The 114,871-nt window shown below is 67.7% G+C and carries 96 protein-coding genes and 2 tRNA genes (2 of these 98 only partly in view); 51 read left to right on the forward strand and 47 right to left on the reverse strand.

All coding sequences use genetic code 11. The annotated features are described in order from the left end of the window. The 3 genes from KEG38_RS24625 to KEG38_RS24635 all read left to right on the forward strand — a co-directional run. Window positions 1-2,566, forward strand: the 3' portion of a protein-coding gene (locus tag KEG38_RS24625; RefSeq protein ID WP_272422329.1) for an ATP-binding protein. It extends 449 nt beyond the left edge of the window; 2,566 of the gene's 3,015 nt are visible here — the last part of the coding sequence; the start codon falls outside the window, past its left edge; the stop codon is at window positions 2,564-2,566. 166 nt (window positions 2,567-2,732) lie between these two features. Then, window positions 2,733-3,377 (forward strand): hypothetical protein, encoded by a 645-nt coding sequence (locus KEG38_RS24630; protein ID WP_272422330.1) that lies wholly within the window; start codon window positions 2,733-2,735, stop codon window positions 3,375-3,377. Between the two features lie 55 nt (window positions 3,378-3,432). After that, on the forward strand, window positions 3,433-4,101 hold the full coding sequence (locus KEG38_RS24635; RefSeq protein ID WP_272422331.1) for a TetR/AcrR family transcriptional regulator: 669 nt from the start codon (window positions 3,433-3,435) through the stop codon (window positions 4,099-4,101). On the opposite strand, the gene KEG38_RS24640 is transcribed toward KEG38_RS24635, so the two are convergent. From KEG38_RS24640 to KEG38_RS24660, 5 genes are all read right to left on the reverse strand, one after another. After that, entirely contained in the window at window positions 4,102-5,787 is a 1,686-nt protein-coding gene (locus KEG38_RS24640) for a hypothetical protein (RefSeq protein ID WP_272422332.1), read from the reverse strand. It abuts the gene before it with no gap. Next, entirely contained in the window at window positions 5,787-6,812 is a 1,026-nt protein-coding gene (locus KEG38_RS24645; protein WP_272422333.1) for a peptidase associated/transthyretin-like domain-containing protein, read from the reverse strand. Before KEG38_RS24645 ends, KEG38_RS24640 begins: the two co-directional genes overlap by 1 nt. A 247-nt stretch (window positions 6,813-7,059) precedes the next feature. Next, a complete protein-coding gene (locus KEG38_RS24650; RefSeq protein ID WP_272422334.1) occupies window positions 7,060-9,795 on the reverse strand; it encodes an ATP-binding protein in 2,736 nt (911 codons plus the stop codon). Between the two features lie 136 nt (window positions 9,796-9,931). Then, a complete protein-coding gene (locus KEG38_RS24655) occupies window positions 9,932-10,735 on the reverse strand; it encodes a hypothetical protein (protein WP_272422335.1) in 804 nt (267 codons plus the stop codon). Window positions 10,736-10,866: 131 nt separating this feature from the next. Continuing rightward, window positions 10,867-11,766 (reverse strand): sigma-70 family RNA polymerase sigma factor, encoded by a 900-nt coding sequence (locus KEG38_RS24660; RefSeq protein ID WP_272422336.1) that lies wholly within the window; start codon window positions 11,764-11,766, stop codon window positions 10,867-10,869. Window positions 11,767-11,865: 99 nt separating this feature from the next. Here KEG38_RS24660 and KEG38_RS24665 point away from each other — a divergent pair, with 99 nt between their 5' ends. Then, window positions 11,866-15,009 (forward strand): serine/threonine-protein kinase, encoded by a 3,144-nt coding sequence (locus KEG38_RS24665; protein ID WP_272422337.1) that lies wholly within the window; start codon window positions 11,866-11,868, stop codon window positions 15,007-15,009. Window positions 15,010-15,013: 4 nt separating this feature from the next. Here KEG38_RS24665 and KEG38_RS24670 read toward each other — a convergent pair whose 3' ends face one another. Beyond that, entirely contained in the window at window positions 15,014-15,481 is a 468-nt protein-coding gene (locus KEG38_RS24670; protein WP_272422338.1) for a helix-turn-helix domain-containing protein, read from the reverse strand. On the opposite strand from KEG38_RS24670, the gene KEG38_RS24675 reads away from it, so the two are divergent. Beyond that, on the forward strand, window positions 15,453-16,310 hold the full coding sequence (locus tag KEG38_RS24675; protein ID WP_272422339.1) for a hypothetical protein: 858 nt from the start codon (window positions 15,453-15,455) through the stop codon (window positions 16,308-16,310). The genes KEG38_RS24670 and KEG38_RS24675 overlap by 29 nt on opposite strands. A gap of 128 nt (window positions 16,311-16,438) precedes the next feature. After that, on the forward strand, window positions 16,439-17,380 hold the full coding sequence (locus tag KEG38_RS24680; protein ID WP_272422340.1) for an STAS domain-containing protein: 942 nt from the start codon (window positions 16,439-16,441) through the stop codon (window positions 17,378-17,380). Between the two features lie 29 nt (window positions 17,381-17,409). Here KEG38_RS24680 and KEG38_RS24685 read toward each other — a convergent pair whose 3' ends face one another. Then, a complete protein-coding gene (locus tag KEG38_RS24685) occupies window positions 17,410-20,583 on the reverse strand; it encodes a hybrid sensor histidine kinase/response regulator (protein ID WP_272422341.1) in 3,174 nt (1,057 codons plus the stop codon). Window positions 20,584-20,786: 203 nt separating this feature from the next. On the opposite strand from KEG38_RS24685, the gene KEG38_RS24690 reads away from it, so the two are divergent. Together KEG38_RS24690 and KEG38_RS24695 are read left to right on the forward strand one after the other, a co-directional pair. Then, window positions 20,787-23,222 (forward strand): ATP-binding protein, encoded by a 2,436-nt coding sequence (locus tag KEG38_RS24690; protein ID WP_272422343.1) that lies wholly within the window; start codon window positions 20,787-20,789, stop codon window positions 23,220-23,222. Window positions 23,223-23,383: 161 nt separating this feature from the next. Next, on the forward strand, window positions 23,384-24,322 hold the full coding sequence (locus tag KEG38_RS24695) for a hypothetical protein (protein WP_272422344.1): 939 nt from the start codon (window positions 23,384-23,386) through the stop codon (window positions 24,320-24,322). Window positions 24,323-24,336: 14 nt separating this feature from the next. Here the strand turns inward: KEG38_RS24695 and KEG38_RS24700 are convergent, their stop codons facing one another. Both KEG38_RS24700 and KEG38_RS24705 read right to left on the reverse strand, forming a co-directional pair. Further along, the gene (locus tag KEG38_RS24700) at window positions 24,337-25,398 is read right to left on the reverse strand and encodes a glycoside hydrolase family 5 protein (RefSeq protein WP_272422345.1); all 1,062 of its coding nucleotides are present in this window, start codon (window positions 25,396-25,398) and stop codon (window positions 24,337-24,339) included. Next, window positions 25,395-26,174 (reverse strand): cellulose binding domain-containing protein, encoded by a 780-nt coding sequence (locus tag KEG38_RS24705; protein ID WP_272422346.1) that lies wholly within the window; start codon window positions 26,172-26,174, stop codon window positions 25,395-25,397. Before KEG38_RS24705 ends, KEG38_RS24700 begins: the two co-directional genes overlap by 4 nt. 192 nt (window positions 26,175-26,366) lie before the next feature. Here KEG38_RS24705 and KEG38_RS24710 point away from each other — a divergent pair, with 192 nt between their 5' ends. From KEG38_RS24710 to KEG38_RS24735, 6 genes are read left to right on the forward strand one after another with little or no spacing between them, the layout of a single operon-like run. Further along, entirely contained in the window at window positions 26,367-28,034 is a 1,668-nt protein-coding gene (locus KEG38_RS24710) for an ABC transporter substrate-binding protein (RefSeq protein ID WP_272422347.1), read from the forward strand. A gap of 28 nt (window positions 28,035-28,062) precedes the next feature. Beyond that, window positions 28,063-29,040 (forward strand): ABC transporter permease, encoded by a 978-nt coding sequence (locus KEG38_RS24715; protein WP_272422348.1) that lies wholly within the window; start codon window positions 28,063-28,065, stop codon window positions 29,038-29,040. 19 nt (window positions 29,041-29,059) lie between these two features. Further along, window positions 29,060-29,959 (forward strand): ABC transporter permease, encoded by a 900-nt coding sequence (locus KEG38_RS24720; RefSeq protein WP_272422349.1) that lies wholly within the window; start codon window positions 29,060-29,062, stop codon window positions 29,957-29,959. Next, on the forward strand, window positions 29,952-30,917 hold the full coding sequence (locus KEG38_RS24725) for an ABC transporter ATP-binding protein (protein WP_272422350.1): 966 nt from the start codon (window positions 29,952-29,954) through the stop codon (window positions 30,915-30,917). Before KEG38_RS24720 ends, KEG38_RS24725 begins: the two co-directional genes overlap by 8 nt. Next, window positions 30,914-31,921 carry an ABC transporter ATP-binding protein gene (locus KEG38_RS24730; RefSeq protein ID WP_272422351.1) on the forward strand — a complete coding sequence of 336 codons (1,008 nt, stop codon included), beginning with the start codon at window positions 30,914-30,916 and terminating at the stop codon, window positions 31,919-31,921. The genes KEG38_RS24725 and KEG38_RS24730 overlap by 4 nt, the downstream gene beginning before the upstream one ends. A gap of 15 nt (window positions 31,922-31,936) precedes the next feature. Beyond that, window positions 31,937-33,307, forward strand: a complete 1,371-nt coding sequence (locus KEG38_RS24735; protein WP_272422352.1) for a GH1 family beta-glucosidase — start codon at window positions 31,937-31,939, stop codon at window positions 33,305-33,307. 319 nt (window positions 33,308-33,626) lie between these two features. Here KEG38_RS24735 and KEG38_RS24740 read toward each other — a convergent pair whose 3' ends face one another. From KEG38_RS24740 to KEG38_RS24770, 7 genes are all read right to left on the reverse strand, one after another. Then, on the reverse strand, window positions 33,627-34,817 hold the full coding sequence (locus KEG38_RS24740) for a glycoside hydrolase family 5 protein (protein ID WP_272422353.1): 1,191 nt from the start codon (window positions 34,815-34,817) through the stop codon (window positions 33,627-33,629). A gap of 8 nt (window positions 34,818-34,825) precedes the next feature. Continuing rightward, the gene (locus tag KEG38_RS24745) at window positions 34,826-35,617 is read right to left on the reverse strand and encodes a hypothetical protein (protein WP_272422355.1); all 792 of its coding nucleotides are present in this window, start codon (window positions 35,615-35,617) and stop codon (window positions 34,826-34,828) included. Between the two features lie 132 nt (window positions 35,618-35,749). Next, window positions 35,750-38,110, reverse strand: a complete 2,361-nt coding sequence (locus KEG38_RS24750) for a glycoside hydrolase family 9 protein (RefSeq protein WP_272422356.1) — start codon at window positions 38,108-38,110, stop codon at window positions 35,750-35,752. A 26-nt stretch (window positions 38,111-38,136) separates the two neighbouring features. Further along, the gene (locus KEG38_RS24755) at window positions 38,137-38,898 is read right to left on the reverse strand and encodes a CIA30 family protein (protein ID WP_272422357.1); all 762 of its coding nucleotides are present in this window, start codon (window positions 38,896-38,898) and stop codon (window positions 38,137-38,139) included. 8 nt (window positions 38,899-38,906) lie between these two features. Continuing rightward, window positions 38,907-40,604, reverse strand: coding sequence for a hypothetical protein (locus tag KEG38_RS24760; RefSeq protein WP_272422358.1), 1,698 nt, complete (start codon window positions 40,602-40,604; stop codon window positions 38,907-38,909). 51 nt (window positions 40,605-40,655) lie between these two features. Further along, complete coding sequence (locus KEG38_RS24765) at window positions 40,656-42,245, reverse strand: hypothetical protein (RefSeq protein WP_272422359.1); 1,590 nt, start codon at window positions 42,243-42,245, stop codon at window positions 40,656-40,658. Window positions 42,246-42,422: 177 nt separating this feature from the next. After that, on the reverse strand, window positions 42,423-44,366 hold the full coding sequence (locus KEG38_RS24770; RefSeq protein ID WP_272422360.1) for a hypothetical protein: 1,944 nt from the start codon (window positions 44,364-44,366) through the stop codon (window positions 42,423-42,425). Between the two features lie 312 nt (window positions 44,367-44,678). On the opposite strand from KEG38_RS24770, the gene KEG38_RS24775 reads away from it, so the two are divergent. The 4 genes from KEG38_RS24775 to KEG38_RS24790 all read left to right on the forward strand — a co-directional run bounded on the left by KEG38_RS24775 (window position 44,679) and on the right by KEG38_RS24790 (window position 47,976). Next, window positions 44,679-45,599, forward strand: a complete 921-nt coding sequence (locus KEG38_RS24775) for a glycoside hydrolase family 6 protein (protein WP_272422471.1) — start codon at window positions 44,679-44,681, stop codon at window positions 45,597-45,599. Between the two features lie 50 nt (window positions 45,600-45,649). Next, window positions 45,650-46,996, forward strand: a complete 1,347-nt coding sequence (locus KEG38_RS24780) for an MFS transporter (RefSeq protein ID WP_272422361.1) — start codon at window positions 45,650-45,652, stop codon at window positions 46,994-46,996. Next, entirely contained in the window at window positions 46,997-47,368 is a 372-nt protein-coding gene (locus tag KEG38_RS24785; protein ID WP_272422362.1) for a type II toxin-antitoxin system PemK/MazF family toxin, read from the forward strand. It abuts the gene before it with no gap. A 317-nt stretch (window positions 47,369-47,685) separates the two neighbouring features. Beyond that, window positions 47,686-47,976: a hypothetical protein gene (locus tag KEG38_RS24790; RefSeq protein ID WP_272422363.1), complete on the forward strand. Its 291-nt coding sequence runs from the start codon at window positions 47,686-47,688 to the stop codon at window positions 47,974-47,976. Window positions 47,977-47,985: 9 nt separating this feature from the next. Here the strand turns inward: KEG38_RS24790 and KEG38_RS24795 are convergent, their stop codons facing one another. Next, a complete protein-coding gene (locus tag KEG38_RS24795) occupies window positions 47,986-49,284 on the reverse strand; it encodes a polyhydroxyalkanoate depolymerase (RefSeq protein WP_272422365.1) in 1,299 nt (432 codons plus the stop codon). Window positions 49,285-49,511: 227 nt separating this feature from the next. Here KEG38_RS24795 and KEG38_RS24800 point away from each other — a divergent pair, with 227 nt between their 5' ends. After that, window positions 49,512-50,162: a lectin-like protein gene (locus KEG38_RS24800; RefSeq protein WP_272422366.1), complete on the forward strand. Its 651-nt coding sequence runs from the start codon at window positions 49,512-49,514 to the stop codon at window positions 50,160-50,162. A gap of 19 nt (window positions 50,163-50,181) precedes the next feature. On the opposite strand, the gene KEG38_RS24805 is transcribed toward KEG38_RS24800, so the two are convergent. Next, window positions 50,182-51,114, reverse strand: coding sequence for a LysR family transcriptional regulator (locus KEG38_RS24805; RefSeq protein WP_272422367.1), 933 nt, complete (start codon window positions 51,112-51,114; stop codon window positions 50,182-50,184). 109 nt (window positions 51,115-51,223) lie between these two features. On the opposite strand from KEG38_RS24805, the gene KEG38_RS24810 reads away from it, so the two are divergent. The 8 genes from KEG38_RS24810 to KEG38_RS24845 all read left to right on the forward strand — a co-directional run bounded on the left by KEG38_RS24810 (window position 51,224) and on the right by KEG38_RS24845 (window position 60,122). Further along, window positions 51,224-51,976: a 3-oxoacyl-ACP reductase family protein gene (locus KEG38_RS24810; RefSeq protein ID WP_272422368.1), complete on the forward strand. Its 753-nt coding sequence runs from the start codon at window positions 51,224-51,226 to the stop codon at window positions 51,974-51,976. Between the two features lie 21 nt (window positions 51,977-51,997). After that, complete coding sequence (locus tag KEG38_RS24815) at window positions 51,998-52,618, forward strand: NADPH-dependent F420 reductase (RefSeq protein WP_272422369.1); 621 nt, start codon at window positions 51,998-52,000, stop codon at window positions 52,616-52,618. Between the two features lie 46 nt (window positions 52,619-52,664). Further along, window positions 52,665-53,195 (forward strand): hypothetical protein, encoded by a 531-nt coding sequence (locus KEG38_RS24820; protein ID WP_272422370.1) that lies wholly within the window; start codon window positions 52,665-52,667, stop codon window positions 53,193-53,195. Between the two features lie 98 nt (window positions 53,196-53,293). Beyond that, entirely contained in the window at window positions 53,294-53,677 is a 384-nt protein-coding gene (locus KEG38_RS24825; RefSeq protein ID WP_272422371.1) for a hypothetical protein, read from the forward strand. Between the two features lie 12 nt (window positions 53,678-53,689). Further along, window positions 53,690-54,358 (forward strand): glutathione S-transferase N-terminal domain-containing protein, encoded by a 669-nt coding sequence (locus tag KEG38_RS24830; RefSeq protein WP_272422372.1) that lies wholly within the window; start codon window positions 53,690-53,692, stop codon window positions 54,356-54,358. A 216-nt stretch (window positions 54,359-54,574) separates the two neighbouring features. Beyond that, window positions 54,575-57,391 (forward strand): YncE family protein, encoded by a 2,817-nt coding sequence (locus tag KEG38_RS24835; protein ID WP_272422373.1) that lies wholly within the window; start codon window positions 54,575-54,577, stop codon window positions 57,389-57,391. A gap of 53 nt (window positions 57,392-57,444) precedes the next feature. Next, entirely contained in the window at window positions 57,445-59,121 is a 1,677-nt protein-coding gene (locus KEG38_RS24840; protein WP_272422374.1) for an N-acyl-D-amino-acid deacylase family protein, read from the forward strand. A gap of 623 nt (window positions 59,122-59,744) precedes the next feature. Continuing rightward, the gene (locus KEG38_RS24845) at window positions 59,745-60,122 is read left to right on the forward strand and encodes a hypothetical protein (RefSeq protein ID WP_272422375.1); all 378 of its coding nucleotides are present in this window, start codon (window positions 59,745-59,747) and stop codon (window positions 60,120-60,122) included. A gap of 212 nt (window positions 60,123-60,334) precedes the next feature. Here KEG38_RS24845 and KEG38_RS24850 read toward each other — a convergent pair whose 3' ends face one another. Further along, window positions 60,335-62,374 (reverse strand): RCC1 domain-containing protein, encoded by a 2,040-nt coding sequence (locus tag KEG38_RS24850; RefSeq protein WP_272422376.1) that lies wholly within the window; start codon window positions 62,372-62,374, stop codon window positions 60,335-60,337. Between the two features lie 775 nt (window positions 62,375-63,149). Here KEG38_RS24850 and KEG38_RS24855 point away from each other — a divergent pair. Further along, window positions 63,150-64,409, forward strand: coding sequence for a GAF domain-containing sensor histidine kinase (locus KEG38_RS24855; RefSeq protein WP_272422377.1), 1,260 nt, complete (start codon window positions 63,150-63,152; stop codon window positions 64,407-64,409). A 336-nt stretch (window positions 64,410-64,745) separates the two neighbouring features. Next, the gene (locus tag KEG38_RS55600) at window positions 64,746-66,059 is read left to right on the forward strand and encodes an STAS domain-containing protein (RefSeq protein WP_272422378.1); all 1,314 of its coding nucleotides are present in this window, start codon (window positions 64,746-64,748) and stop codon (window positions 66,057-66,059) included. 16 nt (window positions 66,060-66,075) lie between these two features. Here the strand turns inward: KEG38_RS55600 and KEG38_RS24865 are convergent, their stop codons facing one another. From KEG38_RS24865 to KEG38_RS24880, 4 genes are all read right to left on the reverse strand, one after another. Then, window positions 66,076-66,339: a hypothetical protein gene (locus tag KEG38_RS24865; RefSeq protein WP_272422379.1), complete on the reverse strand. Its 264-nt coding sequence runs from the start codon at window positions 66,337-66,339 to the stop codon at window positions 66,076-66,078. A gap of 648 nt (window positions 66,340-66,987) precedes the next feature. Beyond that, window positions 66,988-67,815 carry an alpha/beta fold hydrolase gene (locus tag KEG38_RS24870; protein ID WP_272422380.1) on the reverse strand — a complete coding sequence of 276 codons (828 nt, stop codon included), beginning with the start codon at window positions 67,813-67,815 and terminating at the stop codon, window positions 66,988-66,990. Between the two features lie 57 nt (window positions 67,816-67,872). After that, on the reverse strand, window positions 67,873-68,598 hold the full coding sequence (locus tag KEG38_RS24875) for a dienelactone hydrolase family protein (protein WP_272422381.1): 726 nt from the start codon (window positions 68,596-68,598) through the stop codon (window positions 67,873-67,875). A gap of 201 nt (window positions 68,599-68,799) precedes the next feature. Then, entirely contained in the window at window positions 68,800-69,618 is an 819-nt protein-coding gene (locus KEG38_RS24880) for an alpha/beta hydrolase (protein WP_272422382.1), read from the reverse strand. A gap of 482 nt (window positions 69,619-70,100) precedes the next feature. Between KEG38_RS24880 and KEG38_RS24885 the strand changes: the two genes are divergently transcribed. Together KEG38_RS24885 and KEG38_RS24890 are read left to right on the forward strand one after the other, a co-directional pair. After that, window positions 70,101-70,430: a four helix bundle protein gene (locus KEG38_RS24885; RefSeq protein WP_272422383.1), complete on the forward strand. Its 330-nt coding sequence runs from the start codon at window positions 70,101-70,103 to the stop codon at window positions 70,428-70,430. A 216-nt stretch (window positions 70,431-70,646) separates the two neighbouring features. Beyond that, window positions 70,647-71,186, forward strand: a complete 540-nt coding sequence (locus KEG38_RS24890) for an RNA polymerase sigma factor (RefSeq protein WP_272422384.1) — start codon at window positions 70,647-70,649, stop codon at window positions 71,184-71,186. A gap of 122 nt (window positions 71,187-71,308) precedes the next feature. Here the strand turns inward: KEG38_RS24890 and KEG38_RS24895 are convergent, their stop codons facing one another. After that, on the reverse strand, window positions 71,309-72,442 hold the full coding sequence (locus KEG38_RS24895) for a hypothetical protein (RefSeq protein WP_272422385.1): 1,134 nt from the start codon (window positions 72,440-72,442) through the stop codon (window positions 71,309-71,311). A 325-nt stretch (window positions 72,443-72,767) separates the two neighbouring features. On the opposite strand from KEG38_RS24895, the gene KEG38_RS24900 reads away from it, so the two are divergent. Continuing rightward, entirely contained in the window at window positions 72,768-73,145 is a 378-nt protein-coding gene (locus KEG38_RS24900; RefSeq protein WP_272422386.1) for a DUF4189 domain-containing protein, read from the forward strand. A gap of 166 nt (window positions 73,146-73,311) precedes the next feature. Here KEG38_RS24900 and KEG38_RS24905 read toward each other — a convergent pair whose 3' ends face one another. Continuing rightward, a complete protein-coding gene (locus KEG38_RS24905; RefSeq protein ID WP_272422387.1) occupies window positions 73,312-73,635 on the reverse strand; it encodes a four helix bundle protein in 324 nt (107 codons plus the stop codon). Between the two features lie 346 nt (window positions 73,636-73,981). Further along, window positions 73,982-74,764 (reverse strand): hypothetical protein, encoded by a 783-nt coding sequence (locus KEG38_RS24910; RefSeq protein WP_272422388.1) that lies wholly within the window; start codon window positions 74,762-74,764, stop codon window positions 73,982-73,984. A gap of 742 nt (window positions 74,765-75,506) precedes the next feature. Here KEG38_RS24910 and KEG38_RS24915 point away from each other — a divergent pair. The 3 genes from KEG38_RS24915 to KEG38_RS24925 are packed head-to-tail and all read left to right on the forward strand — an operon-like array spanning window position 75,507 to window position 79,068. Further along, window positions 75,507-77,177, forward strand: a complete 1,671-nt coding sequence (locus KEG38_RS24915) for a hypothetical protein (protein WP_272422389.1) — start codon at window positions 75,507-75,509, stop codon at window positions 77,175-77,177. A 47-nt stretch (window positions 77,178-77,224) separates the two neighbouring features. Continuing rightward, on the forward strand, window positions 77,225-78,133 hold the full coding sequence (locus KEG38_RS24920; RefSeq protein ID WP_272422390.1) for a formylglycine-generating enzyme family protein: 909 nt from the start codon (window positions 77,225-77,227) through the stop codon (window positions 78,131-78,133). 32 nt (window positions 78,134-78,165) lie between these two features. Next, window positions 78,166-79,068: a metallophosphoesterase family protein gene (locus KEG38_RS24925; RefSeq protein WP_272422391.1), complete on the forward strand. Its 903-nt coding sequence runs from the start codon at window positions 78,166-78,168 to the stop codon at window positions 79,066-79,068. Window positions 79,069-79,150: 82 nt separating this feature from the next. Here the strand turns inward: KEG38_RS24925 and KEG38_RS24930 are convergent, their stop codons facing one another. Then, window positions 79,151-79,369 carry a cold-shock protein gene (locus KEG38_RS24930; protein WP_272422392.1) on the reverse strand — a complete coding sequence of 73 codons (219 nt, stop codon included), beginning with the start codon at window positions 79,367-79,369 and terminating at the stop codon, window positions 79,151-79,153. A 308-nt stretch (window positions 79,370-79,677) separates the two neighbouring features. On the opposite strand from KEG38_RS24930, the gene KEG38_RS24935 reads away from it, so the two are divergent. From KEG38_RS24935 to def, 3 genes are all read left to right on the forward strand, one after another. Further along, window positions 79,678-79,971, forward strand: coding sequence for a hypothetical protein (locus KEG38_RS24935; RefSeq protein WP_272422393.1), 294 nt, complete (start codon window positions 79,678-79,680; stop codon window positions 79,969-79,971). A 123-nt stretch (window positions 79,972-80,094) separates the two neighbouring features. Then, a complete protein-coding gene (locus KEG38_RS24940) occupies window positions 80,095-82,152 on the forward strand; it encodes an ATPase, T2SS/T4P/T4SS family (RefSeq protein WP_272422394.1) in 2,058 nt (685 codons plus the stop codon). 133 nt (window positions 82,153-82,285) lie between these two features. Continuing rightward, window positions 82,286-82,795, forward strand: a complete 510-nt coding sequence (gene def / locus KEG38_RS24945) for a peptide deformylase (protein ID WP_272422395.1) — start codon at window positions 82,286-82,288, stop codon at window positions 82,793-82,795. A 370-nt stretch (window positions 82,796-83,165) separates the two neighbouring features. On the opposite strand, the gene ribD is transcribed toward def, so the two are convergent. The 9 genes from ribD to KEG38_RS24990 all read right to left on the reverse strand — a co-directional run bounded on the left by ribD (window position 83,166) and on the right by KEG38_RS24990 (window position 90,294). After that, window positions 83,166-84,296, reverse strand: coding sequence for a bifunctional diaminohydroxyphosphoribosylaminopyrimidine deaminase/5-amino-6-(5-phosphoribosylamino)uracil reductase RibD (gene ribD / locus KEG38_RS24950; protein WP_272422396.1), 1,131 nt, complete (start codon window positions 84,294-84,296; stop codon window positions 83,166-83,168). A 17-nt stretch (window positions 84,297-84,313) separates the two neighbouring features. Next, window positions 84,314-84,775, reverse strand: a complete 462-nt coding sequence (gene nrdR / locus KEG38_RS24955) for a transcriptional regulator NrdR (RefSeq protein ID WP_136931831.1) — start codon at window positions 84,773-84,775, stop codon at window positions 84,314-84,316. A gap of 3 nt (window positions 84,776-84,778) precedes the next feature. Then, window positions 84,779-86,023 (reverse strand): beta-ketoacyl-ACP synthase II, encoded by a 1,245-nt coding sequence (fabF, locus tag KEG38_RS24960; RefSeq protein ID WP_272422397.1) that lies wholly within the window; start codon window positions 86,021-86,023, stop codon window positions 84,779-84,781. A 55-nt stretch (window positions 86,024-86,078) separates the two neighbouring features. Then, a complete protein-coding gene (acpP, locus tag KEG38_RS24965) occupies window positions 86,079-86,327 on the reverse strand; it encodes an acyl carrier protein (protein ID WP_272422398.1) in 249 nt (82 codons plus the stop codon). A gap of 81 nt (window positions 86,328-86,408) precedes the next feature. Beyond that, a complete protein-coding gene (fabG, locus tag KEG38_RS24970) occupies window positions 86,409-87,155 on the reverse strand; it encodes a 3-oxoacyl-[acyl-carrier-protein] reductase (RefSeq protein ID WP_272422399.1) in 747 nt (248 codons plus the stop codon). A gap of 3 nt (window positions 87,156-87,158) precedes the next feature. Further along, window positions 87,159-88,109 carry an ACP S-malonyltransferase gene (gene fabD / locus KEG38_RS24975; RefSeq protein WP_272422400.1) on the reverse strand — a complete coding sequence of 317 codons (951 nt, stop codon included), beginning with the start codon at window positions 88,107-88,109 and terminating at the stop codon, window positions 87,159-87,161. A gap of 78 nt (window positions 88,110-88,187) precedes the next feature. Next, the gene (locus KEG38_RS24980; RefSeq protein WP_272422401.1) at window positions 88,188-89,186 is read right to left on the reverse strand and encodes a beta-ketoacyl-ACP synthase III; all 999 of its coding nucleotides are present in this window, start codon (window positions 89,184-89,186) and stop codon (window positions 88,188-88,190) included. Between the two features lie 196 nt (window positions 89,187-89,382). Beyond that, window positions 89,383-89,574: a 50S ribosomal protein L32 gene (gene rpmF / locus KEG38_RS24985; protein WP_136931837.1), complete on the reverse strand. Its 192-nt coding sequence runs from the start codon at window positions 89,572-89,574 to the stop codon at window positions 89,383-89,385. A 3-nt stretch (window positions 89,575-89,577) separates the two neighbouring features. Beyond that, window positions 89,578-90,294, reverse strand: coding sequence for a YceD family protein (locus tag KEG38_RS24990; protein ID WP_272422402.1), 717 nt, complete (start codon window positions 90,292-90,294; stop codon window positions 89,578-89,580). A 152-nt stretch (window positions 90,295-90,446) separates the two neighbouring features. Here KEG38_RS24990 and KEG38_RS24995 point away from each other — a divergent pair, with 152 nt between their 5' ends. From KEG38_RS24995 to KEG38_RS25010, 4 genes are all read left to right on the forward strand, one after another. After that, a complete protein-coding gene (locus KEG38_RS24995) occupies window positions 90,447-91,766 on the forward strand; it encodes a hypothetical protein (protein WP_272422403.1) in 1,320 nt (439 codons plus the stop codon). 61 nt (window positions 91,767-91,827) lie between these two features. Further along, a complete protein-coding gene (gene pyrR / locus KEG38_RS25000) occupies window positions 91,828-92,367 on the forward strand; it encodes a bifunctional pyr operon transcriptional regulator/uracil phosphoribosyltransferase PyrR (protein WP_272422404.1) in 540 nt (179 codons plus the stop codon). Next, entirely contained in the window at window positions 92,364-93,326 is a 963-nt protein-coding gene (locus KEG38_RS25005; protein ID WP_272422405.1) for an aspartate carbamoyltransferase catalytic subunit, read from the forward strand. The genes pyrR and KEG38_RS25005 overlap by 4 nt, the downstream gene beginning before the upstream one ends. A 100-nt stretch (window positions 93,327-93,426) precedes the next feature. Next, a complete protein-coding gene (locus tag KEG38_RS25010; RefSeq protein ID WP_272422406.1) occupies window positions 93,427-94,374 on the forward strand; it encodes an RNA polymerase sigma factor in 948 nt (315 codons plus the stop codon). Between the two features lie 39 nt (window positions 94,375-94,413). Here the strand turns inward: KEG38_RS25010 and KEG38_RS55605 are convergent, their stop codons facing one another. The 5 genes from KEG38_RS55605 to KEG38_RS25035 form a co-directional block, all read right to left on the reverse strand. Continuing rightward, on the reverse strand, window positions 94,414-95,694 hold the full coding sequence (locus KEG38_RS55605; RefSeq protein WP_272422407.1) for a M16 family metallopeptidase: 1,281 nt from the start codon (window positions 95,692-95,694) through the stop codon (window positions 94,414-94,416). Continuing rightward, a complete protein-coding gene (locus tag KEG38_RS25020) occupies window positions 95,691-97,136 on the reverse strand; it encodes a M16 family metallopeptidase (protein ID WP_272422408.1) in 1,446 nt (481 codons plus the stop codon). The genes KEG38_RS55605 and KEG38_RS25020 overlap by 4 nt, the downstream gene beginning before the upstream one ends. Before the next feature lie 94 nt (window positions 97,137-97,230). Beyond that, entirely contained in the window at window positions 97,231-97,842 is a 612-nt protein-coding gene (locus tag KEG38_RS25025; RefSeq protein WP_272422409.1) for a hypothetical protein, read from the reverse strand. A gap of 49 nt (window positions 97,843-97,891) precedes the next feature. Continuing rightward, window positions 97,892-99,694, reverse strand: a complete 1,803-nt coding sequence (lepA, locus tag KEG38_RS25030) for a translation elongation factor 4 (protein WP_272422410.1) — start codon at window positions 99,692-99,694, stop codon at window positions 97,892-97,894. A gap of 76 nt (window positions 99,695-99,770) precedes the next feature. Further along, entirely contained in the window at window positions 99,771-99,962 is a 192-nt protein-coding gene (locus tag KEG38_RS25035) for a ribbon-helix-helix domain-containing protein (protein ID WP_136918444.1), read from the reverse strand. 232 nt (window positions 99,963-100,194) lie between these two features. Here KEG38_RS25035 and KEG38_RS25040 point away from each other — a divergent pair, with 232 nt between their 5' ends. Together KEG38_RS25040 and KEG38_RS25045 are read left to right on the forward strand one after the other, a co-directional pair. Beyond that, window positions 100,195-100,983, forward strand: coding sequence for a hypothetical protein (locus KEG38_RS25040; RefSeq protein ID WP_272422411.1), 789 nt, complete (start codon window positions 100,195-100,197; stop codon window positions 100,981-100,983). Further along, window positions 100,980-101,852, forward strand: a complete 873-nt coding sequence (locus tag KEG38_RS25045; RefSeq protein WP_272422412.1) for a hypothetical protein — start codon at window positions 100,980-100,982, stop codon at window positions 101,850-101,852. Before KEG38_RS25040 ends, KEG38_RS25045 begins: the two co-directional genes overlap by 4 nt. A 16-nt stretch (window positions 101,853-101,868) precedes the next feature. On the opposite strand, the gene KEG38_RS25050 is transcribed toward KEG38_RS25045, so the two are convergent. Beyond that, entirely contained in the window at window positions 101,869-102,222 is a 354-nt protein-coding gene (locus KEG38_RS25050; protein WP_272422413.1) for a cupin domain-containing protein, read from the reverse strand. A gap of 216 nt (window positions 102,223-102,438) precedes the next feature. On the opposite strand from KEG38_RS25050, the gene KEG38_RS25055 reads away from it, so the two are divergent. Beyond that, window positions 102,439-103,422 carry a pseudouridine synthase gene (locus KEG38_RS25055; protein ID WP_272422414.1) on the forward strand — a complete coding sequence of 328 codons (984 nt, stop codon included), beginning with the start codon at window positions 102,439-102,441 and terminating at the stop codon, window positions 103,420-103,422. Window positions 103,423-103,431: 9 nt separating this feature from the next. On the opposite strand, the gene KEG38_RS25060 is transcribed toward KEG38_RS25055, so the two are convergent. The 3 genes from KEG38_RS25060 to KEG38_RS25070 all read right to left on the reverse strand — a co-directional run bounded on the left by KEG38_RS25060 (window position 103,432) and on the right by KEG38_RS25070 (window position 104,896). Beyond that, window positions 103,432-104,598, reverse strand: a complete 1,167-nt coding sequence (locus tag KEG38_RS25060; RefSeq protein WP_272422415.1) for an AAA family ATPase — start codon at window positions 104,596-104,598, stop codon at window positions 103,432-103,434. A gap of 123 nt (window positions 104,599-104,721) precedes the next feature. Beyond that, window positions 104,722-104,793, reverse strand: a tRNA-Gly gene (locus KEG38_RS25065). 31 nt (window positions 104,794-104,824) lie between these two features. Beyond that, window positions 104,825-104,896: transfer RNA gene (locus tag KEG38_RS25070), tRNA-Gly, on the reverse strand. Between the two features lie 305 nt (window positions 104,897-105,201). Here KEG38_RS25070 and KEG38_RS25075 point away from each other — a divergent pair. Beyond that, on the forward strand, window positions 105,202-106,467 hold the full coding sequence (locus KEG38_RS25075) for an FHA domain-containing protein (protein WP_272422416.1): 1,266 nt from the start codon (window positions 105,202-105,204) through the stop codon (window positions 106,465-106,467). Window positions 106,468-106,506: 39 nt separating this feature from the next. Here the strand turns inward: KEG38_RS25075 and amrB are convergent, their stop codons facing one another. Continuing rightward, the gene (gene amrB, locus KEG38_RS25080; RefSeq protein ID WP_272422417.1) at window positions 106,507-107,745 is read right to left on the reverse strand and encodes an AmmeMemoRadiSam system protein B; all 1,239 of its coding nucleotides are present in this window, start codon (window positions 107,743-107,745) and stop codon (window positions 106,507-106,509) included. A gap of 94 nt (window positions 107,746-107,839) precedes the next feature. Here amrB and KEG38_RS25085 point away from each other — a divergent pair, with 94 nt between their 5' ends. Beyond that, window positions 107,840-108,436 (forward strand): YkgJ family cysteine cluster protein, encoded by a 597-nt coding sequence (locus tag KEG38_RS25085; protein WP_272422418.1) that lies wholly within the window; start codon window positions 107,840-107,842, stop codon window positions 108,434-108,436. A 60-nt stretch (window positions 108,437-108,496) separates the two neighbouring features. On the opposite strand, the gene KEG38_RS25090 is transcribed toward KEG38_RS25085, so the two are convergent. After that, complete coding sequence (locus KEG38_RS25090) at window positions 108,497-110,659, reverse strand: RelA/SpoT family protein (RefSeq protein ID WP_272422419.1); 2,163 nt, start codon at window positions 110,657-110,659, stop codon at window positions 108,497-108,499. Between the two features lie 339 nt (window positions 110,660-110,998). On the opposite strand from KEG38_RS25090, the gene hemW reads away from it, so the two are divergent. The 4 genes in view from hemW to mvk are tightly spaced (at most 53 nt apart) and all read left to right on the forward strand, a layout consistent with a single transcriptional unit that may run on beyond the window. Continuing rightward, window positions 110,999-112,228 carry a radical SAM family heme chaperone HemW gene (gene hemW / locus KEG38_RS25095; protein WP_272422420.1) on the forward strand — a complete coding sequence of 410 codons (1,230 nt, stop codon included), beginning with the start codon at window positions 110,999-111,001 and terminating at the stop codon, window positions 112,226-112,228. A 5-nt stretch (window positions 112,229-112,233) separates the two neighbouring features. Further along, complete coding sequence (locus tag KEG38_RS25100; protein ID WP_272422421.1) at window positions 112,234-112,920, forward strand: tetratricopeptide repeat protein; 687 nt, start codon at window positions 112,234-112,236, stop codon at window positions 112,918-112,920. Window positions 112,921-112,973: 53 nt separating this feature from the next. Continuing rightward, on the forward strand, window positions 112,974-114,077 hold the full coding sequence (locus KEG38_RS25105) for a polyprenyl synthetase family protein (protein WP_272422422.1): 1,104 nt from the start codon (window positions 112,974-112,976) through the stop codon (window positions 114,075-114,077). Further along, window positions 114,074-114,871, forward strand: partial view of a mevalonate kinase gene (gene mvk / locus KEG38_RS25110; RefSeq protein ID WP_272422423.1) — the 5' portion only. It continues 240 nt past the right edge of the window; the window shows 798 of its 1,038 coding nt (coding positions 1-798); its start codon is at window positions 114,074-114,076; the stop codon falls past the right edge of the window. The genes KEG38_RS25105 and mvk overlap by 4 nt, the downstream gene beginning before the upstream one ends.

The raw sequence follows: 114,871 nt of genomic DNA on the forward strand, positions 1-114,871 counted from the left end.
CGCGGCGGACGGCAAGCAGGCCGTTCGCGCGCCCGGAGAGCCTCTCAGCGTCCGGCACGCGGCACGGTTGAGTCGCATCGAGGACATCATCGACAACGTCGACGGTATCGTGTGGGAGGTCGACGCCGACACGTTCCGCTTCAGCTACGTGAGCGCGCACGCCGAGCAGGTCCTCGGATATCCCGTAGCGCGGTGGATCGAGGAGCCGAGTTTCTGGGTGGACCACATCCACCCGGACGATCGCCACTGGTGCCTGGCTCTCTGCAAGGACGCGACGGCCCGAGGGGAGCCGCATCGATTCGAATACAGGATGATCGCCGCCGATGGCCGGGTGGTGTGGCTGCGGGACTATGTCCGCGTGGTGCTCGAGAATGGCCGTCCTGCCAAGCTGCGCGGGGTGATGGTCGACATCACCGAGGGGAAGCTCGTGCAAGCAGAGCTCGAGAGAACGGTCTCGCTCCTGCGCACGACCCTCGACTCGACCGCGGATGGGATCCTCGTCACCGCGTCCGACGGGTCGGCCATCCACACGTACAACGAGCGGTTCGTGGAGATGTGGCGGCTTCCATTGCATGTCCTCGCGTCGCATAGCGACGAGCAGGCATTGGCCTTCGTCCTCGATCAGATCGCCGATCCGGCCGCGTACCACGCGAAGGTGCGGGGGCTCTACGAGTCCCCCGACGAGGAAAGTTACGATGTCATCGCGTTCAAGGATGGTCGCCTCTTCGAGCGTTATTCGCGCCCGCAGCGGCTCGGCCAGGAGGTCATCGGCAGGGTGTGGAGCTTCCGCGACGTGACGCGGCGCTTTCGCGCCGAGGCGGAGCGTGATCGATTGCTGGTCGAGGAGCGCCGTTTGCGGGCCGAGGCGGAGCGCGCGCACGGTCGCATGGCATTGCTCGCCGAGGCGAGCCGCAAGCTCGCGGCGGCGTCGCTCGACGTCGAGCCGACGCTCGCGGCGGTCGTGGAGCTCGTGGTCCCGGCGCTCGGTCGGTGGTGTGCAATCGTCCTGCCCGAAGGCGCCTTCGCGAACGGCCGACCGACGACGGCGGCGACGCACGATAGCCCGACGATCGCCGAGAGCCTGTGTCCCCTCCTCCGGCATTATCTGCCGGGTTCCGACGATCCGCTCGGCTTTGCCGAGGTCTTGCGCTCGGGCGAGCCCCTCCTCGCGCCCGACGTCCCCGACGAGGCGCTCCGCGCGGCCGCGCGCGACGAGGCGCACCTCGCGCTCCTGCGCGCCCTCGGCGCCACGCCGCGGATGCTCGTACCCTTGAGGGTGAAGGGGCGCGCGCTCGGCGTGCTCGCGATCGGCGCGAAATCGATCGGCGCCCATGTTTCACCGGAGGACCAGGCCCTCGCCGAGGAGCTCGGTCGAAGGTGCGCGACGGCGCTGGAGAACACGCAACTTTATGGCGAAGCGCAGGAAGCCCTGCGCCGCAAGGAAGAGTCGCTGGCGCTGCTCGACACGTTGTTCACGACCGCCCCCGTGGGGCTCGCGTTCCTCGACAAGGAAATGCGATACGTGCGCAGCAACCGGGCCCTCGCGGTGGCCATCCATGGGCGTTCGCCGGAGGACGATGTCGGACAGACGCCCCGCCAAGCGATCCCGGAGCTCGCCCCGCGAGTCGAGCGTTACATTCGTAATGTCCTCGACACGGGAGAGCCGCTGGTCGGTGTGGAGATATCGGCCCGGGTCCCGGCGACGCCCGATCACGAACGGCACTGGCTCGCGAGTTATTATCCTGTCAGGACCGCGCGCGGAGATCTCCTCGGCGTGGGCGTCGTCGTCGTCGATCTGACCGAGCAGAAACGCGCCGAGGAGGTGCGTGCGAAGCTCTATCAGGAGGCGCAGGAGGCGATCCGCGTGCGGGACGATTTCCTTTCCATTGCCTCCCACGAGCTCAAGACGCCGCTCGCCACGCTGACATTACGCCTCGAGCAGATAGCGCGCCGCCTCCGCGACGGGCTGCCCGTGGACAAGGAGCCGATTGTCCGGGCGCTCGCCCAGGTCGGCCGGCTGACGGCGCTGACGAATGATCTGCTCGACGTCTCGCGTATCGCGGAGGGGCGGCTCACGATCCGGGCCGAGCAAGTCTCGCTCGCCGACCTCGCGCGCGAGGCGGTGGCGAATGCGGCCATGGGCTTGCAGAAGCACGCGATCGTGATGGTCGAGCCCTTCGACGACCTGGTCGTGATCGGGGATCGAAGCCGTCTCGCGCAGGTGATCGCCAATCTTCTCGACAACGCGGTCAAATATTCGCCTTCCGGCGGGACGATTCGTGTCGCATTGGCGAAGCGCGACAGCCAGGCCCTCTTGTCCGTCACCGATCCCGGCATCGGGATTCCGAAAGAGCAACAAGGGATGCTCTTCGAGCGTTACTTCCGCGCCCGGAACGCGCCCATCACGGCGTATGGCGGGCTCGGGCTCGGCCTCTACATCAGCCGCGACATCGTCGAGCGGCACGGCGGACGAATCTGGATGGAGAGCGACATCGGCCAGGGTTCTACGTTCACGGTAGCGCTCCCGCTCGAAGGCCCGCAGGAAGAGCAGGCGCGTCCAGGTTGAGGAGGCAAAAGACGGCTCATGCTGGCACACTCTCGGCGCCGTTTGACCTGGCAGTCAGCGTCGATGCGTCGAGATCCTCGAGGTTTTCGTGATCGGCGCTGATATTGCCATGCAAGCGACCCGAGAGGTCGAGCCCATGCCCGTCCTCGGTCCAAGGAGGCGCAACATGATTTCGTGGTGGATGCGTGGTGCAATGGCGCTCGGGCTCGTGCTTTCGGCGGCGTGCGGCAGCACGGTGAACCAGGACGGGTCCGGCGGCGGCGGCGGCGGGACGGGGGGCAGCGGCGGCGGGACGGGGGGCAGCGGCGGCGAGGGAGGCGTGATCCCGCCGGAGTGCGCGGTCGAGACCCCGGCGTCGGATCCCGGGCCGTACGAGGTGACGTTCCAGTTCGAGAACAACGGGGCATTCCCGGCCTTCCTGCGGGAGGATTGTTTCCTCCAGTATACGATTGAATCGTGCGAGTACGGCTATGCAGCGGTGTCCACCCACGCAATGTGCACCCAGCCGTGCAGCAGCACCGACGGTTGCCTCACCTGCGGAGCATGTCTGATGGCCAGCGTACCCGTCGATGTCGGCGCGCAATCCACGGATACCTGGTCCGGGACGCGATATACGTTTGGAACGAGCGCCGAGGGGTGCTCCTGCCACGAACCCCACGTGGCTCGGGCGGGTCGATATCGAATCCGGGTGCCGGTGTATGCCTCCGACATGGACGCGCAGGCGGGAACCCCCGCATACGAGGTGACGATGAATTTCGAGCTGCCGGCGCCAAACGGCGTGGTCGTGGTGCCGATCGGACAATCGCCCTGAGAACGTCCCTACAACTTGACGCACCGCACCGTGCGCGATAGCGTTTCGAGGCCAGATGCCGGACCGATCTGCCGTCTCACCTAGAAAGGTACCGCAACAGCGCCGCTCGCAGGCGCTCGTCAGCGCGGTGATCGAGGCTGCGGTCCGCATCTTGAAGCACGGTCGCGAAGAGGCATTGACGACCCGTCGCGTCGCCGAGATCGCAGGGGCGAGCGTCGGTTCGCTCTACCAGTACTTTCCCAATCGAGACGCCATCGTTCGAGCGCTGATCGACTCCCACGTGCGGGAGATGCTCGCGCGCCTCGACGAAAAAATGCGTGACGCACTCTGTGCCACGTGTCCCGAAGAAATGGTGCGTCGCTTCGCGATGGGCCTCGTCGCCGCGCACACCGTCGATCTCGATCGATGGCAGGTGATCGCCTTGCAGGTGCTGCGCTTCGGTGATCTCGATGCGAACGACGAGGCGTGGCAAATGTTCAACGAGCGCGCCCAGGAGCTCGTCCAACGCGTCGCGCCTGAGCTTCCCGCGGAGGAAGCCTCCCGGGCTGCCGCGCGCCTCGTCCTCCTCGTCCGCACCCTGCTCATGGACGCCCTGACCCAGCGGCCGGACGAGCTGCGAGACCTCCGGCTCACCGCGGACATCACCGACCTCATCCTGGGCTATATCGGGCGCCTGCGCGAGCGGCACGCCAAAGAGCACGCCGCGCCCGAGACGCCCGGCTGATCAGGGCTTGGGAAACCGGGCGACGAAGATGTCGAGCGCGCCGCCAGGAGCGAGGACGACATTGGGCTGGAGATCGAGCGGATGGATCCAGCCGCCTGCCAGGATCATCCCGGAAGGCCCGGCCGACACGCGAACCGAACGGGGCATGGCGGGTTCGCCTGCGCCGCCGAATTGATAGGCCAAGGAGGGCGAACCATTTGCGGAGAGCTTCAACAAGAAAACGTTGTTGTCACGGCTCGTGAGCTCGACGTCGGCCGAGACATCCAAGGTCCCGAAGAAATGGCCCGCAACGAGGGCGCCGCCGTCCGCCGTCAGCGCGATGCTGGTTCCGTGCTGCTCCTGGGCCCCCGTGAGATAGGTGCTCCACGTCGTGTTCCCGCTCGTCTTGTCGAGCGTGAGAACGAAGGCGTCCTTGCCATTCGTGGGGAAGGGCTGATTGCCGAAGTCGACCGTGCCGTTCATCGTGCCGGTCACGAACACCTTGCTGGAGATGCCGGAGGGCTCCACGGCCACCGCGGCGCCCTCCGCGTCGGCAAACGTGCGCGCCCATTGTGCTTTCGCCATGCCGTCGAGCTTCAGGACGAACGCACGGACCGTCGCGCCGGCGTCGTCGACCGGCACCCCGGGGACGGCCATCGTGCCGGTGTAGCTGCCTGTCACGAAGATGTCCCCACCGGCGTCGACGGCCATGGCGCGAGGCTTGTGGGTTCCACCCGGAAAAACCCGGGCCCACCTGCACTGGCTGAAGGCCACATCGTAGCTCATGACGAAGAGGTCTTCGTCGGCGGCGTCGTAGTCGGCCGCCATCCCGCCAATGCAGGGCAAACTCCCGGTCCCTCGGACCGTGCCGGTCAGGTAGGCGTATCCTTGTTTGTCGACGGCCACCGCCACGGGCTCCTCGTTCCCCGCACCGTCGAGCCGCACGAGGTTCGTCGTCGACCCGGTCCCCCAGGCCAAAAACCCGTCCCTGTCGTCCGGCGACTGCGCGCGGGTGTAATACCCAACGGTGATGGCCTGTCCTTTCGGCGCTCCCCACACCGCGCCGACCGCCCGCCGGGGCTGCTTTCCAATCGAGCCGAATCCCTGAATCCAGGCAGGAGTCCCGGTCGAAGACAACATGGCCACGAAGGCGTCGTCCGTCGTAACCTCGTTCGTCGGACCGAGCGTGAGCCCGGCGGACGCAGCCAGCGCGAGGACGCCTTGATATCGCCCGGCCAGGAGGACGTTCCCGTCCCCGTCGACGGCGGCCGCGAGCACCTCCTGCTCCTTGTCGTCCCCATACCGCCGGTTCCAGTCGGCCTCCGGACACGTGACGGCATTGCAGCTCTCGCTGCCATCCCTGCGGCAAAGCTCGACGCCGGGCAGGATTTCTCCCTCGCAAGTTCCCCAGGTGCCATTGGCGAGGCACGTTCGGGTTCCCGGTTGGCAGGGCTTCACATACTGCGCGCTCGGAGGCCCCGTGAAACAGCTCTCCGTCACATTTGGCTCGCACGGGCCGGAGCCCGCAGAGCCCCCAGAACCGCCGGCGCCCCCGGTGCCACCAGCTCCCCCGGTGCCACCGTTGCCCCCAGCTCCCCCTTCCCCGGGCGTGTCCTCCTCGCGGAAATCACTGTAATCGTACATCAGCGCGCAGCCGCCGAGCGCGACGAGGCTCGCGGCCACCGCGAACGCCGAGATGAACCGCATCAGAACCTCCCCGAAATGCACAAACCTCCGCCCCCCTGCACGGCGAGCGGCGCGATCGCAGCCTCCCGCCCCCGTGCTTCGCCTGCCTTTCCCGACGGCGCCGTGAGCACGAGCGCGAGCCCCGCTCCGATTCCCGCAATCCCCACCCCCCACGCCACGGCGTTCCCCACGAGGAGCGGTCCGCTCGTCTGCGACAGCTCGTAGCCCGTGCTCCCCTTCTTGCAGACACCATTCTCGTCGCAATCGTTCCTGATCTGCGCGTCACGCGCGACGAGCATGCCCCCGGTGATCCCCGCCGCCACGATTCCCGCGAGGCCGACCCCGCCCACGACAAACCCCGCCGTCCTGCGTCCGCTCGCCGGAGGCGGCAAAGGCGGCGGTGGGACCTCGGCGCTGCTGCTCGTCAATGGCGAGGATTTGGGCACGTCGATGGGGGCCACCTCCGGCCCCAGCTCGACGACCACCTCCGTCCGCTCCTTCTCGGCGAGATCGACCTCGTAGCGCCGGTCCTCCCGTCCCGGCGCGCGCACCACGATCACGTGCTTGCCGGGCTCCACGCGCAAGGGTGCCTCCAGCTTGCTCGGCCCGAGCTCCTTGCCGTCGAGCGAAATGGCGCTCATGGCCTGCCCCTCCGGCGATATCACCCGTAGCCGCGGGACCCGCGCGTCGAGCGCATCGATTCGCCCCTTCGCGACCTTCGCCCGCGGATCCTTGGCGTCGATCAGCGAAAGCCCCCGCTGCCAGTATTCCAATGCCGACGCGATTTGCCCTTCGTCCTCGTCGCAGCGCGCCACATTGAACAGCGTGTTGGGCGTCGCGAACAAGGAGAGGCTCTCGCGGAGCTTGGTACACCCCGCCTGCTTCTTACCCGCCTGGAGGTCCGTGAGCCCCTCGAAAAACAGCTTTTGGGCCCGCGTCTTCGGGTCCTCGTCGGCTGCCACGGGGGAAGATGCGAGCGCAGAGAGCAGGAGCGTTGCGGTGACGCCCCCGAAAAACCCGCGCCGCAAGACCTTTGATGTGTACATGCGCCGTCGGAGCGTAGCGCTCGGCTCCGCCGTCTCGCGCGGACCGAGGCAAATGCGAACATCGACGCCACACATGCCGCCGGTGCGCGACGTTCCGACCGGACGTTCGGGCCCAAATCTCGCTGGATGGCGCTGCTCGCGCCTCTCCTACGGAATGCGAATCGCGCGCGAGCGCCTCGCCGCGCCGCGGCATGGCAAGCTTCGCTGCGCGAGGAGGGTGCCGCCCGCGCAACCGTGGCGCCGTCCGTCAAAGGCCCTGCGATGGGATGTAGACGGCCGTCGCGGGGTCGAGGAGGTATCCGCCCTGCCCCGTCATCAGGACCTCGCGGAGCCCGAGCTTGCGCAGCGTCGCGAGCGCCACGCGCACGCGGTTCGCCGCAGCGTCCGCGCCGATCCGTTCGCCGGGCCAGCCGGCGCGGATGATCTCGTCGAGAGGCAACGTCTGACCCGGCGCGGAGGCCCGTAACTTCGCGAGAGCGAGCAGGATGCGGCGCAGCGGCGCACGACGCGACAGATCCACGGACGCGCGGGCCCCCGGAAGCCGGAACCGCGCCCCGCCGTCGGAAATGACCAGCGCCTCCGCGGGCGCCGCGAGCCCATGCCGGCCCGCCGCGAGGAGGATCCGCAACGCGAAACGCACATCGTCGTTCGAGCGCCCGCGCGCGAGCGCCCGCGCGTTCTCGAGGAGCCGCGACCGCTCGGGCTCGCTCGCGTTTGCCAGCGCGACATGGGCTTCGTGGATCGCGAGCGTCGCCTGCAGCGCCGGCTCGCTCTCGCACGCGGCGGCCGCGCGGAGAGCCTTCGCGAGCCACTGCGCGGAGGCCTCGGGATCCCCTTCGTCGGACCACACCGACGCGAGGCACCCAGCGATCAGCGCCTCGTACCGCTGGAAACCGGCCGCGCCCATCAGCTCGAACGAGCGCCCGAGGAGCTTCGTCGCTTCGCCCGGCGAGCCTCGCTCGAGGAACGCCCCGCCGAGATAGTAGAGCGCGCTGCCCTCGCGATGACGACTGCCGATCTCGTGGAACAACCGCACCGCACGCGCGTGGCAAGCAAGCGCCTCGTCGAGCTTCCCCCGTTCCTGAAAGAGGATGCCCTGCGCGCTCAGGACCGCGCCCTCTGCGTGCTTGTCGCCGATGCGCCGCACGATCACGAGCGCCTCGTCGAAACACGCGCTCGCCTCGGCGTAACTCTCCCGAAAGAGGGCGATGACCCCCGTCTCGTAAAGCACCCTCGGCAGCCGATCCTCGCCGTCGGCTTCGCGGTATAGCGCGAGCGCGCGCTTCGCCTCGCGTTCGGCCGCCGCGAGCTCGCCCTCGCGGCGGTGCGCATGCCCGAGGCACGCCCGGATCTCGGCCTCACGCACGCGTCGAGATCGGCCGGCAGCCGCGCCCCCGAGGCACGCGAGCCCTCGCGCGAAGTGCGCTCGCGCCTCGACCGTGCGGCCGAGTGTCTCGACGATCTCCCCGAGGTGCATACACGCGAGCGCCTCGAGCGCCGCATCGCCGCGGGCGCGCGCGAGCGCGAGGCCGGCTTCCAGATCAGAGGCCGCGGCCTTCGGGTCGCCGAGCTCGCGCCGCGCGACGCCTCGCGCGACGAGGGCGGCCGCGAAATCCGGGAGGCTCGTCCCGGACACCGTCGCCTGCGCAGCCGTGATCGCTCGATCGAGCAGCACGAGCCGGAGCTCGAACAGACCTCGCGGCACGACGACCGGTTCGAGCGCGAGCGCGAGCCCGAGCGCGAGCTCGGCGCCGTCCCCATCGGGCGCACGCTCGGCATCGACGAGCGCACGCGCGTGCGCCGCCACCATGTTGTCCATCTCGTGGCCGAGCCTCTCCCGCGCGGCGCCGCCGAAGGCCGCTTCCTCGGCGAGCGCGCGACCGAACCGCGCGAACCAGCGCGTGTGCCGGCTCGCCGCGTGATCGAGCTCTTCCGGCCGTTTCTGGAGCTCCTCCGCGGCGAGCTCGCGGATCGCTTCGAAGAGCGAGAAGCGCGTCTCGTCGCCCTCCGCGCGCATCCGCACGAGCGAGCGCGCGACGAGCCCTTCCAGCACGGTGAGGACGTCCGCGCCCGGCCGTTCGAGCACGCTCTCCGCCGCCTCCAATGTAAATCCCCCGCGAAACACCGACGATGCCGCGAAGCACGCGCGCTCGGTCTCCTCGAGCTGCACGAGCGAGTCCAGGATCGCGCGCCGCATGGACGAGTGCCGCCCACGATCCTCACGCCGGACCAGGAAATCCAGCGGCTCGGCGAGACGGCTCCGTATCTGTGCGAGCCCGAGGAGCCTCACGCGTGCCGCGCAAAGCTCGATCGCGAGCGGGATCCCGTCCGTCGCGCGCACGACGTCCCCGAGCGCCGCGAGTTCGCCCGGCCCAACCTCGAAATCGGGCCGCATTTCCCGCGCGCGGCTCAGGAACAGCGCCACGCCTTCCGTCGCGAAGAGCTCCTCGCGGCTCGCGCCGGACTGCGGGACTCGGAGCGGCTCCAGCGGCACGAGGTGCTCGCCCGCAATGCCGAGCACGGCGCGCGACGTCACCAGGATGCGCGCGTGCGGCGCGACCTTCATCCACGCGGCCACCACCCCGGCGGCCGCGGTCGCGATGTGCTCCACGTTGTCGAGGACCAGAAGCACGCGGTTCTTCCGCGCGATCGCCTGCCCCAGCGCCGCCACCACGGCACTCTCCTCCGTCGTCCGTTCGAGCGCCACGCTGAGGACCGATGCCACGGCGCGGCACATCGCCAAAACGTCGCCGGCGTCCGTCAGGTCGCAAAACCAGACGCCGCCTCCGTGCGCCGCGTAGGCCGCGCCGTGAAGCGTCGCGAATCGCGTCGCCACGCGCGTCTTGCCCATGCCCCCGGGCGCGACGATCGTCACGAGCCGCGCGCCCTCGTCGAACCGGGCGAGGATCGTCGCGAGGTCCAAGGCGCGGCCCACGAACGAGGACGGGCTCTCGTACACGTTCGTGGGCGCCTTTGATTTCATGGCATCCGACATCGTGAACCGCGCCTCGGCCGCCATGTTCGCAAAGCCCGCTCGGGGACGCGAGCGGGTGGACGGCGCGTGGCTCGTGGTCACGGCGAGACATCGGAGACGCGGACAGGAACGACCCGGGGCGGATTCACCTGCACTGACCGTCTTTGTCCGACTGCCGCTGGCAATCGGAGGGATCCGGCGGGTGCTCCTTCATGCAGCGCTCGCCGCAGCCCATGTCGCTGCTCGACATGCAGCGCGAGAGGCACGCGGCGGACTCGCCGGCGCATTTGTTCACGGCTGCCGCCGAGGGGCACTGGTAATAGGAGCCGTTCACGCAGCAATGCGCCGAGGCATTGCCCCCACTGGACCCCGACCCCGCGCCATTGCCCTGCCCGGGCCCCGTGTTGACCTGGATGCCTCCGAGGACGTCGGCGGCCGCGCCGAGAAATCTGCCGAGCCCGCCGCCGCTCGAGCCCCCGTTTCCTCCGGCCTTGGCCTCGGCGGCCTTGCGCTCCTCTTCCTTCCGCTCCGCCTCCGCGCGCGCCGCGGCCTCGGCCTTCGCCTTTTCGGCTGCGACCTTTTCGCGTTCGATCGCCTCCGCGCTCGCCTCGCGCCAGATCGCCTCCCCGACGGCCGTCGCCTCGTCCGTCAGCGCCTTTCGCTTGTCCGCGGGCATTTTCTTCCCATCGACCACATCGACGGCCATCACGACCTTGTCGGATCCCGTCTTGAAATGGACCCAGACCTCCTGGCCGTACTGGAACTTGCAGAACTCCCGCTCTTTGCAGACGGGGCGATAGCCTCGCTTTTGAATGGCGGCCTCGAGGGACGCCACCGTGGATCGCCCGTCGTCGCCCGCGTAGGCGAGGGGCGTCGTTTGTCGCACATTGCTGCACGCAGCCAGCGAGAGAGACAAAGCGAGCAGAAGGGAGAAGGCTTTCGTGTTCATTTTCACAACTCCGGACGTCAGCATGCCACCTGACGGCGCGCCATCAGGCGCAGGCCCTGCATCCGGGGGATGCTCGTCGCGGCCCGGGGTCGCATTTTTTTTTGAAAATGTCGACGTCGGTTCCTCGCCGCCTAGCCCTGCGACCGCAGGGTGATCTCGAGCCGGCTCTGGATGAGGCGGAGAATGTTGTCCAACTCGCCGCGTTCGACCTGCAGGCGTTCGCGCATGCGCTGCCGCGTGCCGGAGGCGAGGCGCTCGCGGGCACGGGCGAGCCAGCGGGCCGCCGTCGCGCGGTGGATGTCGTAAAGCACACCGAGCTCGTCGATGCCGAGGCCCTGCTGGTAGTGCTGGCGGAGGAGGTTGCGCTCGCGCGGCGACAGCGAGGCCAGCGCTTCCCGGAACGCGCTCTGGAACTCCTCGTGGTAAAGCCGCTCGATCCGGGCGAGCTCGGGATCACCCGACGCGGGGTCGATCTGGGCGAGCTCGAGGTGGGCGCGCTCTTCACGCTTCTGTTTGCGCAAAAGGCCGAGCGCCTCGCGGACGGCGACGACACGGACCCACCCGCGCAGATCCCCCCGGCCCGCGTATTCGGCGATTCGCGGAAGCACGCCACCCTCGCCGACGAGGATACGATGCCGGATACGGTCCCTGAGGTCCTCCAGCGTGGTGCTCCCGAGGTCGATACGGGAGAGCGCAGCCGTGACGTCACGCAGCAAGGTCCTGTCGAACGTCGCGATGGCCGTCGCGTCGCCGCGGGCGCAAGCGCAGGCGAGGTACAGGTCCGCGCACGCGCGGTGCGACAGCGCGCGAATCAATGGGACATCCGTGTCAATCCTCGCGGCAAGGTAGGGAATGAATACATCGGGCTCGATTCTGACGTCGGTCCATGTCGCGCGCGCCGCGGCGAGAAGGGAGGCGAGCGCCGCCTCGAGCGAGGTCTCGTCGAGATCGAGCCAATCCGCGGGAGCGTCCGGCCGCGCGGCTCTCCACGCAGTCGAGAAGCAGCGAGCCAGAGCCGGTCCGTCTCCCATGTGCACGCATGGTAGCATCACGGGAGCGGATCCTGCCAAGAGGGCCCGGTCGCGCTCTTGCCCGCAGAAGACGCGCACGATAACGTGCCCTGTCTTCGCATGGATTGCCCGGGTGAGAACACGCTGAACGCGCTCCTCGGCGGCCACCTCGCCCCCGAGACGGCCGCGCGGACCGAGCACCACGTGGACGAATGCCCCGCGTGCCAGGAGCTGCTCGCCGTGGTGGGACAGCCCCTCCACACGTCACGGGAGACCAGCGCGACGCCGGAGCTCGCCGGCCGTCCCAAAGACCTTGCCACGACGGCCAAGGACACGCGCCCGCCCGGCGCCGAGGCCCCGCTTCAGCCTGGAAGCGCCGTCAGCCGGTACGTCGTGCTCTCCCGTGTGGGCGCCGGCGGTATGGGCGTGGTGTATGCCGCCTACGATCCGGAGCTGAACCGGCGGGTGGCATTGAAGGTGCTCCGCGCCGAGGACCGAGGGGAAGGGAGCGAGCCGGCCCGAGCGCGCCTGCTCTCCGAAGCGCAGACGCTGGCCCGCCTCGCCCATCCGAACGTGGTCTCGATCCACGACGTGGGGGTGACCGACGGAAACGTCTTCATCGTGATGGAGTTCGTCGAGGGGCCGACGCTCGCCGCGTGGCTCGCGGAGCGCCGTCGCCCCTTGCCCGAGATCCTACCGGTGTTTCTCCAAGCGGGCCGGGGGCTCGCCGCCGCGCACGCGATGGGGATCGTGCACCGGGACTTCAAGCCCGCGAACGTGGTGGTCGGGCGTGATGGCAGGGTTCGGGTGCTCGATTTTGGCCTCGCGCGGGACGGGCATCCCCGGGACACGAAAGCTTCGAGCTCGGGCGCGGAGACGGAGGCGGTGCAGACCGTCGTCGCCGGCACGCCCGCCTACATGGCGCCCGAACAACATCAGGGCCGGCGCGCCGACGCGCGCGCGGACCAATTCAGCTTTTGCGTCGCCCTCCACGAGGCTCTCCACGGCGTACGCCCCTTCCGCGGCGATACACAGGCCGAGATCCTCGATTCCATTCAGCGCGGAGACATCCACGCCCCGCGCGCGGCCGATATCCCTGCCTGGCTGAACGAGGCCCTCCGGCGTGGTTTGTCCGCGAAACCCGAAGCCCGGCACCCCTCGCTCGTGGATCTGCTCGCCATCCTCGAACGGGATCGGCGCGCGCTCCGCCGACGGATTGCGATGTGGGTCGTCCCGCTGCTCGCGGCCGTCGTCGCGGGCGGGGTCGTCCGGGCGTCGATGGGGCCTTCGGCGGAGCCGCCTTGTCGCGGGGCGTCGAGGAGGCTCGAGGGCGTGTGGGACGCGTCCGGGCGTGCCGCCGTCCGTGAGGCGTTTGTCGCGACCGGGCTGCCTTATGCGGCGGGGGCTTTTGATCAGGTCGCGGCGCATCTCGACCGGCGCGCGACGGAATGGGCGGACGCGCATACACAGGCCTGCGAGGCGACCCGGGTGCGCGGCGAGCAGACGGAAGAGCAGCTCGGCCGGCGCATGGTGTGCCTCGAGCGGCGGCTCGCCGACCTCGGCGCGCTCACCCAGGCGCTCGCGCAGGCCGACGTCGCCGTGGTCGACCAAAGCGCGCATGCGGTCTCCGAGCTCGCGCCCGTCAGCGATTGCGCCAATCTGGAGTCGCTCTCCTCGATGGATCCGCGTCCGGAGGGCACGGCGGCGCAGGAGGCAATCACCCGGGTCACGGGGGATCTCTCCCGTGCGCGCGCGGAGCTCGCCGTAGGGCGTTACGAGAACGGGCTCTCGCGGGTCGATCCTTTGGTCGCGCGCGCCGCCGAAACACGTTATGGTCCGCTGGAAGCAGAGGCGCTTTACTTGCGCGCGCGCTTTCGCGACCTCCTCGGTAAGGATCGCGAAGCCGAGGGGGATTATCACGCGGCGGCCCACGCGGCGATTTCGAGTCACCACGACGAGATCGTGGCGAGCGCCTGGGTCGATCTGTTCGGCATGCTGGCCTTCGACGTGCGCCGGGTCGACGAGGCTGCACGCGCCCTGGAGTATGCGCGGGCGGCGCTTCGCAGGCGCGGGGCCAATCCGGAGCTCCTCGCGCGGCTGTCGGTGCGGATCTGCACGCGAGGCAATGCGCTCGCCGATGCGCCGCAGATCGAGGCGGATTGTCGGCACGCCATCGAGCAGGTCGAGCGCTTCGCGCCCCACGACCCCGAGCTCCTCGCGGCCTCGCTGCAAGGGCTCGGGAGCGCAGAGCGCTCTCAGGGCAAGCTCGCCGAGGCCCGAGCGTCCGTCGATCGAGCGATCGCCACCCTGTCGAATACACTCGGCAAAGACCATCCGTCGGCGCTGCACGCGCGCCGAGCGCTCGTCCTCGTCCACAAGGAGAGCGGTGCGATGGCCGAGGCCGAGGCCGAGAGCCGATCCATCGTCGAGAGCAGCGAGCGAAGTTTGCCGCCCGAGCACCCGGTGCGATTGGTGGCGCTCTTCGATCTGGCCCGGATCCTCACGGTCCGGGGCAACCACGCCGCGGCGCTACCTCTCTTCCAGCAAGCCTACGAGGGGGAGCGCCACAAGCGCGGCGAGGACTCCGAGCAAGCGGCAAGTTGCCTCGAAGCCATGGGGCGTGCCCTGCACATGCTGGGGCGCAAACAGGAGGCGCTCGACCATTACCGCCGCTCGCTCGCGATACGTGAAAAAATCCTCGGCGCGGATCACGCCGTCGTCGCCAGCACGCTGGTCTTCATTGCCATCGTGCGTCACGACGAAGGGGCCCACGAGGAGGCGCTCTCGCTCCTGCGTCGCGCGCTCGAGATTCGTGAGAAGGCGCTCGGGCCGGAGCATCCGCTCGTCGCGAGCACGCTCGACATGCTGGGCAGGATCTATGGCGCGGTCGGCCGCCTGGATGCAGCCGAGCCGCTCGTCGAGCGCTCCCTCGCCATCAACGAGGCGCGGCTCGGGAAGGATCACCCTTCGCTCGCGGACGCGCTCGTCCCGCTCGCGGACATCCATATCGAGCGTCACGCACCCAAACGAGCCATTCCGCTGCTCGAGCGCGCGATCGCTTTGCTCCTGCGTCATCCGGGCGACCCGACCAGGCTGGCGGACGCACGGTATTCCCTCGCGCATGCGCTCGTGGCGGCCGGGGAGGACCGGCGGCGCGCGGTCGTGCTCGCGGACGAGGCACGGGCGGGATATCTCGCGTCCGGACCGAGGGCAGTGGCCGCCGCCGCGGACGTCGAGGCCTGGGTGGCTCGCATTCGGCGGTGATCGATCAGCCATTGTCGCCGAAGGCGCGGCGCACGGTGCTCGGCGGGGGCAGGCCGGCCTCGCGAAAGGCCCGGCCAAGCGCCACACTGCTGCCGTAGCCGGCGCTGCGGGCGACGTCGGCGACACGCAGCCCAGGCGAGGAGAGGAGCAGCACCGCCCAGCGCAGGCGAATGTCGCCCGTGAGCTCGCGAAAGCCGTCGGCACCGAGCGGAAACGTGGCCCCGAGCTCGTCGATGTCGCGCGCGAGCTGGCGCAACGAAACGCCGGCGTGATCGGCGAGCTCCTGGAGCGACGGCGCGGTCGCGAGGCGCATGTACATCCCGCGCACGGCTGCCCACGTCCTCGCGAGACGCGGCGACTCCTCGGCGACGATGTCCTCGCGCGCCCGTGGATCGAGGATCTCCGCGGCGGCCAGGGCCGCGAGCGCGCGATCGACGGCGGCGATGGGCTCACGCTCGGAGCCGATCGTCACGCAGCTCCGTGCCGGCGCGCTTGTGGGGCACGACGAGACGCTCGTCCGGTTCCCGGCGGCGAAGCTCGGCGCCTGGATCGAGGCCCTCCGCGACCACCCCGATCCCGCGGTGCGCGCCCGCGGCGAGGAGCTTCATGCGAGGATGACCACGGGGGCCACGCCGCCGATCGTGGAGTGGCCCAGGCCCGCGGAGATCGAAGCCATCCGCGCGCGTGCCGAGGCCTTGGGGCTCCCGCTTGATGCGGCAATCTACGCGCTCGTGCCGCGCCGCGTGCTCGATCCCGCGTCGACGCTGCGTACGGCGTCGTCGCCGAAGGGCATCACGAAGAAAGCGTGGCCGAAGTGCAAGAGCGAGCCGATGGAGCACGTGATCACCCTCGACTATGCGGCGATGCCCGAGCTGCGCGAGCGGACGGGCCATGGCGAGGACGTCCGCGCGCTCGCGGTCTTCGTGTCGAAGCGCGAGGAAAACTGCGCCTGGGAGCGCGACAGCGGCGAGACCGCGGTCGTGCTGCTCTCCGAAGCGGCGCTCGCGAAGGGCCACGGCGACGACGGCGGATGCTACGAGGCCGTGCGCATTGCGATCCCCTCGGTGGTACTCGATCCCTACGCCGACGACGAAGACGGCCGCATCGAAGCGATCCGCGACCTCATCCGCGATCTCCGCGCACGCGCGCTCGGTCGCCCCGGCTGGCTCCAGACGCACGACGAGGACGACGGCGCCGCCGACTTCCTGGCGCAGTTCGACGAAGATCTCGTCGAGGACCTCAACTGCGGTGGCGATGGTCGGTTCTACGTCTTCGCGAAGGACGCCTTCTGGGAGTGCTGAGTCGGGCAAATGCCACGGCCTTTTTCCGCTTGCACTGTACCCGTTGGTGCACGTAAAACCCGCCCGGCGCTCGCATCGAATTCCTCGTGATGCGGGCACGGCCACCTGGCCGTCGTGAATGCCGGACAATGAATCACAGACAATCCATTGACGCCGAACAGGCGCTCGAGGACCTCGCGCGCGAGAATGCGGCGCTGCGGCGGCGCATTGCCGAGCTGGAAATCCCGGCGCGGCGGTATCAAGCCCTGTTCGACGGAGGCGCCGTCAGCCTCCAGGTCTACGATCCCGAGAGCCGCACCAAGGAGGTCAACGCGGGCTGGGAACAGCTCTGGCACACACCGGTCGAGCTCGTCGCCGATTATAGGCTGCGAAACGATCCCCAGGTCGTCGCCCAGGGGTTCATGCATCTCATCGAGCAGGCATTCCTGGAGGGGAAGGCTACGCGGTTGCCCACCATCCGGTACGATCCACACCAGAACGAAGCCGTTGATCAGGGCAGGGTTCGCTGGGTCGCCTCGGCGCTTTTCCCGGTGAAGGGAGCAAACGACGAGGTATGCGAGGTGATACAGCTCCATTTCGACGTCGGCGAGCTCAAGCACTCGGAGGAGGAGCTGCGGCAGCAGAAGGACGAGCTCGAGGCCGCCGTGACCGCACGCACCGCGGAACTCGCGGAGCAGCTTCGCGTGAGCGAGGAGCAGCAGCAGGCGATCGCCGCATTGTCCACGCCCGTGCTCCGGATCTGGAAGGGCATCCTCGCCGTGCCACTGATCGGCCGCATCGACGCGGCGCGCGGCGCGCGAATCCTCGAGGTCCTGCTCCGGTCGATCGTGGAGGCGAGCGCGGAGAAGGTCATCCTCGACGTCACCGGCGTGCCGGTTCTCGACGCGGACGCGGCGCGTCACCTGCGGGACGCGGTGCGCGCCGCCGAATTGCTGGGTGCGCAATGCATGGTCGTCGGCATCTCCACGCAAACGGCGCGCACACTGGTGGAGGACGACCTTGGCTTCGAGAATGTATGCACCTTCGCGACCCTGCAGGAAGGATTGCGCCGCTCCCTGGGACGGCGATAGGAGCGCATTCCCGCCCGCGCTCCCCTTCCCTACGGGCTCCGCTCCGCAAGGAGCTTCATCAGCGCGGTGCTGTCCACCGGCTTGACCAGATGGTGGTCGAAGCCCGCCTCCTGGGTCTGACGACGGTCCTCGGTCTGTCCCCAGCCGGTCATCGCAATGAGGAACACGGCGCGCCCCCACGCCTGCTCGCGGAGCCTACGGCAGACCTGATAGCCGTTCATCCGCGGCATTCCGATGTCGAGCAGCATCACGGTCGGCTTGAACGACTCGGCGATCCGGAGCGCTTGCTCGCCGTCGTAGGCGGTCATCACCTCGCTGCCCGTGATCTCCAGCAGCGCGGCGAGGCTATCGGCATTGTCGACATTGTCGTCGACCACGAGCACGCGATGCTTCACCACGAGCACGGACGCGGCATGCTCGTCGGAATCGCTGGCCTGCGGCAATCCGACGATCGGAAGCTCGACGCTGAACTCGCTGCCGCAATTCGAACCCTCGCTCCGCACCGACACCTTTCCACCGTGCAGCTCGACCAGACCCTTCACGAGCGACAAACCAATGCCGAGCCCGCCCTGCGCCCGCTCGAGCGCAGGCGCCGCCTGCGCGAAGATATCGAATACTTTCGGCAGCATGTCGCTCGTGATGCCGATCCCGTTGTCCCGGACCGATACGACCACGATCGTCTCTCGACGCTCCACGGAAAGCGAGATCTCGCCCCCTTCAGGCGTGTACTTCGCTGCATTGTTGAGCAAATTCGAAAAGACCTGGGCGAGCCGCACGGGATCCCCGTCGACGCAGATCGAGCTCGCCGGAAGGCTCACCGTGAGCTGATGCCGTCCGGCTTCGACCATCGGTCGGCTCGTCTCGACGGCGACATCGATGACGGCGCTCAGCGCGACGCGCTCTCTTCGCACCTCGAGCTTCCCGCGGGAAATGCGCGAGACGTCCAGCAGGTCTTCGAGCAATCGGGTCATGTAATGGACCTGCCTGTCGATCACGTTCCGGCACCAGACGAGCTTCGGCTCCGGCGGGCCTTTCGCTTTCAAGAGCTGCACCGCGTTCCGGATGGGGGCGAGCGGATTGCGTAGCTCGTGGGCGAGCGTCGCGATGAACGTGTCTTTTCGTCGATCCGCCTCGCGGAGCTGCTCGATGAGCAGTAACCGCTCGCCCGCGACGGCGACGTACTGCGTGATCGTCTCGAGAAACTCCACCTCGTCCTGCGTGAATGCACGCTTGCTGCAACTGCCGAACGACAAGGTCCCGACGAGCCGTCCACCGGCCATGAGCGGATTGCAGACGTACGCCTGTACGCCGAGCTCGCGAAGCGACGCTGCCCTTGCATCGGTCGAGTCCTGCACGTCGGTCAGGACGATGGGCTCCGAGCGCTCCGCGACCTCGCCGCAAATCAACCCGCCGAAGTCGATCGACGCGAGCGCCGCGGCGGCTTCGGGCGGGATCCCGGCGCTCGATACGAGGCGCAAGCGCGGAGCTTGGGGCTCGACCACGCAGTTTTCGTAGAGGTCGAGACCGAGATCGGCGCGGATCTTCTCGAAGAGCGCGCGAACCATCGCATCCAGGTCGTGAACGGTCATCAAAATGCGGGCCGCCTCCCAGAGAAGCTGGAGCCGCCGCGTGCGTCGTTCGAGGTTGGCTTCGGTGAACTTGCGATCGGTGATGTCCAGAAACGCCGCGATGCTCCCCCGGATGTGGTGCTCGGCGTCGTAGAGCGGCGACGCATACCCGAAGAAGTGCTTTCTGCGGCCATCCTCGAATACGATGTCGTATTCTTCGCCACGGACCGGGTGGCCACGCGCGGCTCGCCGCATGGGCATCTCCATCGGCCCGAGCTCGCGCCCTTCGTGCAGGAGCTTTTGAGGCGTGTGGCGCTCTTCGGACGCTACCGTCAAGGAGAGGTTTGCCCGCCCCCTCGCGTCGATGAGCTCGGCTGCAGCACGATTGCCGGTGACGCGTTGGCAGTTCGGATCATGCGCCATAAAAATCGCAATCGGGACGAGGTCGAGCACCGTCTGCAGCTCGCCCGCCTTCGCCTCGAGCTCCGCATTGAGCCGCCGAACGCGCTCCTGTGCTTCCACCTGATCGGTGATGTTCACGGACATCCCGGCGAGCATCGCGCGGCCATGGCTGTCGTGCATCGGGAACTTGTAGGAGAGGTAATGTGCAGGCCGCCCCGCCACCGTCACGGTCTCCACGAGACTGGTCACGGCGCCACTGGTGAGCACGGCGCGATCATTCTCGCCGACGCGCGCGGCCTCCTCCGGCGGGAAGATGTCGGCGTCCGTCCCCCCGATCCATTGCTCGAGAGGGCGCTCGAGCCTCCGTTCGAGGTAGGCGTTCACCCAGACGTACCGCAAATCGGCGTCCTTGATGTAGGCCGATGCCGGGCAATTGCGCATGAATTGCTGGAAGCGCTCCTCGCTCTCCCGGAGCTGATTCTCGACCCGCTTCTGGGCCGTGATGTCCAGGGATACGACGCCGATGCCGCGCACCTCGCCGCGGCGGTCGCGAATCGCATAATAGTTCATGACCCAGTGGCGCTCCTCGTTCGGAGCGCTTCCCGGCCCGCGAAACTCCACGCCGCGAATGGCTTCCCCGGCATCACGGACCCGCCGGAGCAGCGGCTCGACCCGCTCGGCCCACGCTGGCCGCAGCTCGCCGAGGGTCCTGCCAAGGTGGCTGTCGATGGACCTCCCGTCGAGCGCGGCCTCCTCGTTGAGCGAGACGATCCGCAGCTCACGGTCGAATGCTACGATTCCAACCGGCGCGTGCGTGATCAGCGCATCGAGCCGCGCGAGCAGCTCCTCGCGCTCCTGCTCCAGCCGCTTTCTGTCGGCGAGATCCGCGTGCACGAGGTCGTCGGCCCGTGTTTTCTTTTTTCGCTGGAGGAACACGAACACGCCGTCACCATCCTTCAACCCCGTGAGGGTGAATGAAGGATGGTCGAAGCTGCACGGCTCGCCGGAGCGGTTCGTCGCTTCGAGGGCGGCGTAAAGCCCGTTCTCCAGAGACGTCGGGATCTCTCGGCCCAATGTCTTGCCGATGAGATCGCTCCGCGAAAGAGCCCGAGACGCCGCGGCATTCAGGTACGACCATTCGAAATCGCTGGGCACGCCGGCCTCGTCGCGCACGGCGCGGAGCCGCATGACGCCGTCCGGGTGGCGATCGAAGTTGGTGGGATCGAACGGCATGGCGTCGGGCGGTTCTAGCCCACCGCGCCGGAGGCGAGAAGGGTTGTCGGCGAAGATCACGACGTCGCTCCGCCATCCCCCGCGCACGGCGCAGAGGTTTGGCTGGCCGCACAGGCTGGTTTCTCGCCTGACCGCTGGCTCGTTCGTTGCAACGGTGAAACGCAAGCTGTGCCGCACGCGCCTGCCGCTGGCGACGGAGACCGATGAGCACGCAAGATTCCAGAGGCGCACCCCGCGGGCCGAGCCTGTCGGAGCTCTTGCGGGACCTGGAGCCGGAGATCCTGGCGAAATGGGAGCAGGCCGTCCGAAAGCTCCCCGTCGCTCGCTCCCTCGCGCGCCCGGTCTTGATGGACCACGTGCCCGAGCTCCTCGACCGCATCGCCGAGATGGTCGACGAGATGGCGGCGGGTCGGCCCCCAGAGCCGCCGCAGGAGACGGCCGAGAACCATGCCCGCGATCGCCTGGAAGCCGGCTTCGACCTCGGAGAGGTCGTCGCCGAATACGCCGCGCTCCGGGCCACGATCACGAAGCATTTTTTGCAGAAACAGCTCCTGGCCGAGTACCCCGAGGCCCTTTCGGTCCTGAACTGGGCCATCGACACGGCCGTCGCAGCCTCGGTGGATCGTTATACCCGCGCCAGTAGGCGCACGCTCGAGGCCCTCGACCGAATCTCGACCGCGTCCCTCGAAACCCGGAGCCTGAACGAGCTCTTGCAGCGGCTCCTCGGCGTTTTCCTCGACGCCACGGCTTCCGTCGACACCGCCGTGATCCTCCTGCGTGAGGACGACGTCTTGCGCGTTCGCGCCGCCGTGGGCCTCGAGGAGGAGGTCTCGCAAGGGTTCTCCTTGAGGATCGGCGAGGGATTCGCGGGGACGATTGCAGCGGAGCAGCGCCCGATGTACCTTCGGAACGCTTCGGAGGACCCGCTCGTCAAGAGCCCGATCCTCTGCGCGAAGGGCGTGAAAGCTCTCTATGGGGTTCCTCTCGTCGATGGATCTCGTGTCCTCGGCGTCGCGCACATGGGCTCCCGGGGCACCTCCGAATTCTCCGAGCAGGACAAACATCTCTTCGGCGCCCTCGCCAGTCGCGCCACGACCGCGATTTCTCAATGCATGCTCCGTGAAAGGCTGGAGGTGGAACGGGCCCAGCTCGCGGCCGTCGTCGAGCAGATGCCAGCCGGCGTCGTCCTTGCCGAGGCGCCCTCCGGCAGGATGATCATGGGCAATCGGCAGGTGGCCGAAATTTGGCGCCGCCCGTTCGAGCCGTCGAGCAACATCGAGGAGTATCGGACCTGGCGGGGCTTCCATCTCGTGAATGGTCGGCCTCTGAGGCCCCAGGAATGGGCGCTCGCGCGCGCCATCCTGAACGGCGAAACGGTCCGGCAAGAGCTCCGGATCCTGCGCGGCGACGGCACCTACGGCTTCATCCTGAGTACGAGTGCGCCCATTCGTGACCCCGCGGGGCGCATCGTCGCGGCCGCCGCGGCGCTCGTGGACATCACGGACCGCAAGCGCGCCGAGGAGGAGCGCGAGCGGCTCATCACCGAGATCGATTACGAGCGCATCCGTTACCTCGACCTCATCAACAACCTCGATCACGTCGTCGTGTGGGAGGCGGATCCCAATTCGCTCGCCTTCTCCTTCGTGAGCAGCCGCGCGGCCACTGCGACGGGCTTCACCGCCGAAGAATGGAAACGTTCGCCGAAATTCTGGGCAGCGCACGTCCCACCGGAGGATCTCGACGCGCTCTTGTCCCATTTCCGGCGATGCCAGGACGAAGAGAGCCCCGCCCCCTTCGATCACCGCTTCCTCCGGCGCGACGGTCGGGTGTCCTGGTTGCGGACGGGCGTCCACCTCCTGCGGACCGGGCACAGGGCCCACCTCGTCGGCGTGAGTATGGACGTCACCGAGCTGAAGGCAGCCGTCGGGGCGAGAGACCAGGTCCTCGCCATCGTATCGCACGACCTGCGAAACCCCCTCGCCAGCATCATGGGTGCAGTCCAGTTTTTGACGTTACGCGCGGCCTCCGACGAGGTGCATGCGTGTTTTCGCAAGCCGGCGGACATCATCTCGCGCGCGGCGCAGCAGATGGCGCGAATGATCTCCGACATCGTGGACGTGTCGAGCATCGAGACCGGACACATCATCGTGGTACCGGCGCCCGAACATCCCTATCGGCTCGCGAGTGAGGCCATGGCCGGGTTTCATGATCGTGCGCGCGAAAAGGGGGTATCGCTCCGCAGCGAAATCGCGGCCGAGCTCCCGCGGGTCCACTGCGATCGCGACCGGGTCATGCAGATCTTCGGAAACCTCATCAGCAACGCCATCCAGGTCACCGACCCGGGCGGATCGATCGTCCTTCAGGCCGAGGCGCGCGGCAAGGAGGTCGCCTTCTCGGTCTCGGACACGGGCCGAGGGATCCCGGCGAACGAAATCGGTCATCTCTTCCAGCCTTATTGGCGGAGCACCCGATCGGGCTACAAGGGAAGCGGCCTCGGGCTCGCCATCGTGCAGGGCTTCGTCGCCGCGCACGGCGGCAAGGTCTGGGTCGAGAGCGCGCTCGACAAAGGGACCACGTTCTTTTTCACGCTCCCCGTCGAGGGAGCGGAGCCTCGGGAAGGGCTGTCTCGGGCCGCCTGAATTGGTAACGAAATCGACCACGTTTGCGTGGTCCAATGGGTTACCAGCGACGCAGACCATGGCCGAAATCGTGCGTACTGCGGTATTTGCTATGGTTTTTCCGCGGGCCTGGTTATCCTTCGAAGGGCCTACCGGGCTCTCTCCTCCAAAGGAGGTTTCGCATGTCGACCATCACCCAACGCGTGCTTTGCATCCTGCTCGCGAGCCCCTTGCTCGCGTTTGCCTTGCCCTCGTGCAGTGACGGGACCAGCTCCTCGGGTTCGGCGGGGGCAAGCTCGGGGACCGCAGGTACGGGCGGTACGGGCGGCGTGGGCGGCGCGGGCGGTACGGGCGGCGCGGGCGGCGGCACCGGCGGAACGCCCACGCCCGTCGCGTGCCTCAACCAGTTCTACGAGTGCGGCGACGGCGACGACAACGACGGAGACGGCCGGATCGACTCGAACGATCCCGACTGCCTCGGCGCCTGCGACAACACCGAGGGCAATTTCTTCGGCGGTATCCCTGGGCAGGTCGGCCAGGCATGTATCGTCGACTGCTACTTCGACGCCGATTCGGGCGCCGGCAACGACGGCTGCTACTGGAACCACAACTGCGACCCGCTCGCCGTTGCGCCGAACTTCTACCCGGAGAAATACGAACAGCAGCAGTGCAAGTACGATGCGCAAGCCAATACACCCGGCACGGCCCTCAGCTGCACGGAGCTCTCGCAAGGCCAGTCCCAGGAATGCTACGACTACTGCAAGCCGCTCGTGCCGAACGGCTGCGATTGCTTCGGCTGTTGCGAGCTGCCCGCCGGCAGCAAGAAGTACGTCTGGCTCGGCTCCGAGAACCCGAACGGCAACGGGAGTTGCAGCATCGACGTGCTTTCCGACCCGGACAAATGCCAGCCCTGCACGCCCGTCCCAGGCTGCCAGAACGATTGTGACGTTTGCGAGATCTGCGTCGGCAAGAACGAGCTGCCGCCCGAGTGCTTGACGATGGATGGTGGCATGACCGGGCAATGCGAAGCCGGCATCCAGCCCTGCGGCCTGGAAGGGCAAGACCCCTGCCCGGTCAATAGCTACTGCGTCACCGGGTGCTGCCAGGAAATTCCGAAGTAGCTCGCCTACGAACGTCACTCGTCCTGCATACGCGCCCGGACGAACACGCCGTGCCCCTTCAGGTACGTGCTCGTCCACCCGCCCGTGACGGGGGCATTGGGCGCGAGAATGCAGCTCGAGTCCTGCCCGCAATTGTCGAGCTTCCAGGCGGTCCAGCCGATCCCGTGCGTGTTCATCCACTCGTGCCAGAGGCGTGCGGCGTCCAGGCATACCTGCCCGTCGGTCCCGCCGTCGGCGTGCGTGGCCCCCCACTCCGTCACGAGCAGGGGCAAACCTTTGGCGCGGGCCCCGTCGGCCTTGCCGCGCAGCCAATCGGTGTGCGTGCACGCGTAGAAATGCAAGGTGTACAGAAGGTTCGTCCCGGCCACCGGTGACTCCGCGGCGCGGTCCACGTCCTGCGACCAGTTCGGCGTGCCGAGCACGATCACGTTGTCCGGATCCTTCGCGCGAATCGCCGCGATCACGGCCTCGTGATACGGCTTCAGCGTGCCCTGCCAATCGAGATCCAGAGGCTCGTTGAACGGCTCGTAGATCACGTTGGGTTTGTCGCCGTATTTCGTGGCCATCTCGCTGAAGAACTGGACGGCTTGATCCTTGTGCTGGTGCGCGTTGTGATCGTGCCAATCGATGATCACGTACACGCCCGCGGCGATCGCATTGTCGACGATCTGCTCGACCTGGCTCCGCGCCTTGTCGGGGTTCGTCAGGTACGCCCCATCCGGCTCGACGCCCATGGCGGCGCGGATCACGGTCGCGCGCCAGTTGTTGCGCATCCAGCGTAAAGCCTCGAGGTTCTGCGCGAATCCCTCGTTCTCCCAGTTCAGCCACATGCTGCTCGGGCCCTTGAGCTGCATGCGCTCGCCATGTTCGTCGCGAAGCTCCGCGCCGACCACCGCGAGCTGCCCATGGAGCTCGACCGGCGTGGGGCCCATGTCTCCCGAGCCGACATCCTCGTCCGAGCCCATATCCAGGGGATCGATCGGGGCCGGGGGGCTCTCGGCGCCCCCGGGATCACACCCCGCAACGCCCATGGCAAGGAGCCCGCACGCGCCTAGGACCCACGCGCGTCGGCTCACGGCTCCACCCCCCAGACGAGCGCGCCATTGTGGTAGAGCGTCACCTTGTCCCAATCGGCGAATGCGGTCTTCGTCGGGTCGAACGAGTAATCGTTCGTCTCGTCGTAGCTCGCGTAATCCATCTTGTTGTAACGAGCCTGGATCTCGCCGCTCTGCTGGCCCGGCGTGAGGACGTCGGCGCCGCTGAACGTCACCTCGAGATAATGGTCGGCGTTCGCGCCCGAGGTCGTCATGAACGCGCCCGATACCTTCCCACATCCGACGAGCGCATAGTCGCAGTGGAATACCTCGGTCTGCGAGCCGTTCGTCTCCAGCGTGTAGTAATAACGAATCTGGAGCTCGGCGAGCGGCACGGAGACGTCACTGCCGTTCACGATGTTGAAATGAGGCTTGATCTCGGCGTTCGTCGCGTTGGTATCCGACGCTTTGTACAGAACGTGCAATCCAGCGGGCGGCGCGCCGCCCGCGCCCGAGCTGCTGGAGCTACTCGAGCTGCTGGAACTCGAGCTGCTCGCGCTGGAGCTCGAGCTGCTGGCACTCGAGCTAACGCTACTGGCACTCGAGCTCGAACTGCTCGCGCTGGAACTCGAGCTGCTCGCGCCGCCCGCCCCGCCCGGGCCGCCGCCGCCCGGCCCGCCCGGCCCGCCGCCGCCGGCTCCGGGTTCGAGGCCGCTCCGGTCCGGATCGATTCCATAAGCGCAGGCCGCGAACAGCGCGGCCATCGAGACGACGATCCCCATCCGCGCGGACGACACAACGAAGCCTCTCGTTCGCATGATGAACTCCCTTCCCTCGTCCCGAGAGATCACCAGCCGGCGGGACCGAGGCACGGCCAATGCCATATCATGGTCAGCCGAAAAGATCGACGCCGCCCGCCGCGTCATTCGACCTTGACGCTCGGCGAAAGATGCGGGTAGCGTCGTTGAGAAACGAATTCGATGGCCTTGAAAGATTCCTCGATGACACGAATGCGATGGCCTCGTCGGCGGTTTTTGGCCGCGACGCTCCTCGCCCCGCTCGCGAGCGCGTGCTCCGGGCGGCGCGGCGCGCGGCGTGATCCCGGCGGTGTCCTCACGGTGTCGACCGAGCAGCAGGCCTCCTGGGTGCGCAACTTCAATCCCTTGCTCGCGCCGGGGAACATCCGCTGGCCCACGCGTGCGGGAATCTACGAGCCGCTTTTCATCTATGACACCATCAACGGAAAACTCGTCCCGTGGCTGTCGACCGGCGCCACCTGGAGCCCCGACAAACGGACGCTCCATTGTACCCTCCGCCCCGGCGTGACCTGGTCCGATGGTCAGCCCTTCACGGCCGACGACGTCGTCTTCACATTCGAGATCCTCGGACGCCACAAGGCGCTCGATCTCTTCGGCGTCTGGTCCTTCCTCGACGACGCCCGGGCGCGCGGCGCGGACGAGGTGGTGTTCTCCCTGAAAAAACAATACGTCCCGGGGCTCGTCTACCTCGGGCACCAGCCCATCGTGCCGCGGCACGTGTGGCGGGACGTGAAAGACCCCGTCACGTTCACGAACGAGCGGCCCGTGGCCACCGGCCCGTTCACCGAAATCACGGTCTTTCAGAATCAGGTCTACGAGCTCGGTCGAAACCCGCGGTACTGGCAGCCGGGCAAACCCGCTCTCCGCGGGCTCCGCTTCCCCGCGTATCCCGGCAACGATCAGGCGACGCTCGCGCTCCTCCACGGCGAGGTCGACTGGGCCGGTAACTTCGTGCCCGACGTCGAGCGGCTCTTCGTCGCGAAGGATCCGGCCCACCACCATTACTGGTTCCCGCTCGTGGGCGGCACCGTCATGCTCTATCCCAACGCCGCGCGCGCCCCGCTCTCGGACGAACGCGTACGCAAGGCGATCAGCATGTCGATCGATCGCGCCCTGCTCGTGAAGGTCGCGATGTACGGCTATACGCGCCCCGCCGACGCGACCGGCCTTCACGACGGATACGCGCGTTTTCGCAGCCCCGAGGCCGCGGCGGCCGGCGACTGGATCACGCACGACATGGTCCAAGCCGGGCGGCTGCTCGACGAGGCTGGCTATCCGCGCCGCGCGGATGGCCTACGCGCCTCGGCCGACGGCGCGCCGCTCACGCTCGACGTCCACGTGGTCACGGGCTGGTCCGACTGGATCCGCGCCGCGCAGATCATCGCCCAGGGCCTGCGCGCGCTCGGCGTCACCTCGGCGGCGCGCGCGTACGACTTCAGCGCCTTCTTCGAGAAGCTCCAGAAAGGCGCGTTCGACCTCTCGCTCGGCTGGTCCTCGGACGAGCCCACGCCGTATCATTTTTATCGAGATCTGATGGGCACGGCGACCCTCCGTCCGCTCGGCGATCCCGCCGCGCGCAACTGGCATCGGTTCGGCAGCGAGGAGGCCGACGCCCTGCTCGCGGAATTCGAGGGTGCGGCCGACGAGCGCGACGAGATGCGACTCTCGCACGCGCTCGAGCGCCTGTTCGCCACGCGCGCGCCCGTGATCCCGCTCTTCCCGAACCCGGCCTGGGCCGCGTTCAACACCCGCCATTTCGAGGGTTTTCCGAGCGCGCGGGATCCATACGCCAAACCCTCCCCTTACAGCGCGCCGGAGTGCTTGCTCGTCCTCACGCGGCTCACGCCGCGGAGCGCGTGAGGGCGAAAGGATCACGAGGAGACGGCACGTGCGATACCTCCTGCGACAGCTCGGCCTGTACATCCTCGCGGCCTGGGCCTCGCTCACGCTCAATTTCATCGTCCCGCGCCTCGCGCCCGGCGATCCCGCCTCCGCGATGTTCGCGCGATACAAAGGGCAGCTCCAGCCCGAGGCGCTCGCGGCGCTGCGCGAGGCGTTCGGCTTCACGGGCGGGCCGCTGCACGAGCAATACGTCGCGTACCTCGCGCACCTCTTCCGCGGCGACCTCGGCGTATCGGTCGCGTACTTCCCGGCCAAGGTCACGGATGTCCTCGCGATGGGCCTCGGCTGGACCGCGCTGCTCACGGGCTCCTCCGTGGTCGTCGCGTTCGTCCTCGGATCTTTGCTCGGTGTGATCGCCGCGTGGCGCCGCGGCGGCACGTTCGACACGACGCTGCCGCCGCTCCTCGTGTTCCTCGGCGCGTTTCCTTATTTCTGGCTCGCGATGATGCTGCTTTATGGCTTCGGCTTCACGCTCGACGTGCTGCCGCTGCGCCACGCGTACGCCGACACGCTCGCGCCCTCGCTGAGCTTCTCGTTCGTCGCGAGCGTCGCCGAGCACCTCCTCTTGCCGGCGACCTCGATCGTCCTCGCGAGCGTGGGCGGCTGGACGCTCTCCATGCGCAGCTCGATGATCGGCGTGCTCGCCGAAGATTACGTCACGATGGCGCATGCGAAGGGCCTGTCGCCGCTCCGGATCATGTTCCATTATGCGGCCCGCAACGCGCTCCTGCCGAACGTCACCGGCTTCGGCATGGCGCTCGGGTTCGTCCTCGGCGGGTCGTTGCTCACCGAGATCGTCTTTTCATACCCAGGCCAGGGGTATCTCCTCGTGCAAGCGGTTCGCAGCCAGGACTATCCGCTGATGCAGGGCATCTTCCTGACGATCACCATGGCCGTGCTCGCCGCGAACTTCCTCGTGGACGTGCTTTACGTATGGCTCGACCCGCGGACGCGCGGTCGCTAGGGGCTCGGGAGCGCATCCGATGACGAGCACGAAGATCCCTCGAAAAGCCGCAGTGGGCCTCGTGATCCTCGGGGTGTTTTTCCTGATGGCGCTCGTCGGTCCGCTCGTCGCGCCGTACGACCCCTCGGCGTTCGTCGACATCCCGCTGCAACCGCCCTCGCGCGCGCACCTGCTCGGGACCACGGGGCAAGGGCAAGACGTTTGGTCTCAAACGATCGCAGGCGCGAGGGCGTCGCTGCTCGTCGGCTTCGTGGCCGGGCTCGCGATGACCACGATCGGCGCGATCGTCGGCGCGGTTGCAGGCACGTTCGGCGGCCTCGTCGACGACGCGCTCTCGCTCCTCACGAACGTCTCCCTCGTCATCCCGGGTTTGCCCCTGGCCGTGGTGCTCGCGGCGTATCTGCCCGCGGGTACGAAGGCCCTGCTCGTCGTGCTCGTCGCGACGGGATGGGCCTGGAACGCGCGGGTGATCCGCGCGCAGGTGCTCTCGCTCCGCAACAAGGATTTCGTCGCCGCCGCGATCGTCACGGGCGAGAGCAGGCTCTACATCGTCTTTCGCGAGATCCTGCCCAACATGACGTCGGTCCTCGCGTCGTGCTTCATCAGCGCGACGGTGTACGCGATCGGCGCGCAGGTCGGCCTCGAGTTCCTGGGGCTCGGCGACATGAGCGTCGTGACGTGGGGGACGAACCTCTACTGGGCCAGCAACGACGCCGCGCTCCTGACGGGCGCGTGGTGGACGCTCGTGCCGACGGGCCTCTCCGTCGCGCTCGTCGGCACGGCGCTCGTCCTCGTGAGCTTCTCCCTCGACGAGATCACGAACCCGCGCCTGCGCGCCGTGAGCGACTGGGCGCGCGCCCTCGCCACACGCGGCATCCGCCCCGGCGCGTCGACGCCGGTCGTGAGGGATCATGGGTAGCGCGCCCCTCCTTTCGGTCGAGGATCTCGTCGTCGCATACCAGACGCCCTCGGGCCCGGTGCGCGCGGTCGACGGCGTGTCGTTCGTCCTCGAGCGCGGCGAGGTGCTCGGGCTCGTGGGCGAGTCGGGCAGCGGCAAATCGACCGTCGCGCAGGCGCTCGCGCGCATCCTCACGCCGCCCGCGATGATCACGGGCGGCCGCGTGCTCTTCGAGGGACACGACGTCCTCGCCATGAACGAGGACGAGCTACGCCGCTTTCGCTGGCGCAAGATGTCCTTCGTCCTCCAGAGCGCGATGAACGCGCTCTCTCCTGTCCTGACGATCGGCGATCAGATCATCGACGTCCTCGTCACGCACGAGCGAACGAGCAAGCGCGTCGCGCGGGAGCGAGCCGCCCACTTGCTCGCGCTCGTCGGCATCGACCCCGCGCGGCTCACGAGTCATCCCCACGAGCTCTCGGGCGGCATGCGTCAACGCGTTGGCATCGCCCTCGCGCTCGCTCTCGATCCGCCGCTCGTCGTCATGGACGAACCAACGACGGCGCTCGACGTGGTGGTGCAGCACGAGGTGCTCGCGAAAATCGCCGAGCTGAAAGAGAAGCTCGGTTTGTCCGTGCTCTTCATCACGCACGACATGTCGATCGTGTCGCAATTCGCGACGCGGATCGGCGTGCTCTACGCGGGCCGCCTCGTGGAGATGGCGCCCACGCGCGAGCTCTTCCGCGCGCCGCGACATCCCTACACGAAAGGCCTGCTCGGCTCGTTCGTCCCGATCCACGGGCCACGACGCAGGCTCGTCGGCATCCCGGGCTCTCCCCCCGATCTGCGTCGTTTGCCCGCGGGCTGCGCCTTCCGCGCGCGTTGTAGCGAGGCCGCCGCGCGCTGCGCGACGGAAGCGCCCGCGCTTCGCGTGATCGGCGAGGACCACCACACCGCTTGCCACCTCGTGTCCCCATGAGCGAGCCCGCTCGAACGCCCCCCCTCCTCGAGGCGCAGCACCTCGGCAAGCGCTACCGCGTCGGAGGATGGTTGCGCCCGAAAAACCTCCGGGCCTTGCACGACGCCTCCTTCACGCTCGGCCATCGCGAGATCCTCGCGCTCGTCGGCGAATCGGGCAGCGGAAAGAGCACGATCGCGCGGCTCTGCGTGCGCCTCGAAGCGCCGACGAGCGGGCGCATCCTCCTCGACGGCCGCGACGTTCTTCACGAGGAGCAAGGCCGCGCGACGCTCGCGTATCGCCGCCGCGTGCAGATGATCTTCCAGGACCCGTTCGGCTCCCTGAACCCCGCGCGCACCATCGGCCAGCACCTCGAACGCCCGCTGCTCCTGCATGGCAAAGCAAATGCGGGCGCCGATCTCACCACGCGCGTCCACGCCTTGCTCGACACCGTGGGCCTCGTCCCCGCGCCGGAGGTCGCCGCGAAATACCCGCAGCAGCTCTCCGGCGGACAGCGGCAACGCGTCGCGATCGCGCGCGCCCTCGCCGTGGAGCCGGATCTCATCCTCGCGGACGAACCCGTGAGCATGCTCGACGTCTCGATCCGCGCGGGCATCCTCAACCTGATGCTCGATCTCAAAGAGAAGCGCGGCATCTCGTTCCTGTACATCACGCACGACCTCGCGAGCGCGCGCTACGTCGCGGATCGGATGATGGTGATGTACGCGGGCCACATCGTGGAATCGGGGCCGAGCGAGGCGCTCCTGCAAACGCCGTTGCACCCGTACACGAAGCTCCTGCTCTCGGCGATCCCCGACCTCGAAGGCTCGTTTGCCCGCGGGCTGCCCGCGCGATCCGGCGCGCCCGCGCTCGTCGATCCGCCGCCCGGATGCCCTTTCGCCGCGCGTTGCCCGGACGTCACCGAGGCATGCCGGCGCGAGACCCCGCGCCCCGTCACGCTCGACGAGGGCCGCGTCGTCCGCTGTCACCTGTACCCCGAGCCCTCTCGGGCCCGAAGCGAGTAAACCCAGCGAGGCATCATGTCCAAGTACGTTTTTCCTGACAATTTCGTGTGGGGTACGGCCACGAGCTCGTACCAGATCGAGGGCGCAGCGACCGAGGATGGCCGCGGCGAGTCCATCTGGGACCGGTTCTCGAAGACCCCGGGCAAGGTGAACGACGGCACGAACGGCGACATCGCCTGCGACCATTACCATCGCTACCGCGACGACATCGCGCTCATGAAGGACCTCGGCGTGCGCGCGTATCGCTTCTCGGTGGCATGGCCGCGCATCCTGCCGAAGGGCCGCGGCGAGGTGAACGCGGCAGGCCTCGACTTCTACGATCGGATCGTCGACACGCTGCTCGCCGCAGGCATCGAGCCGTTCGTCACGCTCTACCACTGGGATCTCCCGCAAGCGCTGCAAGACGAGGGCGGGTGGACAAACCGCGCGACAGCCGAGGCGTTCGTCACCTACGCCGACGTGCTCAGCCGACATCTCGGTGATCGTGTCAAGAAGTGGATCACGCACAACGAGCCCTGGTGCGCGTCCCTGCTCAGCCACCAGATCGGCCTGCACGCGCCGGGGATCCGCGATTATCGCGCGGCCCTGTCCGTGAGCCATCACCTGCTCCTCTCGCACGGCCTCGCCGTGCCCGTGCTGCGCAAGAACAGCCCCGGCGCCGAGGTGGGCATCACGCTGAACCTCACGCCCACGGTCCCAGCGTCGCGCAGCGCCGCGGATCTCGACGCAGCAAGGCACCACGACGGCTATTTCAATCGGTGGTTCCTCGATCCGCTCTTCGGCCGTCACTACCCGGCCGACATGGTGGCCGACTACATCAAAGCCGGACACCTGCCGCCCGAAGGCTTCACGGACGTGCGCCCCGGCGACCTCGAGATCATCGCCACCCCCTGCGATTTCCTCGGTGTCAACTACTATAACCGCACAGTCATGCGCAGCGACAAGGTGCCCGAGGAGCAGAACCTGCCGCGGACCGAGCACCTCGCGCCGCGCGAAGAGTGGACGGAGATGGGATGGGAGGTCTATCCAGACGGTCTCCGCCAAATCCTGACGCGCGTGCACCTCGAATACGGGCCGGCCAAGCTCTACGTCACAGAAAACGGGGCAAGTTATTCAGACGGCCCCGACGCCGAAGGGCGCGTGCGAGACGCGCGGCGGACGCAATTCTTGCGCGACCACTTCATCGCAGCGCGCCGCGCAATCGACGCAGGCGCGCCCCTCGCAGGCTATTTCGTGTGGTCCTTGCTCGACAACTTCGAGTGGGAGCGCGGCTACACGCAGCGCTTCGGCATCGTATGGGTGGACTACGAGACGCAGAAGCGCATCCCGAAGGACAGCGCGCTCTGGTACCGCGGCGTCATCGCGGCGAACGGCGTGGTGGATTGATTTCCACAGCGTAGCGCCGGGGCGCTGCCCCGGACCCCGCGGGGGCTGTTCGCCCCTCGACCCGAACCAGGGCAAGCCCTGGACCTCAGGGGGAAGAACTGCGCGATGCGCAGTTCTTCCCACAGGCCAGTGGCAAGACCAGAGACGGCGTTGCCAGTCACGGCGGTCTTGGTTGGCAGGGTCGTCCTTGGTCTTGCCTCGACCTGTTCGATGAACTGCGCGTTGCGCAGTTCATCGACCCCGAGTCCAGCGCTTGCGCTGGTCCGGGGTGCAGGGGGCGGACAGCCCCCTGCTGGGGTGCGGGGCAACGCCCCGCGCCTCAGGGATTCTGCAGCGCCGACTTGACGACTTGCCCGGCTGCGCTCGGATCGCCGTTCCAGTTGGTGATGAGCGACGGGAAATCGCAGCCCTTCGCGTACCACGCCCAGCCGGTCCAGGACATGCCGCGCTCCTTCGCGTATGCGAGCAGCTGGCTCGTGTAGTTCGTCGAGCAGTCGAAGCTCCCGAACTCCGTGATGAATACCGGATCCGTTGCCGCGAGGAAGCCGAATTTCTGCTCCCACGTCCCCGGCTGCTTGTTCCCGAAATCGTACGGGTGCGTGACGTATACGATGTTCGTCCCCTGGATGCGATTTTGCGGCACGCCCGAGAGATCGAAGGCCCAGTCGAGACCCCCGATGAGAACGATGTTCTGCGCGCCGGTGGCCCGGACCGTGTCGTAAAGCTGCTGCATGCCCACGGCCTGAAAGCCCTCGCCGCTATCACCGCCGCTCCGCCAGACCTCCCAGGACACGTCTCGCGGCTCGTTGTAAAGCTCGAACAGCACCCGGCCGTTGTTCTTGTATTTTTCGGCCACGGATTGCCAGAACTTCACGGAGTTCTGATCGGCCATCCGCTGCTGCTTCGTGTCGTAGTTGTTCATGTCCCCGCGATCTGACCAATGCAGATCGAGGATGACGTCGAGCCCGGCCTGCTGCGCCCACTGGATCGCCTGATCGATGTTCTGCTGGTATTGCCCGTCGTAACGGACGTGCCCTGGCAGCCAGAAGCCCTGGTTCAAGGAGAGACGCGTGACGTTCGCGCCCCAGCCCTTGATCTTCTGGAAATCGGCGAGCGAGATGTTCTCGCCCTGGGGCGTCCATTCGTGCGAGGGCCGCGCGAGCCCGCGGAACACGTGGACGCTTCCATTCTCGTCGTAGATCTTGTTCCCCTGCACGTAATACCCGCCCGGGGGTACGGGCGGCGCGCCGCCGCTGCCGCCCGTGCCCGAGCTCGACGAGCTGCCGGAGCTGCTCGATCCCGGCCCGCTCGATGCACTCGACGCGCCCGCGCCGCCCATGCCGCCCACGCCGGGCGTGGAGCCGCCCATACCCATGGTGGACTGGGCGCCGCCCTCGCCGCCTTGACCGCCCGTGAGATTCGACGTCTCGCCGACGTCGCACCCGATCCCCCCGAGCGAGATCCCGAGGAGTGACAGACCGAGGAACAAGAGGCCGCGTCGTGATTGCATGGTTTCCCTCACTCGAAGAAGGAGATGTCGTCGATCCAGATGTCGAAGTTCGCGTTCTGCCCCGCCTGGAAGTGCACGTAATACAACGCGTCCTTCTTGATCGCCGTCAGGTTCTGCTTCGACCAGTTCACGGTCTTGAGCTCTGCGAAGCTGAACTTGAACTCCTGCCAGTCGGTCGTGAGCGTGATGTTCGCGCCGAAGTCGTCGCTGCACGTCGCGCCGCAGTTGCCGGCTTCCGGCGTGGTCTGCGAGTCACCGACGTTGAAGCGCACGGCGCCGCTCGCGCCTGCGCCGACCTTGGCCCAGAAATGCAAACCGTTGAACTGGGACGCATTGAAGGCCTTCTTCGTCAGGCCGTCGTTGTTGAGGTCGAACCCGAAGCCCGCGCCCCACGTCGTGAAGCCGCTTCCCTTCGTGTTTGCCGCGTACATGCTGGAGCCCCGCGCCGGCGACAGCGCGGTCATCTCGAAGGGATCCCCCACGACGGGCGTCTGCGTCGCGCCGTCCGTCTCGTCGTTGTACGTGTACCAGGCGCCCAGCAAGCCCGCGTTCGGGGTGATCGAGCCGTTCTGATCCTCCATATCGTCGATGCTGGTGAGCTTTTGCCCACCGCCGCCGGAGCCGCCGCCGCCGCCCGGACCGCCGCCGCCGGGGCCAGGGCCGGGGCCGCCGCCGCCGCTCGCGCCTGCCCCTCCCCCTCCGGTGGTATCCGTCGAGCCCTCGTCGCACGCGGCGGCTGAGACCACGAGCAAGCCCATCACGACGGCAAAGAAAGCACGATGTTCGTTCACGAATTTCATGGCTGCACCGGACCTTTCGGTGGGAGCGGAGGGGGAACCGCTCGGAAGGAATGCGGATCATCATAGCGGAGCCCCGACGCGACCACAATGCGCCGCGCGGGATTCCGTTTTTGCTTCATTCGTTCGAGGAGATCAGATTCGACCTTTTTCGTCGAGGAACGCGGCGACCCAGGCGAGCGGCGCATTCCAGTTGATGGTGATCTCGTTCAAGCCCCAGGCCTCGATGTGGTCGATGAAGCACTTCTGCGGCGCGCATCCGGCGAGCCCCGCGGCCTGCCCATACGGATCATCGAGGCCCGAGTTCGGGCCGCCCGAGACCGCGCCGGGCGGCGCCGTCGGGAACTTCGCGTCCACCTGATTCGCCCAGAATCGATGGTGCGGGTTCTTGAGCGGATTCGACCCGTAGCCGGTCACGTACGACTGCACCATCGGGTTCTTGCCAAGGATGTAATCCATCCCCTCAATCGCGCCGCCGAGGTACTTCGGCTTGCTCGTGAAATCGTGCGCGAGCGCGAGGACCACGAGGTTGTTCAGCAGGAACGAGTTCGAGCCCCAGGGATACTTGCGCGACCCTCCTGCCTTGAAGGGCAAACGATACCCCTCGGCGTCGAGAATGCCGAGGTACGCGTCCGCGGCCGCGACGACGCTCGAGCGCATGGCCGCGACGAGATCCTTGTCGAGCTTGTTCGGGACGATGGCGAGCGAAATCGTGCCGAGCGCCTGCGTCATCTGCCACGTCATGGACGATGGCGCGCCGGCGCCCGTGCCACCGGCCGTCTGGGGGACGGCCATGTAATGCTTCGACTTCGTGAGGGCCGTCTGGTACTCGTCCTTGCCCGTCGTGATGAAGAGCTCGGCCGCGGCCCAGTAAAACTCGTCGCTCACGTCGATGTCGTCGTATGGCCCGCCGCCCTGGTTGTCGCTCGCCGGCGCGTACACCGCCGGGTTCGCCTTCGCCGCGGCCCAGGCCTTCTCCGCGGCGGCCAAGGCTTTCGCCGAGAACGCCGGATCGAACGTCTTCCAGATCCGCGCCGCCTGCGCCGCGTTCGCCGCGAGGTTCAAGGTCGCCGAAGTGCTCGGCGGGCGCAAAAACCGCTTCATGTTGGCCTCGTGCGGCGCGAGCCCGAGGCCGGTCCATTTCTCGTCGTGGACCTTGTGGTGCACCATGCCCGCGCGCGGCTGCCCGTCCGGCACCTGCATCTTGAGCATCCACTCGAGCTCGTACCGCGCCTCGTCGAGGACGTCCGGGACCCCGTTCTTGTTCTCGGGGATCGCGAGCTTCCCGTCCCCGAAATCGTTCACGCTCGTACCGAGGTGCTTCGCCCGCTCGTACTGCGCGAGCATCGTCCAGACCGAGATGCCCCCGTTGACCACGTATTTGCCGTGATCGCCGGCGTCGTACCAGCCACCGGACACGTCGAGCGAATACGAGCAGCCCGTCCCCGGCGCGCACGGCACGCTCTTGTCGCTCGTGTGGCCAGCGGGGCGCGTCCATTTCTCCTCGCCCGCGTAAGGCATGGTGATCGGCATGCCGCTGCGGTTGTGGTAGAAATAAGCGAGCGCATCGTACTTGAGCTTCCCGTAAAGATCCTTCCGGACGTCGAAGGGAAAACTCGTCTCGCCCTCGACGCGGAGCTCGTACTTGTCGCCGGGCTTCGCGAACGAGCTGAAATCCACGACGTGGACGTGCTCGCCGGACGCGGGATCGTCGCCGAAGACCGCCGTCGTCCCCTTGGCGACCGACTCCTTGCCCTCCCGGACGATCTCCCACGCGAGGGGCTTGTTCGGCACCGCCTTCACGATCGCCTTTTTCACGAGCCCCGGGAAATACCCGACCTGGTTGACCCGCACCTTGGGCAGCTTCACCTGCGGCGGCGGCGGCGGTGCCTTGAAGTCGGGGTCGTCCAGACGAATGTCGTCCAGACAAACGGTCACGCCGCCTTCTGCGGCGAGGCCCCCGCCCATGTGAAAGGCGAGCTCCGCCGTCGGATCGTCGCCCCTGCCCATGACGAACGCGCCCTCGAAGCGTTGCGGCTTCGTTTTCAGCTCGATGGTGCTCGACCAGTACTCGGCGTACGGCGGCCCGGCCATGCCCACCTTGGGCCGGACCCGCGTGGGTTTGCTCGCCCAGGCTTTGAAACGCACGGTGTACGTGTGGCCGCGCTTGATGACCATCTCGCGATGGCGGACCTGTGCGTCCCAGGGGTTCGCCCCTTTGTCGTCGATCTTCAGGCAAAACGCGCCGTTCTCGACCGCCGCCTTGCCCGTCGCGGGCGCGCTGAACGACGTCGTCCACGGCAAGCTCGTGCCGTCCTCGAAATCGGTGTTCTTGAGCAGGTTGTTGCCGCCCTGCGGCGCCACCTGCGGCGCGTTCGCCACGGGCCCGGAGCCCGGGTCGCTCGGCGCATTCGGATCTTGCGAACCGGCGCCGGGCGCGCAGCCCGAGAGCAGAAGCGCCGCGTACAGTATGCTCGATGAGGTCACGTTGCGCATGACAAACCTCGCGGAACGTCCCCGCATCACGGACAACCCGTGAACTGGATGTCGTCGACGTAGATATCGTAGTCGGCCCCGGTCGTGTTCACCTGCCACTGAATGCCGAACATCTTCGCGCTCTCGATCCCGTCGGGCCGCGGCTGGCCCCACCCGGCCTGCTGCTGCGCGGCGCTGAACAGGACGACGTACTGCGTCCACGTCGTCGTGAGCTCGATATCCATGCCGAAGTCGTTGAAGCACTCCGTGCAGACCTTGCCCTCCGGATCCGTGTTCGCGTCAGGCAATTTGATGCGCACGTGGCCCGTCGAGTTTTCGCCGCGCTTCGCCCAGAACGAGATGCCCTTGTACTGCGAGACGTCGAAGGGCGCCTTCGGATCGACGAAATTGAAGCCCATGCCCGCGAAGATCGTGCCCGATCCGCCGAGCTTGCCGTTCATGCGCGCCGAGCTCTGCGAGCCGTTCGCGCCGCCAGGGCTCATCGAAAACGTGCCGCCCAGCGCGCCCGCCTGCGGCGTGACCGTCGAGCCGCCCTTGTCGGCGAACGTGTACCAGTAACCGCCCCGGCCTTTGCTCACCGCGAGCTGGTTGTTGTTGTCCTCGCCGTCGTCGAGCACTCCATCGGCCGGACAAAGCTTGGCGTCCGGCGAATCGAGGTTCGTGCCCGCGCCCGCGCCAGCACCAGCGCCCCCGCCGCCCGGCGGGCGCGGGATGCATCCGGAGATCGCCGGCACGAACGCGCAAATCGCGACGAAGGCCCCCATCGAGTACGTGATTGCCTTGTTCATGTTCGCCCTCACCACCAGATCGAGGCCTGCAGCCGGATGACGTTGAGATCAGGCCGGGTCGCCGGCGCGCCGCGTGTCCCCGGATCCTGGTTCGTCGTGGTCGCGCCGAAGCCGTCCGGGAGCGTGGGCGCCGCCGGCGGCTGCGTGCAGAGCTGCGGGGTGGCCGGATCGCACTCCCGCACGTTGAAGAAGTAACGCGAATACTGCAGGGAGATCTCCTCGTGCGCGAGCCAATCCGAGCGGAAGATGAGCCGCGGCGAGAGAATCGCGAACGACTGCTCGGGGATCTTGGAGTTCGGCTGCAGGCGATCGAAGCGCAGGCCGAGCCCGAACCACGATTTGATGCGGCCATTGAGGTCGAAGCCGTACTTGAACTTCCGGACGCCATCCATGTCGGGGTCGTCGCTCGAGATGAAGTTCGCCATGGTGAAGGCCGCGATCTTGAGGTCGGGCCCCTCGCCCCAGTAGCGTTGCCCCGGGGTCTTCATGTTCGAGAGGATGTTGGCGATGCTGAGCTCGTATTGCGCGAGCAGCGTGTTCACCGCGCCGTTGCCGTTGCTCTGGCGGGTCGGGCCGTCGAGGTAGTTGCTCGTGATGCCGAGCGCGAACTCGCCGCCGCCGTTCGCATGGATCACCTCGACCGCGGGCCCGACGACCCGCGCGTTCTCCGCGGAGACGCGCGAAAAACCCGCGTAGAGATAGCCGAACATGTTCGCGTCGACGCGCACGTCCGCGCCGATCACGCTCATGTTGCCGTTCGGCACGTTCGTCAGCGCCGAGCCGGGCCGATCCTCCTCCTGCGCCCAGGTATAGAAATGGTGCAAGGAGAGGTCGACCGTCTTTTTCCAGCTCACGCCGGCATGCAGGTGGTTCACGAGCGTGAAGCGGGCATCGTTGTAGATGCTCGGGTTCGGGCGCCGCACGCCGAAGCCCTGCTCGCCCCACAAGGTAAAGTCCTTGACGTCGATCTCCATGCGGAGCGTCTCGCCCAGCGTGTGCGTGCGGCCGAAGAGGAACGTGTCGTAATACCCGGCGTCGTACCGGCCCGCCATTCCATACCGACCCCAGAAGCTGCCGACCTTGGCCTCCAGCCGGACGTTCATCCACGGCAGCTCCGGCGTCAGCGTGACCCAGCCCTGCGCAATGCCGAACTGCGCAAGGTTCTCCTTCCACGCGGCGTCCGTGAAGTTGAAGGCGAGGATGCCCGCCGTGGCCTTGGCCCACCCCTTCGAGTAGCTGAAGTAGAGCTCGGCCCAGTCGCGCGCCTGGTGGCCGCTGTATTGCCAGTTCAGGTATTGATCGTCCGGCACGACGGGCGCGTGCAGGGTCGTCTTGCTCTGATCCGGCAGGGGGTTGTCGCGGGCGCCGATGCCGATTCGCATCGGGGCGCGAAAATAGCCATGAAACTCGAATCCTTCGGACTTGTTCGCGCCATTGCCCCCGGAACCCGAGATCACGGGGCTCGAGTTGCCGAAGCTCGGCGGAGGGCCCTGGGGCGTCTGCACATCCGGCGCGGGCGGCTTCTGCGCCGATTGCGCGGCCGCGGGCTTCGCAGGCGCGGAGGGCGCGGAGCCCCCTCCCGCGCTCGTGTTTTGCATCTGCACGACCGGAGCGTCCTCGTCGGCAGGCTTCGGATCCCCCTGCGCCAGCGCCGGCAAAGGCACGAGCACACCACAGAGCAGCATGGTCAACGAGGACAAACGCATTGGAGCTCCTCTCACCACCCCTGAACGAAACATTTTTGCGTACACGGCGAATCAGAAGCCGTGTGAATACCCAAGCGTGGCGCCGAGCGTGGTGCCCGAGGCGCCGAAGAGCTGCATCACCCGGACCTCCGCGACGGGCCCGGTGTTCGGCCGGATCGCGTACATCGCGCCGCCGCCGGCCGCGATGAAGACGAGGCCCGATTTTTTCCACGCGTCGAGGACGAGCCTCTTGTCCGCGATGAAGTCCTGCTCGGTATTGTACACCGTGACCTTGACCGAGGCGTCGACCTGCGCGAGCCCGCCGCCGAGCGTCAAGAAGGGCCGCAGCCCCGTCCCGGCGAACGGATCGGCGCCGAACCAGTAGGCCGCCCGCGCCTCGGCGTGAACGGGCACGAACGCCGCGCCGCCCGGCGCCTGCGGCCCGCCGCCGAACACGAACCCGGCGCGCAGCCCGGCCGTGAAGTTTTTCCCGAACACCCGCTCGTACCCGATGAAGATCCGCGTGGTCGCGACCGCGAGACCCCCGGCGACCTCGCCGCCGGACTTGTCGTAGGGGATGGCCTCGTAGAAATCATCCCCCGAAAAGCAGCTATACTCGTTCCCGCCGGAACACGTGCCGGTCGTGCCCGACAGCCCCAGAAAATCTTGCTGGAGGCCGAGCGTCACCCAATTCTTCCGGGCGACGGATGGCGCCTCCGGCGGTTTGTCGCAGGGCTCTCCCTCCGGGCAGGTCTTTTCCTCGCCCGGCTTGGGACACCCGAGCAGCCCCGGCGGGCAATCCGCCGCCTCGGAACACTTCGCGGGCGGCGCCTGCCCCGGGAGCGAAGGCGAGGCGCCTTCAATCTGGAGCTTGATCGCCACGTTCAGCGGATCTTTCCGGGTGCCGGCAAAAGCGACGACGTTGTTGTCCTTGTCGAAAGCCTGAATGAAATATTTGAGCTGCCCGGTCACGCTGCCGACGTCGAGACAGGGGACCTCGACTCCATACCCCTGCGTCACCTTCGGCATCTCCAGCGTCTTCCAGGCCGAGGCGCCGAAAGGCCGATACTGGAGCACGACCTTCGTGGCCTCCACGCCGTCTGGCAGCTCCGTATAGATCGGGACCGGCGTCATCACCGTCTGCTCGGGCGGGGGCGTGTGCACGAGATCGCCTTGCGCCGGTGCGGGCGCGACAGGCCCTGGGTTCGGTGTCGGGTTCGGGGGCGGAGACTCGGGATTGCCTCCGCCGCCGATGCCGGCCGCAGCTTTTGCGTCCTTGAAGACGGTCTCGATCTCCTCGGAGGTGAGATCCGGATCGAGCGTGATCTCGGGATCGGCCTTGAGCGCCGCGACGAACTCGGCCTTCCCCTCCTCGATCTTGCTCATCCCGCCGGCATAAACGACGCCGAGGTCCCGGTGCAGCCGCGCCACCACCTTGTTCGAACAGGACTTCGGGCCGCAGAGCGTGAGCGCCTGTTTGAGCTTTTTCTCCGCCTCGGCGAACTTGGTGCCCAAATAATCCGCCTCGATTGCTTTTTTCGCCAGATCGAGCGCAGCGTCGTCGTTCGGCTCCGCGTTTGCCACCCGCGCGGTGGCGACGACAAAATGAAACAAGGCGACGGACACGGCGCGCGACAGCGCCCCCGAGAAGCGGCGGTCCATGAATTAGGCACACTACACGATTTACCGTATCTCTTACAACCGCCGCATGCGGGTCGTGCGCAAAAAAATTGACGCACGGGTGCGGTGGAGCGAGGCGGCCCGGAGGGTTTTACCCGTATGCGAAAGTTTTACCTCGGATGCGGGTAAAACCCAGGGAGGGGCCGCCTCCTCATTATATTACTTGGGCGGGGGCGGGGGCGGGATGTCGAAGATGTCCCAGGCCGGCGTCAGGTTGCTCGTCTTCGGATCCTGGTTCCAGATGTAGACGGCCGGGTAGGTCACGTAGTTGCCCTGCGCGTCGCGCACGATGGCCGTCATGTAGAGCTGCGAGGAGCGCGTGTCCGCCGGGCTGTACTGGTTCGGCGGCACGATGAACGCGCCCGGGTAATCCCGCGCCGAGGAGAAGATCAGCCAGTAGTAGGTCTTGCCGTTCGGCACGCCCCCGAGCACCGTGGGGGACCATTTCGCCCAGCTATTGATGAGGCCGGGGCTCGTCTGGTTCGTGCACGCCGGCGGGTCGTTCGCCGCGAGGCGGATGGGCGTCCCGCCGCCCGTCGGGATGACGTACACCTCGCCGTCGGGCCGATAGTAGATCTTTCCAGTCGTATTGCCCGCGCGATTGTATGCGATGAGCTTGTCGTCCGCCGAGAACGAGGGGTAATACTCGGACACACCCGGCGTTGCCGCACCTTGCACCGGCGTGACCGTGCCGCCCTGGCGATTGTTGTAGGGGACCGTCTTGATGTCGGTCTCGACATTGTCGGCGATGCGGCCATCCTGGGATTTTCCTGCCGACGTGTACACGATGGTCTGACCGTCGTGGCTCCAATTCGGGGCGACGATGCCCTGCGACTCGCCAGACGTCTGGAGGAAACCCCACGCCGTGCCCTGCGCGCTCTTGATCGCGTCGTTCGTCGGGCCGCTCTGCCCCTCGGTCCAGGGAATGTTCACGTTCGTCTCGAGGTCGAACCAGGCGAGCCGGTCCGAGCCGTAGCCGGCGCTATCGGTGAAGCCGATGTCGACATTCCGGTTCGCGTACGGTGTGATCGCGATACGATTGCCGGCGCCCCAGACCGCCTTGGAGAACGTCATCATGCCGAGCCACGGCTGGCTCAAGAGCCGCTGCGCGCCCGGGGAGAAATAAGCCGGCACCTCGCCCGCCTTGTCCTCCTCGATGCCGCTGACGACGTTGTTCCAGGGCCAGTGATCGGTGTATCCGACGGCCTTGCCATCGGGCGTCGAAACGTGGCAGCCGATGCACTGCACGCGCCCCTGGGGCACGCCCTTGGGATCGGAGTACTTGCCACGCAGCTCGCGCCCGCCCTCGGCGAGGATGCCGCCCTGCTGGACCTGCGGGATGGTGAGTGCGTCGATCGTGGTCTCGTCGCCGACGTAGAAGCCGACGAGCTTGCTCGTCGTCGGCGTGACGTCGGACGAGGTCGAAGCCCAGTACACCATGGATCCGCCCGCCGTCACGGGCGCGATCGTGAACGTGCCCGTGGCGCCCGTGGGCGTGCCGGGGTTCTGCGAGTTCACGCCGCGGATGGTCACCTGGATCTCTTGATCGATGGCGCCACCCTTGACACCGATGGCCTCCCAGATCTCCTTCGGCATGGCCCAGACCGGGCTCGCCGAGTAGGCGACGAGCGAGTTCTTCTGGTTCGGCGCCTTGAGGCGGATCTCGAAGAGGTTCTCGCCGCCCGCGGGTTTGACGCGGAACCGGACGCGCAGCCAGTTTGCCGGGAACAACGCGCCGGGTTTGCCCCCCTCTCCGAGGTGTGGCTCGACGATGCAGAGCCCGGGCGTGTAATTGTCGGGCTCGCCGAAGAGATCGGGGGCGTTCGAGGGGGCATTCCCGTCGAAGATCGGATCGGCAGGGAAATCGTCGCAGTTCGCCTGGCAGTTCGCGTTCACGATCACGTCGCCGCCGACCGGACCGCCGCCCGCCGCGCCCATCCCGCCCGAGGGATTGAAGATGTCGCCGCCGTTTCCGCCCTGGCCTTGGCCTCCCGATGCGCCCGAGCCGCCGGACCCCGCGGGCGTCTTGTCGCCCCCGCCCCCCGCCGAACAGCCGACGGCCATGCCGATACCCAAGATGAAGCATGCCCCGATGAATCGCATCGCTCGCCTCCTGTTTAAAAAGATCGAGAGCAGCGCCAACATTCTCACGGAGCGCCCGCCTTCTGCACGCGTTTTTTCGCCGGCCCGGGTGCCACGCGCCGCATTCCCAGGGGCGGAGAAAAATCCATCCGCGCGACAATGACGGCGCGGGGGAAGCCGAAATGTGCTTGACGTGTGATGCGCCCGTTGCCCCCCAAGCTCGACTGGCACTACACGATAAGGATGGCTCGGCGTCCGTATGTCCTCTCCTGGGTCGCCTCCGCGGCGCTCCTCTGCGCATGTATCCCGAGGCCGCAAGGCGGCGCGGCGGAGATGGGAGCGCAAGGAAGCGCGGCGTCGCCCGCTCCCGGGGAAAACCCGTTCACCGGAGCGCGCCTTTTCGTCGATCCGGCATCTTCCGCGCGGAGGCAAGTCGAAGCGTGGCGCGGCTCCCGTCCCGACGACGCGGCCATGATCGAAAAAATCGCCCGCGAGCCGCAGTCCTTTTGGTTCGGGGACTGGAACCAGGACGTCACGGCGGACGTGGACGCGCGCATGTCGGAGATCGCCGCGGCCGGCGCGCTCGGGCTCTTCGTCGCGTACGACATCCCACACCGGGACTGCGGCAATCACTCGGCGGGCGGGGCCTCGGCCGCGGAGGCATACAAGGCCTGGATCCGGAAATTCGCCCGGGGGATCGGCGGACGCCGCGCGGTCGTGATTCTGGAGCCGGACGCGCTCGGGCTCCTCAAAGACTGTCTCACGCCCGAACAACAAGAGGAGCGCCTCGGGCTCCTCGCCGACGCAGTGACCGTCCTCGGGCAGAGCGGCGCGGTCTCCGTGTACATCGACGCGGGCAACGCGAAATGGCAACCCCCGCCCGTGATGGCCGAGCGCCTGCGCGCCGCGGGGGTCGAAAAGGCCCGCGGATTCGCGCTGAACGTCTCCAATTTCGTGACCACGGAGGAGAGCGTCGCGTACGGAAAGCAAATTTCAACGCTGCTCTCCGGCAAGCCGTTCATCGTCGACACGAGCCGGAACGGGAACGGGCCCACGAAGGAGCTGCAATGGTGCAACCCCGATGGACGCGCGCTCGGCAAGTCGCCGACGACCGAGACGGGGGAGCCGCTCGTGGATGCGTATCTATGGATCAAGCTCCCCGGCGAATCGGACGGGGCTTGCAACGGCGGCCCGCGCGCGGGGGAGTGGTGGCCCGAGTATGCGCTCGGGCTTTCGCAACGCGCCAAACCCTGAAGCGTCGTTTTTCCGAGACAGGGGGCCGTTCCTCCACGTAGCATCGTGGCATGACCGACCTCCCCGCCGCGGCGCCGGCGAGCGCCGAGCCCGCGCCTTCGGATGCAAAGAGGCGGCACCCGATGTTGTGGGTGCCTTCGCTCTACGTCGCGATGGGCACGCCGATGATCACGGTCTCCGTGGTCGCGGCCATCATGTACAAGAACCTCGGCCTCTCGAATACGGACATCACGCTCTACACGAGCTCGATGTACCTGCCGTGGGTGATCAAGCCGCTCTGGTCGCCCGTGGTGGAGATGTTCAGGACCAAGCGCTTTTTTGTGCTCTGTATGGAATTCCTCATGATGGTCACGCTCGGCTGCGTGGCGCTTTCGCTTTCGCTCCCGAGTTATCTCGGTCCGACGCTCGCGTTTTTCTGGATCACGGGTTTCGCCTCGGCGACGCAGGACATTGCCGCGGACGGCATCTACATCAGCTCGATGTCGGAGACCGACCAGGCGAAATATGCCGGGGTGCAGGGGCTCGCCTGGAACATTGGCCGCCTGATCGCCTCCGGGCTGCTCGTGACGTTCACGGGCTGGCTCCACGACGGGCTCGGGCTCGGCTGGGCGAAATCATGGATGGTGGTGATGGGCTTGCTCGCCGCGCTGATGGGCATCTCCGGCGTTTGGCACATCAACGTCCTGCCCACCGGCGGCAAGGCGGAGGACGCGCCGAGCGGGATTGGGGACGCGGCGCGGACCTTCGCCGACGCATTCGCGAGCTTCTTCAAGAAGAAGCACATCGTGATGATGCTGCTCGTCGTCTTCTTTTATCGGTTCGGTGAGGGGCTCATCGAGAAGATCGGGCCCCTGTTCATGCTCGACGCACGCGAGGTGGGAGGCCTCGGGCTCGACAACGAGGCGCTCGGCAACATCAACGGCACGTTCGGCACGGGCGGCTTCATCGTCGGGGCGCTGCTCGGCGGGCTCTTTTGCGGGCGGCTCGGGCTGAAGCGCTCGTTCGTGCTCCTCGCGCTGGCCCTCAACGTCCCGCACCTGACGTATTTTTACCTCAGCCACGCCCGCCCCGAGAGCCTCTGGCTCATCACGGCCGTGGTGACGATCGAGAAATTCGGCTATGGGTTCGGCTCGGTCGGGCACATGGTCTATATGATGCAGCAGCTCGCGCCCGGGCCGTACAAGACCGCCCACTATGCGTTCGCGACCGGGATCATGGGCCTCAGCATGATGTTCACGGGGATGATCAGCGGGCCCATTCAGGAGGCCGTGGGGCACGCGCATTTCTTCACGATCGTGCTCTTCGCGTCCATCCCGCCGGTGCTCTTTGCGTTCCTCGCGCCCTTCAGCGTGACCTCCGACGATAGCAAAAAGGCTGCTCTTCCCGCGGGGCATTGAATGGGTACGGGTGCCGCGACAATCCACCGGGGGGATCTGTTCTGGATCGAGCCGGACGAATCGCGAGGATCCGTTCCGGGCTTCGCGCATCCCCATGTGGTGGTTCAGGACGATGTCTTCAACCACTCGCGCATCCATACCGTGGTCGTGTGCGCGTTGACCTCGAACTTGCACCGAGCAAACGAGCCTGGGAACGTGCTGCTCGACGTGGGCGAAGGAAATCTGCCGAAGCAGAGTGTCGTGGTCGTGTCGCAGATCTCTTCGGTCGAGAAGGCACGGCTCGGCGAGCGCATCGGGGCGCTGTCCGACGAGCGGGTGGAGCAGATCCTTTCCGGCCTACGATTTCAGCAGGCGTCGTTCTTCCCTCGGTAGCGAACCGCTCTTCCCGGGCGCGCGGCGCAGCGTATGGACAAGCCCTGAGCATTGGTCTCATCTTGGGAGGCGCTGCGCTGGGGCTTTGCCCCAGACCCCACCGGGGCTATCCGCCCCTGGACCTGGACCAGCGCAAGCGCTGGACCCGGGGTCGATGAACTGCGCAGCGCGCAGTTCACCGAACAGGCCAGGTCAAGACCAACGACGACCCTGCCCATCAAGACCGCGGCGCTGAGGATTCAACTGGCAACGTGCCCGCCGCCAGCGTGAAACGCACCTTCCTGGTCTTGCCAGCGGCCTGTTGGAAGAACTGCGCGATGCGCAGTTCTTCCACGAACGGTCCAGGGCTTGCCCTGGTTCGGGTCGAGGGGCGAACAGCCCCCGCGGGGTCCGGGGCAGCGCCCCGGCGCGGCGAGGGCGATTACCCGCTCGACATCAAGGGCAGCCAGCTCCTGCGTGTCGAGCCCTTGCTCTGGACGCAAAGCACGGGGATGTACTTCCACGAGTATCCCCGGATCGACAGCATTGACGGCCTGTTCATCCAGGCAGGCGTCGACGCGCGCACCGGCATGGTGAACGGCGTGGCGATTTCCCGCGTGTGGACGTAGTCTGCTTGCTCAACCGCCGTGGGCGCGGATGAAATCGCGCACCTTCGGGTAAATGTCGTCACGCCATTTCCGACCGGAGAAAATGCCGTAATGACCGGCGCCGGCGGCTACGTAGTGCTTGTGCTTCTCGGCCGGGACGCCCGTGCAGAGCGTGTGCGCCGCCTCTGTCTGTCCGAGGCCGGAGATGTCGTCCTTTTCGCCTTCGATCGTGAAGAGCGCCGTCTTCTCGATTGCCGCCGGCTTCACGCGCACGCCGCGCACGTCCCAGGTCCCCCGGGCGAGGGCGAACTCCTGGAACACGGTCCGCACGGTCTCGAGGTAATACGCGGCGTCCATGTCGAGGACCGCGTTGTACTCGTCGTAAAACTTCTCGTGCATCTCGCGCGCGGCGGCGCCGGACTCGCCCTTGTGCGAGTCGATCCAGTAGCGGAAGCTCGCCTTCCAGTGGTTTTTCGGGTTCATCATCACGAAGGCCGTGAGCTGGAGGAACCCGGGATAAACCCGCCGTCCCTGGCCCGCGTAGGGGCCGGGGACCTTGTGGATCATATTTTTCTCGAACCACGCGTACGGGTGCTGCGTCGCGAGCAGGTTCACCTCGGTCGGGCTCTTGCGCGCGTCGATGGGGCCGCCCATGAGCGTGAGCGAGCGCGGCGTCGCCTCACCAGCCTGCGCGAGGAGCGATACTGCGCCGAGGACGGGAACCGTCGGCTGACAAACGGACACGACGTGCAACGAGCCGGCCCCGAGCAAACGCAAGAAGCGCATGACGGTGTGCACGTAATCGTCGAGATGGAAAATGCCCTCGGAGAGGGGCACGTCGCGCGCATCGAGCCAATCGGTGACGTACACGTCGTGGTCCTTGAGCAGCGCGCGGATCGTCTCGCGGAGCAGCGTCGAATGGTGGCCGGAGAGCGGCGCGCAGACGAAGACCTTCGGCTCGGCCGCGAGGCGGCGCGCGACCTCGGGATCCTCGGAGCGGCGCACGAAATGAAGGAGCCTGCAGAAGGGCTCGGCGACGACGACCTCCTCGGCGACGGAGACCTTGACGCCTTGGTTCTCGACCTCGTCGATCCCCCAGGGCTGCTTGGGGTAACGCTTGCCGAGGCGGTGGAAGAGGGCCTGGCTCGCGCCGAGCGTGCGTACGTGGGGCAGCTTCGACAGCGGATTCCTCGGGTGCCGAAGCGCCTCGGCCGAGGCGCCGGCGATGTGCGCGAGCGGCTCGAGCAGCGCCCGCTGCAGCTCGTAGAGGTGGTACATCTTCGGCGGCCTGAGGTACTGAGCGGCGGAGGAGAGGAACGGAGGGCGCACGATTTGTTGCACCGCAACATAACCCGACCGTCTGGAAGATCAAGGACTTTTTGGTCTTCGGGGACGACTCCCGCTCCGTCTCCGTAGGGCACATCGCCGGCGAGGGCGCGTCCCGTCGGCCGTGAGCCAGTGGACGAAAAAAAAACCCGCAAAAAACGATCTTCTTTTTCGTCCCGTGGGGCATGAACAACGTTCGGGCATTCGTTCTCGGAAACTTTCTTCTTGGGATGTCGCTGGCGGCCTGGGGCTGCGCAGCCGGGGCCGGCGGCAGTGGCGGCGACGGAGGCGGGCAGGAGCCATCGAGCTCCGCAACGGGCGGCGAAGGAGGGAGCGGAGGCGCCGGGGGCGGTACAGGCGGCGCGGGGGGCGCAGGGGGCGGCGCCGTGTGTGGCGACGGCATCCTGGCCGGCAGTGAGGAGTGCGACGACGCGAATGACGATCCGGCCGACCGCTGCGACGGTTGCGTGGTGAAATGCCCCGAGGGCGAGAAGAAATGGCCCGGAAACAACCATTGTTACGTCGAATTCACCGCGCAGAAGACGAATTTCGCGAACGCGCACGGGGCCTGCGCCGCGACCGGAGGCTACATGGTCACGGTGACCAGCCAGGCCGAGCAAGATTTTCTGTTCGACACGGTCATCGACAAGACCATCCTCCTGCCCCGCTGGCTCGGGCTGACCGACATCGCCACGGAGGGCACGTTCGTGTGGGAGAGCGGCGAACCGCTCGCGTACACCCATTGGGGGCAAGATCAGCCGGACGACTACAACGCCTCCGAGGATTGCGTCGAAATGTACCACGTGACCGGCGAGTGGAACGACGACAACTGCACGTACGAATACCATTACGTCTGCGAGTACACACCGTCGGGGCTCTGATGTGGGTGCGCGAAGGAACTCAGGTGCCCAGGCTCCCCGCGAACCGCTCCGCGAGATGCTCCCGGCGGAACGCGTCGACGACGTAGTCGATGAACACGCGCGTTTTCGAAGGCATGAGCGTCCGATTCGCGCAATAAAGCGAGATCGGCCCCGCGTCGGCATACCATCGCGGCACGAGCCGCACGAGCGCGCCGCTCTCCAGGTAGGATAGCGCATCGGGGACCGCAATCAGCGTGACGCCAAGCCCCAGCACCGCCGCGCGACACATCGCCGCGGGGTCGTTCAGCACGATCGTCTCCGCGGGTCGCGCCGGCATTTCCTCCCCGGCGACGTTCCGCATCACCCATTGCCGCACCCGACCCGTCCGCGCCGACCGCATCACGATGCCGTCGAAATCCGCGAGCCCCTCCGGATCCGCGGGCCGCGTGCGGCCTTTCATGTACGCGGGCGACGCGACCGCGATGATATGCGCGGGGGCGAGCACGCGCGAGACGACGCCCGGCGAGAGCTCGATCCCGCCCCCGATCGCCGCGTCGTACCCTTCCGCGATCAGATCGACCTGCCGGTTCTCGAAATGCCAATCGACGCGAATACGCGGATATCGTTCGAGGAAGGCCGGGAGCAGCGGCACGATGTACTGGATCCCGAACGTCGGGCTCATGCTGACCTTGAGGACGCCCGCGGGCTCGCCGTCGTCCGCGGCGATGTCGGCGATCGCGGCCTGGAGCTCCTCCAGGTTGCCCTTGATCGCATGCAGGAACCGCTCGCCAGCCTCGGTCAACGTCAGCTTTCGTGTGCTCCGCTGAAACAGCCGCACGCCGAGGTGGCCCTCCAGCATGGCCACGTTTCGGCTGACCGCCGCCGGCGTCAGCGAGAGCCGGCGCGCCGCCGCCGAAAAGCTCCCGGCCTCCGCGCTGCGAACGAACGATTCGAGGTTGGCGAGCGTCTCCATGTCCTGACCTTCAACGAACGCTTGAAACTGAAACCAGCGACTTCCGCCTAATCATGAATCAATCCGCGTGCGATATCTACCCCATCAACGCTTCACGGAGTGATTCGACATGACGACCACGACCTTCTCCCTGTCCCACAAAGTTGGCCTCGTCACCGGCGGTTCGCGCTCCATCGGCGCGGCCGTGGCCAAGCGCCTCGCCAAAGAAGGCGCGGCCGTTGCAATCACCTACAGCGCTTCGCCCGAAAAGGCCAGAGAGGTCGTGCATTCGATCGAGGCCGAAGGCGGGAGGGCTGTCGCGATCCACGCCGACGCGGGCGATCCGGACGCGGTGCGCGCGGCCGTGCGAAGGACGGTCGAGGTGTTCGGCGGGATCGACATCCTCGTCAACAACGCCGGCATCAGCATTCTCGGCGCCGTCGACGAGATCGCCTTCGAGGATTACCAGCGAATGATCGCGGTCAACGTCACCGGCGTGTTCGTCGCGACGCAAGAAGCCGTGCGGCACATGAAGGCCGGCGGACGGATCATCCACATCGGCAGCTCGATGGCGCGTTATGCCGCGTTCCCGACCGCCTCGGTCTACACGCTCACGAAGGGCGCGGTGGCCGGTTTCAATCGCAGCCTCGTGCGGGATCTCGGGCCCCGGGGCATCACGGTGAACACGGTTCACCCCGGTCCGACCGATACCGACATGAACCCGGCCACGGGCCCCGTCTCCAAGATTGTCGGCCCGGGCCTCGCCGTCGGTCGTTATGGTCGCCCCGAGGAGATCGCCAGCGCCGTCGCGTATCTCGCGAGCCCCGAAGCGGCCTTCATCACGGGCGCCGAGCTCATGGCCGACGGCGGTTTCACCGCCTGATTCATTGGACACCCACGGCAAATGCAGAAGAGGAGCAACGTCATGACCATCGGAATCATCGGTTCGGGCGCCATCGGTTCGGCCTTCGCGCGCGCGCTCGCCCGCGCGAACATCCCCGCGATCCTCAGCAACAGCCGCGGCCCCGCCTCGCTCACGGGCCTCGTCCGCGAGCTCGGCCCGTCGATCAAAGCCGGCACGCGGGAAGAGGCGGCGGCGCAGGACATCGTGTTCGTCGCGGTCAACTGGTCGAAATTGCCGAGGGCGCTCGCGGGCTTGCCCTCCTGGAACGGGCGCATCGTGATCGACGCGAACAATCCGATCGAGGCGCCGCGCTTCGAGCCGGTCGATCTGAAGGGTCGCGCTTCGAGCGAGGTGTTCGCCGACCTCGTCCCGGGGGCGCGCGTGGTGAAAGCGTTCAATCACCTGAAGGCGCACCTCGTCGCGGGGGATCCGAGGGCCGAGGGGGGCCGGCGGGTGCTGTTTTATTCGGGCGACGAGGCCCGCGCGAAAGCGGAGGTCGCCGCCCTGATCGATCGGCTCGGCTTCTTTGGCCTCGACCTCGGCACGCTCGCCGTCGGCGGCCGGCTCGTCCAGTTCCCCGGCGGGCCGCTCCCGGCCCAGAACCTCGTCAAGTTCGATTGACGAAAAGCCCCTTCCCCTCTCTGTCCCGCGGCGTCATGATGTACGCATGATCCGCAAAGCCCCTGCCGCCCTCCTGCTCGCCCTCGCGCTGGGCGCCGTCGGCTGCGCTTATCGTGTCCCTCCCACGCACGTCCCCCCTTCCCTCGCGTTTTCGGCAGCCGATCTCGACATCGACGAAATCGTGATCGTGGACCACGACCCGACGCGCGAGACCCAATCGCCAGCCGACACCTGGCAAGACACGGTGCAAATCCTGGGCAAGGCGGCGCGATCGCGGCCCGCGGCTTCGGGCCCTACGCGCGTACGCGTGCGTATCGATCTCGAGCGCAGGTCCTCCATTTACGACGCCATGCGAAAGGATGGCATCGCGTTCATGGGGATGTTCGGCGCGCTTTTCGGCCTGGTCATCGACAACGAAAAACTCTCCGTCGACGTGACGGTCGAGCGCGACGGGCGCACGTTCAAGGGCCACGGCTCGGCGGAGAAGCTCGGCAGCATGTATGCCCCCGCGCGCCGACGTGCCCTCGCCGTGGCCCTCGATCGCGCCCTCGCCGACGCGTCGACGAAAAGCCCTTGAGCCGAGCGTCGACCTGCCCCCTCATCACTCTATCCAAAGCGGAAAGATCCGTGTAGAGTCTCCCCACGGGAGTGAGCTGACCGGCCTGGGGGGAACACATGGGCATTCTCGTCTTTCTGGTTTTCGTGTTTGGCGTGTACACGTTCATCGCGCGCCTGCGCCGCAAGGAGATCCCCGAGGAGACGCGGCAGCTCGGGGCGAAGCTCGGGCGCACGGCGCACGGGGCGATTCCGCTGCCGGGATTCATGGGCCAGGCGCCCGCCGATTACATGCCCGCCGAGCCCTGGCGCGAGACGATCGGGCCGCCCGACGACCACACGCTCGTGCTCGACGCCGCGGGGCGACCCGTGACGAACGAGCCCCTGCCCGACCCCGGTGATCTCGGCCCGTACCGGGATCCAGCGATGGCGATGGCTCTGGCCTCCGAACACAGGCCCAAGCGCCGCAAGAAAAAGCAAAAGCGCCCCACGACGGAGGCGTGATACGGAGAGGCCATGACCATTTTCCTGTACGACCTCGTCGCCGAGGCAGATCGACGCCCGAGCCCCTTCTGCTTCCGGATCAAGCTCGCCCTCGCGCACAAGCGCCTCGCATTCGAAACCGCGCCCGTGGCGATGACCGACATCAAGGCCCTCGAAGGCGGCGCCTTCAAGACCGTGCCGATCCTGAAGGACGGAGAGCGCGTCGTGGGGGATTCCTGGGCCATCGCCGATTATCTCGACGAGGCGTATCCCGATCACCCGCCGCTCTTCCATTCGCCGGAGGAGCGTGGCCTCTGCCGTTTCCTCGAGGCCTGGTTGTTCTCCGGCGTGCTCCAGCAGGTCCTGCGATTCTACTTGAAGGACATTCACGACCTCCTCCTCGAAAAGGACCGCGCCTATTTCCGCCAGAGCCGCGAAGCGAGGTTCCGGTGTACGCTGGAAGAGGCAGCGGCCGGCCGCGAGGCGCGGCTCGACGCGATGCGCGCGGGCTTCGATCCGGCGCGGATCACGCTCACCCACCAGGGGCAGCCCTTCCTCTCGGGGCAAACCCTGGGTTACGCCGATTGCATCCTCGCCGGCGTCTTCTTGTGGATCGAGGCAATCGGCACGGTGCCGCTGCTCGTGGAGGGCGACCCGCTGGTCGCGTACCTCGAACGCGTCCGCGCTTCGTTGGCACGCTGAAGGCTGCGCAATCGCGTTACCATCAGGAATCTCCTGACTCGGGGTAGGTTGCGTCCCGTGCCCGCGTCAGAATTTTGCCTGCAAGCATGACAACGGAGTTCCGGCACATCTGGAGCTTTACAAATCTGGAAAGCCCGGATAAGCTTCGCAAAGTTTCCTTTTTGGCGCTCCTCGCCCCCTGGCGATGAGCAGCTCCTTTTCGTGCACGGAGGTCCCATGACGTTCACGCGTCCACAGGCGGCGAAGCGCCTATTTCGCCGTCCGCTCCTCTCCATTCTCGCCGTGGCGCCGCTCCTCGCAGGTCTCTCGGTGAGCGCGGAGGCGTCCGCCGATAGCTCCTACACCCTTTTCGAAAGCGGCCAGGTCCGGCCCGTCGCGCTCTCGCCGAACAAGCAATTCCTGTTCGCCGTCAATACGCCCGACAATCGGCTCGAAATTTTCCACGTAGAGTCGAACGGCAGCCTCTCGCACCGCGGCTCGGTGCCGGTGGGGCTCGAGCCGGTCTCCGTCGCCGCGCGCTCGAACGACGAGATCTGGGTGGTCAATCATCTTTCCGACAGCGTCAGCGTCGTGAAGATCGGCCCGCTCGGTCACCAGGGAAACGTGGTGCGCACGCTGCTCGTCGGCGATGAGCCGCGCGACATCGTGTTCGGCGGGCCCGGCAAGACCCGCGCGTTCATCACGACGGCCCATCGCGGCCAGAACGTGCCGTACGATCCGCAGCTCACGACGCCCGGCGTCGGACGCGCCGACGTGTGGGTGTTCGACGCCGCAAACCTCGGCACGACGCTCGGCGGCACGCCCCTCAACATCCTCACGCTCTTCAGCGATACGCCCCGCGCGCTCGCGGTGACGCCCGACGGCTCGCGCGTTTATGCGGCGGCCTTCCACTCCGGCAACCGCACGACGGCCCTGAGTGAGCTGCAAGTCCCCGACGGCGGCGAGGCGGCCGGCGGCGTTCCGGGGCCGAACACGAATGCCGACGGCGTGCCCGCGCCCGAGGTCGGGATCATCGTCAAGCACGACGGCGAGCACTGGAAGGACGTCGTCGGCCGCTCCTGGGACAGCGCGGTGCGCTTCTCCCTGCCGGACAAGGACGTGTTCGTGATCGACGCGAACGCAAATCCCCCGGCGCAGCTCTCCGGTTCGTCCGGCTATTACACTGGCGTCGGCACGATCCTCTACAACATGGCCGTGAACCCGGTGAACGGGAAGGTCTACGTCAGCAACACCGAGGCTCGGAACGATCTGCGCTTCGAGGGCCCGGGCATTTACGCAGGCGAGACGCTCCGCGGCCACCTGCACGAGAGCCGGATCACGGTGCTCGGGACGGGCGCCCCGGCGCCCCGGCACCTCAACAAGCACATCGATTACGACGCGTACCCGGCCCCCGCCACGGTGAACGAGAAGACCCTCTCGCAGCCGCTCGGGATGGTCGTGTCGAGCGACGGCACGAAGCTCTACGTGGCGGCGTTCGCCTCCTCGAAGATCGGCGTCTACGACACAGCCGCGCTTGAGAACGACACGTTCGTGCCGAACGCCGCGAACCAGATTGAGCTCTCCGGCGGCGGGCCCACGGGCATGGTGCTCGACGACAGCTGCGGGCGCATGTACGTGCTCACCCGCTTCGACAATTCGATCGCGATCGTGGACACCACGACGAAGACGGAGATCGGGCACGTCTCGATGCACAACCCGGAGCCCGAGAGCGTGATCGAGGGGCGTGCCTTCCTCTACGACGCGCGCCTGTCGTCGAGCAACGGCGAGTCGGCGTGTGGGAGCTGCCACGTGTTCGGCGATCTCGACAGCCTCGCCTGGGATCTCGGCAATCCAGACGGGGTTGTCCTGAACAACCCGGGCCCGTTCGTACCGATCAAGCCCGAACTCGTCCCCGTCTTCGGCACCGATGATCCGACCTTCGGCCAGAATCCCGACTTCCATCCGATGAAGGGGCCGATGACGACGCAGAGCCTGCGCGGCATGGCAAACCACGGGCCGATGCACTGGCGCGGCGACCGGACGGGAGGCAACGACGAGGCCTCGTCGCAGCCGGACGACGGGAGCTTCGACGAAGAGGCGGCCTTCAAGAAGTTCAACGGGGCCTTCGTGGACCTGCTCGGCCGCGATGCGACGCTCTCCGCCGAGCAGATGCAGAAGTTCACGGACTTCGTCCTGCAGGTCATGTATCCGCCGAACCCGGTCCGCAACCTCGACAACTCGCTCACGCCCACGCAACAAGCCGGCCGCGATTTCTTCTTCACCCAGAACGTCGCGTCCCAGGGCTCCTGCGAGGCGTGTCACCGCGTCGATCCCGAGGCGAATCCGAGCGACGCTTTCCCCGGGTTCTTCGGGACCGCCGGCTTCGGCTCGTTCGACGCGACGACCCAGATCCTCAAGGTCCCGCACCTGCGCAACGCGTATTCGAAGGTTGGCATGTTCGGCGCCGGGTTCACGAGCGGCAATCGGCCGCCGGATCCGTTCCTCGGCGACCAGGTCCGCGGCTTCGGCCTCAATCACGACGGGACCGTGCCCGAGCTCTTCACGTTCGTCAGCGGCTTCGATCTGGTCGCGGCAAACCCGGCCGGCATCCCGAATACGCCGGCGGGCAACCAGGCGAAGCTCGACATGGTGCAATACCAGCTCGCCTTCGAATCGAACCTGGCGCCGATCGTGGGGCAACAGGTGACGCTCACCCAGAGCAACCAGACCGTCACATCGGCTCGCATCGACCTGCTCGTCGCGCGCGCCGACGCCGGCGAGTGTGATCTCGTCGTCAAGGGTCGGCTCGTCAACGAGATCGGCTTGGTTTACGTCGGCAGCGGGCAATTCCTGGTCGATCGCGCCTCCGTCGCGGCCGTCACGAGGGCCCAGCTGGAATCGGTCCTGACGGCGAATGGCAAGGCGGTCACGTATACCTGCGCGCCTCCGGGCTCGGGCGTTCGCATGGGCGTCGACCGCGATCTCGACGGCTTCCTCGACGGCGACGAGCAAGTCGCAGGCAGCGATCCGGCCGACCCGACGAGCACGCCTTGAGCGCGTGTTGACAATCTCGCGGGGGCCTTCCAAAAACCGTCCCGGCCCCCGCGATGTCGCGCCTGCGAAAGCATCTCCTTCCCGCTCTCCCGCTCCTCGCGCTGCTCGCGGCCTGTAGCCCCGCGCCGCCGCCCGCGTCCCCGCCGCCTCCCGAGGCGCCGCCGCCCGCGCCTCCGCCACCGCACACGCTCCCGCTCACGTCGACGCCGCCGCAAGCGCTCCCGCCTGCGCCGCCGCCTCCGCCTCCGCCTCCGCCCTTCCGCTCCGACGAGGTGTTTCGTCTCGCCGTCCGCGGAGGCCACGTGATCGACGGCTCGGGCGGCCCGCGTCGCCGCGCCGATGTCCTCGTCCGCGGCGATCGCATCGCCTTCGTTGGCGACGTCGACCCTTCCGTGCGCGCCGAGCGCACGATCGACGCCACGGGCGCCGTCGTCACGCCCGGCTTCATCGACGCCCATTCCCACGGCGCACCGCTCGGCGATGTCGAGTACGCGCTCGCCATGGGCGTCACCACGCTCGTCGTCGGCCAGGACGGTCGCAGCCCGGCCACGCGCATCGGCCCCTGGCTCGCGAAAATCGACGCTGGAAAGCCGCGCGTCCACGTCGCGGCCCTCGTCGGGCACGGCACCGTCCGTAGCCTCGTCGGCGCCGCCCTCCATACGAAGCCGAGGCCCGCCGAGCTCCAGCGAATGCGTGATCTCGTCGCCCAGGCCCTGCACGACGGCGCATTCGGCCTCAGCACCGGCCTCGAGTACGACCCGGGGCGCGGCGCCTCGATGGATGAGCTCGTCGCCCTCGCCGAGCCTGTCGGCGCGCGCGGCGGCGTCGTGATGAGCCACCTCCGCAGCGAGGACGACGACCGCGTCGAATCCTCGCTCGACGAGCTCTTCGAGATGTGCAGCAAGGCCAAGGCCCGCGCGCACATCGCGCACCTGAAAATCGTCCTCGGCCGCGGCGCCGCCCGCGCCGAGCGCCTGCTCGCCCGCATCGAAAAAGCCCGCACCCTCGGCCTGCCCGTCACGGCCGACCTGTATCCGTACACCGCGAGTTACACCTCCACCGCCGTCCTTTTTCCCGACTTCGCGCGCCCGCCGTCCTCCTATGCCGACGCGGTGCGCAGCCGCCGCCACGAGCTCGCCGCATTCCTTCGCGCCCGCGTGGAGAAACGCAACGGTCCGAAGGCGATGCTTTTCGGGACGGGCGCATTCGCAGGAAGGACGCTCGAAGAGGTTGCCGCGGCGCGGCGAGTTCCGTTCGAGGACATCCTCATCGACGTCGGCCCGGACGGCGCCGAGGCGGCTTACTTCGTGATGGACGAGGCCGTCGTGGCGCGCCTCTTCGTCGATCCTTTCGTCATGGTCGGCACCGACGGCGGGGGCGGCGGCCGGCATCCGCGCGGATTTGGCGCGTTTGCGCGGGTGATCGAGGAGCTCGTCGAAAAGCAGCGCCTCGTTTCCCTGGAAGAAGCCGTGCGCAAGATGTCGGATCTGCCCGCCCGCACGCTTGGGCTCGAAGGCGAGCGTGGCTGCGTGCGCGACGGGTGCGGGGCGGATTTGCTGGTGTTTTCGCCGGGGGAGATCCACGAGCGCGCGACGTTCACAGCGCCGCATCGGCTGGCCGAGGGGATGCGGTTCGTGGTCGTCGGGGGCGTGGTCGAGCGCGAGGGGGGGAAGGCGACGGCGGGGCGCGGGGGGCGGGCGCTCCGGTTTGCGGGGGCGAATCGACGCTGAGGCGGAGGCGGAGGCGGAGGCGGCAACGCAAACGCAAACGCAAACGCGTCGCTCGGCATCAAGGCGAAGACCGTCGATGGTCGCCTGCGTCTCGCCCGAAAGCGTTTGGAGATGCTCGCGCTCGCGTGATCCGCCTGCGTTTGCGTTCGCGTTCCCGCCTCCGCTTCCGCTTCCGATTCCGTCACCCCTGACCCGGCGTACCCCGCGGGATTTGCATCCTGCTAATGACGGCTCGGCGCTGTTTGCGCGCGTTGGTGCCACTTCGGACCTCTTGGCCGCCCTTTGGGGCATCCCGGCCGGCCCCTCCTGCCCGTGCTCCTACAGGGCGAGGTGACGGCAGCGGCGGCAGGCGACCTCGATGCCGCGTCCGTTGCCCACGAGGCAGCGGCACAGCTCTTTGGACTGGTCACCGAAAGCGACGCCACCAGCGCGGCTCGCACGGCCCATGAGGCCGTGGGCAAGCTTCTTCGAGCGATGAGGCGGCACAGATAGGTGCGGGGCCCCCTTGGATGCGGGGGCCCGCCCAATTCGAGACACGAGCGCCCAATTGAGCTGGTGCTTCAGGATTTCTGATCCAGACCTGACCGATGCCGACGCCCCCGCCCGAAGGTACGCCGCCCGCCGTGAAGCCGCTCCCGAAGCCGGTTCAGTACGCGACCCTCGCGGTGATGCTCGCCATCGCGGGGGTCGTGGTATGGCTCATGCGCCCGTCGGCGAAGCCGTGCACGGTGAAGGAGACCTTCCACAACGACAACATCTGCATCGTGACCGGAAGCGTGAAGGCGATCGACGAGGTGAACAAGGCCCTCAACGCCAAGCAGCTCGGCTCCGTCGAGCTCGACGAGGTGGAGCTGACGGACCCTTCGGGCTCGCGAGCGGTCTATTTCGATTCCCAGAAGTTCGATCTGGGCGGCCGCACGACCGCGAAGGTGACCGGACGGGAAGTGCAGGAGCGCGGAGCGCCGGGCGTAATGCGGTTCGTGGTGGAGAAGGTCGAATAGTCGTCGCGTGGACCGAGATGCTGACGCTCGCTCGCCGAGCGCCACGCCTCTCAGACTGCGACAAGCGGTACACACAAACAGAGCCCGCTTGCCGACGCCGCTTCCGCTTCCGCTTCCGCTTCCGCTTCCGCCTCCGCTCCCGCTTCCGCTCCCGCTTGCCGCTTGCCGCTTCCGAGGACCGCCGCAGGGACAGGCGAGGCCCCTCCGGACGCTCAGGGGAGAGTCACCTCGACCGGAACATCGCTGTAGCTCGCGGGCCTACCGGTGCGCCCGTCGGCAACGCCCCAGCACCACAGGCCGCCGCCCGTCTTCAAGGCGCAGGTCGAGCGCTCGCCGACGCTGACGACGCTCCAGTCGGAATCCTGGCCCACGCGGACAGGATTACCCGGGACAGGCTCGCCCTCGATACCCACCTGACCGTACGTATTGTCGCCGTCGCACCACAGCGAGCCGTCTGTCTTGACGAAGCACACCACGTCATTCCCGCTCGAATACGAGGCGCAGCTCCCGATCGACGAGAAACCCTTGCCGAACTGATCCCAGCAGAAGAGCTCGCCCGATTGCTTGCGAGCGCAGCGGCCGCTCACGTCGCTCCAGTCCGTATCCAGGCCGATCTGCGCGGGCGCCGGGATCTTCTTGAAATCCATGCTCCCCCAGCACCAGAGCGAATGATCGGCGCGCACGCCGCAGGCAAAGTCCAAAGTCGAGGAAAGATCGAGCCAGGTATGGCCCCCGGCGACCTTCACCATCGACAGGCTGTATGCTCCCGTGCCATCGCCCGAGAGAGAGCCTTTGCACCAGATCGATCCGTCGGCCTTGAGCGCGCAGACCTGGGTCGAATACTGAGGGTTCGACGCGACGCGAACCCAGTCCTTGTCGTTATTGACGGGAACAAAAGCGAACTCGCAGACCGCTGCCGCCTCCTTGTTGCAATCGTAGGAGGAGCTGTGCTCGACGCAGCCAAGCGATCCATCGTCAAAGATCGCGCACAGATCGCCGCCCTCCGGTAAACCAGCCTCGCTGACGCCGCTGGCCACGGGGATGGGCACCTGGGAGAACACGTCGACGTCCTCGCTGTCCGAGGCGTAGGAGGTCTGCGGCTGCACCGCAAAGCGCCCGAGGCGCCATACACTGCCGTCCGGCTTGCGAAGCAGGTTGGCGCCTGCGATCCCCGAGAACGCTTCGCCGCCGGGGATGAGCGTCGGGAGCTTCGGTGTCTTGCCGGTGAAATCGTTGCCGAGCTGGCCGCGAGCACCATCGCCCCAGCAGGCCACGGTATCCGCCGAGCGACGCGCGCAAGCATGCCCGGTGAAGTGGGCCAGGTTGTTTGCGAAGTCCGAGGTCGTGCCCTCCGTGTCGCAGCCGTCCGCGGGGACCCCCTGGAGGACGAGCGTGGGCTCGTGGACGACGACGGTGGAAGGGGTCACGGGGACGCCCAGCTGACCCAAGCGGTTCCAACCCCAGCAATACAGATCGCCATCGCCGCGCACGCCGCAGGCGCTGAAGTGGCCCATCTGGATGGCCTTCCAGTCATTCGCGCTGCCCACCATCGTCGGCGCGAGGACCTTCGCGTGATGACCGAGCCCGCACTGCCCGTAGTCGTTCTCTCCCCAGCACCAGAGCGTGCCGTCTGAGCGAATCGCGCAGGTGTTTTGCCACTGCGTGGCGACGTCTACCCAGCTCCCCTCGGGGGCCAGGTTCTCGTATGCCCCCGGTATCCCCTGATTCTGGCGCACCCAGGTCAACAGCTTGCCGTCCGCCTGGATCGCCGCGCCCCGGCTCCCCGAGGAGGCGCTGCCGAGAACGACCTCGAGGAAAGGCCCGCTCTTCTGCACGGTCGGCGTCATCGGTGAAGCCTGCGGCTCGTCGAACCCGACAGCCCCCCAGCACCAGAGCGCGCCGTCCGCCGCGCGAACGCCGCAGCCACCGCTGAGGGTGAGGGAAATCTGCTGCCAGCCCTCGTCCATTTTCTTCATGTCGACTTCACTGCTCTGGCCGTTCACCTCCCCGAAATACCCTTCTCCCCAGCACCACCGTCCCCCTGCCTCATCCAGCGCGCAGAGCCCGCGCGAGGTGGCCGCGAGAGACGCGAACACGACGCCGTCTGGAGAGATCACCTGCGGGGTGGCGCTCTGCTCGTCGAGCCACCAAAGCCCCGTCATCCCGAAGCATACGATCCGCCCCTTGCCGTCAATGGCGCAGCTGAAATGGGGACCCGTCGCCACCGTGTTGCCACGGACGCTCGGGGGCATCCCTCCCTGTCCGCCTCCGCCCCCAGCTCCGCCCTCGCCAGCGCCTCCCGAGGCGCCGCCCTGTCCCCCGGCGCCTGCCTGGCCTCCAGCGCCACCGCTCTCACCAGAACCGCCCGCTCCGGGGCCACCGCCCGTGGCGGGTTGAGTGGAGGCGTCACTGGAGCCGGCGTCACCGCATGCGTGAACACCAGACAGCAAGAGCATCAAGAGCGCAACAGCGCCGTGTGAAAGAGAAGAAGCACGCAACATGCGCCCTTGGACGGCCTCGGGTGCAAGCGATGCACCCGGCCCCCGCGGGCGCGAGAGGGCATCCTTCCCGCCGATTTTCTCGATGACCGGCCGCAGCCGCCGCAGCAATTCGGCAGCGGCAGCGGAAGCGGCAAGCGAAATCTGCTTGTGTACCGTTTCTGAGCCATGGAGAGGACGAAGGGCGTATTCGCATGATCCCTCCGGTCATCATGGGAGCCCCCCGGGTGCTCGGCGCGGCGTGCTCGACAGCGCAGCCCTCGGGGTCGCAGCGCTCCTGCGGAAAGGAAGGCGAGAGCTGACGATTTTACAGTGATCGCCATGGTCGCTGCGGGTGCCGAGCCAATCACAGCTCGCACGCCTGCTCAATTGACGAAGACGCCAGCCAAAACAACCCTGGGGGGTTGTCCTGATGTTGGACTTTCGTGATGCCGATTGCCTCCAGGGTTCCGAGATCCACGCTCGCGTGGGATGATGACGACGACGGGCCTCGGCGTGATAGATTCCTCGGATGGTGCCGGATCACTCCATGAGCGAGGCAGCTCTCCCGATACCTGACGGCATGATCGGAAAATGGCAGGAAATTGTGAATCTCCTTGCCGAAGTCGTGCGCGTGCCCAATGCTATGGTCGTGAGGTTCGAGGCGCCCGACCTCGTCGTCTTCGTCACCAGCGAATCGATGGGCAACCCGTTCAGACGCGACGAGCGGGTTCGCGTCCGCGCCGGCCTCTACTGCGAGGCCGTGCTGCGCACCCGCCTGCCGCTCTTGATCCCGGACGCTCTGGCGGACGAGCACTGGGCGGCGAGCGCGCAGCTCGAGCGTGGCATGGTCTCCTACCTCGGATTGCCGATCGAATGGCCCGGCGGCGACATCTTCGGCACCATCTGCGTGCTCGATGACAAGCGAAATGGCTACGGCTTGCTGTACGAGCGGCTGATTACCCAGTTTCGGGATGTGGTCCAGGCAGACCTGCGTGCGCTTGTGCAGCACAACGCCCGCCTCTCCGCCGAGACCCTCGCCAAGAAGCGCCTGGAGGAGCTCGTCGCGGCGCGCACGGCCGCGCTCACCGAGGCGATCGAGCAGGAGCAGCTCGCCCGCGCCACCGCGGAATCGGCGCTCCGCCTCCGGGACGATTTCTTATATGTCGCCTCCCACGAGCTCCACACCCCCATTGTCAGCCAGAAGCTCACCCTCCAAAGCCTGCTGCGCGAAGCGCAGAAGAGCCCCTCGGGGACCCCGAAGCTGCTCGTCCGGGCCGAGGCGCAATGCCGGCGGCTGGAGCGGCTGGTCGAGGATCTGCTCGATGTCAGCAGGATCCAGGCCGGCGAGCTCGAGCTGCACCGCGAGGAGGTCGAGCTCGTGGCGCTCTCCCGGGAGGTGACGGCGCGCTTCGAAACGGAGCTCGCGCAGGTGCGCAGCCCTTTGTTATGGCGAATCGACGGGCCCGTGGTGGGCTTCTGGGACCGGGCGCGGCTGGAGCAGGTTTTGACCTGCCTGGTCCACAATGCCATCAAGTACGGCGCGGGTCAGCCGATCGAGGTGGAGCTCTCGGTCCTCGACGGCAAGGCCTGGCTCACCGTCGCCGATCGAGGCATCGGCATCGCGCCCGATCGGCTGCCGCATATCTTCGAACGCTTCGAGCGTGGGGTACCGACCAAGAACTACGGCGGCCTGGGCCTCGGGCTGTACATCGCCCGCCAGATCGTCGAGGCGCTCGGCGGATCGATAAGGGTGGAGAGCAAGCTCGGGCAGGGCTCGCGCTTCACGATCGAGCTGCCGATCGCGTGATGATGGCACGTCCTCGAGCCGAAACTCGACGAGCGTCATCGGTTCGGCCGTGGATGCACGCGCCGCAGCTCCCGGCGCCATGCTTCCGGCGCACGCGCTGAGCACGACTGCTACGGGGGCCGAGAGGGGCAACGAGAGGCTTCGGAGGCCACGCGACATCGGGGCGACCTTGGCGGTCCGTGCGGACGTGGAGCAAGGTCGTCCTGCAGGGTACGCGTCGCTCGTCGCCGTGATCGCCGCGCGCTTGCGTTTCTGGTTTCCCTCGCAAACGGAACATGGCAGTCTGGGCAAACGATCCACAGTTCCGGGGATCGAGAGCTCGGGGAGGGAGTGCGTGTGAATGAGGGTGGGGACGTCCGAACGGAGCTCGCAAAGCTCTCCCAGGACCTCGAGCGGGCGCGTCGCGAGCTCGCTGCGCGCGAGGACGAGCTTCAGTGCCTTTATCGGGTCGCGAGCACCGCGATGGATGCCGAGAAGGGCCTGGAGGACAAACTGAACGGCATCCTCGAGATTGTATCGACGGGATCGCAGGGCATGGAGGTCGTCGGCGCCAGGATCGTCCTGGAAGGGCGCTCTTTTCAAACCCCGCGTTTTTCCGAGACACCTTGGCGGCAGTTCTGCGAGGTCATCGCCGACGGCACGCACGTCGGCGTCGTGGAGGTGTTTTATGCGCGCGATCTTCCGTCGCAGGGGGACGAAACGTCGGAGGCATGGAAGCCGCGCTTCATCAACGCCGTCGCAAAGGTCGTGGGCGAACGATTACGTCAAAAGAGAGTGGAGCATCGCATCGATGAGCGCGTCAAGGAGCTCCATTGTCTTTACAATGTCTCCGAGATGACTCATGACGATTCCGCCTCCAGGGAGGAGGTTTTCCAAGGTATTGTCGAGAGCATCCCGCCAGCTTTTCAATACCCGGAGATCACGCGCGCCCGCATCGTCTGCGAGGGCCAGACGTTCGTCTCGGAATCGTTTGAAGAAGGGCCATTTCGTCAGTCGCAACGAATCGCGATCGATGGCAGAGCCATCGGCACCGTGGAAGTCTTTTACCTCGAAGAGAGGCCCCCTGGCGATGAAGGGCCGTTCTTGAAGGAGGAGCGACACCTCCTCAAGGTGCTGGCGGAACGCCTCGGCGATTTCGTGCGTCGCCGTCAAGCGGAAGATCTGGAGATACGCAAATCGCTCGAGCTCCAAGCCTACAACCAGGAGCTCCAGCAGCAGCTCCAGGTGGTCCGAGAGCAAAACGAGGTCATCGTCCGCCAACGCGACATCATCCAGGAGTTATCCACGCCCGTCCTCGAAGTCTGGGACGATGTCCTCACGTTGCCCATCATCGGGCTCATCGACACCAAGCGCGCAGCCGAGATCATGCAGCGATTGCTCTCGGCGGTCGTCGAGAAGCGCGCCCAATTCGTCATCGTCGACGTCACGGGCGTGCCCATCGTCGACACGCAGGTCGCCGATCATCTCATCCAGATCGTACAGGCAGCGGGCCTTTTAGGGGCCTCCTGCATGCTCACGGGCATTCGACCCGCCGTGGCCCGAGCGCTCGTCGAGCTCGGGGTCGATTTGTCAGCAATGAACACACGCCGCAGCTTCCGCGCGGGATTGCGTGAGTGTGTGCAATCGGTGAAGCGGCCTGCGAAGTGCTGACGGCCCGCGATCGCGGTCAGAATCCACCGCCGCTGTCGCACGTTTCGAGTGAAAACGTGCACGTGACCATGGGCGGGTCGACGCCGGGTTTGGTGCGTGAGCAGCCGTCGAAGGCCCAGCCGTCCTCGGGCGCCTCGGCACAAATCTCTTCGCACTCCATATCCAGCTCGTCCGGCGCAAGCTCGAACGTCGACTCTCTGACGTCCGTTTGGCAGCGGCCGCCGCAAGCAACGCTCGAGCCCGCCACCGCGAGCGCAGGCGCAAGCAACAGCACGCGCATCACAGACACAAAAACCTCGACGTGCCGTCGCGCTTATCAACGTGCGAACACGACAATGAATCAGGGCAGGGCGCGTCTTCGCCGGCGCAACGGAGCGCGCAGTAGCGTCCGTTCGTGAAGATCTGGCAGACGGGCTCATACCCATCGAGCGCGGGGCAATCGCTGTCCTCCACGCACTCCTCTGCGCATTGCGCGCCATGGCAGCACACCAGGACCAAGCACTGCGAACCGTCCGCGCAAGCCTCTCCCTCGCCCCGGCAGGCCATGTACACGGTCGCCTCGCTTGCCTCCGGAATACAGCCCCACACGAGTATGCCCATCGTGAGGAGGAGAGGGAACGCCTTCCGGGCCGGTTAGCCTCGCCGATCGGGGGCGGAAGCGGAAGCGGGAGCGGAAGCGGAAGCGGGAGCGGCAGCGGAAGCGGAAGCGGAAGCGGGAGCGGGAGCGGGAGCGGGAGCGGCAGCGGGAGCGGGAGCGGAAGCGGAAGCGGGAGCGGCAGCGGAAGCCGCAAGCGAGATCTGTTTGGGTACCGCTTTTGGGAAGGCGGGCGGGTTGTGCGCCAGATGGGCCTTGCCAGGCGTGGCGGCCGCCAGGGCGGAGGGGGGCGTGCGACACGCAGCGCAGGCCGCGTGCCGCACGCACGAGACCTCAACCCTGGATGAACGCCAGCAGGTCTGCGTTGACCACATCAGCGTTGATCGTGCACAGCCCGTGACCCAGGCCCTTGTGGACCTTGAGCGTCCCGCGCTTGAGGAGCTTGATGGCCAGTAATGCCGAGTCCGCGATCGGAACGATCTGATCGTCGTCGCCGTGCATGACGAGGGTCGGGACTTCGATCCTCTTCAGATCCTCGGTGAAATCCGTTTCGGAAAACGCCTTGATGCAATCGTAGTGGGGCTTGATGCCGCCCATCATTCCCTGCCGCCACCAGTTGTCGATCACACCCGGCAGCACTTTCGCACCGGGCCGATTGAAGCCGTAGAACGGGCCCGAGGGCACGTCGCGATAGAACTGCGCGCGGTTTTCGACGAGCGCAGCCCGGAATCCATCGAACACTTCGATGGGCAGCCCGCCGGGATTCTTCTCGCTCTTCACCATGACCGGAGGCACGGCTCCGATGAGCACGGCTTTCGCGACACGCCCGCCGCCACCGTATTGCGCGACATACCGCGCCACTTCGCCGCCGCCGGTGGAGTGTCCGATGTGGACGGCATCCTTGAGCTGCAGATGTTCCGCCAGCGCGGCGACGTCAGCAGCGTACGTATCCATCTCGTTGCCGCTGAACGTCTGGGAGGACCGACCGTGCCCGCGCCGATCGTGCGCAATCACGCGGAACCCTTTCGAGAGGAAGAACATGAGCTGCGCATCCCAGTCATCGCTGCTCAAGGGCCAGCCATGGTGGAACACGATCGGCTGACCGCTGCCCCAGTCCTTGTAGAAAATCTCGGTGCCGTCTTTGGTACGTACGAAGCTCATGATGTGGACTCCTCGGTCTTATGGGATGGCTGGAATCTGAACGTGTGCGAGTGCGCGTCACGCCAGTTCGCGGTGGAAGAACTCGAGCGTGCGGGCACGGGAGAGGCGCGCGGCTTCGGCATTGAAGTGCGTTCCGCCGTGCCGCGAGAACGCGTGACGGCAACCCGGATAGCTGAAGACCTCGAACTTCGGGTTTCCCGCGAGGGCCTCCGCGATTTCTCGCTGCGCTTTCTTCGGGATGAACTCGTCCTCTTCGGCGAGGTGCATCTGCAACGGTCCGTCGATGTCCGCTGTTTCGCCGAGAAACTCCTCGGTACGCCCACCGTGAAAGGCGACCGCTGCATCCACGCGCGTGCGCGCCGCTGCGAGAAAGGTGAGCAGCCCGCCAAGGCAGAAACCCATGACACCCACGCGTCCCGTAGCTCCCGTGAGCGTGCGCGCAGCGGCTATCGTCGCTTCGACGTCGCGCACGCCAGCGTCGATATCGAACGCCTTGTAAAGGGCCAGGCCCTTCTCCCAGTCGGGTTGGGATTGAACGGACAGGTCCACGTGCGACTCCCCCTGGCGCCAGAACAGTTCCGGGCAGATCGCGATGAATCCTGCCGCGGCAAGCTCGTCGCAAGTGGCACGAAGGTCCACATTGACGCCAAAGACTTCATGCAGAACGACGATGGCCGGTGCCGCCACGGCTGCCGGTCGCGCCAGGTAGCCGTCGAAGCTGCCTTCTGCTGAGCGGATGCGAAACACATGTTCGGGATCGTCATGCCAGGTCGATGTAGTCATGTGCGTGCTTCTCCGGTCGGAATATGGGTTGCAAGGCAGCTAAAACATCGGTCGGTTTACTCACCGACCTGTGGAAGAACTGCGCGAAGCGCAGTTTTTCCATCAAAGGTCCAGGGCTGGCCCTGGTCCGGGTCGAGGGGCGGATAGCCCCCGCGGGGTCCGGGGCAGCGCCCCGGCGCGGCGGCCCACGTGAGCTGCGCGCTACATCCGCGCCGTCATCCACTCGACGATATCGCGCAGCACGCCCTCCTTGCCGACGTCGGCCAGCAGATCGTGGAAATGCCCCTCGTACAGCTTGAGGGTCTTGTCCTTCGATCCGGCCTTCTCGTGGAAGAGCTGGCTGCCATGCGGCAATGTCACCCGGTCCTCGGTGCCGTGCAGGATCAGCACCGGCAGCGTGATCATCGGGAATTCCCGCTTCAGTCGCTCGTCCGCGCGCACCATTTCGGCCACGGTCTGCGTCGGGTACCCCGCGCGCTCGATGAGCGGGTCGTTCTTCATCCGCTCGACGAAGCTCTTGTCACGCGAGAAGCCGTCGTCGTCGAGCTTCAGGACGTGGGCGTGCGGCACGATGTGGCTGAGGCCCTTGAGGATCGCCAGCGCGAAATCCGGCGCGGGCACCTCGTGCGCGAAGCTCTCGCAGATGAATCCCGCGAGCTCCTCGCCGTGCTCGAGCGTGTATACGCTTGAAATCACGCCACCGGCGCTGTGCCCGAGCAGGAACACCGGAAGCCCGGGCTCGCGCGATTTCGCCAGGCCGACGAGCGTGTGCACGTCCTCCACGTACTCGGAAAACTTGTCGACGTAGAGCCGCTCGCCCTCCGAGCGCCCATGCCCGCGGTGGTCGAGCGCGAACACCGAAAACCCATGCTCGACGAGCTGCTCCGCCGTCCACTCGTACAGGCCGCTGTGGGCCTTGAAGCCGTGGACCAGCACCACCACGGCGCGCGGCGTCCCCGGCCGCCACGAGCGCATGAAAATCTTCAGCCCACCTTTACCCTCGAACGTCTCTTCCTTCATCTCGAACATCCCTTCCGGCTCTCGCGTTGCTCACGCGCTCGGGGGCGCGGGTTATGGCCGGAATCATCGGCGGAGGAAACCCCACCAAAGGCGGGTGCTGTGCCCCTCCGTTCGGACGATCTCGGGGTGGAGCGCGGAAGCGGAAGCGGAAGCGGAAGCGGAAGCGGAAGCGGGAGCGGGAGCGGGAGCGGAAGCGGGAGCGGAAGCGGGAGCGGGAGCGGGAGCGGGAGCGGAAGCGGGAGCGGAAGCGGGAGCGGAAGCGGAAGCGGGAGCGGGAGCGGGAGCGGGGTTCAGGGGATCCCGCTCGGGGACGGCGATCGTACCGTCGTGCTCGCGCTCTTCAAGGCCAAGCCGTGCTCACCGTGCTCGCGCTTCGCGCTCCGCGCGGCTCCGCGCGGTGCTGCGCAGCCTTGAAGAGCGCTCCGCGCGACGGTGTGGGACGAGGGTCCCGGCGATTGGGTCGTCGGGCGGAGGGTCTCGTCATGCTGAGGATTTTCGAGGTCGTTTTGGCCATGGCTGGGGACGCGGCGGGTATCGCGGAGCAGATCGAACGAAGGGATTCGGATCTCGCTCGGCAACTTCGTCGGGCCATGCATAGCGTCGCTCTCAATACGGCGGAAGGTGCCGGGAATACGGCCGGGCATAAACGACAGCGTTATCAGACGGCTCTCGGGTCCGCTCGTGAGGTGCTGGCCTGCGTCCAGGTCGCCCAGGCCATGCGCTACATCGGCCCGGTCGATGCGCAGATGCTCGATCGCATGGACCACGTCATCGCCACCCTGGGCCGCCTCGTCTACCGCCGCGCGTCGTAGGAGAAGCCTCCCTCGCCCCTCTCCCGGGACGGGAGAGGGGTTGGGGGTGAGGGACTTTCAGCGTGGGTTCTCCCGCGACTCCCCCGACGAACCAATCCGCACTTTTCCAATTGCCTCGGGCCGCAATCCATGAGACAAAACAAGCGACGCCAGCCGGTGTACCTACCACCGACCGGCGTCTGACCCACAACCCCGGAGCTACGGAGTCATGAGCTAATGACAACCCTACATCTCCATCCTCCGCCGGCAAACTTCTCGGCATCGCACGCCTTGCTCGGCCGCCTTTACCTCGAACACCGCGCTTTCCTGCGCCGCCTTCTTCTTGTCCAGGCCGTCCCTCTTTGCGACGTGGAGGATGTCCTGCAAGAGGTCTTCATCACGGTATGGCGTCGCCTCTCGTGCCTGGTCACGCCGGAGCAGGCTCGCCCGTGGCTCGCGCTGATCGGGCTCAACCATGCGCGCAATCACCGAAGGCTCGTGCGACGCGAGAGTGAAGTGCTCGTTGGCTGCGCGGAAGAGCTTCCTGAGCAGGAGGACCGGACCACGCCGGAGACGCATCTGCACGCGATCTATGGTGTGTTTCGGCTCAAGCGATTCCTGGAGAAGATTGGTCCACGCCTCCGGGCCGCGGTGATACCGTTCCTGGAGGGGCAATCGATCACCGAGATTGCAACGTCGCTCGACATCAAGGCGAAGGCCGTCGAGGGGCGCCTGCGTCTCGCCCGAAAGCGTTTGGAGATGCTCGCGCCCGCGTAAGTCCCGCTTCCGCTCCCGCTCCCGCTCCCGCTCCCGCTTCCGCTCCCGCTTCCGCTCCCGCTTCCGCTTCCGCCGCCGTGATACGCGGGTACCAAGCGGCCGAAGCGCTTATGTACGAGCGACTATCGATCGATTCCGACGATCTCGACAGTCTTTAGGAAGTTACTCTCGGCAGTGCAATCGCCGCCGTCTAGGATCAGGAGCCGATCTCGAGGGGCATCGAGCAAGACGTTGCCATATCCGGGCCCACCGGGACCAAACATGGCGCTGCCGAGGGGGCTTGGTGCGAAGAGCGTGGCAGCGGCGTCGATCGCCCAAGCGTCGAAGCCACACGCGTTCGGGGTACGCGTGAACGAGAGAAACGAGCACGAGACCTCGTCCCAGAGGAGCGACGGCGTCGACACGGGGAGAGCAGGGAGCGTCCCCGCCAAACCTATCCATGACGTCGGGTTTTGAAGGTCGAGCGCCCACGCGTCAGCCGGCCCAGGCTTCTGCCCGCTCCGCACCATCACCATCCGATCGAGCGCGGGATCATAAGCCATTTGCCGCAATTCGCCCGGCTGCGGCGCCGGCGGACCGGCCTCCCCCGGAACGAGCGTTGACCAACTCTCGGCGCCTGGCCGAAGGTCGAGCGCGTAGGTCCCGCGATAGGGTAGCGCGAGCGCTGGATCGTCTGAATAGATGAGCGCTGTAACGAGGACCCTTTTGCCAATTGGATCGTATGCGGCGGCGGGAGCCCAGGCAGAGCCGATCGGGAACTCGGGGAGTTGATCGATGATCGCCGCGTCCCCTTCGACACGTACGGCGAAGACCTGCGCCAGATCAGCGGTGTTTGCCGTGCCGCCGATGACGACGGCGCGTTCATTTTCGGGATCCCATATCGCCGCGGCGAACGTGGGCACCTCGACCGAATCGCCTTTGAGCGACAGGATGTGGTGCTCGAGCGAGGCGAGGTCCAGCGCCGAGATCTGTTTCGCAGGACCACCGCCATTCAGCGAGATGCCGCCGATGATGAGCGCGCGGCTCGCTTTGGGATCGAGGACCATGGAGCCCACCGGTGCAGGCGGCGGCGAGAGCTGCTCCCGGTCGATCGACGCGAGCTTCGGAGCCGCACCGGGAGTGCATGCATCGGGGCGAGGGCGAGCCCCGGTGGAAGCCGCTTCGGTGATTTCGACGCTCGGGCCGCAAGCCAAGATGCCAATGGAAAGCGCGAGGAGGCCCGTCTTTTTCACCCGATCGACAATATACGTTTTCAAGGCGGCGACAAGGGGACGGAGCTTGTGCGGAGCCTGGACGCGGAAGCGAGGTAGAAACGCTAGACCGCTTCTGCTTCCGCTCCCGCTTCCGCTTCCGCTTCCGCTTCCGCTCCCGCTTCCGCTCCCGCTTCCGCTCCCGCTTCCGCTCCCGCTTCCGCTTCCGCTCCCGCTTCCGCTTCGGTGGCCCGCACGCCACCGCAGACACGGTTGACCGCCGCGCGGGAAGCGTGCCACGCCCCCGAGGAGGCGGAAATCCTGGTTTATTTGTCCTGGGTGCCGTGTCCCTTTATTTGAAGCCTCGCATCCCACAAGGAGAAGCACACTCATGACTATCTCGTTCGTTCGTTCGACCTCGCTCGCGCTCATCTGCATCCCTGTATTGCTCGTCGCATGTAAAGGCGGTGACAAGTACGGGGCAGTCGCCATCTCGGCTTCGACTGGAAAGTTCGGAGGCGTCGTCGATCGCGCAAGCCAGGAGCAGGCGCAGAAAGACGCGACCGCGCTCTGCGGACAGCCCGACTGTGGCGGTGCCGTCGCTTGGTTCAAGAACGCGTGCGTCTCCGTCGCCCAAGGCACGAAGCCGATGGCGTTTGGCAGCAACCCGGAGACGACGCAGCAAGCGGCGGAGGCAGCAGCAATAAAGGTGTGCAGTCAAACCGACTCCGGCTGCAAGACGGTCGCAACCTTCTGCACGTCACGCTGAAAACGATGTTCGCGGTAGGGGGTAGAAACGCTAGACCGCTTCCGCCTCCGCTTCCGCCTCCGCTTCCGCTTCCGCTTCCGCTCCCGCTCCCGCTTCCGCTCCCGCTTCCGCTCCCGCTCCCGTGAACGTGGCGGGCCGCCCGGCGAAGGACGGCCCGCTTTACGCATCACCGCCGCGCCAGCCGGTGCAGGGTGGCGATGATATGGTCGAGCGCATCGCGTAGCCCATCATCGACTGGTTCCACGTACCCGAGCGCCTCCGCTACATCCAAGCACGCGCGCACCTCGGCCGCGGATCCCATGGCCGTGTGCCACCGCGCCCTTTCGTTCCGCCCCTGCGAATACGCGCCCTCGTGCAGATTCAGCGGCACGCTTGTGGCGGCGCGCCGTAGCTGATCCGCCAGGTTTGCATCCTTCCCGCCGATCTTCTCGATGATGGGCCGCAGCCGCCGTAGCATTTCGATCGTGACGCTGTAGATTTTGAGAGCCATTGCTTCCTCCTGCCCCGACCGGGGCCCTGACCCCGGGCCCGCGCGCGGAGGGTGGTGCAAGGCTGCGAGGCGAAGCCTCGCACCGCGCGCAGCCGCACGGAGCGCGAAGCGCGAGTACGGTGAGCACGGCTTGGCCTTGCGCCACCCGAGCACGCGGGCATGCTGGCCGACCCCGGACGAGAGCGCCCTTGAAGGCGCGTCCCGGAAGCGGAAGCGGAAGCGGAAGCGGAAGCGGCAGCGGCAGCGGAAGCGGAAGCGGCAGCGGAAGCGGAAGCGGCAGCGGAAGCGGAAGCGGAAGCGGAAGCGGAAGCGGAAGCGGCAGCGGCAGCGGCAGCGGCAGCGACTCTCAGCCCTGCGTCCCCTCCGCTGGGGGTGTCTCCTGCTTCCCATTCTCTTTCCGCGTCGCGCGTGCGGCGGCCTCGGCGCGCAGCCTCGCCATGGCATCGAGCAGCGGTGCGAGCAGCGCCTTGCCCTCCTGGATCCTCGCCGTATCGGATCGTTTGGCCCGGCTCGACACGTATCGCCTGAGCCGCACCATCAGCTCCACCCACTCCGTCTCTGCGTCTTGGCCCGCGCCGACGTGTGCGCGCTTGTCCGTCCGAGCCTTCTCCACCTCGGCGAGCAGGGCATCACTCTTGTCGAGCGCCGTCTCCCAACGCTCCAGCCATATCATTGGCAATTCGATCGCCGCCAGCGTCGCGGCGTGCTCGGGCGCGCGGAGCGCGAGCAACGCGTCCCGACAGATCCGGTTTTCATCCGCGATGGGGTCATCGACGTGCGCCAGGCCATCCGGGAACGCGGCCTGGTGCACGGCGGCGGCATGGAGGGCGTACGGGCTCACGCGGCGCCGCGATTCGACCCCGATGTAGTTCTCCAGATGGCGATACCAGGTATCGACCGCCTCATCCGCGGCCGCGAGCTGCGCGAGCCGTGCGGTGCGCTCCGCCTGCGCGAGCACGTTCCCCGTGACGTGCGCGTCGAGCGCGTCGACGATGTCCGTGCACTCGGCGACATACGCATCCAGCGCGGGTTCCGGAGGGCCTTTCGCGGCCCGCGCGCTCAGGTTGTCCTTGATCTTCTTGGCGATGTCGCGCTTCTCGGCGCGCGGAATCTGGTCGAGCTTGGCCATGCGTCCGCAACCTAACAGGGTGTTCCGTGATCGACAACACGAACGCTTGAGGTGTGGACGGTCGAATCGTTCCTCATTCTTTCCTCTCCACGGGAGGAGAGCGGGGGAAACGTTCCTGGCTGCTTTCTCCCGTGAGGAGAAGAACGGGGGAAAGGTTCCCCGCTGCTTCCTCCCCTGGGGAGGAGAACGGGGGAAACGTTCCTGGCTGCTTCCTCCTCTCGGGAGAAGAACGGGGGGAACGTTCCGGGCTACTTTCTCCCCCGGGGAGGAGAACGGGGGGAACGTTCCCAGATGCTTCCTCCCCTGGGGAGGAGAATGGGGGGAACGTTCCCGGCTGCTTCCTCCCTCGAGGCCAAGGTGGAGGGGAACGCCCCGGGGAGCTTCCTCCTCCTGGGAGAAGGTCGAGGGGAACGTTCCGGGCTCGGTTCGACACGGAGGATGAGCTCAAATCCCGCCAGCGTGCAACACACCTTCCCGGTCTTGCCACTGGCCTGTGGGAAGAACTGCGCATCGCGCAGTTCTTCCCCAAATGGTCCAGGGCTTGCCCTGGTTCGGGTCGAGGGGCGAATAGCCCCCGCGGGGCCCGGGGCAGCGCCCCGGCGCGACGCCGCCCGCCCCGCGTCACCATTTTGACCGGCCTGCACGCCACGCAGCGGCAGCGCAAGACGGTTTATTGCTCTCCTTCGGATCCGCATCGTTTGCGATATCGCTAGCTGGCGCATTCGTCTTATTCTGACCCTCTATGAAACCGTCCCGTCTTGCGACCATCTCGCTCCTCATCGGCGTGTTCGCGGCGTACGGCTGCGGGGAGGAAGAATCGACGACCGAGACCACGAAGGGCGCCGGCGGCACCGGCGGCGGTGTGGGGGGCGCGAGCGCGGGCGGCGGCGAAGGCGGCGGCGGGAGCGACGGCCCCGGCGGCGCGACGTCGTGCGTACCGAACACGACCGAGGCTTGTTATGGCGGCCCCGCCGGCACGGAGGGCATCGGGGTTTGCCAGGGCGGAACCCGCACCTGCAACGCCGAGGGCACGGGCTTCGGGCCCTGCGATGGCGAGGTCCTGCCCTCGCAGGAGGACTGCGCCACCTCGGAAGACGAGGACTGCGACGGCGCCACACCAACGTGCGGGAGCGACAACCTCTGGAGCCGACGCTTCGGCGCGGCCGAGAGCCTCGGGCTCATCGCCGGCGCCGGCGGCCACCCGATCCTCGTGGGTCGTTTTCCTGGCACCCTGAGTTTTGGGGGCAACACGTTCACGAGCTCGGGCGGCTACGACGCGTTCGTCGCCAAGCTCGACGGCGCCTCGGGCGAGCACCTCTGGAGCCGCAGGCTCGGCGGCGCCGAGGATCAAGCCGCGTGGAGCGTGGCCGAGGACCCGCAAGGCAACGTCGTCGTCATCGGCGAGTTCCTCGGGCAGATGAGCGTCGGCGGCGGAAACTCGCTCCAGAGCGCGGGCGGCTACGACGTATTCGTCGCCAAGTACGACGGCGAAAGCGGCGACCACATGTGGAGCCGGCGCTTCGGCAACAGCGAGGACCAGATCGCGCGCGGCGTCGCCGTCACGAAGACGGGCGAGATCCTCGTGACCGGCAGCTTCTCCGGCGGCGTCGATTTCGGCACCGGCTTGCTCGAGAGCGCCGGGAGCTTCGATGCATTCGTGCTCACGCTCGACAGCAACGGAAACCCCGTGCGCGCCCAGCGTTACGGCGACGGCGAGGAGCAAAACGGCCGCGCGATCGCGGTCGACGCGGGCGGCAATGCCGTGTTCACCGGGGATTTTCGTGGCGAGGTGAACTTCGGCGGGACCACGCTCACGAGCGCCGGCGGCTTCGACCTGTTCGTCGCGCGCCTCGATCCGAACGGCGGCGTCACCTATGCGAAGCGATACGGCGACATGGATCCGCAGCGCGGTTATGCGGTGCGCGTGAACGCCGCGGGCAACGCGATCGTGAGCGGAATCGTGCGGGGCACCGTGGATTTCGGCGGCGGCGCGCACACCGCGCAGAACCTCGACGTCTTCCTGCTCGAGCTCTCGCCGAGCGGCAACCACGTGAAAAGCGTGATCATGGGCGGCTCGAAGGCCGACACCGCCGGCGGCGTGGCCATCGGCGCGGGGGGCCGCTTCGTCGTCGGCGGCGGCTTCCTGAAGGACGCGCAATTCGGCGGGATCACGCTGAACGCGCAGGGCGGCGCTTCCGCGTCCGAGGCATTCCTCGCGCGGTACGACACGGCGGGCAACGTCCTCTCGGCCACGGCTTATGGCGACAAGGACGATCAGGCCATCACCGCGGTCGCGACCGACGCCGCGGGCCGCGTCTTCCTCGGCGCCCTGGTCTCCGGCACGGTCGACTTCGGCCAGGGCCCGCTCGCGGGCGGCGCGGCGGAGCTCGTCCTGGCGAAGCTCGCGCCGTAGCCGTCCTGCGACGACGAACGGCCGTTCCGGTGCTACGCCTCTCCTCGATGCGCCCCGCGACGGTCGCCGCCCTCGCGCTCCTCGTGCTCGCCCCTTCCGGCGGGGCCGCCCGTCCTCCGCCTCCCCCCGAGGCTCCCTCGGCCCCCGCGCCGCAAGCGAGCACGAAGACCGGCATCGTCACCCTGCAAAGCCCCGCGCCCGAGGCGATCCTCCTCCGCGAAAGCACGTTCACGATGGGCTCGACGCCCGCCGAGGTCGCCCACGCGCAGACGCTCTGCGCCCTGGAGCCCATGGGCCGCGAGTGCCCCGAGCAGATCTTCGGCGACGAATACCCGCCCCACGAGGTCTACCTCTCGGACGTCTGGATCGATCGCACCGAGGTCACGGTCGCGCGGTACCGCCGCTGCGTGGCCGCGGGGCATTGCCTGGAGCCGCCGTATGCCTCGGGGGCGGCGCGCTTCGATCGGCCGGAGCTGCCGGTGGTGATGGTGAGTTATGGCGACGCCGTGGCCTTCTGCACCTGGGCGGGCGGGCGGCTGCCGACCGAGGCCGAGTGGGAGCGCGCGGCGCGGGGCGCGCGGGGCCGGCGGTACCCCTGGGGCAACCTCTGGAACGGCTCGATCGTGAACCACGGCAAGCTCTCCTGGGACGAGCTCGACCCGACCGACGGCTTCCTCGAGCTCGCCCCCGCCGGCTCGTTCCCGGACGGCCGGACCCCCGACGGGTTCGCCGACATGGCGGGAAACGTAGAAGAATGGGTGGCGGACTACTACGCCCCTCGCTACCAGGAGGGCAGCGTGATGAACCCGCGCGGCCCGTCCTCGGGGGAGGAGCGGGTCCTGCGGGGCGGCGGCTACGTGCATGGCCGGCCGTTTTTGCGGGCGGCGTCGCGCCAGCACGATCTTCCTTCCATGCGCCGGCCCTGGCGCGGGTTCCGGTGCGCCCGGGATCCGTAGCGAAGCGCGCCCGGCGGGATCATAGTGGGCGCGTGAAGATCGCCCACCTCTCGGATCTGCACCTGCTCTCGCTCGAAGGCGCGGTGCCGATGCGCCTCTTCAACAAGCGCCTCACGGGCTACGTGAACCTGCGCTTCCACCGCAAGTCGGTCCACAAGCCCTTCGCCGTCGAGGCGGCCGCCGCGGAGATCCGGAAGCTCGGCGTCGATCACGTGGTCATCACGGGCGACGTCACGAACCTCGCCCTCGAGGTCGAGTTCGAGCTCGTGAAGAAGCTCGTCGAACAGGACCTCGGCCTCTCGCCCGACCAGATCAGCATGGTCCCGGGCAACCACGACACCTACACCCGCGGCGCCTTCCGCTCGAAGCGCTTCCTCCACTACTTCGAGCCCTACCTCAAGACCGATCTCCCCGAGATCCCGGGCCCCTTCCCCTTCGTGCGCCTGCGCGGCCCGGTCGCGCTCATCGGCCTGTCGACGGCCGTGCCGAGGCCGCCGCTCGTCGCGGCCGGCGCCCTCCGCCCGAAGCAGCTCGATGCGCTCTCGCGGGTGCTCTCCCACCCGGAAGTGCGCTCGCGCACGCCCATCCTGCTCCAGCACCACCCGTGGCACAACCCGCCGCGGCTCGCGAAGAGGCTGCTCGAGGGGCTCTACGACGCACGGGAGCAGGGCGATCTCCTGCGCGGGGTCGAGCGGGGCCTCTTGCTGCACGGACACCTGCACCGGCGCATCCACCGCACGCTGCCGACGGCGCGGGGCCACATCGACGCGGTCGGCGCGACGAGCGCATCGCTCCTGCACGACAGCGACGAGCGCATGGCGGGCTTCAACCTGTACGAGATCGACGACGCCTCCGGGGCGATCCAGTCGATCAGCTCGTGCAGGCTCGATCCCGCGACGAAGACGTTTTCCGAAGTGCCGATTCCGAAGGGATGAGCAGGGGGGAGCCGGAAACGAACCCGGCGCCGTCGGACGGTGCGAGGTCCGAGGCGCCGGGTGACGACTAGCTCAGCTCAGCTCAGCTCGCGGCGGCGAGGCGCATCACGTTGATGGCCTGCAGGCCCTTGGGGCCCTCCTTGATCTCGAACTCGACGGTCTCGTCCTCGAAGAGACGCTTCCGACCCGCGTCCGGCTGCTGGATCTGAGAGTAGTGGACGAAGACGTCGGGGCCCGTGTCCTGCTTGATGAACCCCCAGCCCTTCTCGTCATTGAACCACTTGACTTTACCTACTGCCATAACTCCTCCACTTCACACGGTGCTCGCCGATCGCTGTCGATCCCCACGATTCCGCGCGTATCCAGCGCACGCGCCCCCGGTCGAGCGGCGCCAAGGTAGACGTCCGCTCGTCCGACCGTCAAGCGGAGTGCCACCCATGGAAGGCACGCGAGCACACACCCGCCGTTGACGCACCCTGCGAAATCGAAAACGCACCGCGCGTGACGCACGTGCGTAAAGGCGTTCGCTTCCCGGGTAAAATATGACCGGGAAATGACCGAAATTCAGACGCCCCGGCTTCGGCACGACCATCGCAAGGGGCGGCCGGCATGGAGTTCCCCACCCCCAAAGCCGAGATCACGGGCGCCCCTTCCGAGGGGAGCGGTGACGCGACGCAGCGGCCCCGCCCTTATGAACACGCCTCCCGCGATCCGCGGGCGCTCCGCATCCTCGCAAAGACCATCTACCGCGAAATGCGCCAGGGAGGTCTCGCCGAAGAAGACGTGATGTCGGTCGCCGGCGAGCTCCTCGCCCTCGTCGCCGGTGACATGAAAGACCGCCGCGAAAACGGCGACCCCACCTCGATCCCGCCTTCCTCCGCCTCCGCCCGCAAGCCGCGCTGATCCGTCATCCGTCTCCGTCCCCACCCGCGCGCGATCGTCCCCTCTTCGTTGACATGCTCCTCGGGGCTTGCTCGTATTGCCGGGCGTGGCCCGGGGCCGATCCCGCAAGGCCGCCCGAGCGGAATGATTTTCTCGGTCATCATCAGCGAGAAGGGCGGCGCCGAGCGGCGCGAATCCTTCGATCGCGCGGAGATCAACGTCGGCCGCGTGCAAGGCAACGACCTCATGCTGCCGAAAGGCAACGTGTCGAAGCGGCACGCGCGCCTGGTCCTGCGTGACGGCCGCTTCATCGTCACCGACCTGAAGAGCACGAACGGCACGTACGTCAACGGCCGCAAGATCGGGCAGCCGACGCTCGTCCGCGAAGGCGACAAGATCTACATCGGCGACTTCGTCCTGCGCATCGAAGCCGGCCCCGGCACTTCGCTCGCCGGCGGGCGTATGCCGAGCGGCGAGTTCAACGCGATGCCCGACATGGGCTCGATCGAAGGTCCGCTCTCGTCGCCCGGAGGCCCGCCCTCGGCCATCCCCGCCAAACCCCGCGACCCGGGCATTCTCACCGGCGAGCAAGCCGCGGACGTGGTCAGCCACTTCCCGCTGGAGAACGATCCCGACGAGGCGCCGGTCCCCGTGCCCGCCCCGCCGCGCGTGCCACGTCCAACCGCAAGCACGAAGCCAAGCGGCTCGATGCTCTCGCCCACCGCACTCTCGCCGCTGCCGCCGCACACCGCAGCCGGTCCGCCCACGCTGAGCGCCGGCCCGCGGCCCACGGCGTCGAGCATCCCCGCGCCACCGCAAAGCCCCTTCCCGCCTGCCTTCGGGCAGGCGTTCCCATCGCGGCACGCGATGCCGCCCGGCCCGACGGCGGTGCCTCCGTCCCCGGTGAATCGTACGAACTCGGAGCCGACGCCGGGCCCGTCGGCCCCGCACCGCGCCGCACTCGTGACCCTCGTGGAGCGCGTGGCCGAGGGCGTGGACCTCGCCCCGCTCGCCACGGGCGCGCCGATCTCGTCGACGTTCGCCACGAAGATCGCGACGACGATCGAGGAACGCGTGGCCGGGATGAAGACCGCGGGCCTCGTGCCGGACGGCGTGGGCATCGCGGAGCTCGCAGTGGAAGCGCGGCGCGAGATCCTGGAGCTCGGCGCGATCGGGCCGCTGCTCGCAGACGACGACGTGCTTGAGATCCACGTGCAAGGGAACACGCGGCTCGTCGCATTCCGCAAGAGCCGCAAGACACCAACCGGCGAGATGCCGTTCACGAGCGAAGAGGCCGCAGCGCGGGCGCTCAGGCGGCTTCTCGTGCGCGCAGGCACGCCGTTCGAGGCGCCGGGCGCGGTGGACGTCGTCACGCCGGAGGGATTTCGTATCCTCGGGGTCGTGCCCGCGCCGGGCGCGAAAGGGCTGCTCGTCGTGCTGCGCAAGCCGCAGCGGATCGAGGCGAGCACGCTGGAAGATCTCGTGCGCGCAGGGCTCGTCTCGCGGGCCGTGGCGACGCTGCTCTCGCAATGCATGGCCGGTCGCGCAAACGTGCTCGTGGCCGGGCCGATGGGCTCGGGGCACGGATCCCTCGTCGCAGCGCTCGCGCAAGGCTTCGCCGCAGAGGAGCGCGTCGTGTCGCTGCAAGACGACGACGAGATCCCCGTCCTCCACACGAACGCGCTGTCGATCCCGCTCGGCCCGAGCGCGGACGCGGCGGCAAACGCGACACGTGTCGCCGCACGGATGCGTCCCGACCGCATCGTGATCGGCGCACTCGCCGGACCTGCAGCCTCCGAGCTCGTAGGGGCCCTCGGCGAGGGCGCGGGCAGCGTGCTCGCGGCAACGCGCGCGCCGACCTTGCGCCATGCGCTCGCCCGGCTCACGGCCGACCTCGTGACGGCGCGCCCAGGCACGACCGTGGAGGCAGCGCGGGAGGCGCTTGCGAGCGCATTCGACCTCGTGCTCGAAGTGGCCCGGCTTCGCGACGGCCGCGCGCGGCTCATGCGGGTCGCAGATCTGCGGGTGGAAGGCGGCGCGCTCGTGGCGCGGGACCTCTTCACATTCATCATCGAACGGACCGCCGCGGGCGGGACGATCGAAGGCAGTCTCCACCCGACGGGCGTGGTCCCAGCCATCGCGGAGGACCTGGCAGCACGGGGGACGCCGGTCGATCCAGCGATCTTCCGACGCGCGAAGTAAAGCGTCGTCGGCGGGCCGAGCGCGTCTTGACGAGTCTCGGCAGGACGACGACGTTCGACTAGGCTACCCTGTATGCACCCTGCCGCCGGTGACGTAGCGGCAGCGGCGGTTCCAAGGGCAACAAGAAGCGAACATGGCCATCCGCACCATCCTGCATTATCCCGACCCTCGCCTTCGCCAGAAGGCCCAGCCGGTCGAGCGCATCACGCCCGAGCTCGAGCGGCTCATCGACGACATGGCCGAGACCATGTACGCAGCGCCAGGCGTGGGACTCGCGGCCACGCAGATCGGCGAGCCGCACCGGATCTTCATCATCGACATCGCCGCCGAGGACGAACCAAGCAACCTCATGGTCTTCGTCAACCCGGAAATCCTGTCAAAGGTCGGCGAAGAGGTCGGTCCCGAGGGCTGTTTGTCGTTCCCCGGCGTGAGCGAGGACATCAAGCGCGCGACCGAGGTCCGCGTGCGCGCCCAGGGCCGCGACGGCAAGACGTTCGAGCTCGCGGCCGACGGTCTGCTCGCAGTGGCGATCCAGCACGAGAACGATCACCTCGACGGCGTGCTGATGATCGACCGCGTGGGCATGCTGAAGAAGCGCATCATCCAGCGCAAGATGCAGAAGCGCGCAGACGCGACGGGTTGATGGTCGAAAGCGTCGCGCCGGGGCGCTGCCCCGGGCCCCGCGGGGGCTGTTCGCCCCTCGACCCGAACCAGGGCAAGCCCTGGACCTTTTGGGGAAGAACTGCGCGATGCGCAGTTCTTCCCACAGGCCCGTGGCAAGACCAGGAAGGTGCGTTGCCCGCTGGCAACGGGCCCGTCGCCTGTTGAATCGTCAGCGTTGCGGTCGGTCGTCGTTGGTCTTGACCTGGCCTGTTCGATGAACTGCGCGATGCGCAGTTCATCGACCCCGGGTCCAGCGCTTGCGCTGGTCCGGGTCCAGGGGTGGACAACCCCTGGTGGGGCCTGGGGCAACGCCCCAGCTCAGCGCCTCCCAGATGAGACCAATGCCCAGCTCAACGCGGGAATGACAGCGGCCCGCTGACGTACGCGTCGCGGCCGCAGAGCGCCCATCGCGGATCGACGATCCGCGGCGCCTCGCTCGGCGTGTCCGGGCCTGCCCAGTCGACTGCTCCGGGACGACCACGCGGCCCGAGCAGGATTGGCGCGATGAACGCGTGGAGCTCGTCCGCGAGACGCGCCGCGAGCAGACTGCCCGCGAGCTCCGCGCCGCCCTCGACGAGGATCGACACCACGCCCTGCGCTGCGAGGATCCGCAGCGCTGCCGACACCTCCACCCGGCCTTCTGCCGAGTTTGGCACACGCAGCACCACGCATCCTGCGTCGGCGAGCGCCTGCTCGTTTGCCCCCGGCGCGTCCTCGCCTGTGAGCACCCACGTCGGCACCTCGCGCGCGGTTTGCACGAGCCGACTGTGCAGCGGCAAGCGCAGGTGCGTGTCGAAGACCGCGCGCGTCGGGCAACGCCCCTGCTCGGCGAGCCCGGGCGTACGCACCGTGAGGCGCGGATCGTCCGCCAGCGCCGTCCCGATGCCGACGCCGACGACGTCGTGCTGCGCGCGAAGCTCCTGGACTTTCGCCCGCGCCTCGGGGCCCGTGACCCACTTCGAGGCGCCGCTGCGGGTCGCGATGCGCCCGTCGAGCGAGAGCGCGAGCTTCAGCGACACGTACGGCATGCCCGTCGTGATGAACTTCGCCCACGGCGCGATGAGTGCGCGCGCCTCGGCGCCCGCGACGCCGACGTCGACCGTGACGCCCGACTCGGTGAGCCGCGCCGCGCCCCCGCCCTCGACGTTCGGGTTCGGATCGAGGCAACCGATGACGACGCGCCGAATGCCTGCCCGCAGGATGTTGTCGACGCAGGGCGGCGTCCGGCCGTGGTGATTGCAGGGCTCGAGCGTGACGTAGAGCGTGCCGCCGCGCGCGGCCTCGCCGGCGCGACGCAGGGCGGCGGTCTCGGCGTGTTCCTCGCCGGCGCGGATGTGGTAGGACGTCGCGACGACCTCGCCCGCTTCGCTGACGACAATGGCCCCGACCGGCGGATTCGGCGATGGCTGGGACTTCCTCGCCTCCTCGAGCGCGAGGCGCATCGTGGCGAGATCGAAATCGGATTCGGGGGCAGTCGTCATGGGTCAGCCCGGATCTACTAGGGGCCCTTCGCCTTCACAAGCTTACCAAGCTCGCGGAGGAACTCGTCCACGTCACGGAAGGAGCGATAGACGCTGGCGAACCGGACGTAGGCGACCTCGTCGAGGTCGCGGAGGTGGTTCATCACCCGCTCCCCGAGCTCGGCGCTCGTCACTTCGCGCCGTTCGGATTCCTGCACCTCGCGCTCGATCGCGTCCACCACGACTTCCAGCCGGTCCACTGAGACCGGCCGCTTGTTGCAGGCGGTCCGGAGACCTCGCATCAGCTTGGCTCGATCGAAGGGTTCGCGCCGGCCGTCTTTTTTCACGACGGTCGGCAGGACGTCCTCGACGCGCTCGTACGTCGTGAACCGACGACCGCACGCGGCGCACTCGCGGCGCCTGCGCACGACGTCACCCGACCCGGGTGCGCGGGACTCGACGACCTTGTCCTCGAGGTGCCCGCAGAACGGGCACCTCATCGCCTAGCCCTCGAAGCGGGAGAACACGAGCGCAACGTTGGTGCCCCCGAACCCGAACGAGTTCGACATGACGTTCCGGAGACGGCGTTCCCGCGCGACGAGCGGGACGCAGTCGAGCACGCACTCGGGATCCTGCTCCTCGAGGTTTGCCGTGGGAGGGACCTTGCTCTCGTGAAGCGCGAGCACCGAAAGAGCCGCCTCGACTGCGCCCGCGCCGCCGAGCAAGTGCCCGGTCACGGACTTCGTGGAGCTCACCCAGAGCGCGTGCCCGGTCGCGTGCTCCCCGAACACTTTTACGATCGCGCGGGCTTCCTCGAGGTCGCCGTGCGGCGTCGAGGTGCCGTGCGCGTTGATGTACTCGATGTCCGTCGGCGCGAGCTTCGCGTCCACGAGCGCTTGCTTCATTGCGCGCTGCGCGCCCTCGCCTTCCGGCGCGGGCTTCGTCAGGTGGTACGCGTCGCACGTGGCGCCGTAGCCGGTCACCTCGCCGTAGATCTTTGCGCCGCGGCGCTTCGCGTGCGAGAGCGACTCGAGCAGCAGCGTCGCCGCGCCCTCGCCCATGACGAAGCCGTCGCGGCCCTTGTCCCAGGGCCGACTTGCCCGCGTGGGCTCGTCGTTGCGCCGGGAGAGCGCGAACATCGCGCCGAAGCCTGCGGCGGCGAGGCCCGTGATCGTCGCCTCCGTGCCGCCCGCGAGCATGAGGTGCGTGCGGCCGCGGCGGATCCACTCGAAGGCTTCGCCGATCGAATGGGCGCTCGAGGCGCACGCGCTCGTGTTGCAGTAACTCGGCCCTTTGAGGTCGAAGGCCATCGCGACCTGCCCGGCGGCGAGGTTCGCGATGACCTGCGGGATGAAGTACGGGCTGACCTTCGAGGGCCCCTTTTCGAGGAGCACCTGCGCGTACTGGTACAAATTCTCCAGCCCGCCGAGGCCGACACCGATGTACGTGCCGCACGTCTCGCGGTCCTCGTCGGTCAGCTCGATCCCCGCATCGTTCATGCAGAGCTGCGATGCGGCGATCGAGAGGTGGGCGAAGCGGCCCATCTCGCGGAGCTTCTTCTTGGGGATGAAGTTTTCCGCGACGAACCCCTTCACCTCGCCTGCGATGCGCGTCGAATACTGCGATGCATCGAAGAGGGTGATGGGTCCGATCCCGGACTCGGCCGCGAGCACGGAGCGCCACGTCTCCGTGGTGCCGATGCCGTTCGGGGTAACGAGACCGATGCCGGTGATGACGACGCGTTCCATACTCGCTTCGCCCAGGATGGATCGGGGATGAGGCCCTCGCTAGGGCTCTCGGGGACTACTTCTTGGTGTGCGAATTGATGTAGTCGATCGCATCCTGCACGCTCCGGATCTTCTCCGTGTCCTCGTCCGGGATGTCGATTTCGAACGCCTCTTCGAAGGCGAGCACGAGCTCCACGAGGCCGAGCGAATCCGCGCCCAGGTCGTCGATGAACGTCGATTCGGGCTTGATGTCCTTCTCTTCGACGTCGAGCTGTTCCTTGATGATCCGTTTGACCTCGGCCGAGATGTCGCGACCTTCCGCCATGGCGTCCTCCGGGAAAAAGCGGTCCCCTCCTAACCCATCGTTCGAGCTTTTGCACGACCTTCGTGGCGTGCGAAACGCTTTTTACATGTACATGCCGCCGTTTACGCGGATGGTCTCGCCCGTGATGTAAGACGCAGCATCCGAGCAGAGGAAGATCACCGCGGCAGCGACCTCTTCCGGCTTTCCGGTGCGACCGAGAGGAATGGCCTTCAGCATGCCTTCCTTCACCTCGGCACCGAGCGACGAGGTCATGTCGGTGTCGATGAAGCCGGGTGCGACCACGTTCACCGTGATGTTCCGCGAAGCGTACTCACGCGCGAGCGTCTTCGAGAGACCGAGGAGCGCGGCCTTCGATGCGGCGTAGACCGCCTGCCCTGCATTGCCCATCTCTCCGACGATGCTCGACAGGAACACGATGCGTCCCGTGCGGGCGCGCATCATGGGCTTGATCGCCGCGCGCGCGCACCCGATCGCGCCCTTCACGTTCACCGCGAAGACGCGATCGATCTCCTCTTCCTTCACGCGCAGGACGAGGTTGTCGACGGCGACGCCCGCGTTTGCCACGAGGATGTCGAGGCGGCCGAGCCGCTTCGACAGAGCTGCGATCGCCTCGTCGGTGGCCTGCATGTCCGCCACGTCGAAGCCGAGCGCCTCTGCCTTGCCACCGCGCTCCTCGATCGCTTGCACGACGCGCCGCGCTTCTTCCTCGCCGCGCACGTAGTTCACGACGACGTGCGCGCCTTGCGCCGCGAGCGCCTCTGCCGTCGCCCGACCGATCCCACGTGAAGCGCCCGTCACGAGCGCGACCTTGCCGCTCAGACCGAACATCTCTCATGCCTCCAGAAACGCTGCCACCGCGTCGATCCCCGCGGGATCCGAGACGCTCAGCACCTTGATGGATTTCGCGATTCGCTTCCCGAGCCCAGCGAGCACCTTGCCAGGCCCGAGCTCGAGCGCGTGCGTCACGCCCTCGGCCGCCATGCGCTCGACCGAAGCAGACCAAAGGACCGCGCCGTCGATCTGCCGCAGCAACAGGTCGGCGACGCGGCCAGGATCGGTGTTCGGCGACGCGTCGACGTTGGCGATCACCGGGAAGGCGAGCGGATGGATCACGACCTGTCCGAGCGCAGGCGCGAGCGCGTCGCGCGCACTCCGCATGAGCGCGCAGTGGAAAGGCGCGCTCACCTTGAGCGGTACGGCCTTGCCGCCGCGCGCCACCACGAGATCGTTCGCGCGTGCCACCGCGTCCTTTTGTCCTGCAATCACCACCTGTCCGGGCGCGTTGTAGTTCGCCGGCGAAACGATCTCTCCCGCGGCCGCTTCCTCGCAGATCGCCGTGATCGTCTCGGCGTCGAGCCCCATGATCGCCGTCATCGCGCCCTCGCCCGGAGGCACGGCGGCCTGCATCGCAGAGCCGCGCAGCCGGCAGAGGCGGACGGCGTCCTCGAGCTCGATCGCGCCCGCCGCACAGAGGGCGCTGTACTCGCCGAGCGAGTGCCCCGCGGCGAACATGGGCGGCGCGAGCTCCGGGTGACGCTCACGCAGCGCCGCCACGATGGCCGCGCTCGCCGCCACCAGCGCGGGCTGCGTGTTCGCGGTGAGCGTGAGCTCCTCCATCGGGCCGTCGAAGCAGAGCCGGGAGAGCGGCTCGCCGAGCGCCGCGTCCGCACGCTCGAACGTGCGGCGCGCGGCCTCGGACGTCGCGGCGAGCTCCTTGCCCATGCCGACGAGCTGCGAGCCTTGACCAGGAAACAACCAGGCGACCTTCGTGCTTCGTTGCATCGACGCGGACTCCTCGTGCTACGTCGCGACAGAAAGTTTTGTAGTCAAAGGATCGGCAGGAGACGCGCAGAGCGCGCGTCACATCCGGACGAGCGCAGCGCCCCAGGAGATCCCGGCGCCGAGGGCGCACATCAGGACGTTTTGCCCGGGCTTGATGCGCCCGTCGCGCACGGCCTCGTCGAGCGCGATGGGGATCGAGGCGCTCGACGTGTTGCCGTACTCCTGGATGTTGATGACGAACTTCTCCATCGGAAAGTTCAGCCGATCGGCGACCTGCGTGATGATGCGCAGGTTCGCCTGATGGGCGACGACCCAGTCGAGCTCGGCGCTCGTGAGCCCGGAGGCCTTGAGGACCGCGGTGGACGCGCTCGTCAGGTTCTTGATGGCGGTCCGGAAGATCTCCTGCCCCATCATGTGGACCTTGTTGCGCTTCTTGGCGAGTCCCTCGTCCGTGAGCGGTTCGGCCGTGCCGCCGCCTGGGATCGTGAGCGCATGCGCGAGCGAGCCATCCGTGAAGATGCGCGTCGCGAGCAGGCCCCGGCCGTCTCCCTCCGAGGGCCCGAGCACGACTGCGCCCGCGCCGTCTCCGAAGAGCACGCACGTCGTCCGATCCTGCCAGTCGAGGAGCCTCGAAAGGAGCTCGACGCCGACCACGAGGACGCAGCGCGCCGCGCCGGTGGCGATGAACTGATCGGCGATGGTGAGGCCGTAGATGAACCCGGCGCACGCGGCCGACACGTCGAACGCCGGGATGTTGTCGGCGCCGAGCTTCTGCTGCACGTGCACGGCGCATGCGGGCATGGGGCTGTCGCCGCTGATCGTCCCGACGATGATCATGTCGATGTCGGCGGCGTTGAGGCCCGCCGACTCGAGGGCGCGACGCGCGGCGGCCGCCGCCATGTCGCTCGTGTTCTCGTGCTCGGCCGCGATGTGCCGGCGCCGGATGCCGGTGCGCTCCGCGATCCAAGCGTCGGACGTATCGACCATCTTTTCGAGGTCGACATTGGCGAGGACCTTCTCAGGGACGTAGTGGCCAGTCCCGAGGATGCGACTCTTCGGTGTAGGGAGCGCGTTCATGGTGACAAGGTAGCAGGGCGCCGGCGCGGCGCGTGCTCGAGCGATGGACCTCGGCCTGTGCCTCCGCGGGATTCATCGCGAAGCGCCGAGATCCATGCACGCGCGCGCTGCCCGGCGCGAGCCCATCTCGCAGCCTCGCCCTTCGTCATGAAGCGGGAGGCCCTGCGAGACGGGCAAGCCGGGGATTGCGGTGGATTCAGGTGGTCGTGGCCTTGACGGCCTTCGCCTTGCGGCCCTTGTAGAAACCACAGGCGCCGCAGGCGCGGTGCGGCAGCGCCGCCTCCCCGCAGTTCGGGCAGGCAACCACCTGCACCGGGGTGACCTTGTCGTGGTTCGCGCGCCGCATGTCGCGCTTGCTCGGGGTGGTTTTCCTCTTCGGGACGGCCACGGGCTACTCCTTCTTCGTCTTCTTCTGCTGGGACGCGTCGGCGCTGCCGGTCGCGGCCCCTTGATCATCGTTCGGCCCGCGCGAGCCGCTCTTGGCGAGCGCGGCGCGCAAAGCGCCGAGGGGCGCGAGCCTGGGGTCGATGGGCGGCTCGGCGCCACCCTCGTCGGCCTCGGGGGAGGCGGGACGGATACCCGGACACGCCTCGGAGCACAAGGGGAAGATGGGCATCTCGAGCAGAATCGCCTCGCGGATGAACCCGTCGAGCACGACCGTCTCGCCGTCGTAGATGTCGACCTCCGCCTCCTCCGAGGAAAACTCGTACTCCGGCAGCTCCTTTTCCTTCGGCGCCTTCTTGCCCGTTTCGGTTTTCGTGCTTCCCCCCGCGGCCTTCTTCGCCTGCGCCGCCGCGCGCTTCTCGTCCGCCTTCTGCGCGAGCACGGCAGGCGGCGCGGGCTTGAGGAGGAGCGACATCTCGGCCTCGACATCGAGCTTCGTGGGTTCGAGGCAACGAGCGCACGGCGCCTGCAAGACGGTGTGGACGCGCCCGCGCACGACGATGTCGGAGCCCGAACGAGAGATCCGACCCGAAACGTGCCCCGGCTCGGCGCCACGCATGTCGCAGTCGCTGAGCTGTTCGTCGAGCCAAGCCACGGGCAGGTCCGCCGCGATCGAGCGACCAGCGGCGTCGATGTCTCCGGCAGGAATGGCGAAGAGCGGCATGGTCGACTCCTGGGGGCAAAAGCGAGATCGCGGTAGCGGTGCGTTCGCCGCGGCCGCGCGAGGCGGGAGCAACTAGCGCACGGTCGGGGTGCTCGCAAGCCGCCCGACGCGCTTCGAGCAGCGAAGGCCATGGTAGGGTGCGCCCAGCACGCATGGACCGCCCGCTCGAACGGCCCGACGATCGATCGCGAAGGTGGCTCTTTGCCGCGGCGATCTACACGTTGGTCACGGTCGTCTGTCTCGCCACAACGGGGCGCGAGCGGCTCACGACGCACACGCCGTTCAACCACTTCGCCTTGCTCGCCGACGCGTGGCTGCACGGTCGCCTGGACCTCGGCGGCCCGCCCCCCGCGTACACGGGGAACAACGATTTCGTCGCGTGGGGAGGCAAGCACTACGTGAGCTTTCCGCCGTTCCCCGCGGTCCTCTTGCTGCCTGCGGTCAAGCTCGCGGGCAACGTCGAACGCGTCCGGGACGGTCAGGTCTTCGCGCTCTACACGGGGCTCGCGCCGGCGCTCCTGTACCTCGGCCTCGACGCGCTCGCGCGCGCGGGCAGGACGGGCCGATCCGAGCGGGAGAACGTGCTCCTCTCGCTGCTCTTCGCATTCGGCACCGTGTACTGGTTCTCCGCCGTGCAAGGCACGGTCTGGTTCGCCGCGCACGTCGTCGGCGCGGCGCTCGCGGCGCTCTACCTCTTCGCGTCCGTCGGCGCCGCGCACCCGATCCTCGCGGGATTCGCGATCGGCCTCGGGTTCGCCACACGTACGCCGCTCGGCTTTGCGTTCCCGCTCTTCGTGTACGAGGCCGTGAGGGCAAGCGCGCGAGCAGGCGCGAGCGATCGCGTGCGCCTCGCGGACGTGGACGCGCGCGCGCTCGCGAAGAAGCTCGCGCTCTTTGCCGTACCTGCTGCCGCGGTGCTCGGCGTCTTGCTCTGGTACAACGCCGCGCGGTTCGGCGATCCGTTCGAGTTCGGCCACCGGCTGCTGGCGATCACGTGGCGTACACGCATCGAGCGGTGGGGACTCTTCTCGTACCACTACCTCGGCCGGAACCTCGGCGTGATCCTGACGTCCCTGCCCTACACGGGTGTCAGTGGAGCTCCGTTCCAGATCAACGCGCACGGCCTCGCGCTGTGGATCACGACGCCCATCTACGCGTGGGTCCTCTGGCCTCGGCGCACGCCGCCTTCGTTCTGGGCCGTCGCGCTCACGGCCGCGTGCGTCGCGCTGCCGAGCTTGCTCTACCAGAACAGCGGCTGGATCCAGTTCGGCTACCGCTTCTCCAACGACTTCGCCGTGTTCCTGTTCGCGCTCCTCGCGCTCGGCAGGAGGCGGCTCGGCGGCTTCTTCTGGGCCTTCGCCGTGGTCTCCGTCCTCGTCAACGCGTTCGGCGCGGTCACCTTCCAGCGCGCCGGTTACGGTCGGTTCTACTTCGTGGATCCGACCCAGAAAATTCTCCACCAGCCCGATTGACGTGACGCACCCCGCGCGGCCCGGGGACACCGCGTCGGCCTTGTGGTAGCTCGTCCCCGCCATGTCCGAAGTCCTCCTCGATCCGGTCGCTGTGGCCCGAGGCCTCCGCCGCGTCGCTGGCGAGATCGCCGAGCACGGCGGCGTCCGTGACCTCGCGCTGGTCGGCATTCGGCGCGGCGGAGAGCCCCTCGCGGAGAGGCTCGCCGCGCTGCTCCGCGAGCTCGAAGGTGAAGCCCCGCCGACGGGCTCCATCGACATCACCCTCTACCGCGACGACGCCGCGACGGCCCTGCCGAACCCCAAGATCGGCCCGAGCCGCATCCCGTTCGAGGTGCGCGGCAAGCGCGTCGTGCTCGTCGACGACGTCATCTACACGGGCCGCACCATCCGCGCGGCGCTCGACGCCGTGCTCGACTACGGCCGCCCGCGTCGCATCGAGCTCTGCGTGCTCGTCGACCGCGGCGGCCGCGAGCTGCCCATCCACCCGGACTACACCGTGCGTCGCGTGGAGCTCGGCCCCGGACAGCGGATCGAGGTCACGCAGAAGGACGACGGCGCGTGGGCCACCATCGAGGACACATCCACCCTGGGGGGAACGTGACGACGACACCACGCGCGCGATATCCGCACCGCCACCTGCTCGGGATCGAGGCCCTGGAGAGGGCCGAGATCCACTCGATCCTGGAAGCCGCGGAGAGCTTCTTCGACGTCTCGCGGCGCAGCGTCCGGAAGGTGCCGACGCTCCGCGGCAAGACGGTGATCAACCTCTTCTACGAGCCTTCGACACGCACACGGACCTCGTTCGAGCTCGCAGGCAAGAGGCTCTCAGCGGACGTCATCAACATCAGCGTGTCGACGTCGAGCGCGGTCAAGGGCGAGACGCTCCTCGACACGGTGAAGAACCTCGAGGCGATGTGCCCGGACGTCCTCGTGATCCGGCATCAAGCGTCGGGCGCGCCGCACTACGTGGCAGCACGCACGAAGGCCGCCGTGGTCAACGCGGGCGACGGGACGCACGAGCACCCCACGCAAGCGCTGCTCGACGCGTTCACGATCCGACGTCGCAAGGGCCGACTCGAAGGCCTCGTCGTAGCCATCTGCGGCGACGTCCTGCACAGCCGTGTCGCGCGCTCGAACGCGCTTCTCCTGCGAACGATGGGCGCCACGGTGCGCTTCGCGGGCCCTCGCACGCTGCTGCCACCCGCGGCCGAGACGCTCGGCGCGGAGGTGCACGATCGACTCGAGCCCGCGCTCGAAGGGGCCGACGTGGTGATGATGCTCCGCGTCCAGCGCGAGCGCCTCGCGGGCACGTTCTTGCCGAGCACCCGCGAGTACAGCAGGAAGTTCGGCCTCAACGAGGCGCGACTCGCGCTCGCAGCGCCCGACGCGATCGTGATGCATCCCGGGCCGATGAACCGAGGCGTGGAGATCGACCCCGCCGTGGCAGATGGCTCACGCAGCGTCATTCTCGATCAGGTGGAAGCGGGCGTCGCTGTGCGGATGGCGGTCCTGTGGATGCTCGCGACGGAGGCCGAGGGAGAGCCGATCGCGGGCGCTTGAGCGCGGATGACCATTGACGCTCCCTGCCACCCGCAGGACAAACCGTTCGAGAGGCGCGGGCGACGTCGAGCGCGCAGGCCGTGCCTCGGGGCGGTGAATCATGAAGAAAGCCGACGAGCGTCCCCGCAACACCCGCGGGAAACGAGCTTCATGCGCAGGTTCGTCCAATAAAACCCTTGCAGAAGGCAAGCGCCGTGGCGCTTCCTTCCCGTCGACGCCGACGTCGTCTCCATCCACGTGGTGTCCCGACGTCATCCCTCCTCCGTCGGCCGACGTCGTCCCTCACGATCCTTCGCACCCCCCCGTTCGTTATCCGTTCGCGGAGGAGCTCATCTCCGGGGTCCTGCCTCCGCGGGATGAAGTGTTCCAGCAGCTCTATGCGCGCGAATGGCAGTTCGTCCTGCGCACCGTCGAGCGATATGGAGTGCCCGCACGCGACGCCGACGACATCGCGCAGGAGGTCTTCTCGGTCGCCCTGCGGCGGATCGAGGATCACGACGCGGCAAGCTCGGCGCGCCCGTGGCTGTTCGTCATCGCGATGCAGCTCGCGACGAACTATCGGAAGCTCGCGAGGCACCGCATGGAGCCGCTCGTGGCCGAGCAGCCGCCGGAGCCGATGAGCGACACTCTCGCAGCCGAATCCGCGCTCCTGGAGGGCGAGGAGCAGGCGCTCGCCCGCGAGCTCATCGGTCGGATGCGCCCAAAGCTCCGCGAAATCCTCGTCCTGCACGACCTCGAGGAGCAGTCGATGCCGGAGATCGCCGAGAAGCTCGGAATCCCGCTCAAGACTGCTTACGCTCGGTTGAAGCTCGCGCGCGCAGAGGTGCTCCGGCGAGGGCGCGCGCTCGCCGCGTCGAGCCTCGCCGTGTCGACGCCGCGCCCCCTGCGGCCGAAGGATCTGCTCCGCGTGCGCGAAGTGCTGCTCGCGTATGTGCATCGACCGCCCAGCGCGGCACGCGGCTCACGTCGGCGCAAGCAGCCGATCATGTATCCCTGCGCCATCGCTCCGCGGGAGGTGTCCTACCCCATGGCCATGTTCCCGCCGTGAGGCGAGAGGCGCGCGTCCCCCCCATCCCCGCGCGGCAGGTCATTCGAGGTCAAACGGATCGACCTGGGTCTCCAGCAGCCGCGGGACGGACTTCGCGACGGCGTCGCCGATCTGCGAAAAGGTCCCCACGACCGAGACCACGAGATCGTCTTCCGACAGACGCTCGCGGATCGCGGCGTTCGCCTCGTCCAGCGTGACGCCCTCGATCTGCTCGAGCTGCTTGTCATGGTAGCCCTCGGGCAAGTCGTAGAGCGCGGCTTCGAGCTTCTGGTAGGCCCGTTTCCTCGCCGTATCGACCTCGAAGGCGTGCGAACGGACGAGGTACTTCTTCACGAACGAAAGCTCGTCCTTCGTGATCCCGTCCTTGCGGAGCGTGTGCAAGAGCTCGAGCTTCAAGGCGAGGCAAGCCGAGGCATCCGAGGCCTTGGGCGCCGTCCACATCGTGAACGCGTCCCTCTGCCGATCGAAGCCAACGCGCGAGGACGCGCCGTACGACCAGCCGCGCTTCGCCCGCACCTCCTGCATGAGCCGCGAGGTGAACGTCCCGCCGAACGCGGTGTTCGCCACGAGGAGCGCCACATGGTCGGGGTCGTTCGGGTGCGTCCCGAGCCCTCCGACGATCATTTGCGTCTGGGTTCGCTCGGGTTTGTCGACGAAGACGAGCCGACGGCCGGGCCTGCGCGGCGGCGGCTGCACGGGATCCGGGACACTCGCGCCGACCGGAAGTCCGGAGAGCAGGCGCTCCGCGATCGCGTGACCTTCCTCGACGTCGACGTCCCCGGAGATCGTGACGATCGCATTCTCCCGCGCGTAGTGCGCTCCGTAGAACGACACCACGTCGGCGCGCTCGATCGCACGCAACGCGGGGATGCAACCGGCGACGCGGCGGCCGTACGGATGACCGGCGAAGAGCGTCCGGCGGAAGGCGCGGGCGCACAAGGTGCCGTCGCTGTCGCGCGACTCGATGAGCTCGGCCTCGGCTTCCCGCTTCAGCCGAGCGAGCTCGGCCTCGTCGAACGAGGGCCGCGCGAGCAGCGTCGACGCGAGGTCCACGAACGGATCGAGCGAACGCCGGATCACCTCGAAGTGCACCGTGCTCGCGCTCGGCGAGACGTCCACGCCGAGCTCGCCGCCGAGGAGGTCGATCGTCTGCTCGATCTTCTCCGAGCTCCAACCTTCGGCGCCGCGGCGGAGCATGCGGGCCGTGATGCGCCCGAGCCCTTCGCGGCCCACGGGGTCGTGCGCCGAGCCCGACCGGAACGCGACGACGACGCTGACGAGAGGCAACGCGGGACTCGGCTCGACAATGACGTGCGTCACGACGCCACCTCCTCTTCGCTCCCCTCGCCGTCCGTCTCTTCGTCGTCCATCTCGTCGCTCTCCATCGATCCGTCGGGCGCGACCTCGATGACCGTCCTCGACGAGCGCCCGAGGTACCGGCGCGCCACGCGGAGGAGATCCCCCACGGTGACCCTGCGGTACGCCGAGAGCCGATCGAAGAGCGCCGCCGGATCGCCCAGCACGACCTCGTAAAACCCGATCTGCTCGGCCTTGCCGCTCACCGTCTCGAGCCCCTGCAGCACCGCGAGCTCGACGCGCGCCTTCGCCTTTTCGAGCTCCTCCTCGGTCACCGGCTCGGTGCGAACCCGATCGAGGAGCACGTCGAGCGCTGCGCAGAGCGCCTCCGCCGTGTGCTCGCCGCGGGCCGACAAGAAGACGTCGTACAGCGATGGATCCCGGAACGCGCCCACCCAGCCGCGCACGTCGGTGGCGATCTCCTGCTCCTGGATGAGCGCGCGATGCACCCGCGACGAGCGCCCGCCGAACAGGACCTCGTTCAGGAGCGTGAGCGCCGGATGATCGAAGTCCCCGAGCGCCGGCGATTTGTACCCGATCGCTACCTTGTGCGTCGGCGTCGGCTTGGTGATGCGGATGCGGCGCTCCTCGATCTGCGGAGGCTCGGGGCGCACGTCCTCGACCGGCAAAACCGAGGACGGCAGGCCGCCGTAGTTGTCCTGCACGAGCCGCAGCACCTGCCCGATGTCGACGTCGCCGACGATCGCCATCGCCGCGTTGTTCGGCGCGTAATACGTCCGATAGAACGAGACGCAGTCGTCGGTCGTGAAGCCGAGGATGTCGTCCATCCACCCGATCGTCGGGTGCCCGTAGCCGTGCTCGCGAAACGCCTCCTTGTAGAGGATCTCGCTGATCGCGCCGTCCACGTCGTCGTCGACACGTTGCCGACGCTCGTTCGCGACGACCTCCTTCTCGCTCGCCACTTGCGGATCACGCAACACGAGGCGTGACATCCGGTCTGCTTCGAGCCGCAACGTGAGCTCGAGCGCCTCGGCGGGCAGGTTCGTGTGGTAGTACGTCCAGTCCAGGAACGTCGCGGCGTTCGTCTCGGCGCCCGCCTCTTCGAGGGTGCGATCGTACGCGCCGTGGGCCGAGGTCTCGGTCTCGCCGAACATGAGGTGCTCGAAGAGATGGGCGATGCCCGTCTTGCCGACGCGCTCGTGCCGCGATCCGACGCCGAACCACGTCTGCACGCAGACGACGGGCGCCGCGTTGTCCTGCAGGATCAGGACCCTGAGGCCGTTGCCCAGAACGAAACGTTCGACGCGCATCGTCGGGCCGAACGAGATGGTCGCGTCGTGCTCGGCCTCTGCGAGCCGGGTCCGGTTGCGGTTGAGCTCGGCGAGGAGCTCGGCGTAAGGACCTTTCCGTACGCGCGAGCGAAGATTCGGGAGGGCCGTATGCATTTGCCGCTCTCCCTTACCACATCGCGCATAGAAGCGCGGCTAGGCCCCACGTGGTGCGGAGGATGCGGGCTCGCTCGTCAGGGGCGGACGTGGCTCAGCGGCGCGGCGCGGCGTGGCACAACACGTCTTCGGGGATGCGCGTCGACTGATGACACTCCCACTTGTCGTCGTGGCAAGAGATGACGAGCACGCCAGCCTCGTAGGCCTCTTTCAACGACGAGCCTGCCCGCTGGTGGAGCAGGTTCTCCGGCACGCGCTCGTTGCACCCCTTGCCCATGTCGACCTCGAGCTTGCGGTTGCCCTTGTTCGGCTTCACTGGGTTCGGCGGCGTCTTGCCCTTGTCGGCCGTGCGCACCGCGGCTTCGAGCTTCTTCACGATGCGGTCGACGTAGTCCTTGTCGACGATGGGGTCGGTGCCGCGCGGCGTGACCATCGCGATCGTGTACTGAATCGCCATCATCTGCTGATCCGGCGGCGCGCTCGGCTGGATCGGGCCCGCCGAGCCAAGAGGCACAGGCCGCGGCGGCATCTCGATCTTCGCCTTCGCCGGTGGAGGCGGCGTCGTCGCGGAGGGCTGCGGCTCGGCTGCGGTGGGCGGCGGCGCGGCCGAGGGCGCCGCGCCCTTCGTCGAGACCGGTTCGTCGCAGGCAGCGAGCGCGAGGAGGAGCGGGAGGCAGAGCGGGAGAGCGCGTCGAGCGACCGACATGTCGCGCCTTATACGAAGGCTCGGGCGCGGACGGTAGAGGGCGCGCGCTTCAGTCGACCTTGAGGATCGCCAGGAACGCCTCCTGGGGGATCTCGACGCTGCCGACCATCTTCATGCGCTTCTTGCCCTCTTTTTGCTTCTCGAGGAGCTTGCGCTTGCGGGAGATGTCGCCGCCGTAGCACTTGGCCGTGACGTCCTTGCGCATCGCCTTCACGGTCGTCCGGGCGATCACCTTCGAGCCGATGGCCGCCTGGATGGCCACCTCGTACTGCTGGCGCGGCACGATGTCCTTCAGCTTCACGGCGAGATCGCGCCCACGCTGGAACGCCTTCTCCTTGTGGACGATGACGCTCAGGGCGTCGAGCGGGTCACCGTTCACCAGCATGTCGAGCTTCACGAGGTCGGCGGGCCTGTAGCCGACGAGCTCGTAGTCCATCGAGGCGTAGCCGCGGGAGACGCTCTTCAGCTTGTCGTGGAAGTCGAAGAGCACCTCGCTGAGGGGCATGTCGTACGTGATGATCACGCGGTCGGACGAGGCGTACTGCAGCGACTTCTGCTCGCCGCGCCGGTCCTGACAGAGCGCGAGCACTGCGCCCACGTACGACGAGGGCACGTGGATGGTCACACGGTAGATCGGCTCCTCGAGATGGTCGACGTGCTGCGTCGGGGGCAAGCGCGCCGGGTTCTCGATGGGCTTCATCTCCCCGGTGTTCATGTACACGTGGTACACGACGCTCGGCGCCGTGGTGATGAGGTCGAGGTTGTACTCGCGCTCGAGCCGCTCCTGGATGATCTCCATGTGGAGCAGGCCGAGGAAGCCGCAGCGGAAGCCGAAGCCGAGCGCCTCGGACGTGTCGGGCTCGTAGACGAACGCCGCGTCGTTCATCTGGAGCTTCGACAGGGCGTCGCGCAGGTCCTCGTACTGAGCCGAATCCGTGGGGAAGATGCCCGCGAAGACCATCGGCTTCACCTCTTTGAAGCCGGGCAGCGCGACCGTGGTCGGGTGGACCGCGTCCGTCACCGTGTCGCCGATCTTCGTGTCGGTGACGCTCTTGATGTTGCCCGCGATGAACCCGACTTCGCCCGGGCCGAGCTCGGTGATGGGCGTCGCGTGCGGTGCGAACACGCCCATCTCGGTGATCTCGTAGTCGCGCCCCGTCGCGAGGAACCGCACCTTCTGGCCCTTGCGCAGCGTGCCCTCGACCACGCGGATCATGACGACCGCGCCGCGGTAGCTGTCGTACCAGCTATCGAAGATCAGCGCGCGGGGCGTGACTTGCGCGTCGCCCTTCGGCGGCGGCACGCGCGCCACGACGGCCTCGAGGATGTCCTTGATGCCGATGCCGGTCTTCGCGCTCGCCAGGATCGCGTTCGCGCAATCGAGGCCGATGACGTCCTCGATCTCGCGCTTCGTGCGGTCGACGTCCGCCGAGGGCAGATCGATCTTGTTCAGGACGGGGATGATCTCGAGGTTGTTGTCGAGCGCGAGGAAGACGTTGGCGAGCGTCTGCGCCTCGACCCCCTGGGAGGCGTCCACGACGAGCAGCGCGCCCTCGCAGGCCGAGAGGCTACGTGAGACCTCGTAGTTGAAGTCCACGTGTCCGGGCGTGTCGATGAGGTGCAGCCGGTACTTCTGGCCGTCGCTGGCGGCGTACTCGAGCCGCACGTTCTGCGCCTTGATGGTGATTCCGCGCTCGCGCTCGATCTCCATCTTGTCGAGGAATTGGTCTTGTTTCTCGCGCTCCGACAGGGCGCCGGTGGTCTCCAGGATGCGGTCGGCCAGCGTGCTTTTGCCGTGATCGATGTGCGCGATGATGGAGAAGTTGCGGATGAGCTTGGGATCGGCGGGCATACTTCCGTGAGGCCGGCAAGACGACGGCCGCGTGCTCCTAGCGCGTCGCGCGGGCGAAAGCCACGGCTTGCGGCGGTTACTTCTTCTGGACCGTCGTCTCCAGGCTCATCTGTCCCGGAAGCACGTGCTCGTAGTGCTTGAGGACCATGTCGATCCCCTCGCGGATGTAGACCGCGATCGGCACCTTCGTCCGGTCGTGCAAGAGCTTCAGGCGCTCGGCCTGCTCGGGCGTGATGTAGATGGTCGTCGAGACTTTCTTTCGCGACATGTCACGCCGGCCCTGCGCTCTTCGCGTCGCCCACCGCATGCGGACGGCACGCCCCCAGGACTCTGAGGGATACTGACAAGGCGTTACCCTAGATGCCGGTACGTGTGTTGTCAATCAGGAAGACTCGGGAGTCTCCGGAAACGCACGTCAGTAGCATGAGCACGAGCAAGGCATCCGCCTGCCGCTCGCCTTGCGGAAGACGTCGCGGTGCGTCTAGACTCGCCTCGAACGCTTGGAATCTCGCCGCTTTCCATGCCCTGGCCGCTGGGCGCGCTCGCTCGGCGTCGCGGCCCTCCTCACGTCGCTGCCAGCGATCGGCGCGACCGCATGCACCTCGGCCGATCCGGGCGGCCCGCCGCCCACCCTTCCCACGGGCGCCGAGCGTGACACCGAGGTGAAGCACGAGGCCTGCGACATGACCGCAGCGAACGCGCAGCGCTTCGACGTGAACGGCGACGGCAAGCCCGACATGACGCGTGTGCCCGACGGCGCGGGACGCGAGGTCTGCCGCATCCTCGACCTCAACTTCGACGGCGCGATCGACGTCTTCGTCTACTACGACCCTGCAGGCCGCGAACGCCGCCGCGAGTCGGACTACGATAGAGACGGCCGCGCCGACGAGATCGTGAGCTCGCGCGACGGCGCCGTGTTCCTGAAGGAACGCGAGACCAACTTCGACGACAAGCTCGACACCTGGGACTACTACGAAGGCGGCCGTCTCGTCCGGCGCGAGCGCGACTCGGACGGCGACGGGCTCGTCGATCAGTGGTGGGCCTTCAACGATCCCAGCGACGATCGCTGCGCACTCGTCGCGACCGATCGCAACGTCGACGGCAAACCCGATCCCGAGACGGTGCTCGACCTCTGCGCCGAGGCCCGCGCGAAGCAGGCCACGATGCCGAAGCCGCAGGCCCCTGCGCCCCGTCCCTCGGGCGCGGCGCCGCTTCCGACGGTGCCCACCCCGGTGCTTCAGGGGGGCGCGCCCACCGCACCGCAGCCCGGCGGAACGAGCCCTCGATGACGAGCCGCGTGATCGTGTGGACACTCGCCGGCTCTCTCCTCGCGCTCACGGCGTGCGCGAGCACGCCCGCGACCACGACGAACGCGTTCACCGGCGAGACCACGCCGAAGCGCGCTCCGCTCAAAGGTCCGGCCTACAAGGTCGACGATCGTTCGATGTGCGACTGGAAGGGCCGGAAGGATCGGGAAGCGAGTGAGATCGCGGGGCCCGGCTCGCTCAAGCCAAACGTCCGCCGCGTCTTTTTGCTCGTCGGCATGGGCGAGTCGCAGAAGAAGATCCTCGTCTGCCGCGAGATCGACACGAACTTCGACGGCGTGAAGGACGTCGTGCGTCGCTACAACGACAAGGGCGAGAGCCTGCACGAGGAGAGCGACACGAACTACGACGGCCGCATCGACACGTGGATCACGTTCTCGCGCGGCAAGCTCGCGGAGGTCGAGTTCGACAACGATCGCGACGGCAAGCCCGACGAGTGGAAGTCCTACTCGGACGGGAAGCTCTCGCGCATCAAGCGCGACCAGAACCGCGACGGCAAGCCCGATGTCTGGGAGGTCTACCGCGAGGGCAAGCTCGAACGCATGGGCGTGGACCTCGACGGCGACGAGCGGGTCGATCGCTGGGACCACGACACGGAGGTGCGCCGCCGTGCCGAGGAGGCCGAGCGAAAGAAAGAAGAAGAAGAGGCGGCGAAGAAGCGCGCGGCCGAGAAGCGCGACGCCGACAAGGACGGCGACGAGGGCGAAGGCGAGCCCAAAGGCTCACCCGCGCCGGCCGAGAAGAAGGACGAGAAGGCCGAGAAGAAGGACGACGGCAAAGCCGACAAGAAGGCCGACGCGAAGACCGACAAGGGCGAGAAGAAGAAGCCCTAGCGCGACGGGGACACGCTCAGGGAGCGTTCGTTCCTTCGCGGCCGTAGACGTCTTCAATGCGGACGACGTCGTCGAGCTCGGGCGTGGACACTTCGATCACGTCCACGTCGGTGACGGCGATCATGCGGTGGATCGTCCCGGGCAGGACGTGGAAGACGTCGCCCTTCACCATGCGGCGACGTTCGAGCGATTCCTTCGGACCCACTTCGAGGTCCATCTCGCCCGACTGGAGAAAGAGTGTCTCTTCCTTGACCCGGTGGTATTGACGGGACAGACGCTCGCCTGCCCGGATGTGGAGCAACTTGCCCACGTAACGGGACGTCTCCGCCCAGATGAGCTCGTGTCCCCACGGCTTGTCGACGCGGCGCATGGAGCGTGCTTATCACGAGCTGGGGTTCGGGGCGAAGGGCGCCGTCAGGCAAACCGGAGCCCCGAACGTCGACGAAGTTCGGGGCGAAGGGCGCCGTCAGGCAAACCGGAGCCCCGAGCGTCGACGAAGTTCGGGGCGAAGGGCGCCGTCAGGCAAACCGGAGCCCCGAGCGTCGAACGGGTTTGGAGCGAAGCGGGCTGGAGGCATTGTCGGCGGATGGAAGAGCGGTTGCAGAAGATCATCGCCCGTTCGGGGGTGAGCTCCCGGCGCGCAGCGGAGGAGTTGGTCACGGCAGGGCGGGTCCGGGTGAACGGGCGCGTCGTGACGGAACTCGGGGCCAAGGCCGACCCGCGCCGCGACAAGATCGAGGTCGATGGCAAGCGGCTCACCGCGGAGTCGCCGGTCTACCTCGTGCTGCACAAGCCGCGGAACGTCGTGTCGACGCTCCATGATCCCGAAGGTCGGCCCACGGTCGCGGATCACGTGCGTGGCGCGGGGGCGCGTGTGTATCCCGTCGGCCGCCTCGACTTCGCGACGAGCGGCGTCCTCTTGATGACGAACGACGGCGAGTTCTCGAACGGCCTGCTTCATCCGCGCGGCGGCGTGCCCAAGACGTACGTCCTCAAAGTGAGAGGCGTGATGGATGAAGGCGACGCCGACGTGTGGCGCACGGGCGTCGAGCTCGAAGACGGCAAGACGCTGCCTGCGGACGTGCGCATCCTGCGACACGAGGGCGACAAGACCTGGCTCGAGATCACCCTGCGCGAAGGGCGAAACCAGCAGATCCGCCGCATGGGCGAGGCGACGGGCTTCCCCGTGATGCGACTCGCGCGGCTGAGTTTTGCCGGCGTGACCTCCGAGGGGCTCTTGCCGGGGAAGTGGCGGCTCCTGACGGTCGACGAGCTGCTCGCCATCCGAAAAGAGTTCGGCGTGCCGAAGCGCGTGCGCCCGGCCGTGGATCAGATGCCGGCGCAACGCGCGAAGCAGCAGAGGCCGCGGGCGCACGTCGGCGCGGCGCCGCGCGATCGAGGCGAGCGCGGCGAGCGTGGCGAACGCCCGCGGGCAGGGTACGCGTCGCGGGAAGGCGGGCACGAGGAGCGACGCGCGCGGCCTGCGGATCGGCGTGAACGTGGGACGAGCGGGCCGCCGCGCGAGCGGGGCACGAGCGGACCGCCGCGCGAGCGCAAGCGGCCCACCTGAGGCGGCGCGTCAGATCTGCGCGAAGCGACCGCTGCGGAACGAGGCTTCGAGGAGCTGCGCGACGCGCTTCTCGAGCTCGCGCGCGCGCGGATCGGTAATCCCGGCGAGCGCGGTCTTGATCTCGCCGAGGGCCTTGAGCTGGCTGAAGAGCTGCACGTCGCCGAGGGCGGTGCCGCCGGTGAGGAGCTGGCGGATGCGATCGATCTCGGCGGCGAGCGCGTCGACGCCCACGCCGAGCGCGCCGACACGACGTCGATCGGGGTGCTCGCGGAAGAACGCTTCGAGCACGGGCTGCACGATGCCTTCGAGGATCGCGGCCTGGTCCTGGTTGTTCCAGATGTGCTTGAGGACGAAGAAGTCGCTCGCGTCGGTGGTGTTGCGCCCGTCGAGGTAGGCGCTTGCGGCGAAGAGCTTGAGCATCTTCACGACGCGACGATCCGAGAGCGAAATCCCCTCGGCGCGGATCTGGAAGACGATGCCCTTGTAGGCCGAGAGGAACGCGTCGGAAAAATTCATCCGGCCGCCGAAGCTCTTGCCGAGATCGGCGAGCTCGCGGGCGGTGACGACGGGGCGCAGCGGCTCGCCGGACATCTGCCGGATCTCGTGCTGGATGCCGCGCTGTAGAAGCTCGCTGAAGTGGTACGCGTCGAGGTTGTCCGAGTGGACGCGCAGGAGGAAGCGGTCGAAGATCGCGTTCAGCGTCTCGTCGCCGGGCACCTCGTTCGAGGCGGCGAAGACGCTGATGAGCGGGCAGCGCATCACCTTGCCGCCGCTCGTGAATTTGCGCTCGTTGAGCAGCGTGAGCAGGGCGTTCAGGATCGCGCTGTTCGCCTTGAAGACCTCGTCGAGGAAGACGACCTCCGCCTCGGGCAGCATGCCCTGCGTGTTGCGGCGGTAGGTGCCTTCGCGGAAGGCGACGATGTCGACGGGACCGAAAATTTCGTTTGGCTCGGTGAAGCGCGTGAGCAGGTACTCGAAGTAGTTCGCCTGCATCAGCTCCGAGAGCGAGCGGATGAGGGCGCTCTTGGCCGTGCCGGGCGGACCGAGGAGCACGCAGTGCTCGCCGGCGACGACCGAGATCATCAGGAGCCGGATGATCTCGTCCTTGCCGAGGAACTGTCGTTCGAGGGTGCTCGCGAGCTGTCGGAGTCGCTCGTGAAGAGGCGCGGGCGGCATCGCCGAGGAGGCGTATCACAACGGGGCGCGGGCCGGCCGCGTTTGTGCCCTGAGCCTTCGAAACACGAAGGCCGGCCGCGTTCATGTTCGCGCGGCCGGCCTTTGTGTTTCTCTACGTTGCGGAGCGGGAGACGGGATTTGAACCCGCGACGTCAACCTTGGCAAGGTTGCACTCTACCACTGAGTTACTCCCGCAGGGTGCTGCGAAGGAACTGCTAATTTTCAGAGCGGGAGACGGGATTTGAACCCGCGACGTCAACCTTGGCAAGGTTGCACTCTACCACTGAGTTACTCCCGCAAACTTCGTCATCGCCTTCAAGGGGACGATGCCGAAGGGCCGTTCGGGTTTTTCCCGATTCACTCGGGAGGTCCCCGACGAGGGCCCTACTGCGTACCGAGGCGTGCCTCGTCAGCAGCGAGGCCATTCCTACTCGGCACTTTGGAAACTGTCAAGCCCTGCGCCCCAGACAGTTGCCTCTTTGAATTCCAAGAGTATCTTCTTCAACCGTTGCATCGGACGGCCTGGCCGGAGAGTCGGCCGTTGGGGGTTGCAGCACAGGCGGATGGGGCACCGTCGCGTGCTCCGTAGGGATGGGGGGAAACATGAACGAACAGCAAGCTGCTTTGCGTATCAACTCCGCTTCGAACACGGAGGCGGTCAGCCAAGCACAGAAAGAACACCGGTCGGGCGTCTTCGCGAAGGGTCGGCGAGACGGCAGCGGCTGGGGGCTCGTGCTCGTCGGTTTCAACGGCGAGCTCGCGCCGATCACGCTCACCGACGGCGCGGTGATCGGCAGCGCGTCGCGCGACGCGCATGTCGACGGCGCGGGCATCGCGCCCGAGCACGCGAAGGTCAGCGTTCGCGCGGATGGTTGCTACGTCGAGGATCTCGGCACGCCCGACGGCACGTTCGTCGACGGCGTGCGCGCGCGTCGCATCGGTCTGAGCCACGGCGACGTGGTGCGTCTCGGCAGCCGGATCGGCGTGTTCGTCGAGCGTGATCTCAGCGCGTACGGCGGCGCGATCATGCGCACGGGCCCGCTCGTTCACGGCCCGCGGCAGCGCAAGGACTGGATCGATCCGATCCTCGATCTCGTGAAGGGCGGCTCGTGCGTGTGCATCGAGGGCGGTCCCGGCACGGGCAAGCGCACGATGGCGAAGCTCGCCGCCGCCGTGCGCGAAGGCGTGGGCGACATCGTCACGGTGGACGGGCGCGCCGAAGGCAAGCCGACGATCCCGGCAGGCATTCGCCCGATGACGTGGGTCGTGCTCGATGCGGATCGGCTGCCGCGCCCGCAGCAGCTCGAGATCGCGCACGCGGTCGGCCGCACGAGCGGCGTGTCGGTCATCGCGACGGTCGGGCAGCCGCTCGATCGCGCGGTCGGCGACGGCAAGCTCGCGCCGTGGTTCGCTTCGCTCTTCTCGGGCAAGCGCGTCACGATCACGCCGCTCGAGCATCGACGCGAGGACATCGCGGCGATCGTGCAGGACATCGCGGAGCGCCGTGGCATCGAGCTCTCGCGCATCACGCCTGAGCTGCTCGAGTCGCTCGTACGCGCGGGTTGGCCGGGCGGCGTGCCGCAGCTCGAAGCGACGCTCGTCTCCGCGGCCGAGGTCGCGGGCTCCGACGGTGCGATCCTTCCGTCGTCGATCGCGTCGTCGCTCGCGAGGGCGAGCCGTACGAAGCCCTCGCTGCCCCCCGCCACGGATCCTTCGCTCGCCCGCGCACGTCTCGAAGATGCGCTCGCGCGTGCGAACGGCTCCGTCGCGTCAGCCGCGCGTTCGCTCGGCATGTCGCGCCAGGCGATCTACCGCGAAGCCGAGCGCCTCGGCCTCGACATCGCGCGGCGCAAGTTCTCGCGGAGTTAGTCCTCGTTCGACGAGAGGGCCGTGCTGGGACACGGCCCTTCAGGAGACGAACGTCAAGGACGCGTGGCTGACGATCGATCCCTCCACGGGATCGACGCACTGCGTGTAGTGCAAGAGCCGTCCCGCCGCGGACCCCGGCAACGCCCGGAGCGCCGTGTAGATCGGGCCGAGGCCACAGACGCGCCTCGTGTCGAGATCCTCAGCGACCTGCGAAAAGAACCCGCTCGCGTCGTGCTCCACCATGAGGCGGATGGACTCCGCGTCACGAGCCTGGAGCGCGTCGCGCTCGGCAGCGTCGAGCGGGCGCGGATCGCCGAAGCGCGGGCCGACGTGCGCGAGATCGGCGCCCGCGATCAGGAAGGCGCGCGCGCCGCGTCGCTCCACGAGCTCGGCGAGCGCCGCGAGGAACGACTCGGCCCGCGCGTCCTCGCGTGGATCACGTCCCCTCGCCTGCGCATCGCCGAGGCCGCAGAGCACGGGCACGATCCGCGCGGGACGATCGCCGAGCAGGTGGCGCAGGAAAATCACTTGCAACTCCAACGAATGCTCGCCCTTGTGCAGGTACTCGTCCTCGCGCACGTCGAAGCGGCTGTGCGCCGCGAGGAACGCGAGCGCATCGTGGTCGGGCTCGAGCGCGCCGAGCGGCGTGGCGAAACGTTTGTCGCAGACGGCGAAGGGCTGGCGCATCGGCGCGTGTGACGTGCCGAGCAGGAAGAACGTGTCCACCTCGGGAGGTAGCGCCTCGGCGAGCGCGCCGTACGCGTGGCCGTAGCCTTCAGCCGCTCGCCAGAGGTCCATGTGCGGCGCGCAGAGCCCGACGAGGCGGCCGTGCGAGGCGCCGTTGCCGCGTGGCGCCTTCGCGAGACATGCCTCCTCGATGTAACGAGCGAGCTCCTCGGGATCTCGATGGTAAGCGCCGCCCGCATGGTGCGCGGGCCGCTCGCTCGCCGCGGCGAACGCGGCCACGACCTCGCGTCGCCTCGCCTGGAAGCGTGGCGTCTCGAGCATGTAGGCCTCGTCGAGCTCAGCCACGAGGCGCGAGACGATCGCGACGTCGATCATGCGGCCGATGGTGCGGCTCGCGCGGCGTGCGATGCCGTCGAGCGAGCTCGTGCCGTCCATGCACGAGACGATCGGGGCGAGGTCTCCGCGAATCGCAACCGAGCTCGGCGCGATGCCCTCGCCGTCGCGGAGCATGAGCGCTTTACCGAACGTCGGGTGCGGAACGAAGATGGCCTCGATCGGCCGCAGTCGCGGATGCGCGTGCGGTTTGGGCATGGTCACCGCGCAGGATAGCGCTCGCACGCAGCACGCAAAGTGAGCCACGCGTTGGAACAGTGCGGAGGTGGCGTATGCTGCGGGCGATCGCTCCATGTCTCGCACGAAGTCGCCCGATCGTTCGCACGCATCGATTCACCCGAACACCACGAAGGACGATGAGCGGCGCGCGCTCGCGGGTCTGCTCGACGAGCTCGCGATGATCTACCGCGAGGTCGACGCGTCCTTCGCGGGGCAGTCGTGCCCTGCGTCCACCGAGTGCTGCCGCTTCGGCGTCACGGGGCGCGAGCCGTACGTCACGTCGATCGAGCTCGCCCTCGTGCAACGCGCCATCGCGGCGCGAGGTGGTGCGCGCGCGCTCGGCCGCACGCCTCCTCCGCTCGCGAGCAGCGAGGACACCTCGCGCGGCAAGCGTCGCCTCACCACCGTCGACGAGCGCGTCTGCCCGATGCTCGACGAGAACGGACGCTGCGCGATCTACACGTCGCGTCCGTTCGGATGCCGCACCTACTGGTGCGAGCGCGCGACCTCGCCGGCCGGCGTCGATCAACGCGCCATCAACGCCTTCGTTCGTCGCATCAAGGATCTCGCGGCGCGGCATGCGCCCGAGGGGGACCTCGGTCGTCCGCTCACGCGCGCGCTCGCGGGTGCAGGCGCGAGCTCGGGGCCCGGCCCGCGTCGTCGGCGCTGACGAGACCCCACGTGGCCATCGGGGAGTTTTGAGGGGGCTCTCGGGCCCCCCTCAACCAGGCTACGTCCGCTCGACGGCCATCACGCCCGGGATGCGCTGGAGCTGCCGGATGACGCCTTTGAGCTGCGCGAGATCCGAGCACAGAAAGGTAAACGTGTTCGTCGCGCGGCCGTCGTCGCCGGCGCGGCACGTCGCTTCGCTGATGTTGATGCCCTGCTCGTGGAACGTCTGGCCGACCGTGGCGAGGATGCCGGGCCGGTTCGCCGTCATCACGCGGAGCTGCACCGGACGGTTGATCTTCGCCCGCGCGTCCCACGAGATCTCCACGCGGCGCTCCGGATCGGTGTCGAGCGCCTTCGGGCAGTTGCGGCGGTGCACGGTGATGCCGCGGCCGCGCGTGATGAAACCGACGATCTCGTCCCCCGGCAGGGGGTTGCAACACTTCGTGTAGCGAACGAGCACGTCGTCGATGCCGTTCAGCCGGATGCCGTGGTTGTCGCGCCCCGTCACCTTGCGGACGAGCGACTCGATGCGGCTCTCCTTGAGCGACGGCGGCGGCAGCGACTCCTGGTTGCCTTGCGGCGGCGCGAGGAACTCGATGATCGCCTTCGGGCTGTGCTTGCCGTAGCCGACGCCGATCAGGAGCTCGTCGAAGGTCTGTGCGTTGAAGTGCTCGCACAGCTTGCGCACCTCCGCCTCGTTCTTCGTGAGGCGCGCCATGCTGATCGCTCGCTGGTGGAACTCCTTCTCCAGGAGCTCGCGACCGAGCTTGAGCGAGCGCTCGCGCTGATCGGCGCGCAGGTGGCTGCGGATGCGCGAGCGTGCGCGGCTCGTCGTGACGTAGTCGATCCAGTCCTTGCTCGGCTGCTGGCTCGGGTTCGTCATTACCTCGACGACGTCGCCGTTCCGGAGCTTGTAGCGGAGCGGCACGATCGCGCCGTTCACGCGCGCGCCCGAGCAGTGATCGCCGACCTCGCTGTGGATCGCGTAGGCGAAGTCGATCGGCGTCGCGTTGCGCGGGAAGACGCGCACGTCGCCCTTCGGCGTGAAGACGTAGACCTCGTCCTGGAAGAGGTCGACCTTCACGCTGTCGAGGAACTCGTGCGGGTCCTTGAGCTCCTTCTGCCACTCCATGAGCTGGCGCAGCCAGCCGAAGCGCGCCGCGTCCTTCGGGTCGAGCCCGCCCGAATGGCGCTCCTTGTACTTCCAGTGCGCGGCGATGCCTTGCTCCGCGACGCGGTGCATCTCGTGCGTCCGGATCTGCACCTCGATGCGCTCGCGGCCCGGACCGATGACCGTCGTGTGCAGCGACTGGTACATGTTCGGCTTCGGCAGCGCGACGTAGTCTTTGAAGCGGCCGGGCACCGGCGTGTACTGCGAGTGGATGACGCCGAGCGTCGCGTAACACTCGGCCACCGTCTCGACGAGCACACGGAAGGCGATCACGTCGTAGACCTGATCGAAGTCGCACTGCTGCGACTGCATCTTCCGCCAGATCGAGTAGTTGTGTTTCGCGCGACCGGTCACGTCGGCGGCGAAGCCCTGCTCGGCGAGCTTGCCCGCGAGGATCTTCGAGACGTCGGTGATGTACTTGTCGCGCTCGGCCTTCGTGCCGAGCACCTTCTGCGAGAGGTCGGCGTAGGCCTCGGGCTCGAGGTACTTGAAGGCGAGGTCCTCGAGCTCGCTCTTGAACCGTGCGATGCCGAGCCGGTTCGCGAGCGGCGCGTAGATCTCCATCGTCTCGCGGGCAATGCGGTCCTGCGCCTCGGGCTTCATGTGCTCGAGCGTCCGCATGTTGTCGAGGCGGTCGCAGAGCTTCACCAAGAGCACGCGGATGTCGCGCGCCATGGCGACCAGCATCTTCCGGAAGTTCTCGGCTTGCCGGTCTTCCTTCGAGGCGAAGTTGATCTTCGACAGCTTCGTCACGCCGTCGACGAGGAACGCCACCTCCTGCCCGAACTCGCGCTCGATGTCCGAGAGCGTCGCGAGGGTGTCCTCGACGACGTCGTGAAGCAGACCCGCAACGACGCTGGCCACGTCGAGCTTGAGCTCGATGATGATGCCGGCGACCGAGACCGGGTGCGAGAAGTAAGGGTCGCCGCTCTTACGCATCTGGCCCTTGTGCGCTTCGGCGGCGTAGTCGTAAGCGCGGGCGATGAGCTCGACGTCGGCCCCAGGCTGATACGCCTGGATCCGCTCGATCAGCTCCTTAGACGTCAACATACGTTGTGCGGATGGTGCCTGGGCACCGTCCTGAACGTTCAAGCTAACACCCCGTGTTTCGCCCGGCAATTGGCTGACCATGGCTCACGCGCTCCGCTTCTTCCGTCTTCGAGCGCCCGTGGGCACGGCTGTCCAGCGGGCAGATGCGGAAACCTCCTCGACCTTTCCTGCACGAACGACCTCACACCAACTTGCGCACGGGCGCGGGAACGCCCAAGGGGTCATCGTGGCCTTCGGGGACGAGGCGTGTCCTTCGTCCCCCGTTCGACGAGCGTCCCACCGCCCGCGTTCTCCCGTGACACCCGGGAGCCCCAGAGACCTCCACACACGTAGAAATCCATGGAGCCGATCGGCGTCTATGTCCACTTCCCGTGGTGCCTGAAAAAGTGCCCTTATTGCGATTTCGTTTCCTTCGCAAAGGAACGGGACGGAATCGAACACGAGCGTTACGCCGACGCCATCCTCGCCGAGCTCGATCTTCGAGCCGGGGCGTTCGAGGGACGGACGCTCACGACGGTGTTCTTCGGCGGAGGTACGCCATCCCTCTGGGCGCCAGGGGCGCTCGGGCGGGTGCTCGCGGGGATCCGCGCAGCGGCGGCAGGGCGCGCGGTGGACGATGTCGAGGTGACGGTCGAGTGCAACCCGAGCTCGCTCGACGAGGATCGGGCGCGGGCGCTCGTCGACGTGGGCGTGAACCGGCTCAGCGTGGGCGTGCAGGGGCTCGAGCCGGAGCGGCTGCGTTTCCTGGGGCGGCTGCACGACGCAGACGGAGGCCTCGAAGCGGTGCGGGCGGCGCTCCGGGCAGGCGTGCCGCGGGTGAGCGCGGATCTCATCTACGGCGTGGCCGTGCCGGCGAAGGAGGCCGGTCCGAAGTACCTCGCGGGCGGGCCCACGCAGGAGCAGTCGCCGAGCGAGGCGGCCGCGGAGGCGCGGCGCGTGGCGGAGACGGGCGTGACGCACGTGTCGGCGTACAGCCTGACGATCGAGCCGGGGACGCAGTTCGGCGAGCTGTCGCGGCGAGGGCGCCTGCCGATCGCGAACGAGGACGGCGTGGCCGAGACGTTTTTCGCGATCGAGGAGGCCCTCGGCGCGGCGGGGCTCCGGCACTACGAGATCTCGAACTACGCGCGTGAGGGGCACGAGGCGCGGCACAACCTCGGCTACTGGCGCGGGCACGACTACGTGGGCCTCGGCTGCGCGGCGTTCGGCACGGTGAGCGGAAAGGGAGCGGGCGTGCGCGAGGGGTTTGCTCTGCGGTACCGCAACGCGATCGATCCAGCGCGGTACATGCGGACGGCGCTCGCGGGCGAGGCCGAGGTCGAGAGCGAGGAGCCGCTCGATCCGGAGACGCGGCTGCGTGAGCGGATCATGCTGGGCCTCAGGCTGCGGGAAGGGTTCGACCTCGAACGCTCGGCGGCAGAGGTCGGCGCTGAGGCGTGGACGCATGCACGCAAGCAGGCAGCCGAGCGGCTCGTGCAGCGAGGAAAGCTCACGATCGAGGGAGGGACGATCCGCGTGCCCCGGGACGCGTGGGTCCTCGCCGACGGCATTGCGGCCGAATTGTTTTGAGGTCCATGCATTGGACGCCTTTCGCCGTCGTTCGCACGCGACGCCGCGTAAGCACGCTCGGATGCGCAGCGCTCGTCGTCGCGCTCGCCGGAGAGGCGCGCGGGCAGGATGAGGGGACGAGCTGGGCGACGAAGCAAGCCGCGGAGCTCGTGCGGCAAGGTACGGCGCACGCAGCGCGTGGAGACGGCGCGGCCGCGACGCGGCGGCTGCTCGAAGCGATCTCGTTCGATCCCACGTACGGACCGGCGTACCTCGCGCTCGCGGCGCAACACGAGGCCACGGGCGACGTGGTGGAGGCGGAGCGTGTGTATGCCACGGGGCTCGAGCGCGTCGCCGGCTTCGCAGAGGGACACGCGGCGCGCGGGAAATTACGCAGGCACCTCGGGAGGCTGCGGGAAGCCGCCGCGGACTTCGAGGCGGCGCTCTCGTTCACGCCGGACCATGTCGTCGCGCTCGAGAATCTGTACGCGACGTACGTGGCGCTCTCCGCGTTGCCGGCCGCGCTTGCGACGAGCCGGCGGATGGAGGCGCTCGCCGAGGCCCGCAGCGACACCGTGGCGCACAAGGAAGCGCGAGCTCGCTCGCGAGCGCTCGTAGTGCTGCTCGCAGAGCTCGATCCGGTGACGGCGGACGCTCGTGATCGTGGCCCGCTTCGCAGAGCGCTCGCGCGTCATGCGCGACGCGGGCGATGATGCGCCGGGGCCATTTGACCGACCCGTGCGCGGCTCCTACGCTCGCGCGCCCTATGAACCAAGGCCTCTCCTCGGCGACGGCCGAGCCCGTCACGAACGGGAACGCGTTCCTCGCGCTGCTCAAGCAGATCAAGCCCGAGATCGAGCGCCGCATCGCCGTGCGGTTCGATGAGAAGATCACGCGGGCGCGTACGTACGGGCCCGCGATCGCCGCGATGCTCGAAGCGGCGCGGGACCTCTCGCTGCGCGGCGGCAAACGCGTGCGCGCGGGGCTCATCGCCGCCGGCTGGATCGCCGCCGGTGGTGGCGAACGCACGCTCGAGCCGGCGATCGACGCAGGCGTCTCGTTCGAGCTCCTGCAGAGCTATCTGCTCATCCAGGACGACTGGATGGATGGAGATCCCACGCGGCGCGGCGGCCCAAGCGTGCACGCGGCGCTCGCCAAGGAGCTCGGCGGCGAGCACATCGGCGCGACGGCGGCGATTCTCGCGAGCGACATGACGTGGGGGCTCGCGGTGGAGACGCTCCTGTCGATCACGGGACTCTCGGCGGAGCGGCGGCTCGAGGTGATGCAGGTGTTCATGCGGATCCACGAGGACGTGGTGCTCGGCCAGCAGATGGACGTGCTCGGCAAGGCCGAGGACGTGGAGGCGATGCACGACCTCAAGACCGGCAGCTACACGATGCGCGGGCCGCTCAGCATCGGGGCGGCGCTCGCGGGCGGATCGCCGGCGCTCCACGCCGCGCTCGCGCGCTTCGCCGCGCCGCTCGGGGTCGCGTTCCAGCTCCGCGACGACCTCATCGGGACGTTCGGCGATCACGCGGAGACGGGCAAACCCGTGGGAAACGACATCGTGGCGGGCAAACGCACGAGCCTCGTGGCCGAGGCCGAGCGGCTGGCGAACGAGGAGGAGCGTCGCGCGCTTTCGCGAGCGCACGGGCGCGCGGACGCGGACGCGGCGGCGATCGCGGCGGCGACGCGGGCGCTCGTGACGTCCGGCGCGCGTCGAGCCGTGGAGGAGCGGCAGCAAGCGCTCTGCGAGGCCGCTGCGAAGGAGCTCGCGTCGATGCCGGTGTCGGCCGCGGCGCGCTCGATCCTCGTCGGCGTGGTGGACGCGCTGCGGGTGCGTCCGGCAGCGCCGGAGGCGCGATCGTGACGGGCAAGGGGAGCGCCGAGGGATCCGCGTCGGGGAAGGTGATCCTGTTCGGCGAGCACGCGGTCGTGTACGGATCGCCCGCGATCGCAGCCGGCCTCGATCGCGGGGCGCGCGCCGTCGTGACGCGCCTGCCGGGCGGGCCGAGCACGTTGAAGCTCGGAGACGGATCGGTCGTCGCGGATGCTTCGTCCTCGAACGATCTCGGGCGAGCGTTCGCCGCGCTGCTGGAGGTCGCTCCCGCGATCCCGCCCGTGCGCGTCGAGGCGCGGTGTGATCTGCCGCCGGGCGGAGGCCTGGGCAGCTCGGCTGCGCTGGCCGTGTCGATCGCGCGCGCGGCGGAGACGCTCGTGCGCGGGGACGAAGCCAGGCCCGAGGAAGATGCGGCGATCGAGGCCCGCGTGCTCGCGCGCGCGGCTGCATGGGAGCGGATCTTTCACGGCAACCCCTCCGGGATCGACGCGACGGCCGCGGCCCGAGGCGGCATCTTCCGGTTCACGCGGGCGGAGGGCGCGCGGCCGATCACGCCGCGCCAGGATCTCGTCTTGTGCGTGGGATCCACGGGGCATCCCTCGTCGACGCGGACGACGGTCGAGCTCATCGCCTCGCAACACACGAAGGATCCCGCGCTCGTGAAGCGCTCGATCGATGCGGTGACGTCGATTGTCGGCAACGCCGTGCTCGCCATCGAGGCCGGCGATCAGCGCGCGCTCGGCGATCTCATGAACATGAACCAGCTCGTGCTCTCCGGTCTGTTCGTCTCGACGAGCGAGATCGAGGAGCTCTGCGCACTCGCG

The sequence above is a fragment of the Polyangium jinanense genome, assembly GCF_028435265.1.
Lineage (GTDB): Bacteria > Myxococcota_A > Polyangia > Polyangiales > Polyangiaceae > Polyangium > Polyangium jinanense.

Bases quoted from the DNA above. Each gene is read 5' to 3' on its own strand.
- lepA (WP_272422410.1), bottom strand. From the start codon at position 99,694: ATGCCCGCCGATCCCAAGCTCATCCGCAACTTCTCCATCATCGCGCAC.
- KEG38_RS24650 (WP_272422334.1), bottom strand. From the start codon at position 9,795: ATGAAATCAAAGGCGCCCACGAACGTGTACGAGAGCCCGTCCTCGTTC.
- KEG38_RS24710 (WP_272422347.1), top strand. From the start codon at position 26,367: ATGCGATGGCCTCGTCGGCGGTTTTTGGCCGCGACGCTCCTCGCCCCG.
- KEG38_RS24865 (WP_272422379.1), bottom strand. From the start codon at position 66,339: ATGCGCGTGCTGTTGCTTGCGCCTGCGCTCGCGGTGGCGGGCTCGAGC.
- KEG38_RS24900 (WP_272422386.1), top strand. From the start codon at position 72,768: ATGACTATCTCGTTCGTTCGTTCGACCTCGCTCGCGCTCATCTGCATC.
- KEG38_RS25020 (WP_272422408.1), bottom strand. From the start codon at position 97,136: ATGCATACGGCCCTCCCGAATCTTCGCTCGCGCGTACGGAAAGGTCCT.
- KEG38_RS24665 (WP_272422337.1), top strand. From the start codon at position 11,866: ATGGATTGCCCGGGTGAGAACACGCTGAACGCGCTCCTCGGCGGCCAC.
- KEG38_RS24780 (WP_272422361.1), top strand. From the start codon at position 45,650: ATGACCGACCTCCCCGCCGCGGCGCCGGCGAGCGCCGAGCCCGCGCCT.
- KEG38_RS24770 (WP_272422360.1), bottom strand. From the start codon at position 44,366: ATGCGATTCATCGGGGCATGCTTCATCTTGGGTATCGGCATGGCCGTC.
- KEG38_RS24720 (WP_272422349.1), top strand. From the start codon at position 29,060: ATGACGAGCACGAAGATCCCTCGAAAAGCCGCAGTGGGCCTCGTGATC.
- KEG38_RS24980 (WP_272422401.1), bottom strand. From the start codon at position 89,186: ATGAACGCGCTCCCTACACCGAAGAGTCGCATCCTCGGGACTGGCCAC.
- KEG38_RS24855 (WP_272422377.1), top strand. From the start codon at position 63,150: ATGAGCGAGGCAGCTCTCCCGATACCTGACGGCATGATCGGAAAATGG.
- KEG38_RS24645 (WP_272422333.1), bottom strand. From the start codon at position 6,812: ATGTACACATCAAAGGTCTTGCGGCGCGGGTTTTTCGGGGGCGTCACC.
- KEG38_RS24870 (WP_272422380.1), bottom strand. From the start codon at position 67,815: ATGAGCTTCGTACGTACCAAAGACGGCACCGAGATTTTCTACAAGGAC.
- KEG38_RS24685 (WP_272422341.1), bottom strand. From the start codon at position 20,583: ATGCCGTTCGATCCCACCAACTTCGATCGCCACCCGGACGGCGTCATG.
- KEG38_RS25060 (WP_272422415.1), bottom strand. From the start codon at position 104,598: ATGCCGCCCGCGCCTCTTCACGAGCGACTCCGACAGCTCGCGAGCACC.
- KEG38_RS25045 (WP_272422412.1), top strand. From the start codon at position 100,980: ATGACGAGCCGCGTGATCGTGTGGACACTCGCCGGCTCTCTCCTCGCG.
- KEG38_RS24790 (WP_272422363.1), top strand. From the start codon at position 47,686: ATGCGCAGTTCTTCCACGAACGGTCCAGGGCTTGCCCTGGTTCGGGTC.
- fabF (WP_272422397.1), bottom strand. From the start codon at position 86,023: ATGGAACGCGTCGTCATCACCGGCATCGGTCTCGTTACCCCGAACGGC.
- KEG38_RS24635 (WP_272422331.1), top strand. From the start codon at position 3,433: ATGCCGGACCGATCTGCCGTCTCACCTAGAAAGGTACCGCAACAGCGC.
- KEG38_RS25085 (WP_272422418.1), top strand. From the start codon at position 107,840: ATGTCTCGCACGAAGTCGCCCGATCGTTCGCACGCATCGATTCACCCG.
- KEG38_RS24880 (WP_272422382.1), bottom strand. From the start codon at position 69,618: ATGAAGGAAGAGACGTTCGAGGGTAAAGGTGGGCTGAAGATTTTCATG.
- KEG38_RS24890 (WP_272422384.1), top strand. From the start codon at position 70,647: ATGACAACCCTACATCTCCATCCTCCGCCGGCAAACTTCTCGGCATCG.
- KEG38_RS24930 (WP_272422392.1), bottom strand. From the start codon at position 79,369: ATGGCAGTAGGTAAAGTCAAGTGGTTCAATGACGAGAAGGGCTGGGGG.
- KEG38_RS24655 (WP_272422335.1), bottom strand. From the start codon at position 10,735: ATGAACACGAAAGCCTTCTCCCTTCTGCTCGCTTTGTCTCTCTCGCTG.
- KEG38_RS25050 (WP_272422413.1), bottom strand. From the start codon at position 102,222: ATGCGCCGCGTCGACAAGCCGTGGGGACACGAGCTCATCTGGGCGGAG.
- KEG38_RS25105 (WP_272422422.1), top strand. From the start codon at position 112,974: ATGAACCAAGGCCTCTCCTCGGCGACGGCCGAGCCCGTCACGAACGGG.
- acpP (WP_272422398.1), bottom strand. From the start codon at position 86,327: ATGGCGGAAGGTCGCGACATCTCGGCCGAGGTCAAACGGATCATCAAG.
- KEG38_RS24935 (WP_272422393.1), top strand. From the start codon at position 79,678: ATGGAGTTCCCCACCCCCAAAGCCGAGATCACGGGCGCCCCTTCCGAG.
- KEG38_RS24875 (WP_272422381.1), bottom strand. From the start codon at position 68,598: ATGACTACATCGACCTGGCATGACGATCCCGAACATGTGTTTCGCATC.
- KEG38_RS24750 (WP_272422356.1), bottom strand. From the start codon at position 38,110: ATGCGCAACGTGACCTCATCGAGCATACTGTACGCGGCGCTTCTGCTC.
- KEG38_RS25075 (WP_272422416.1), top strand. From the start codon at position 105,202: ATGAACGAACAGCAAGCTGCTTTGCGTATCAACTCCGCTTCGAACACG.
- KEG38_RS24910 (WP_272422388.1), bottom strand. From the start codon at position 74,764: ATGGCCAAGCTCGACCAGATTCCGCGCGCCGAGAAGCGCGACATCGCC.
- KEG38_RS24775 (WP_272422471.1), top strand. From the start codon at position 44,679: ATGGGAGCGCAAGGAAGCGCGGCGTCGCCCGCTCCCGGGGAAAACCCG.
- KEG38_RS24705 (WP_272422346.1), bottom strand. From the start codon at position 26,174: ATGCGAACGAGAGGCTTCGTTGTGTCGTCCGCGCGGATGGGGATCGTC.
- KEG38_RS24640 (WP_272422332.1), bottom strand. From the start codon at position 5,787: ATGCGGTTCATCTCGGCGTTCGCGGTGGCCGCGAGCCTCGTCGCGCTC.
- KEG38_RS24850 (WP_272422376.1), bottom strand. From the start codon at position 62,374: ATGCCCCCGAGCGTCCGTGGCAACACGGTGGCGACGGGTCCCCATTTC.
- KEG38_RS24680 (WP_272422340.1), top strand. From the start codon at position 16,439: ATGAATCACAGACAATCCATTGACGCCGAACAGGCGCTCGAGGACCTC.
- KEG38_RS24745 (WP_272422355.1), bottom strand. From the start codon at position 35,617: ATGAAATTCGTGAACGAACATCGTGCTTTCTTTGCCGTCGTGATGGGC.
- KEG38_RS24630 (WP_272422330.1), top strand. From the start codon at position 2,733: ATGATTTCGTGGTGGATGCGTGGTGCAATGGCGCTCGGGCTCGTGCTT.
- KEG38_RS24695 (WP_272422344.1), top strand. From the start codon at position 23,384: ATGTCGACCATCACCCAACGCGTGCTTTGCATCCTGCTCGCGAGCCCC.
- KEG38_RS24730 (WP_272422351.1), top strand. From the start codon at position 30,914: ATGAGCGAGCCCGCTCGAACGCCCCCCCTCCTCGAGGCGCAGCACCTC.
- KEG38_RS24915 (WP_272422389.1), top strand. From the start codon at position 75,507: ATGAAACCGTCCCGTCTTGCGACCATCTCGCTCCTCATCGGCGTGTTC.
- fabG (WP_272422399.1), bottom strand. From the start codon at position 87,155: ATGTTCGGTCTGAGCGGCAAGGTCGCGCTCGTGACGGGCGCTTCACGT.
- KEG38_RS24920 (WP_272422390.1), top strand. From the start codon at position 77,225: ATGCGCCCCGCGACGGTCGCCGCCCTCGCGCTCCTCGTGCTCGCCCCT.
- KEG38_RS24940 (WP_272422394.1), top strand. From the start codon at position 80,095: ATGATTTTCTCGGTCATCATCAGCGAGAAGGGCGGCGCCGAGCGGCGC.
- KEG38_RS24815 (WP_272422369.1), top strand. From the start codon at position 51,998: ATGCAGAAGAGGAGCAACGTCATGACCATCGGAATCATCGGTTCGGGC.
- KEG38_RS24760 (WP_272422358.1), bottom strand. From the start codon at position 40,604: ATGCGTTTGTCCTCGTTGACCATGCTGCTCTGTGGTGTGCTCGTGCCT.
- KEG38_RS24905 (WP_272422387.1), bottom strand. From the start codon at position 73,635: ATGGCTCTCAAAATCTACAGCGTCACGATCGAAATGCTACGGCGGCTG.
- KEG38_RS25035 (WP_136918444.1), bottom strand. From the start codon at position 99,962: ATGTCGCGAAAGAAAGTCTCGACGACCATCTACATCACGCCCGAGCAG.
- KEG38_RS24825 (WP_272422371.1), top strand. From the start codon at position 53,294: ATGGGCATTCTCGTCTTTCTGGTTTTCGTGTTTGGCGTGTACACGTTC.
- KEG38_RS25090 (WP_272422419.1), bottom strand. From the start codon at position 110,659: ATGTTGACGTCTAAGGAGCTGATCGAGCGGATCCAGGCGTATCAGCCT.
- KEG38_RS24885 (WP_272422383.1), top strand. From the start codon at position 70,101: ATGCTGAGGATTTTCGAGGTCGTTTTGGCCATGGCTGGGGACGCGGCG.
- amrB (WP_272422417.1), bottom strand. From the start codon at position 107,745: ATGCCCAAACCGCACGCGCATCCGCGACTGCGGCCGATCGAGGCCATC.
- pyrR (WP_272422404.1), top strand. From the start codon at position 91,828: ATGTCCGAAGTCCTCCTCGATCCGGTCGCTGTGGCCCGAGGCCTCCGC.
- KEG38_RS24840 (WP_272422374.1), top strand. From the start codon at position 57,445: ATGTCGCGCCTGCGAAAGCATCTCCTTCCCGCTCTCCCGCTCCTCGCG.
- KEG38_RS24805 (WP_272422367.1), bottom strand. From the start codon at position 51,114: ATGGAGACGCTCGCCAACCTCGAATCGTTCGTTCGCAGCGCGGAGGCC.
- hemW (WP_272422420.1), top strand. From the start codon at position 110,999: ATGGAGCCGATCGGCGTCTATGTCCACTTCCCGTGGTGCCTGAAAAAG.
- KEG38_RS24830 (WP_272422372.1), top strand. From the start codon at position 53,690: ATGACCATTTTCCTGTACGACCTCGTCGCCGAGGCAGATCGACGCCCG.
- KEG38_RS24675 (WP_272422339.1), top strand. From the start codon at position 15,453: ATGGGCTCACGCTCGGAGCCGATCGTCACGCAGCTCCGTGCCGGCGCG.
- def (WP_272422395.1), top strand. From the start codon at position 82,286: ATGGCCATCCGCACCATCCTGCATTATCCCGACCCTCGCCTTCGCCAG.
- KEG38_RS24725 (WP_272422350.1), top strand. From the start codon at position 29,952: ATGGGTAGCGCGCCCCTCCTTTCGGTCGAGGATCTCGTCGTCGCATAC.
- KEG38_RS25055 (WP_272422414.1), top strand. From the start codon at position 102,439: ATGGAAGAGCGGTTGCAGAAGATCATCGCCCGTTCGGGGGTGAGCTCC.
- KEG38_RS24800 (WP_272422366.1), top strand. From the start codon at position 49,512: ATGTCGCTGGCGGCCTGGGGCTGCGCAGCCGGGGCCGGCGGCAGTGGC.
- KEG38_RS24690 (WP_272422343.1), top strand. From the start codon at position 20,787: ATGAGCACGCAAGATTCCAGAGGCGCACCCCGCGGGCCGAGCCTGTCG.
- KEG38_RS25010 (WP_272422406.1), top strand. From the start codon at position 93,427: ATGAAGAAAGCCGACGAGCGTCCCCGCAACACCCGCGGGAAACGAGCT.
- KEG38_RS24835 (WP_272422373.1), top strand. From the start codon at position 54,575: ATGACGTTCACGCGTCCACAGGCGGCGAAGCGCCTATTTCGCCGTCCG.
- KEG38_RS25100 (WP_272422421.1), top strand. From the start codon at position 112,234: ATGCATTGGACGCCTTTCGCCGTCGTTCGCACGCGACGCCGCGTAAGC.
- KEG38_RS24660 (WP_272422336.1), bottom strand. From the start codon at position 11,766: ATGGGAGACGGACCGGCTCTGGCTCGCTGCTTCTCGACTGCGTGGAGA.
- KEG38_RS24810 (WP_272422368.1), top strand. From the start codon at position 51,224: ATGACGACCACGACCTTCTCCCTGTCCCACAAAGTTGGCCTCGTCACC.
- KEG38_RS24785 (WP_272422362.1), top strand. From the start codon at position 46,997: ATGGGTACGGGTGCCGCGACAATCCACCGGGGGGATCTGTTCTGGATC.
- KEG38_RS24735 (WP_272422352.1), top strand. From the start codon at position 31,937: ATGTCCAAGTACGTTTTTCCTGACAATTTCGTGTGGGGTACGGCCACG.
- KEG38_RS24765 (WP_272422359.1), bottom strand. From the start codon at position 42,245: ATGGACCGCCGCTTCTCGGGGGCGCTGTCGCGCGCCGTGTCCGTCGCC.
- KEG38_RS24820 (WP_272422370.1), top strand. From the start codon at position 52,665: ATGATCCGCAAAGCCCCTGCCGCCCTCCTGCTCGCCCTCGCGCTGGGC.
- KEG38_RS24995 (WP_272422403.1), top strand. From the start codon at position 90,447: ATGGACCGCCCGCTCGAACGGCCCGACGATCGATCGCGAAGGTGGCTC.
- KEG38_RS24740 (WP_272422353.1), bottom strand. From the start codon at position 34,817: ATGCAATCACGACGCGGCCTCTTGTTCCTCGGTCTGTCACTCCTCGGG.
- KEG38_RS24755 (WP_272422357.1), bottom strand. From the start codon at position 38,898: ATGAACAAGGCAATCACGTACTCGATGGGGGCCTTCGTCGCGATTTGC.
- ribD (WP_272422396.1), bottom strand. From the start codon at position 84,296: ATGACGACTGCCCCCGAATCCGATTTCGATCTCGCCACGATGCGCCTC.
- KEG38_RS24990 (WP_272422402.1), bottom strand. From the start codon at position 90,294: ATGCCGCTCTTCGCCATTCCTGCCGGAGACATCGACGCCGCTGGTCGC.
- nrdR (WP_136931831.1), bottom strand. From the start codon at position 84,775: ATGAGGTGCCCGTTCTGCGGGCACCTCGAGGACAAGGTCGTCGAGTCC.
- fabD (WP_272422400.1), bottom strand. From the start codon at position 88,109: ATGCAACGAAGCACGAAGGTCGCCTGGTTGTTTCCTGGTCAAGGCTCG.
- KEG38_RS25025 (WP_272422409.1), bottom strand. From the start codon at position 97,842: ATGTCGGTCGCTCGACGCGCTCTCCCGCTCTGCCTCCCGCTCCTCCTC.